Here is an 83,699-nt window from a genome sequence, read left to right as displayed (position 1 = left end):
ACGACGCGTCCGCGTGGCCCGCGCTGGCCGCGTCGGGTGTGACCTGCGGCGCATCACCCGCAACACCGGCGGCTGCTCCGCCAGCGGAGCCCCCTTTTCCTCGGTCAACGCCTGCTCCAGCGCATCCAAGGTCTCCCCGGCCACCGCCAGCCCGGCCGACTCCTGATGCGCCCGCACGATCGTGGAGTCGACGCTGACCACCTCCAGCCCGACCTGCCCGCGCAAGGCGGCCTCGGCAATCAGCTCGTCCATCAGATCTTGAAACACCCCGGCCTTGGCCCAGCTGTTGAACCGGGAGTAGAGCGTGGACCACGGCCCATAGCGTTCCGGCACGTCACGCCAACCGGATCCAGTGCGAAACCGCCACAAGATCCCGTTGAACTGATCACGCACCCGCCGAGGAAGCGGCCCGGTAGCCGCCACCGGCAGATACGGCTCGATCAACGCCCACTCGGCATCTGTCACATCAAAGCGCGCCACGTCCGAGTTCTACCAGCCACGACCAGCCCACTACCGGACCTCACGTAGATCCGAACCTCGAACAGCTCCTAGTCGCGCTCGGAGTCTGTGGCGGTGAAGGCGCGGGCCGCGAGGTCCGCCTCCTCCTCCGCGTGGTCCTCGTCGGGTGCGGGGGACCGGTAGTGCCGTGAGATGAGCCGGGCCGCACCCACCGGGTCGTCCGCCGGGTGGGACGACTCGTGGCCGTCCTCGTTCCAGACGAACATCCCGTTCTTGCACCAGACGGTCAGATCGGTCAGCACCGAGAGCACGGACATCCCGTTGGCGTTGCTCTGGTAGGTGTGCGTGAATCCCTGGCGGTGCAACGCGTAACGCAGGAGACGTGTCGCCTCGCGGGGATCACGCCAGGGCAGGAACGGTGTACCCGTGTGGACCGACAGCACCGGCCTCCACCCCCTCGCTGACCTTTCGATGGATTTGTACCAACGATTGGATGATGCGGGTAATGGGAGGTTGGGTCAAGGGGCTTGTTCCCCGCTAGAACCAGATCGTCTAGTTTTGTTGGCACAAAGGGGACTTAATGGCGCGGTCAACGCTGTATCAACTGGTGGCCTCCGACCTCCGGAGGACCATCTACTCCGGTGCGCTCGGGCCAGGGGATCAGCTGCCGACCGAGGCGGAACTCATGACCGTCCACCGGGTGAGCCGCAACACCGTACGGCTGGCCCTCGGCGAGCTGGTGAACGAGGGCCTGGTCACCCGCACCCCGCGCCGGGGCACCGTGGTGCGGGAGCGCCGCCCGCTGCTCATGCACCCTCAGCGCGAGCTCCAGCCCCGGCCCGAACGGGCCCGGCCGCCAGGGGAGTACCGCGAGGCCTTCGCGTGGGCGGTCTCCCAGGAGGGGCGTCTGCCGAGCCAGGAGATCGAGGTCTCGATCGTGGAGCCGGTCGAGGAGGTCGCCAGCAGGCTGGAGCTCGCCGACGAGGAGCTCGCCGTGGTCCGCCGCCGGCTGCGTTTCGTGGACGGCCAGCCGTACAACACCAACGACTCCTACTTCCCGCTCACGCTGGTCGCGGACTCGGAGATCGCCCGGCCCGGCGACATCATGCGGGGGGCGAACAAGGTCCTCGAGGAGCTCGGCCACCGGCAGGTGCGGGTGGTGGACGACATCTGGGCGCGGATGCCCAACAGCGCCGAGACCGAACGGCTGCAGCTCCAGCTCGGCACGCCGGTCGTCGTCTACGTCCGGGTCGGCTACGACGAGGAGGACACCCCCGTACGGGTGGCGGTGTCCGTCCTGCCGGCGGACAAGCACCTGATCAGGTACGAGCTGGAAAGCCGTTGACGTCTCCGTGACCGCCCTGACGGGCCGTCCCCGGTCTCGCCCGCGAGGTGGGCGTCCACCGGGGCGTGTCCGCCGGGCGGCGGGAGGTCACCCACCCCTCCCCGCGACCGTCTCCCCCCGCGCGTCTCGCACGCTCCGCGTGGTCCCCCCGCGCTCCTCGGGCCTTCCTCTCCCGGCGACGTCCCGGCCTCCCGGGACCTGCCCGCCTCCCGGGACCTGTCCGCTTCCCGGAACCCGGCCGCTTTTCGAGGCATGCCCGCCTCCCGGGACCTGCCCGCCTCCCGGGACCTGCCCGCCTCCCGGGACCTGCCCGCCTCCCGGGACCTGCCCGCCTCCCGGGACCCGGTCGCGTCACGGGGCCGGACCGTGTCACGGGACCCGGTCGCACCGTGGGACCCGGCCGCGCCACGGGGTCCCGCCGCTCACCCCAAGCCTCTAGGCATTCGCCTGGACCGGCACGGATGCCGTGCGCCGTCATCCGGACACGCTCCGTGTCGAATCGTGCACCGATCGCAACGAAGGGATGAATCATGCACTCGAACACCGCCGGTCTCATCACCGCGCGTCCGCTCACGCTGCGCCGGGCCGCCGACGGCGACCTCGACGGGGTGCTCGCGCTCCTCGCCGAGACCGCCGCCTGGCTGAACCGCCGCGGCGTGCGGCAGTGGCCCGCGGGGGGCTTCCCCGCCGGGCGCATCACCCCCCTGATCGACGAGGGGACCCTGTACCTGCTGGAGGGGCAGGACGGACCGGCCGCCACCCTCGCGCTGGACGGTCACGCCGACCCGGAGTTCTGGACGTCCGCCGACGACCCCGGGGCGGCGCTCTACGTCCACAAGCTGGCGGTGGCGCGCGGCCACTCCGGCAGGGGACTCGGGGAGTCGCTCCTGGACTGGGCGGGTCTGCGGGTCCTGTCCATGGGAAAAAGATGGCTCCGTCTTGACTGCTCCAAGGACAACGCGGGGCTGCAGGACTACTATCGGGGGCAGCGTTTCACGCACCTCCGCACGGTCGACCTGCCGCACCGCGCGTCCGGCGCCCTGTTCCAGCGGCTGGGGGGTCTGCGTGGCAACGCTTCCGGTCTCGGGCTGCCCTTCTCGGACCGTCGCGGGGTGTCCACCCCCGAGCACGTCTGAACCAGGGCGATCCAGGACAAAACCATCGGATAGCCTCCATTCATGACCGGATCCTTGCTTGAGGTGATCACGCTCAACGTGCGTGACGCCGTCGCGGCCGAAGCCGGCGGCGCCGACCGTCTGGAGGTCGTCGCGGACATGGCCTCGGACGGGCTCACCCCGGCGGCGGAGACGGTCGCGGCGATCGCCAAGGAGTCCGCGCTTCCGCAGATGGTGATGTTGCGCGGGGAGGCCTCGTTCCTGGCCACGCCCGAGTCGCTGAAGGCCCTGAGCCGTGAGGCCAGGGCCCTCGCCGACGCGGGCGCGGCCGGGTTCGTGTTCGGCTTCCTCGACCAGGCGGGGGCGGTCGACCTGGCCGCCACCGAGGCGCTCATCCACGCGGTGGCACCGCTGCCCTGGACCTTCCACCGGGCGGTGGACCACGCCGCCGACACCCAGGCGAGCTGGCGGGCCGTCCGCCTGCTGCCCAACCTCGCCACCGTCCTCACCGCGGGCGCCCCCGGCGGCATCGGGTACGGGCTCTCGGCGATCAAGACCCGGTGCGAGGCCGGTGACGGCCCGCTGATCATCGCGGGCGGCGGGCTGCGCCCGCGCTACGTCAGGACGCTGCTGGAGTACGGCGTGCGCGCCTTCCATGTCGGCAGCGCCGTGCGGGCCTCCTGGCTGGACCCGGTCGAGGTCCGCCGGGTCCGCGAGTGGCGCGCCATGATCGACTGATCCTCGGCGGTCAGGCAGGGCCCGGGGACGGGGTGTCGCCCAGCGCCAGGTCGGCGCGGCGGAGGGCGGCGGCCATCGTCCTGACCGTGGCGGGTTCGTCCATCACCCCTCCACCGGCGTCGCGCCGCTCCTCCCAGGCCCGTACCCGGCCGGTGTACTCGTCGTAGCGGGACAGGTGGAAGGCGTAGACCGCGGCGTACCGGCTGACCAGGTGGGAGGGGTGCATGTCCCACCCCTGGAAGAAACCGTGCGCCAGGGAGTGCCCGACCAGCGCCGCGTGGCGCCGCCACAGGTCGCGTACCGCGTGCCCGTCGTCCGAGGCGGGGGCGGCGGCCAGCGAGCCGTCGGAGAGCTCCACCCCGGTCCCGGCGAAGACGGTCTGCATGACGTGGCGGGCGTGGTCGCAGGCCGGGTGGTCAAGCCGCTGCTCGTGCGGGGGCAGGCCGCAGCTCGCGGTGTAGTCGAAGACGCCGAAGTGCGCCGCGGACAGCCTGCCCTCCAGGGAGGTGACGAGTTCGGCGTCGAGGAACCGTACCGTCTGCGGCGCCTCCACCTGGATCTCGAACCGCAACCTTCCCCGCCCGAGGCCGAGCCCGTCCTCCAGCGCCTCCAGGCAGTCGGCGAACTGGTGCAGGTAGTCCCTCATCAGGACCTTGGGGAAGGTGACGACGAACCCCTCGGGCAGGAACCCGGCCCGCTCCACGACGCCGGTGAGGAGGCCGTCCAGCGTCCTGACGGCGCGGAGCGGGTCACCGTCGGCGAACGACTTCACCCGCAGCCCCCAGCGGCCGGGGAGCGTCCCGTCCGCGTACATGGCCGCGACCGCCTCGGCGGCGGCCGAGGCATGGCCGTCCTCCTCGCCGGGACGCACGCCGTAGCCGTCCTCGAAGTCGATCCGCAGGTCCTCGACGGGCTCCCGCTCCAGCTTGGCGGCCACCCGCGCGTGCACGGCCCCGGCGAGGTCCGCGGCCGCACCCGGAACCGCGCCGGAGACGGCGGCGCTCCCGAAGGCGGTCCCGGGACCCGTGCCGGGGGCGGGGGCGAGGACCGGGGCGAGGATCGCCGCCAGCTCGCCCTCCGGCAGGTGCCGTCCGAACAGCTCCAGCGCGGCGTCGCCCCAGGCGCGCACCGTCCCGGCGTCGAACCGGTCCGCCGGGACGTAGACGGTGTGCACCGGCTGCCGGCCCGCCGGACGGTACGGGTACAGCGCGGACTGCTCGCGATGGGTCCGCTCGAAGCCGGGGATCAGGGCGGACGGGTCGGCGAGCGTGACGCGCATGCTGGTGCTCCTCCTGCTCGTACCGGCCGGGGCCGGTCCGTTCGTACCGGCCGAGGTCGATCCCGCCGGTCCGGACGCACCCTAGCGGCCCGCGGCGGGCTCTCCCGAAGGGGGATCGCCGCCGTCCCGCGACGGGCTCTCCGGGGGAGGGACGCCGCCGTCCCGCGACGGGCTCTCCGGGTGAGGATCGCCGCCGTCCCGCGGTGGGCGAGACTGCCGGAGCGGTGCCCGCCCCGTCAGTGGTCGTAGGCGGTGCGCATGGCCGCGAGCCCGAGGAGCTTGACCCGCTCGCCCCGGTCGAGGGACCGGGCCAGGGCCACCTCGGCCGCCTCGATGGAGAGCCAGTGCTCGTAGGTGACCGGCGTGACCCCGCGGGCGGCCAGCAGGTCGTCCAGCTTCGCCCGGCGCGCCGGTTCGCGGCCGGAGGGGCCGGCCGGGGCGGAGGGGGCGGACGGGTCGGACCCGCCGTACCGGTCGGAGAGGTCGGACAGCAGGGTGCGGACCGTCTCGGCGGCGTCGGACTTGTTGGTGCCGATCACCCCGGTCGGGCCGCGTTTGAGCCAGCCCGCCACGTACTCGCGGTCGCGGACCCGGCCGGCCTCGTTCGGCACGGTCATGGTGGTCTCGGAGAAGGGGACGCCGGGCAGCGGGACGCTCCGGTAGCCGACCGAGCGCAGCACCATGCCCACCGGGAGGGTCTCGAACTCACCGGTGCCGGTCACCCGGCCGTCCACCAGCCGGGTCCGCTCCAGCCGGAGCGCCTCCACCCGCTCCTCGCCGAGGATCTCCACCGGGCGCATCCAGAACCGCACCTCCAGCCGCCGGGGGCGGCCCGTCAGGCCGCGGGCCGCCCAGCTCTGCAGCACCTCGACGTTCCCGCGGATCTGCCGGGACGCGGCCGAGACGTCCGCGACCGACTCCTCGCGCCGCACCCGCACGTCCGCGTTGGCGAGCTCGCCCAGCTCCCTGAGCTCCTTCAGGGTGAACTTGGCGTGCTCGGGGCCGCGACGGCCGATCATGTGGACGACCTTCACCTCGCTGGCGGCCAGCCGGGTCAGCACGTCCTCGGGGACGTCGGTGGCACGCAGCTCGTCGGCGGTCTTGGCCAGGATGCGCACCACGTCGACGGCCACGTTGCCCACGCCGATCACCGCGACCTCGGGGCTGTCCAGGACGAACCGGTCGGCGGGCATGTCGGGGTGGCCGCAGTACCAGTTGACGAAGTCGGTGGCGGCCACGCTGCCGGGCAGGTCCTCGCCGGGGATGTCCATCCGCCGGTCCAGCATCGCGCCGGTGCAGTAGACCACCGCGTCGTAGCAGTCGAGCAGGTCGGCGACGTCGACGTCCTTGCCGAGCTCGACACCGCCCAGGAAGCGCACCTGCGGCGACTCCAGCACGCCGCGCAGGTAGCCGGCGATCGACTTGATCGAGGTGTGGTCGGGCGCGACGCCGTACCGGACCAGCCCGTACGGGGTCGGCAGCCGTTCCAGCACGTCCACCTCGAGGGGCACGACCGCCTGTTTCGTCAGCGCCTCGGCCGTGTAGATCCCGGCGGGCCCCGACCCGATAATCGCGACTCGCAGTGACATGTCGTCTCCCAGGGCCCGGCCGTCGTGAACACGATCTCCGTCCGATTCTGTATCAGCGGGCGGGGTACCCGCCAGGCTCGCGCGCCGACCCGATCCGTTCGCACGCGACACCACCCGTCGTTACCGGCCGCCGTCACACCGACGGATGCCGTACCGTCCGCGCGCGTTCGCACCGCCCCGAGGCGGGGACCCTCACCAGCGGAACCACGATGTACCGTCCGCGCGCGTCCGCACCGCCCGCGTGCCGCGCCGGTGTCAGCGGGGGCGGGTCCCGGCGCGGGCGCGCAGGACCTGCTTGTCGATCTTCCCGTTGGTGTTGACGGGCAGGGACTCGACCACGACCACCCGCCTGGGCGCCTTGTAGCCGGACATGTTGTCCCTGGCCCAGGCGATGATCCTCTCCGGTTCGACCGCCGCCCCCTGCCTCGGCACGACGAAGGCGCAGCCGACCTCGCCCATCCGCTCGTCGGGCACCCCGACGACCGCCGCCTGCGACAGCGAGCCCTCCCGCAGCAGGAGTCCCTCCACCTCGGCGGGGGAGACGTTGAAGCCCCCGGTGATGAAGAGCTCCTTCTTGCGGTCCACGATCGCGAGGTCGCCGCGGGCGTCGAGGACGCCGACGTCGCCGGTGTGCAGCCATCCGTCCCTGACCACCTCGGCCGTCCTGCCGGGATCGTCCCAGTAGCCGCGCATCACCCCGTACCCGCGGACGAGCACCTCCCCGCGCTCGCCGCACGGCACCGCCCGGCCCTCGTCGTCGACGATCACGACCTCCACGCCCGGTACGGGACGGCCGGTGCTGGAGGCGACGACCTCCGGCGGATCCTCCGCCCTGGTCATGGAGACGACCGTGCCCTCCATCAGCCCGTACGCGTTGATCATGCGTTCCAGGCCGAGCCGTTCCAGCAGCCTGCGCACCAGCTCGGGCGGGACCGAGGCGGCCCCGCAGATGGCCACCCGCAGCGAGTGCCCGCCGATCCCGGTCTCCTGGAGGAGCCGGTGGAACAGTGTCGGGGGCCCGGCCAGGATCGTGATCCCGCCGTCGCGGATCAGGTCCTCCAGCAGTTCGGGGCCGAACGCCCTGATCGGCATCATCGTGGCCCTGCGCATGACCGAGGCCAGCAACCCGGCGTTGAGCCCGAAGCCGTGCGCGAACGGGGCGATCACCGGATAGCGGTCCCCGGGACCGAGTGTGACGATCTCCGCCCAGTCCCAGTACCCGCGCAGCATCGGGCCGTGTTCGAGCATCACGCCCTTGGGCGTCCCGGTGGTGCCCGAGGTCGAGATGATCTCGCACAGGTCGTCCGGCCGCACGGCCAGCGCGCGCTCCTCGGCCTCCGCGGGAGTGACCAGGGAGCCGGCCGCGAGCACCTGGGAGGGCAGCGCCGCGCCGGGCCGGGCCGAGTCCTCGGGCACGATCGCGTGCCGCAGGTCCGGCAGGCCGGCGAAGGGCAGCCCGGCGGCCGTCCCTCCGGCGGCCTCGGCCAGCAGGCCGGCGAGGACCGTGCCCTCGTGGCCGTGACCGATGATCAGCACGCTCGTCCCGGTGGAGCGGAGCGTCCCGGCGGCCTCGATGCCCTTGGAGCGCGACGACAGCGGCACCAGCACGGCCCCGGCGTCCCAGACGCCGAACGCGGCGACGACCCAGGAGGCGTCGTTCGGGCCCCACACGGCGACGCGGTCGCCGGGCAGCACGCCCAGCGCGATCAGGCCCCGGGCGACCCGGCCCGCCCGGTCGCGCAGCTCGGCGAGGGTCAGCCGGACCTCGCCGTCGGCCACGACGACGTCCGAGGGGTGGTCGCGGGACAGGTCGCGGAGCATACGGGGGATCGTCCGCCAGTCGGGTACTTCCATGCCGATCGCGCCTTTCGGAGGTCAGCGGGTCAGCGGGTCGGTGGTCGGTGGGCCGGCGGTTCAGCGCGGGACCGACGTGCGGTCCCTGCCCAGGTGGTGGCCCCGGGTGTCGTTCACGACGCCGGGGGTGACCGCCTCCGAGACGTGGCCGGAGATCTCGACGGCGATCGTGACCGGGGTGAGCGCCTTGAGCGCCTGCTGGACGCGGGCCTTCCACATGGGGTTGGCGACCAGGCTCTCCCGGCCGAACGTCACCGTCAGGACGGCGGCGTCGAGCGTGCCCTGCCGTGACACGCCCAGCTCCCAGCCGGAGACGCCGTCGATCCTGCCGAGCGCCCGCTGGATCCGGTTCAGCGACACCCACACGCCGCGTACCAGCACGTGGTCGCCGACGGTGTGCGCGGGGGCGGGGATCGCGTCCCCGCCGGTCGTCCGGGCCACCTGGCCGGTGCGCACCACCTCCCCGGGCCGCACGCCGGCGACGACCAGCTCGGCCGGCCCCTCGCCGTAGGGCGGGGCGGCGATCTCGTCCTTGTCCAGCGGGGCCAGGGCCACGGAGCCGGGCACGAGCAGGGTCAGCGGCTCCGCCTCCGAGGAGCGCAGGCCCAGCGGCGCCGCGGTGAACGGCGAGCAGTGGACCTCCGTCACCGTCGCGCCGAACTCCGTCGCCAGGTGGGCCATCGTGCCGCGTGAGGCGATCTCCCCGGTCAGGACGACATGCCGCAGGCCCAGGTCCAGCGGGTCGAGCAGGAACTCCAGGTGCAGCCTGGCCAGCAGGTCCATGGCACCGGTCGGTGTGATCACCAGCGTCGTGGCGGCCAGCGACTCCAGCGCGTGGTGCAGCCTGAGCCTGCCCCGCGGGCCCACCGAGGCGCCCGCAGCGGCGACCTCGGCGGCGGCGCGCGCCCACTGCGCGCCGGCCAGCTCGCCGTCGCCCGACAGCGCCGCCACGACCCGGTCCCGGCCGCCCACGCCCGCCGCCTCCAGTGCGGCGCCGTAGGCCGCCGTCAGGGCGTCCGGGGCGGCGGGGACCACGCTGCCGGCGTCGGCGGAGACCAGCAGGAGCCCGGTCGCGGTACGACCGGCGGCGGCGAGGTCGTCCCTCGTCCGCCAGGCGGCGGGCTCGGCCGGGACGGCGGTCAACGGATCACCTCGGTCATGAAGAGGTTCATCGAGGCGCAGACGTGCTCGTGGGCCAGGCCGCCCACCTGCGCCTGCAGGATCAGGTCGGTGGCCCCGGCCTCGGCGACGCGCGCGGCCGCCTTGCGGGAGCCCTCCACGTCGTCCACCACGACCATGTGGTGCTCGCGGAGCGTGGCCATCGCCTCCTCGGGGGGCATCCCGGCCGCGAGCTGCCCCAGGACCTTGTGGGTGGCGTGCCGGGCGTCGTAGTAGTCGGGCGGGGTGACCAGGTTGACCTGGCGCCGGATGTACCACAGGACCGGGTCGGCGGCGAGCTCGAAGGCCCGCTGCCTGGTCTCGGCGACGAACCACGGGATCATCAGCGCGACCCGGCGGGTGGCCGGGTCGAAGCCGTTCTCCTCCAGGCAGCGCCGGTAGCTCGCGATGTCCTCGGCGACGTCGTCGATGCCCTTGAGCATCGTCATGCCCAGCAGGTTGTAGCCGTGCCTGGCGGCGGCCAGGTACCCCTCCAGGGAGGTGGAGGCCACCCAGACCGGCGGGTGCGGGACCTGGACGGGGCGGGGGTAGACCGCGACGCCGGGGATCTCGAAGAACTCGTTCGACCGGCTGATCGGCTCGCCGTCGGCGTTCCAGATGGCCAGGGTGGCCTCCAGCGAGTCCTCCCAGATCCGCCGGGACTGCTCGAAGGGCTTCCGGAACGCCTGGTACTCCAGGGGGGAGGCGCCCCGGCCGGTGCCGAACTCCACCCGGCCGCCGGAGATGACGTCCAGGGTCGCGACGCGTTCGGCCGTGCGGATGGGCGACTGGAAGGGCAGCAGCACCACGCCCAGGCCGAGGTGGATCCGCTCGGTGCGCTGGGAGGCGGCGGCCAGCACCAGGTCGGGGGCGGAGGAGTGGGAGAAGCCGCGGGTGAAGTGGTGCTCGACGAACCACGCGGTGTCGAACCCCAGCCGGTCGCCGAGGACCACCTGGTCGATCACGTTCCGGAACGCCCGCTGTTCGACCTCGCGGGAGCGCCCGCGGACCTCCAGCTCGTATCCCAGGCTGATCCGTAGGGACGTCATCCGCGCCTCCGTCGTGTCCATCCGACCCCTGCCCGCGACCTCTCACTTAACCAAGCGCTCGCTTGGCGAGATTACCAGCATGGCAGGACGGCAACAAGACGACCCCGGGCGGGACGGGCGGGGACGGGATTCACAGGCCCGCCGCGCTCGCCAGCCGGGCGCGGTGCGCCTGGGGCGGGCCGAAGAGCCAGGCGTCGCAGGTGGCCCGCTTGAAGTAGCGGTGCGCCGGGTGCTCCCAGGTGATGCCGGTGCCGCCGTGGAGCTGGATGTTCTCGGCCGCGGCACCCAGGTAGGCCTCGGTGCAGTACGAACCGGCCACCGCGGCCAGGACGGGCAGCTCCGGGGCCGGGGCCCGCGCGGCGGCCAGCGCGGCGGAGCGGGCCGACTCGACCAGCAGGAGCATGTCGGCCAGCTTGTGCTTGACGGCCTGGAAGGAGCCGATCGCGCGGCCGAACTGGTGGCGCTGCCGGGCGTGGGAGACCGCCGCCTCCAGGCAGGCGGCGGCCCCGCCCACCTGCTCGGCGGCCAGGGCGGCGACCCCCGCGTCGCGGACCCGCTCGGGCGCGCCTCCCCCCAGCCGTACGACGGGAACGGCGTCGAAGGCGAGGGCGACGAGCGGCCGGGTCTGGTCCAGGGTGGGCAGCGGGACGCGCGAGGAGGGGACGGCCTCGACCAGCGTGCCGCCGACGAGGGCGAGCACCAGCTCTCCCGGCAGGACCGCCCGGGCGGTCCCGGTCAGCAGGTCACCCTCCAGGGTCAGCCCGGCGTCGTCGGGGAGCAGCACGGTCGCGGTGAGGGAGCCGCCGGCCAGGTCCGGGAGCAGCCGGGCCATGACCGCCGGGTCGCCGGTCGCCGTGATCGCCTCCACGGCCAGCACGGCGGTCTGCAGGTAGGGGTGGGCCGACAGCGCGCGGCCCAGCTCCTCGCACACCACGGCCGTCTCCGCCGGGCCGCACCCGGCCCCGCCGTACTCCTCGGGGACGGCCAGGCCCGCCACGCCCAGCTCGCCGGCGAACCGGCTCCAGGGGGCGTCGGGGAGCCGGGCGAGAAAGGCGCGGACGGTGTCGCGAAGCTCTGACTGCTCTGCGGACAGGCAGAGCGACGAGTGTGAGGGAAGGGTCACGACACCAGCATAACCAAGCGCTCGTTTGCTTTGTGAAACTTGCCCGGCCCTATGTGTTGTCGCAGGTCAGATATACTTCCCATGGCCACGAGCACATGCGATCGGGGGATCAGCGGCTTTGGTTGAACATAACTACACCCTTGACTTCGTCGCAGGGGACCGCCGGGATCGCGCCATTCTGCGGCACATCGTGCTGTCGCTCTTCGCGGGCATGCTGCTCGGTGGCATCGGAGCGGTGCTCGCCACCGAGTCCGTGCTCGCGGCCGTCCTCTACGAGCCCCACGCCTACGTCCTGCTCGTCGTCGTCCTGGGGCGGACCGCGGCCGGTCTCGGGTGGGCGGTGCTCTGCAGCGTGCTGGCCACGTTCGGGACCGTCCTGTCGATGCTGGTGGCCGGAAGCTTCACGTCGATGGACTGGCCGACGAGCCTCGGCTCCGGCGGTGCCGCGATCAATTTCACGATCGTGAAACTCGTGGCGATCGGCGTCCTGTCCTACCTCGCCGGGCGCCACGACCGCTGGGGGGACCTGTCGGCGGGCGGCGCGGCCGGGGTGGCCCTGCTCGGCGGCATCGACAGGGCACTGCCCGCCTCGGCGGGGCACGTCCCGGGCTTCTGGCCGTGGGGCGCCCTGGTCGCGGTGCTCCTGGCGGCGGGGATGATCGTCTCCCTGGGCCGCGGCTGCGACCGGCTCTGCTCCGCCGCGGTCGCGCTGACCCTCGGGGCCTCGTACTTCGTCTTCCTCGCCGGGCTCTGAGGCGACCTTCCTCCCGCGCCCGGTGACGGACCCGCGACGGGGCCGGGATGGGCCCGAGGCGGGCTCGCGGAGGGGACGCGGCGCGGGCGTGACGGGCTCGCGGCGGCCGGGCACGGTCCCGGAAGCCGCCGACGGCCGACAATGGGCTTGCGGTTCTCGATAGCCTTGGAGGACACCGATTCCCGTTGACTAGGAGTAGTCGTGCTGCTGCGCATGTCGTCGCTGTTTCTCCGGACGCTGAGGGACGACCCGGCAGACGCGGAAGTCCCGAGCCACAAGCTGCTCGTCCGCGCCGGGTACGTCCGCCGCGTCGCGCCGGGCGTCTACTCCTGGCTGCCGCTCGGCAAGACGGTGCTGGAGAACGTCGGCCGCGTCGTGCGCGAGGAGATGAACCGGATGGGCGGGCAGGAGGTCCTCTTCCCCGCCCTGCTGCCCCGTGAGTACTACGAGGCCACCGGCCGCTGGACCGAGTACGGTGACACGCTCTTCCGCCTCAAGGACCGCAAGGGCGCCGACTACCTGCTCGGCCCCACCCACGAGGAGATGTTCACCGACATGGTCAAGGGGGAGTACTCCTCCTACAAGGACTACCCGGTGACCCTCTACCAGATCCAGACGAAGTACCGCGACGAGGCCCGTCCCCGCGCCGGCATCCTGCGCGGCCGGGAGTTCGTCATGAAGGACTCCTACTCCTTCGACCTCGACGACGAGGGGCTCAAGCGCTCCTACGAGCGCCACCGCGAGGCCTACATCGCGACCTTCGACCGGCTCGGCATCACGTACAAGATCTGCTTCGCCACCTCCGGCGCGATGGGCGGATCGGCCTCCGAGGAGTTCCTCGCCCCCGCCGAGACCGGCGAGGACACCTTCGTGGCCTGCCACACGTGCGGGTACGCGGCCAACGCCGAGGCCGTCGTCACCCCCGCCCCGGCGGCCGGGGACACCGGTGAGCGGCCCGCCGCGCGGGTGCTCGACACCCCCGGCACCCCGACGATCGAGTCGCTGGTCGAGTACGTCAACACCCACCACGGCCTGGGGATCACCGCCGCGCAGACGCTCAAGAACATCGTGGTCAAGGTGACCGTCCCCGGCTCCGGCAAGACCGAGACGCTGATCGTCGGCGTGCCCGGGGACCGCGAGATCGACTTCAAGCGGCTGGAGGCCTCCCTGGCCCCCGGCGAGCCCACCATCTTCGAGGCCGAGGACTTCGCCAGGCACCCCGGCCTGGTCCGCGGCTACATCGGCCCGCAGGTCCTGAAGGATCTCGGCATCCGCTACCTCGTCGACCCCCGCGTGGTCGACGGCACCGCCTGGGTCACCGGCGCCAACGAGCCCGGCAGGCACGCCGCGGACGTCGTCGCCGGCCGTGACTTCACGGCCGACGGCACCATTGAGGCCGCCGAGGTCCGCGAGGGCGACGCCTGCCCGGTCTGCGGCTCGGGCCTGTCCATCGACCGCGGCATCGAGATCGGTCACATCTTCCAGCTCGGCCGCAAGTACGCCGACGCCGCCAGGCTCGACGCCCTCGGCCCCGACGGCAAGCCGATCCGCATCACCATGGGCTCCTACGGGATCGGCGTCTCCCGGGCCGTGGCGGTGCTGGTCGAGCAGCGCCACGACGAGCTCGGCCTGCTGTGGCCCCGCGAGATCGCCCCCGCCGACGTCCACATCGTCGGCACCGGCAAGGACGGCCAGGTCGAGGCGGCCGTCCGGATCGCCGAGGAGCTCCAGGCCCGCGGCCTGCGCGTCCTGGTGGACGACCGGGCCGGGGTCTCGCCGGGCGTGAAGTTCAAGGACGCCGAGCTGCTGGGCATGCCGACGATCCTGATCGTCGGCCGCGGCCTGTCCCAGGGGGTGCTGGAGCTGCGCGACCGGGTCACCGGCGCCAAGGAGGAGATCCCGGCCGACGAGGCCGTCGATCGCGTACTGGCGGCCTGCGGCCGATAGGCCCGGCGGGACGTCCACCGCAGGGCCGGGCACCTCGTACGGCCCCCGGTGGGGCGGGCACGGTCCACGCCTGCCGGGGGCCCGACAAGGCCCCCGGTGGAGCGGGCACGGCGGTGAGCCTGGCACCCGACACGACCGCCGGCAGGGCGCGGAACACGGGAGAGCGGCCCCCCGCCGCACGGGGGGCCGCTCTCCCGGTGTTCGCGCACCGGGCCGCGAGTGGTGCTCGCGGGCCCGTCAGTAATGCTGGTGATAACGCGAGCGGCGGCCTATCGCCTTACCCACGTGGAACCCGCCCGGCAGGTTGACGGTCACGTACTTACGACCGTCGGGGGTTCTCGTGACGTGGAATCTCCGGTTGCCGAAACTCTGCCCCACCCCTCGCGGGGACAGGTCGATCCGGAAGGGACCGACTTTGATCGACTTCCTGTATCCCCAGCCCATTGTTCCCCCTCGATCTCGTGACCTGTAAGGAGAACGACCGGCGTTCCCCCCGGGTTCCCGAGCGGGCGGATCAGCGCTTGGAGCTGCTGCTCAGCGTCTTACGCCAGTGGAAGCCACCGGGCAGGTTGACACTCAGCGTGCGTCGTCCGTCGGCCGTCTTGGTGACCCTGAAACCACGGCCTCCGACGCTGTGCCCCACCCCACTGCGCGAAAGGTTGAGACGGAACGGACCGAACTTCATGGATTTACGATATCCCCAGCCCATTGCTTCCTCCTTGGCGTGTTCGCGTAAATTGAGCTACCCGATATTCGCGGGCCAAACGTGGCCGGGGGCGATTTCGATCTGCTTTTCGCGCGCGCGTCGGCCCGGTGCCGCTTCATCTCCGCGCTGACCAGCGCGTTCTCTCTTTCATGGGATATCCAGGACATCCGGAAAGATCGCTGATCAGGGGGAGGTGGCCGGTGCGGCGGAGGGCGTGGCGTCCGGGGGCGCACCGCCCGTGGCGCCGGGTGAGGCACCGGAGGGGACGCCTGACGGGGTGCCGGTCGTGGCGCCCGTCGCCGGGGACGCGGGACCCGGCCCGTGCGGCATGCCGGGGAACGCCTCGATCTCCGGGCGCAGGCCGTAGGAGCGGGTGACGCACTCCTGCATGGCCAGTGCCGCCATGGTGCGCAGTGAGGTGTCGGAGGAGGCCGCCAGCTCCAGGTAGGCGCCGGTCACCCCCCGCTCGACCAGTACGGCCAGCTCCACCGCCTGGGCCGCCGTGGAGGGCGTGACCGGGAGCCGGTAGGACGCCTCCGGCTCGACGGGCCTGCCCCCGGCGGCGACGATCATGGCGCGGAGCCGGTCCCGCCGGGCGCGGTGGGCGTTGTAGGCCGCGGTCGTCGTGGCGCGCAGGCCGCCCGTGGTCCTGGCCGCGATGACCCCGTAGGCGTACACGGCGGCGTGCTCGGCCGCCAGCGCGACGTCCAGCCCCCGCTCGGCCCGTCGTACGTCGGCGCCTCCGCGTGCCCTCACCGTTCTCGCGGTGCCTTCGGCGCCTTCGGCGTCCTCGGCGGCCCTCACAGCCCTCACAGCCCTCAACGGTGCCTCACAGGGATCTCGACAGGGCCAGGGCGTGCGCCGCCTCGCAGGCGCCGATGGAGGCGATGAGCTGCGCCAGCGGGGGCGAGGCCCCCTCGACCTGGCGGACGCGCAGGGCCGCTGCCCTGCGTTCCAGGTCGCGCAGGGACCGCAGCGAGGGCGGCCGGGCGGCGTCGCCGGTGGGCGAGGGGGTGCCGGACGGGGACGCGGGGGACGGTGCGCCGGAGGACGAGCCGGGGCCGGGGGAGGGAATCGCGGAAGCGGGCGGCAGGCGGCGGCGGAGCTCGGCCAGGTGGGCCTCGTGCCGCTCCCTGAAGGGCGCCAGCCGCTCCGAGGTCGCCGAGGCGTACAGCGCCACGGTCCGCTCCTTGCCCGCGATCAGCTCCCGCAGCAGCACGGTCTCGGGGTCGGGCGGCACCGGCTTCCCGGCCGCGGGTCCCGCGTCCCTCCCGGCCTGCCCGGTCGCGCATCCCGCCGTCACCGCGACGGCCGCCCCGAGGGCGCCGCCCCGCAGCAGGACGCGCCGGGAGACGGAACGCACGGACGACCTCCCGTTCTCTGTCGGCAGCTGACGCATCTAGCATCGTACGGGCAGCCGAGAGATTGGAATAATGGCACTCACCTCGCTTCTCGGGCGGCTCCGCCACACCGAGTGGCGCCGTTTCTGCGGCCTGGTGTGGATAGGCTGGCTAATCGCATGGGCGAGGTCCGCCCGGCTGAGATCGTGACAATGGGAGGTCGGCATGGGCAACGCCACATCCCGCGACCGCCTGATGAAGCTTCTGCAACCCGTGGCCGAGGCCGAGGGGCTCGACCTGGAGGACGTCACGGTCACCCCGGCGGGCAAGCGGCGGCTGCTGCGGGTCGTCGTCGACCGTGACGGAGGCGTCAGCCTCGACGACGTGGCGGAGGTCAGCCTCGCCGTCTCCGCGGCGCTGGACGCCGACGACGCGATGGGGGCGACCCCGTACGTGCTGGAGGTCTCCTCCCCGGGAGTCGACCGCCCGCTCACCGAGCCGCGCCACTGGCGCCGCGCGGTGAAGCGGCTGGTCAAGGCCGACCTTCGGGACGGCACCGTGGTGGAGGGCCGGATCGTCGCCACCGACGAGACCGGCGTGGAGCTGGACGTCGACGGCGCGCCGCGCCGCATCGACTATGAGGACCTGACCCGAGGACGGGTTCAGGTGGAATTCCGCCGGCTCGACGACGCCGAAGACGACGGCGAAGACGGCGACGAAGGCTAAGGGGGGAGCCTCGTGGACATCGACATGAGCGTCCTGCGCAGCCTGGAGCGGGAGAAGGACATCTCCTTCGACCTGGTCGTCAAGGCGATCGAGGACGCGCTGCTGATCGCATATTTCCGGAGTGAGGGCGCGGCCGCCAAGGCGCGGGCCGAGCTCGACCGCAAGTCCGGGCACGTGACCATCTTCGCCGCCGAGCTCGACGACGAGAGCGGGGAGGTGCTCAGGGAGTTCGACGACACCCCGGGCAACTTCAGCCGCATCGCCGCGACCACCGCCAAGCAGGTCATCCTGCAGCAGCTGCGCGACGCCGAGGACGAGATCAACTTCGGTGAGTTCGCCAGCCGCGAGGGCGAGCTGGTGGCCGGAGTCATCCAGCAGGGCAAGGACCCCAGGGTGGTCCTGGTCGACCTGGGCAAGATCGAGGCCGTGCTGCCGCACAGCGAGCAGGTCCCGGGCGAGGAGTACGTGCACGGCGACCGGCTGCGCTGCTACGTGGTGCAGGTCAAGAAGGGCCACAAGGGCCCCTCGGTCACCCTGTCGCGCACCCATCCCGGCCTGGTGAAGAAACTCTTCGCGCTGGAGGTGCCCGAGATCGCCGACGGCACCGTGGAGATCGCCGCCGTGGCGCGCGAGGCGGGGCACCGCACCAAGCTCGCGGTCCGCTCCCGCCGGCCCGGGGTGAACGCCAAGGGCGCCTGCATCGGCCCGATGGGCTCGCGCGTGCGGAACGTGATGACGGAACTGCACGGCGAGAAGATCGACATCATCGACTGGTCGGACGATCCTGCTGAATTCGTAGGAAATGCGCTTTCTCCGGCGCGCGTCTCCCATGTAGAGGTGATCGACTTCGACGGTCGCGCCGCGCGTGTGACCGTGCCGGACTACCAGCTCTCCCTGGCCATCGGCAAGGAAGGGCAGAACGCCCGGCTGGCCGCCCGCCTCACCGGCTGGCGCATCGACATCCGTCCCGACACCCAGCCGGGGGACGCGGCCGGTTCCGCAGATGCGTCCACACGGTAAGCTGGAATATGGTGGCCAGGCTGCCCCACTGAGAACGTGTGTGGGGTGCCGGGTTCGCACGGTTTCCTCCGAGCTGCTCCGCCTGGTGGTGGTCGAGGGCGTTATCGTCCCTGACCTGCGACGACGGCTCCAGGGGCGTGGTGCTTCACTGCATCCAACCCTGAGCTGTCTCGAACTCGCAGAGCGTCGCCGAGCGTTTCCGCGTGCGTTTCGCGCCGCGGTCCCGCTCGACCTGTCGCGGCTGCGCGGCCACCTGGAAGGGCAAGCAGGCTGAAAGGATCGGGTGAAATGGTTACCGACTGTCATGTAGAACGCCGATTTGATGGGCTGGTCAGATAGCTATGAGCGCCTGATGAGCATGCGGCGATGAGTACGTCAACGTAACGACGGTCCGGCGGCACCGCCTCCCGGGCCGAGACAAGGGAGTGCAGTGGCGAAGGTCCGGGTATACGAGCTCGCCAAGGAGTTCGGTGTGGAGAGCAAGGTCGTCATGGCCAAGCTCCAGGAGATGGGCGAGTTCGTGCGTTCGGCGTCCTCGACCATCGAAGCACCGGTGGTCCGCAGGCTCACGGAAGCTCTGGGCGGTCCCAGCAAGGGATCGTCCGACAGGGGCAGAGGCCCCAGGCCGCCTCAGGCGGCCGCCCCTCGGCCGGGTGACGGCCAGTCCAACGGCGCCCCCGCGGCGTCGACATCCGCCCCCAAGCCGGGACCGGCCCCCAGGCCCGGTCCCCGTCCTGGTCCGGCACCGGCCCGCCCCGCGGCGCCCGCGCCGCAGCAGGCCCCGCCGGTGGTTCCCGAGGCCCAGCAGCCTCCGGCCCCGCCCGCGCCGCCGCGCCAGCAGCCGCCCCAGGTGCAGGCCCCTCGTTTCGAGGCGCCCCGCGCCGAGCCCGGCCGTCCGGCGGCCTCCGGCCCCGGTCCCAAGCCGGGCCCGCGGCCCGCTCCGCGACCGGCTCCGGCCGCGCGTCCTGACGCGCGCCCGGAGGGCGGCCGTCCCGCGGGTGGTCCCGGGGGAGCACCCTCCGGTGCCAGGCCCGGTGCCGGCGCACCCGGTGCGGGTCCCGGTCCCAAGCCGGGTCCGCGTCCGGGCCCGCGTGGCCCGCGTCCCGGCAACAACCCGTTCTCGTCCAACGCCAGCGGCATGGGCCAGGCCCGTCCGCCGCGTCCGGGCGGCCCCGGTGGCCCGGGTGGCCCCGGCGGTCCCGGTCGTGAGGGCGGCCCCGGCGACAGGGGTCCGCGTCCCGGTCCCCGCGAGGACCGCGGTCCCCGTCAGGACCGCGACAACGCCGGTCCCCGTCCGCCCGGCGCCCGTTCCGGCCCGCCCGGAACCGGTGGCCCGCGTCCGGGTCCCGGTGCCGGCGGCCCGCGTCCGGGTGGCGGCGCCGGTGGTCCCGGTGGCCCGCGTCCCGGTGGGCCGCGTCCCAGCCCGATGATGATGCCCCAGGGCCGGCCCGCCGGTCCCGGCGGCGGTGGCGGCGCGGGCCGTCCCGGCGGCGGTGCGGGCGCGGGCCGTCCCGGTGGCGGCGCGGGCCGTCCCGGCGGCGGCGGCGGTCGTCCCGGTGGCGGTGGCGGCGGTTTCGCCGGCCGTCCGGGCGGCGGTGGCGGCGCGGGCCGTCCCGGCACCGGAACCGGTGGTCCCGGTGGCGGTGGCGGCGGTTTCGCCGGTCGTCCCGGTGGCGGTGGCCGTGGCCGCGGTGGAGGCACCGCGGGAGCGTTCGGCCGTCCGGGAGGACGTCCGACCCGCGGTCGCAAGTCCAAGCGTCAGAGGCGCCAGGAGTTCGACAACATGCAGGCCCCGGCGATCGGCGGCGTGCAGGCTCCTCGCGGCAACGGGCAGACGATCCGCCTGTCGCGCGGTGCCTCGCTGTCGGACTTCGCCGACAAGATCGGCGCGATCCCGGCCTCCCTCGTGCAGATCATGCTGCACCTGGGCGAGATGGTGACCGCCACCCAGTCGGTGAACGAGGAGACCCTTCAGCTCCTCGCCGCCGAGCTCGACTACAACCTCCTCGTGGTCAGCCCCGAGGAGGAGGACCGCGAGCTGCTGGAGACCTTCGACATCGAGTTCGGCGAGGACGAGGGCGACGAGTCCGACCTGGTCGCGCGCCCGCCGGTGGTCACCGTCATGGGTCACGTCGACCACGGCAAGACCAAGCTGCTCGACGCCATCCGCAACACCAACGAGGTGGCGCGCGAGGCCGGAGGCATCACCCAGCACATCGGCGCCTACCAGATCGGCACCGTGCACGAGGGTGAGGACCGCAAGATCACCTTCATCGACACCCCGGGTCACGAGGCGTTCACCGCCATGCGTGCCCGTGGTGCCAAGGTGACCGACATCGCCGTCCTGGTCGTCGCGGCCGACGACGGCGTGAAGCCGCAGACCGTCGAGGCGCTCAACCACGCCCAGGCGGCCGACGTGCCGATCGTCGTCGCGGTCAACAAGGTGGACAAGGAGGGCGCCGACCCGGGCAAGGTCCGCGCCCAGCTCACCGAGTACGGCCTCGTCGCCGAGGAGTACGGCGGCACCACGATGTTCGTCGACATCTCCGCCAAGAACGGGACCGGCATCGAGAACCTGCTCGAGGCCATCCTGCTCACCGCGGACGCCGAGCTCGACCTGCGGGCCAACGCCACGATGGACGCCCAGGGCGTCGCCATCGAGGCGCACCTGGACAAGGGCCGCGGCCCGGTCGCGACCGTCCTGGTCCAGCGCGGCACGCTCCGCGTCGGCGACTCGATCGTCTGTGGCGAGGCCTTCGGCCGCGTCCGGGCGATGCTCGACGACAAGGGCGAGGCGATCCTGGAGGCCGACCCGTCCCGTCCGGTGATGGTGCTGGGCCTGACCGCGGTGCCGGGAGCCGGTGACAACTTCATCGTCGTCACCGACGACCGCATGGCGCGCCAGATCGCCCAGCAGCGCGCCGCGCGCAAGCGCATCGCGGACATGGCCAAGTCCGGCCGTCGCCGCACCCTCGAAGAGCTCTTCAGCGAGATGGAGAAGGGCCAGATCGATGAGCTCAAGCTCATCATCAAGGGTGACGTCTCCGGTTCCGTCGAGGCCCTGGAGGACGCGCTGCTCAAGATCGACGTCGGCGAGGAGGTGCGCCTGCGGGTGCTCCACCGCGCCGTCGGTGCGATCACCGAGTACGACGTCAACCTGGCGGTCGCCGACGACAACGCCGTCATCATCGGCTTCAACGTGCGCCCCGAGGTCAGGGCGCGCGACCTGGCCGAGCGCGAGGGCGTCGACATCCGGTACTACTCGGTCATCTACCAGGCGATCGAGGAGATCGAGGCGGCCCTGAAGGGCATGCTCAAGCCGGAGTTCGAAGAGGTCCAGATGGGCACCGCCGAGGTCCGCGAGGTCTTCAAGGTGCCGAAGATCGGCAACATCGCCGGTGCGCTGGTCCGCTCGGGCACGATCGTCCGCAACAGCAAGGCCCGGATCATCCGCGGCGGGGTCGTCATCTCCGACAACCTCACCGTCTCCTCGCTGCGCCGTTTCAAGGACGACGCGACCGAGGTCCGCGAAGGGTTCGAGTGCGGTATCGGTGTCGGCTACAGCGACATCAAGATCGATGACGTCATCGAGACCTTCGAGATGCGGGAGAAGCCGCGCACCTGATGCCATCGGCAGGCGGGGGAGCCGCCCGGCCGGTCGCGTACCCGAGACGGGTGCGCGACCGGCGGGCGGCCCCCGCCCCCGGCGGCACGACGGTGATCGTGGCGGTGAACAACCATGTACGTAGGTGCCCTGACATTGGACATCCTGCTCGGCGACGTCCACTCGCTGAAGCAGAAGCGCTCGGTGGTACGTCCCATCGTCGCCGAGGTGCAGCGGCGGTTCCCGGGTGTGGCCGTCGCCGAGACCGGACATCTCGACCTGCACCGCCGCACCGAGATCGGGATCGCGGTCGTCTCGGCGACCGCCGCCAACGCCGGTGCCGTCCTGGACGACTGCGAGCGGCTGATCGCCTTCCACCCGGAGATCGAGCTGCTGTCGGCCAGGCACCGGCTCTACAACGAGGACGAGGACTAGATACGGGGACGGCCGGTCCGAAGGAGGGCGACCCCTTTTTCGCCCCGGCCTTCCCCGTGAGAAGGGGGGAGCTATGGACGCCGCACGCGCGCGTAAGATCGCCGACCGGATCCAGCAGGTCGTGGCGGAGATGCTGGAGCGGCGGATCAAGGACCCCAGGCTGGGGTTCGTGACCGTGACGGACACGCGGATCACCAACGACCTGAGCGACGCCACGGTGTTCTACACCGTCTTCGGCTCCGAGGCCGAGCGGGCGGACTCCGCCGTGGCGCTGGAGAGCGCCAAGGGGCTGATCCGCTCGGAGGTGGGCCGTCAGACGGGGCTGCGTCACACGCCGACGCTGACGTTCACCCACGACCCGCTCCCCGACAACGCCCGCCACCTGGAGGATCTCCTCGCCGAGGCCAAGGCCAGGGACGTGGAGATCGCCAAGCGGGCCGAGGGCGCCCGGCACGCCGGGGACGCCGACCCCTACCGCAAGCCCGAGGACAGGGACGGCGACGACGACGACATCGACGGCGCCGACGATGCCGACGGCATCGAGGGTGCCGACGGTGCCGGTGGTTCCGGCGGGGAGAGCGTCGTCGGCGAACCCTCCGAGCGCGCGGGACGCTCCGCGACGTGACGTCCGACCCGCGTGACGACGGCCCGGTGTCCGGCCGCGACTGGGACCGGGCCGTCGAGATCGTCTCGTCGGCCGACGAGGTCGCGCTGGCCTGCCACATCTCGCCCGACGGCGACGCGCTCGGCTCCACGCTGGCCGTCGGGCTCGCGCTGCGCGCCGCCGGCAAGCGGGTCGTCGCCTCCTTCGGCGACCGGCGCTTCGGCGTGCCGCGGCTGCTGCGCTTCCTGCCCGGCCAGGACCTGCTGGTCGACCCCGCCCGCTACCCGGCGGCTCCCGAGGTGATGATCACCTTCGACGTCCCCAGCGTGGGGCGCCTGGGCATGCTGGCCGCCGTCACGGCCGGGGCACGCGAGCTGATCGTGCTGGACCACCACCCGTCCAACACCGGGTTCGGCACGCTCAACCTGGTCGACCCCGGCGCCGCGGCCACCGCCGTGCTCGCCGAGGAACTGATCCACCGGCTCGGGCTGCCGGTCGGCCAGGAGATCGCGACCTGCCTGTACGTCGGGCTCGTCACCGACACCGGCTCGTTCAAGCACTCCTCCACCAACCCCGAGGCGCACGCCATGGCCGCCCGGCTGCTGGCCACCGGCGTCGACCCCGAACGGATCGCCCGCGAGGTGTGGGACCGTTCCCCGTTCGGCTACCTCGGGGTGCTCGGCGCGGCCCTGGGCCGGGCCCGCCTGGAACCCGAGGTGGGAGGCGGCCTGGTCTGGACGTCCGTCACCCGGGCCGACCGCGCGGAGCGCGACCTGTCGTACGACGAACTCGAGGGGATCATCGACGTGGTCCGGCGTACCGACGCCGCCGACGTCGCCGCGGTCCTCAAGGAGGACGACGACGGCGCCTGGCAGGTCTCCATGCGTTCCAAGGGCGGGGTGGACGTCTCGCGCGTCTGTGCCGCGCTCGGCGGCGGCGGGCACGCCAAGGCCGCGGGTTTCACCTCCCACCGGCCCGTCGAGGAGACGATCGCGCGTCTCCGGGCCCTGCTGTAGACGTCTTCCGGCACGCCTGGTAAGGATTCCATTCCCATGAGCACGGCTCGCGTCAAGCGCACCCCGCCGCCGAGCGGTCTGATCATCGTCGACAAGCCCGCGGGCTGGACCTCCCACGACGTCGTGGCCAAGCTCCGCGGCATCGCCGGCACCCGCAAGGTCGGCCACGCCGGCACCCTGGACCCGATGGCCACCGGGGTGCTGGTGATCGGCGTGGAGAAGGCCACCCGGCTGCTCGGCCACCTCGCCCTGACCGAGAAGGGCTACGACGCCACGATCCGGCTGGGCGAGTCCACCAACACCGACGACGCCGAGGGCGAGACCGTCGCCACGGCCTCGGCGGCCCACGTCACCGAGGCCGGTGTCCGCGAGGGCGTCGCCGCCCTGACCGGCCCGATCATGCAGGTCCCGCCGCAGGTCAGCGCGATCAAGGTGAACGGCGAGCGGGCGTACAAGAGGGCCAGGGCCGGGGAGGAGGTCGCCCTCGTCGCCCGGCCGGTGACGGTCTCGGAGTTCGAGATCACCGCGATCCGCCGCGAGGGGGATCTCGTCGACATCGACGCCTCGGTCAGCTGCTCCAGCGGCACCTACATCCGCGCGCTCGCCCGCGACCTGGGGGCGGGTCTGGGGGTCGGCGGTCACCTGACCGCGTTGCGCCGCACCCGGGTGGGCCCCTACGCGCTGCCGGAGGCGCTGACCCTGGAGCGGCTGGCCGCCGAGTGCGTGATCCTGCCCATGGCCGACGCGGTCGCGGTGGCGTTCCCGCGCCGGGACGTGACCGCCGAGGAGGCCGGTTCGGTCGCGCACGGCGGACGCCTGCCCGCACTGGGCCTGGGGGAGGGGCCCATCGGGGTCTTCGGCCCTGACGGGACGCTGGTGGCGCTGGCGGAGGAACGGGGCGGGGTCTCCAGGTCCCTGGCGGTCTTCGTGCCCTGACCGGGCTCGTGCCGTGACGGGTCCATGTCGTGGCCGAGGCTCGTGTCGTGACGGGTCCATGTGGTGACGGGTTCATGCCGTGACCGGCTTCGTGCCGTGACCGGGTCCGTACCGTGAACGGCGTCGTGGTGTGAGCGGGCACGGTCGGTGGGCTCCCGGGGCGCCAAGGTCCTCCCCGATTGGGGGGAAGGCCCCCGAGCATGGCAGGCTTTAGGGGTCGATCCGCTACAAGGGGAAGAGGCTGCGGTGCGAGGCTGGCACGGATTGGACGACGTGCCCGAAGACTGGGGCAGGTCCGTCATCACGATCGGCGTCTTCGACGGCGTACACCGAGGACACCAGCAGATGGTCGCCCGTGCCGTCGCGATGGCCGCGGATCGCGGGCTCCCCTCGGTGGTGGTGACCTTCGACCCGCACCCCGAGGAGGTCGTGCGGCCGGGCACGCACCCCCCGAGGCTCACCACGGCCAGGCACCGCACCGAGCTGCTCTCCGCGCTGGGCGTGGACGCGGTCTGCGTCCTGCCGTTCACACTGGAGTTCTCCCAGATGACCCCGGACGAGTTCGTCCAGACCGTGCTGGTGGACCGGCTGCACGCGGCCGGGGTCGTGGTGGGGGAGAACTTCCGCTTCGGCCACAACGCCTCCGGCGACGTCGAGACGCTGCGCACCCTGGGGGAGAAGTACGACTTCGTGGCCGAGGGGGTCCCGCTGGTCAGCGACGGGGAGACGATCTCCTCCACGCTGATCCGCGAGCAGATCGCCTCCGGCGACATGGAGGCGGTCACCCTGACGCTCGGCAGGCCGCACCGGGTCGAGGGCGTGGTCGTCCGCGGCTACCAGCGCGGCCGGCAACTGGGCTTCCCGACGGCCAACCTGGAGTCGCCGGAGTTCACCGCGATCCCGGCCGACGGCGTCTACGCGGGCTGGCTGCAGGGCGTCCCGACCGGCAACCTGCCGGCCGTCTACGGCGGCGAGCGCTGGCCCGCGGCGATCTCGGTGGGCACCAACCCGACCTTCGAGGGGGTGCCGCGGACCGTGGAGGCGTACGCGCTCGACCGCGACGACCTGGATCTCTACGGCGCGCACGTGGCCGTGGACTTCGGCCCCAGGCTGCGCGGCAACACCCGGTTCGACTCGATCGACGCGCTCATCGAGCAGATCCACGCCGACGTGGACAGGGTCCGGCGCCTGACGGGCTGATCAGTCCGGACCCCCTTCTCGCCGCCCCCGCCACAGCCCGTGCGGGATGTGCGAGGGCATGGGAACCGGTGGTAACCTGGCATGTCAGCTCTGTGACCGGTGGTACGGCCACCCCGGCGCTGATCTCGCCACGGCGACTGTAGGCACGCACGGTCGTTCGGGGAGCCGGAAATCGCGCGTGCCCGCAAAGGTTCAAGGAGAAAAGTGTCGCTCGACACCGCCGCAAAGAAGCAGATCATCGGTGACTACGCCAAGGGTGAGACCGACACCGGTTCCCCCGAGGTGCAGATCGCTCTGCTGAGCAAGCGCATCAGCGAGCTCACCGAGCACCTGAAGGTGCACAAGCACGACCACCACAGCCGCCGTGGCCTGCTGCTGCTCGTCGGCCGCCGCCGCCGGCTGCTGAAGTACCTGCAGAGCAAGGACATCCAGCGCTACCGTTCGCTCATCGAGCGTCTCGGCCTGCGCCGATAGCCTGACGGGGGAGCGGCGTCCACGCCGCTCCCCCCTCTCATCGGGTCCGTTCGTCGGCGCGTCGCGCAGGGAAGACACCGGCCCGGTGAGCACAAACTGAACAGCCGAGAAAGTGCCCCGCGTCCGCAAGCAAGCGCGCCCCACGGCGTCGGAGGGCCGGTCCTCGGTAGTGGCCCCCGGTCATCATGGCGCGAAGCCATACGGAACCGGGCGCTTCGATCGAAGACCGGCGCTGCACCTACGGGGAGCCGGCAACACGACGAACCAGGCGCGACACGTGCGTCTGGCCGGACGCGGGCGACCGATCCCAAGGAGGTCCCCCGTGGAGGGTGTCCACAGCAGCGAAGCCGTCATCGACAACGGCTCATTCGGCACGCGTACCATCCGGTTCGAGACCGGGCGGCTCGCGCGCCAGGCGGCCGGTGCCGCCGTCGTCTATCTCGACGACGACACGATGGTCCTGTCCGCGACCAGCGCGTCCAAGAACCCGCGCGAGAACCTCGACTTCTTCCCCCTCACGGTGGACGTCGAGGAGCGCATGTACGCCGCGGGCCGCATCCCCGGCTCGTTCTTCCGGCGTGAGGGCCGTCCCTCCGAGGACGCCGTCCTGACCTGCCGCCTGATCGACCGGCCGCTGCGCCCCTCGTTCGTCAAGGGTCTGCGCAACGAGATCCAGGTGGTCGCCACCGTCATGGCGCTCCACCCCGAGCACCTGTACGACGTCGTGGCGATCAACGCCGCGTCGCTCTCCACCCAGCTCGCCGGGCTGCCGTTCTCCGGCCCGATCGGCGGCGTCCGCGTCGCCCTGATCGAGGGCCAGTGGGTCGCCTTCCCGACCAACACCGAGCTGGCGAGCGCCACCTTCGACATGGTGGTCGCGGGCCGCGCCCTCGAGGACGGCGACGTCGCGATCATGATGGTCGAGGCCGAGTCCACCCGCGACACGCTCAAGCTCGTCGCCGAGGGCGCGGTGGCTCCCACCGAGGAGACCGTGGCCCAGGGTCTCGAGGCCGCCAAGCCGTTCATCAAGGTGCTCTGCGAGGCGCAGGCCAAGATCGCCAAGGTCGCCGCCAAGGAGACCGCCGAGTACCCGCTCTTCCTCGACTACCAGGACGACGCCCTGGAGGCCGTGAACGGCGCGGTGCGCAGCGAGCTCGCCGCCGCGCTGACCATCGCCGGCAAGCAGGAGCGCGAGACCGAGATCGACCGCGTCCGCGCGCTGGTGCTGGAGAAGGCCGGCCCCGACTTCGAGGGCCGCGAGAAGGAACTCGCCGCGGCGTTCCGGTCGCTGACCAAGAAGCTCATGCGCGAGCGCGTCATCTCCGAGGGCGTCCGCATCGACGGCCGTGGCGTCAAGGACATCCGGCAGCTCAGCGCCGAGGTCCACGTCGTTCCCCGGGTGCACGGCTCGGCCCTGTTCGAGCGCGGCGAGACCCAGATCCTGGGCATCACCACGCTGAACATGCTCCGCATGGAGCAGATGATCGACACGCTCAACCCCGAGCGCACCAAGCGCTACATGCACAACTACAACTTCCCGCCGTACTCCACCGGTGAGACCGGCCGGGTGGGCTCGCCCAAGCGCCGCGAGATCGGCCACGGCGCGCTCGCCGAGCGGGCGCTGCTGCCGGTGCTGCCGCTGCGCGAGGAGTTCCCGTACGCGATCCGCCAGGTCTCCGAGGCGCTGAGCTCCAACGGCTCGACCTCCATGGGCTCGGTCTGCGCCTCGACGATGTCGCTGCTGGACGCGGGTGTGCCGCTCAAGGGCATCGTCGCGGGCATCGCGATGGGCCTGATCAACGAGGGCGACCAGTACGTCACGCTGACCGACATCCTCGGGGCCGAGGACGCCATGGGCGACATGGACTTCAAGGTCGCCGGCACCAAGGACGTCATCACCGCGCTCCAGCTCGACACCAAGCTGGACGGCATCCCCGCCTCCGTGCTCGCGGCCGCGCTGAAGCAGGCCAAGGGCGCCCGGCTGGCCATCATCGACGTGATGCAGGAGGCCATCGACTCCCCGGCGGAGATGAACGCGACGGCCCCGCGCATCATCACGATCAAGATCCCGGTGGACAAGATCGGAGAGGTCATCGGCCCGAAGGGCAAGATGATCAACCAGATCCAGGACGACACCGGCGCCGAGATCACCCTGGAGGACGACGGCACCATCTACATCGGTGCCACCGACGGCCCGTCCGCCGAGGCGGCCAGGTCGGCGATCAACGCCATCGCCAACCCGCACATGCCGGAGGTCGGCGAGCGCTACCTGGGCACGGTCGTCAAGATCGCGGCCTTCGGCGCGTTCATCTCCCTCATGCCGGGCAAGGACGGCCTCCTGCACGTCTCCCAGATCCGCAAGCTGCACGGCGGCAAGCGCATCGAGAACGTCGAGGACGTCATGAACGTCGGCGAGAAGGTCCAGGTGGAGATCGCCGAGATCGACTCGCGCGGCAAGCTCTCCCTGGTGCCCGTCGAGGTCATCGAGAAGGAGGCGCCGACCGACTCCGGCGACGACTCCGGTGACGACTCCGGTGACGACGACGCCCCGGTGGCGGCCCCCGCGGCCGAGGCGTCCGGCGAGGACCGCCCGGCCCGCGAGGAGCGCCCGCGCCGCACCCGTACCCGCAGCAGCAACAGCGGTGGCGGCGGCGGCAACCGTGGCGGTGGCGGCGGAGGGGAAGACCGCAACTCGTGATCACCACCACTCTGCACCCCGGCAGGGACGGCGCCGGGGTCGTGAAGCGCACCGTCCTCCCCGGTGGGCTCCGGGTGGTGACCGAGTCCATGCCGACCGTGCGTTCCGTCGCGGTCGGCATGTGGGTCGGCATCGGATCGAGAGACGAGTCCCCCCAGCACATGGGGTCCTCCCACTTCCTCGAACATCTGCTGTTCAAGGGCACCCCCACCAGGGACGCCCTGGAGATCTCGGCGGCCATCGAGGGCATCGGCGGTGAGATCAACGCCTTCACCGCCAAGGAGTACACCTGCTACTACGCGCGGGTCCTCGACGAGGACCTGCGGGTGGCGATCGACGTGCTCGCCGACGTGGTGACCTCCTCGATCATCACCTCCGAGGACGTCGAGGCCGAGCGTGGCGTAATCCTGGAGGAGATCGCCATGCACGACGACGACCCCTCCGACGTGGTGCACGAGCAGTTCTCCGCCGAGCTGTACGGCGACACGCCCGTCGGGCGGCCCATCCTCGGCACCGTGGAGTCGATCACCGCGGTGACCCGGGACCGGATCGCCGAGTACTACCGGCGCTACTACCTGCCCACGCACACCGTGGTGTCGGTGGCCGGGAACGTCGACCACGAACAGGTCGTCGCCCTGGTCGCGGCCGCCTACGAGCGGGCCGGGGCACTGGGCGGGGACGCCTCGCCGGTGCCGCCCCGGGTGGGCGGGCCGGGCGTCGAGACCGGCTCGGGCACGCGGGTGGTGCACCGGCCGACCGAGCAGGCCAACCTGGTCCTCGGCACGACCGCGCTGAACCGCACCGACGAGCGCCGTTTCGCGCTCGGCGTGTTCAACGCGGCCCTGGGCGGCGGCATGTCCTCGCGGCTGTTCCAGGAGATCAGGGAGAAGAGGGGCCTGGCCTACTCGGCCTACTCCTACACCTCCGCCCTGGCCGACACCGGCCAGTTCGGCATCTACGTCGGCTGCCTGCCGTCCAAGATCGACGATGTGCTGAAGATCTGCCGCGAGGAGGTGCAGCGGGTGCTCGCCGACGGCATCACCGAGGAGGAGATCGTCCGCGGCAAGGGCCAGATGCGCGGCGGCCTCGTGCTCGGCCTGGAGGACACCGGTTCCCGGATGTCCAGGATCGGCAAGGGCGAGCTGGTCTTCGACGAGCTCCTGCCGGTCGACGACCTGCTCGCCAGGATCGACGCGGTGACCGCGGAGCAGATCGCCGAGGTCGCCGGGGACGTGCTCACCCGCCCGATGACCCTCGCGGTCATCGGCCCGTACGACGAGGACAAGGACTTCGGCGCGGTCCTGAACGGCTGAGCCGTTCGGGACGGACGACGTCCCTGCCGCGAGACGGCCCCGGCGCTCCCCGCGCCGGGGCCGTCTCGTGTCCGGGGCCCCTTTTTTCGTCGCCCACGAGGCCGTGCGACGTTCGGGGACCTTCGCGCATTCCGGTCTCCTCCCGGCGGACGGGACCGGCCGGACCTGCCGGGAGCGTTCCCGCGCCGGGGTCGTCCGCCGTCCTTGGGTATATTGGCCCGGTGATCAGGGTCGGAGTTCTCGGCGCCCGCGGGCGTGTCGGTGTCGAAGTGTGCAAGGCCGTCGAGGCGGCGGACGATCTGGAGCTGGTCGCGGCCGTCGACCAGGACGACCCGATCGAGCGCCTGGAGAACGCCGAGGTGGTGGTCGACTTCACCCACCCCGGCGTCGTCATGGACAACCTCGAATGGTGCATCGCGCACGGCGTCCACCCGGTGGTCGGCACCACCGGCTTCGACGCCGGCCGGCTGGCGACCGTGCGGGGCTGGCTGGAGGCCAACCCCGGGGTCAACGCGCTGATCGCCCCCAACTTCGGCATCGCGGCCGTGCTCATGATGCACTTCGCCCAGCAGGCCGCCCGCTACTTCGAGTCCGCCGAGATCATCGAGCTGCACCACCCGAACAAGGCCGACGCGCCCTCCGGCACCGCCCGCCGTACGGCCGAGCTGGTCGCCGCGGCCCGGCGCGAGGCGAGCTCGGCGCCGATGCCCGACGCGACCAGCACCGAGCTGGACGGCGCCCGCGGCGCCGACGTCGACGGGGTCCGCGTGCACGCGGTGCGGCTGGCCGGCCTCATCGCCCACCAGGAGGTGATCCTGGGCGGCGACGGCGAGATCCTCACCATCCGCCACGACACCATGAACCGCTCGTCGTTCACCCCGGGCGTGCTCCTGGGCGTGCGCCGCGTCCGCGAGCTGCCCGGCCTGACCGTCGGCCTGGAGAACCTCCTCGACCTGTAGCGGGACCGTTCGTTCAGGGCGCGTCGGGGACGGTGTAGGTCTTGGCGACGGCGACCCGGGAACCGGCGAGGAACATCCACTCCGGCGGCGGGACGTAGCCCGGGAGCGCGGACATGTCCCCCGGAGCCGTGCTGACGTCCGTGACCCGGAGCCGGAGCGGCCCGTCGTGCGCAGCGAGGGTCAGGGAGACCTCCACCCCCTCCGGCTCGGGAGCGTGGAACGTGAACGCCACACCGCGTTGCTCCCCGGGCGCCCCCGCGGGATCCTTCGGCACGGAACGACCCGCCACGGTCAGCGAGCGCACCGCCGCCGTGGCGGACCCGTCCACGCGCAGCCCGACCTGGGTGGCGCCGCGTTCGGAGCGGATCCGGACACGCAGGGTCCGTACGCCCCGCGCGACGGTGTCCCCGGTCTCCCCGGTGTCCCCGGTGTCCCCGGTCACCTCCAGCGAGGGCGCCGCCAGCGTGGCCGCCTTCGCCGGGCCGACGCGGCCGGGACCCGTCCACACCTCGGGGAACGGGTGCGCGGCCGAGGCCACACCGCCGTATCGGCGGGCCCAGGCGCCGGGCGACGTCGAGGTGACCCAGAAGGCCCGGCCGGTGTCGGCGTCCAGCCCGTACCCCAGGCTCGTCCTCCTGGGGTGGTCCGCGTCGATCCTTTCGAGCCCCAGCCCGGCGCCCGCCAGGATGATCGCGACGGCCAGCGCCGCCGACGGGACCAGGAGGGAACGCCGGCGCGGCCAGAGGACCTCGACCAGCGGCAGGGCGAGCCCGGCGGCGAGGACCGCCTGCGGCATGACGGCGTACCCGGCGTAGGCCAGTCCCATCGGCAGGGCGACCCAGGCGCCCGGCGCCAGCATCAGCGCGGCCGGCACCAGACCGGCGGTCAGCGCCGGGACGCGCCACCGCGCGGGAACGTGCAGGGCCGCCAGCCCGCCCAGCGCGGCCCCCAGCGCGGGCCAGGCCAGGGAGTGCGAGGACCCTGGCGAGGCGACGGCCAGCCCCAGCCCCAGGAACGCCGTCCAGGCCAGCATGCCCAGCGCGAGCGCGCGGGCGCCGAGCCGCCGGCGCAGCAGCGCGTACCAGGCCAGCGGGATCGCGGCCGCGAGCACGAGCAGCGCGAGCCAGAACGGTTCGGGCCGGTACGGCGTCGTGGTCGCGGTCCCGCCGAGCTCGGGCCGGATCGCGACGAGCGCGTCCCAGAACACGATGCCCGCGCCGACGGCGAGCCCGATCGGGACCAGGGCCGACACGGCCGCCAGCAGGGTCCGCCGCAGCGTGACCACGCCCCGGCGGCGGGCCAGGAGGACCAGCGCCACCGTCGCCAGGAAGGCCAGGCCCGCCGGAACGGACGCGGCCCAGGCCGGGTAGCGCACCAGGATGCCGGGAGGGACGTTGAAGTAGACCAGGTCCTGCCCGCCCGCCGTCCGCGCCAGGTCGGCGTCGCCGAACGCCCGTACGAGCGCCAGCGTGTTGTCCCCCATCTGCTGCAGCGTCGGCAGGTCGACGTGGGAGGGGTCGTCGAGGACGCTGTGGTAGTAGGTGCCGGCATTGGCGAAGGCGGAGTCCAGCACCGACATGCCGGCCGGGGCGAAGGCGGTGAAGTCGGTGTCGTTGGGGAGGAGCTCCAGGAGGTCGGCGAAGGCGGAGTCGGCCACCGGGTGGGGGGCCGCCGACCCGAACACCGAGACCAGGCCGCCGTTGGGCCTCGTGGACCGGAACATCAGCACCGGGCCCTTCGCCCCGCGCGCCTCGTTGTTGAGCACCACGCTTTTTCCCCCGGCGAGGGGGTGCCCGGCGGCGAACGCCTCCGCGCCCAGGAGCCCGACCTCCTCGCCGTCGGTGACGAGGAGCACGACGTCGTTGCGCGGCCTTCTCCCGTCGGCGAGCAGCGCCCGCGCCGTCTCGATCGCGCTCGCCGTACCGGCCCCGTCGTCGTTGGCGCCCGGCCCCTCGGGGACCGAGTCGTAGTGCGCCGTCACGAACACCCGCCCGGTGGGGGCGGTGCCGGGTATCACCGCCACGATGTTGAGGACACGGCCCGCGACGACGGGCCAGGCCTCCAGGGACTGCGGTGCGAGGCCCGTCGCCTCGTGAACCTCGGGGCGCAGACCCATGCGCCGTAGCTCGCCGACGAGGTACTCGCGTACCCGGGTGTGCTCGGCCGTGCCGGCCGGGTGCGGCGCGGTCGCGAAGCGCTCGATGTGGGAGAAGGCCCGCCGGGCGCTGAAATCCCGCGCCGGGGCGTCGGCCGGGCTCACCGAGAAGGGGGTGACGTCCACGACCGCCCCGACGGCGATCAGCAGCAGCACGCCCAGGGCGACGAACCCGGAGGCGAGGGACCGCCGGGTCCGCGCGGCGGAGGCGTCCTGGTGCGCGGGTGAGGTTCGGTTCTCGCTCGTCGTCATCGCGGTCGCTCCCGTGTCCCGGCGTCCCCACGCCCTCGTCCTCGACATCGTCCACGCCGCCGGAGACGATCACAAGGGGAGCGTTCGAGGGCCCCGCCGAACACGCGACCGGCGACGCGCGGGAATCGGTCCGGTGGCGCGCCGGTGACCTGGGAAATAACCCTTGTGATCCGCGCGGGACGCGGAGCTATCCTTCGATTCCATGACAGGAACCCGATTCTCGACGTCCGAGGTGCGCTGGGCGCGGCGGGAGGAGCTGGCCGGGCTGGTCGCGGTGGAGCTCGCGGCCGACGGCCTCTTCGCCCAGGTCGGGATCACCTTCCCGCCGGGTACGACGATGATCGAGGAGGTCGACGACCCCTCCCGGGTGCTCGTCGCGGGGGAGCCCCCGATCGGGTTCGCCCTGTTCGGGACGGTCGACGGGCAGGTCCACCTGGACCAGCTGGCCGTCCACCCCGACCACGGGCGCAGGGGCGCCGGTGGGCACCTGGTGGAGGCCCTCTGCGCGCACGCCGTCGCGACCGGCCACGCCGCGGTGACGCTGACGACCTACCGCGACGTGTCCTGGAACGCGCCCTGGTACGCCCGGCGCGGCTTCTCGGTGCTGGAGGCCGGGCAGTGGGGGCCGGAACTGGCCGGGCTGGTACGCCACGAGCGGGAGCTGGGCATCGAGGTCGCCCCGCGCGTGGTGATGCGCCGCCTGCTGTGATGCGTCGCCTTCCGTGACGTGCCGTCTCCTGTGACGTGCGGCCTTCCGTGACGGCGCTCGAAGGCCGAGAGGTCAGAGTGCCAGGCCGACGGTCAGCAGCAGGCCGTACACGAGCTGGAAGCGTCCCGTCTGCTGGAGCGTCGCGATGAGCGCCGGGCCGGTCGCGCCCGCCGCGACGGCCCGCACCGGGGCGACGACGAGGGGGACGGCGAGCAGGGCCAGCGCGGTGAACGGCCACCACGGCGCCAGGGCGGCCGCGACCAGCAGGGGCAGCGTCAGGCAGAGGGTGTACAGGACGCGGGTGCGCCGGTCGCCGAGGACCACGGCCATGGTGCGCTTGCCCGCGGGGCCGTCGGTCGTGATGTCGCGCAGGTTGTTGACCACCAGCATCGCGCAGGCCAGCAGGCCCGCCGGGACGGCCGCCGCCACCGCGAGCCAGGGCAGGCGTTCGAGCTGGACGTAGGTGGTGCCGGCCACGGCCACCAGGCCGAAGAACACGAACACCGAGATCTCACCCAGCGCGCGGTACCCGTACGGGCGCGAGCCCCCGGTGTAGAACCAGGCGGCGGCGATCGCGGCCGCGCCGACCAGCAGCAGCCACCACGCGCCGGTGACCACGACCAGCACCAGCCCCGCCACCGCGGCGGCCAGGAAGCAGGCCAGGGCCGCGACCAGGACCTCCCGCGGCGAGGCCGCCCCCGAGCCGACCAGCCGCATCGGGCCGACCCGCTCGGCGTCGGTGCCGCGCACCCCGTCGCTGTGGTCGTTGGCGTAGTTGACGCCCACCTGCAGGGCCAGCGCCACGAACAGGGCGACCAGCGCCCGCCACCACACCCCGCCGTCGTATCCGATCGCGACCCCGGTGCCGACGGCGACCGGGACGACGGCGGCGGGAAGGGTGCGCGGACGTGCTCCGGCGATCCACTGGCTCGGGGTGGCCATGGGGGTGCGGCGTTCCTCTCCGGATCAGGTTGACGCGGATCTAGCTGATGTCGGTCGCCAGGCGGACCATCCGCACCGTACGGCCCATGTCGATGACCCGCTCGGCCCCGTCGGCGCCCCAACCCGCGGACTCCAGGAAGCCGAGCACCGCGTGGTTGTCGGAGAAGACCCAGGTCACGATGGTGTGGTAGCCGTCGTCGCGCAGGTAGTCGACCGTGGCGTTGAGCAGGCGGCTGCCGTGACCGCGCCGGACGTGGTCGGGGTCGATCAGGAAGGTGAGCATCTCACCGGCGGTGGTCGGGTCGAGGTCGGGGTCCTCGGCGGGGGCGTGCGAGGCCAGGCCCGCGACCTTCTCGGCACCGCGCATCGCCGCCATGGCCTCGATGCCGCCGGGGCCCAGGGCGGGAAAGGCGTCGGTGTCCAGCACGACCTGCTCCACGGCCACCAGCACGCGGTGCCGCCGGCTGGGCGGGGAGGTGATCGCGTCCTCCCACTGCTGCCGCCACATGTTCTCGGCCGCCGGGCCGGTCATCTGCTCCAGCGGTCCCTCGGGAAGGAACTCCCGGTAGCCGTACTTCCACGCGCGGATCTGGGTGCCCGTCACCGCGGCGACATCCTCGTGCCGAGCCGCCCGCACGCCTACGTCTGCCATCTCGGCCCGCTCCTTATCTGCCGTCTGCCGTCGCCTCGGAACGCGCTGTCTCGTGGGATCTCGTGCCACGCGAGCGGGCGTCAGGCGGGTGGATCCGTGAGGCAGGCTCTTACACCGTATCGGGGAATCGGACTCAGAGATGACGTGAACCCGGCTACGTCTGCCGACGAGCCCGATATGCCCGTGTCTTCGTACGGTTACCGCAGACCCTCATGGAACACCAGGACCGGGAACGGTTCTTGGAGGAGTCGACGAACGCCCACTGGCAGGTGCTCTCGGTGCAGACCTTCAGGCGCGGCCACATGCCGGAGGAGTGGGCCTCCATCACGGCGGCGGCGATCCTGGCCAGCCCGCCGGGCACGCCGGTCGCGACCGGTTCGAGCACCGGCCCCGCGGGGCCGAACGCGACCCGGAGCGGAAGGCCGGCGAAGGCCGGGGAGGGGTGCGCCGGGTGGCCGTCCCCGGCGTGGCGCCCTTCGGCGTCGCCGTCGGCGCTCTCGATGCCGGTGCTCGCGTCGATACCGGTGCCTGTGCCGGCGCCCGCGCCTGTGCCGGCGCCCGCGCCTGTGCCGGCGCCCGTGCCGGCGTCCGTGCGCGTGTCGGTGCCTGCGCCGGTGCCGCCGTCGGTGTCTGCGTCGGTGTCTGCGTCGGTGCCGAGGGGACGGTCCCGTGCGGGCGGGCGGTCGTGGTTGCGCCGGAGCGCCTCGCGCAGGATCTCGCGGAGGTCGAGAGCCCGTGCCAGGTCCTTGTCGTCGGCCGCGTCCCCGTCCCCGACCAGGCCGTGCCGGCCGAGCCAGGCGGTGAGGGCGGCGGCGGAGGGGATGGACTCGACGTCGGTCTCGACGTCGTAGGTGTTCACGAAGTCGATCACCAGGCCGGAGGGGTTGTCCATGTCGTCGCTCACCTCTTCGCAACCACTGTACGTCATTTGGGGGTTGCCTTCGAGGCGACACCATCATAACCTTATTGCTGGTTAGCAACGGGGGGTGTCATGTGGTACTGGGCCTATCTCGCGTTCAGGGAGACCGGCAGGCGCGCGTCGTACCGGAGGAGCAAGGATGATCATGAGGATGTGGAGAGGCTGGACGCGCGCCGAGGACGCCGCCGCCTATGAGGAGTACCTGCTGGCCACCGGCTACGCCGGGTACACCTCCACCGCGGGCAACCACGGGGTCTGCTTCACCCGCCGCGACGTGGGAGACAGGAGCGAGTTCCTGCTGACCTCGCTCTGGGAGTCCTGGGAGGCGATCCACGCCTTCGCCGGACAGGACCCGTCACGCGCCGTCTTCTACGACGAGGACGACCGCTTCCTGGTCGAGCGCGAGCTCACCGTCACCCACCACCAGGTCTTCGCCTCCACCTGAGCCGTCTCGGAGAGGCGGGTCCCCGGGGGTCCGGGGCCCGCGGGGGCGGCGACCCGGAGCCCCGGCCGTTTCACGCCTTCCGTTTCCCGGCCCCTTCACGGCGGCTACGCGCCGTTCAGGGCCGTCGCGAGCCTTCGTACGCCCTCGACCAGCTCGGCCGTGTGGATCGGCGCGGAGTGGGTGATCCTGATGCGCGGCCCCGGGGGTTCGGCCGGGTAGTAGAGGCGTCCGGGGCTGACCAGGACGCCCGCCCTCCTGGCCGTCTCCACCAGCGCGTCCTCGTCCCGGTCGGCGGGCAGGCGCAACCACAGGTGCAGGCCGCCCCGGGGGACCAGGTGGATCTCGGCATCGGGCATCCGGGCGGCCAGGGCCGCCGTGACGGTGTCCCTGCGCAGGGCCAGCTCCGTCCCCAGCGCGGTCAGGTGGCGCCGCCAGGCCGGGGAGCTGACGAACTCCAGGGCTGTCTCCTGGAGGGGCCTGGCCACGAAGAACGACTCCACCAGCTGGTTCGCCCTCAGCCGACGGGCCACCGGCCCGCGAGCCACGATCCCGGCGACCCGCATGCTGGGCGAGAGCGGCTTGGTCAGGGAGAGGATGTGCACGACCGTGCCGTGGGCGTCCAGCGTGACCATCGGGGGTGGCACCGGCGGCGACGGCGAGGCGAAGTAGCGGGCGTAGTCGTCCTCGACGACGAACGCGCCCGCGGCGCGGGCGATCGCCAGGACCTGCTCGCGCCGCTCCAGGGTCAGTGTCGCGCCGGTGGGGTTGTGCAGGGTCGGCTGGCAGAAGAAGACCCGCGCGCCGGTCACCGCGAACGCCTCGGCGAGCAGCTCGGGCCGGACCCCGTCGCGGTCCATGGGCACCGCCGTCGCGCGCAGCCCGGCGGCCAGTGCCGCGGCCCGCGCCCCCGGGTAGGTCGGGGTCTCCACCAGGATCGGGGTGCCCGGCGCGGCGAGGGCCCGGAAGGCGTGGGTGAGCGCCGCCTGCCCGCCGCCGACGACGAGGACGTCCGAAGGGGTGACGTCGCCGCCCAGCTCCTGGGCGAACCATCTGCGCAGCTCGGGCAGCCCGGCGTGCGGGGGCATCGCCCAGGCGTCGGGGCGGCGCAGCGCCCGGGACGCGGCGGCAGACAGGGCCGCGGACGGGCGCAGGGCCGGGTTGAGATAGCCGCCGGTGAGCGGGATCACCCCTTCGGGCGGGGAGGCGAGCAGGGACGCGATCGCGCTGTCGTCCACCACCCGGTCACCCAGGGCCACCGTCTGCCACGACATGTCGGCGCCGTCGCCGCCGCGTACGACGACGGGCGCGACGTAGGCCCCGCTGCCGGGCCTGGTGATCACCCGTCCCTCCGCGGCGAGCCTGCCGATCGCCCGCGACACGGTCACCGGGCTCACGCCGTGCAGCCGGACGAGCTCACGGCTCGACGGCAGCCGGTCGCCGGGGCGGCGCCGGCCGATCTCCTCACGGAGCACGGCGGCCAGCCGGACGATACTGCTATCGTCGTTCATGAGAAGTGAGAGTAGCGCTATCGTCCCGGATCCAGTAGCGGCTCGCGGAAACCCCGACCTCACCGCCGCGTCGTCACCTTCCGGTGCGTCCCCCTCCGGTGCGCCTCTGCCCGGTGCGCCTCTGCCCGACCCGCCTTCGCCAGGCTCGTCTCCGTCCGGTGAGGTGGGAGGAGGTGGGGTGCGGCGGGGAACGGCGCGGCGGGGGACCGTGCTGGCAGGCCTCGGGGTCCTCGCGTTCTCCGGGTCGCTCCCGGCCACGGTCTTCGCGATGGAGGGCTTCGACCCCTACCTGGTGGCGATCGGCCGGGCCGTCATGGCCCTCGTCGCGGCCGTCGCCTTCCTGCTCGTGGCCCGGGTGCCGCTGCTGCCGCCCCGGTCGCAGCTCCGCTCCTACGCGGTCATCGCGGGCGGCGTGGTGTTCGGATTCCCGATCTTCAGCGGGCTGGCGCTCGACGCCGGAGCCTCCACCTCGCACGCCGCCGTGGTGATCGGGCTGCTGCCCGCCGCCACCGCCGCGTGCGCCGTGCTGCGCGCCGGGGAACGGCCCAAGGCACTGTTCTGGCTCTCCTGCGGCCTGGGCGCCGCCGCGATCACGGTCTTCACCCTCAGCATGGGCGGCGGGCACGTGAGCTGGGCCGACATCCTGCTCGTCGGCGCGCTGCTCTCGGCCGCCGTCGGCTACACCGAGGGCGGGCGCCTGGCCCGGGAGACCCCCGGCTCGCAGGTGATCTCCCGGGCCCTCGTCGTCGCCGCCCCGCTGACCGTGCCGATCACCGTGGTGCTGGCGCTGACCACCGAGACGCGCCCCGGCGCCGCCTCGCTGGCCGGGCTGGCGTACGTGGGCCTGGTCTCGATGTTCCTGGGTTTCATCCCCTGGTACGCCGGACTGGCCATGGGAGGGATCGCCCGCGCCGGGCAGACCCAGCTCGCCCAGCCGCTGCTGAACCTGGTGTGGGCCTGGCTGCTCCTCGACGAGCGCTTCGGCCCCGCCACGGTGGTGGCGGCACTGGCCGTGCTGGCGTGCGTCGCGCTGACCCAGCGGACCCGCACCTGAGGTCGTACGAAAACGGCGTGGACGTGGGCTCTCCGGAGCCGGGGAACGTCACCCCGCTGTTCTGGACGCGTGAGCGGCGGGCGCCGCGTCCCCCGGGGCCGGCGCGTTCCCGGAGTCCTGGGCGTGGTGGCCGGTGAGGCCCGCGTCCCCGTCACAGCAACCCGGCGATCCGGGCCTGGTCCCGGTCGCCGGCGCTGAAGGTGACGAGCTTGTGGTCGGGCTCGTCGGCGACCTGGAGCACGAGGTGGTGCAGCTCGACCTCCCCGAGAACCGGATGACGCAGTCGCTTGGTGCCGGAGCCCAGCGGCGCGACCCTGTGCCGCGGCCACCACCGCCTCACCTCCGGGCTCGCCGCGTGCAGGCGATCCAGCAGCTCGCCGAGGCCGGCGTCGCCCGGGTGCCGTGCCACGGCGGCACGGAACCGGCCGAGCAGCGCGGCCGCCTCGTCCGCCCAGTCGACCATGACCTCACGGGCGGCGGGGTCGGTGAACATCCACCAGAGCATGTTGCGGGCCTCCGGCGGGCGGGACGGCCAGTCGGTCCACAGCAACCGGGCGGCACGGTTGGAGGCCAGCACGTCCCAGCGGCGGCCCGTGACGTAGGCCGGGGCCGGTTCGAGCCGGTCGACGAGCGAGACGAGCGCCGGTGACGCCGACTCGGCGACGGCGGGTGTCCCGGTGGGCGGGGCGCCGTGAACGAGCTCGTGGACGTGGCTCCGCTCGGCGGCGTCGAGGCGCAGTGCCGACGCGAGCGCGTCGAGCACCTGGCGCGACGGGCGTACCTGCCGTCCCTGCTCCAGATAGGTGTAGTACGTCGGGGAGATGGCGGCGAGCTGGGCCACCTCCTCCCGGCGCAGGCCGCGGGTCCGGCGGCGGGCTCCGGCGGGCAGGCCGACGTCGGCGGGCTGAAGACGCTCGCGGCGGGACCGGAGCAGATCCCCCAGCTCTCGTGCCCGGATCGCGGGCTGAGACATCCTGGCACATCCGTTACTAGGAAGAACATGCTGTGGATACCACTCTAGGCCGTGGCTACGGTGGCGCCATGAACCTCCTGAACACCCGCGTCCTCGGACGGGACGGCCTCACGGTCCCGGCGGTGGGCCTGGGCTGCATGGGCATGTCCCAGGGGTACGGGGCGACCGACGACACCGAGTCGATCGCCACCCTGCACCGTGCCCTCGACCTGGGCGTCACCTTCTGGGACACCGCCATGAGCTACGGCCGCGGCCACAACGAGCGGCTGCTCGGACGGGCGCTCGCCGGACGCCGCGACGCGGTGATCGTGGCCACCAAGTTCGGAATCGTCCGCGACGACGACGGCGCACGGGTCGACGGCCGGCCCGAGAACGTCCGCGCCCACTGCGAGGCGTCCCTGTCCCGCCTCGGCGTCGACCACATCGACCTGTACTACCAGCACCGCGTCGACCCCGGCGTGCCGATCGAGGAGACCGTCGGCGCGATGGCCGAGCTGGTCGCCGAGGGCAAGGTCCGCCACCTCGGGCTGTCCGAGGCGAGTCCCGGCGACCTCGAACGGGCGGCCGCGACCCACACGATCAGCGCGGCGCAGTACGAGTGGTCGCTGTGGTGGCGCGACATCGAGGACGACGTGCTGCCCACGGCCCGGCGGCTGGGCATCGGGCTGGTCCCCTACAGCCCGCTCGGCCGGGGCTTCCTGGCCGGTCCCGTCGTCGTCCCGGAGACCTCCGGGGCCGACGGCTACCGGTACGGTGACCCGCGGTTCCAGGGCGAGAACCTGGAGCGCAACGGGAAGCTCGCCGCGGAGGTGCGCCGGCTGGCCGCCGAGCGCGACATGACCCCGGCCCAGTTCGCCCTGGCCTGGCTGCTGGCGCAGGGCGACGACGTCGTCCCGATCCCCGGCACCCGGCACGCCGCGCGTCTGGCCGAGAACGCCGCGAGCGCCGGGATCGCGCTGTCGCCCGCCGACCTCGACCGGCTGGAGGCGGCCGTGCCCCGGGCGGCCTGGTCGGGGGACCGCCGGGCGTTCGCCGCCCACCGAACCGTCCGCACCGCCGTCTGAGCGCCGTCGACCACCGATCGTCCGTACCCGCCCCGAGCGCCGGGGACCACCGGTCCGTCCCGTCCGCACCCGCCCTGAGCGGTGGGAGGAGCACCGGTCGTTCGCCGCCCGCCTGGCCGCCCGCGGTCTTCCTCACCGCGTCGTACGCGATCCCCGCCCGACGCGTCGGCATGGCCGGGACCGGCCTCGCGGGCCGGACTGCCTGCCGTTTTTTGAACATCGCCAGGTTTCCCGGTACGAAGGAGGGATATTTCCGGTGATGTGGTCCCGGGGGGCCTGTTGCTCGATGGCCGGCCCCTGGACAATGGACCGGGACACTGACTCCCGTCCTCGCCTGCCGGTACGGACTCGGCGGCGGGACGGGAGCCCTCCGATGACGTAGGGAGACAGGTCGTGGGCGTGAGCCTCGCGGTGGGAGACATGGTCGAGGACTTCGAGCTCCTCGACGAGACGGGCACCCCGAGGAGGCTCGGCGAGTTCCTCGCCAAGGGCCCGGTGGTGCTCTTCTTCTATCCGGCGGCGATGACGTCCGGATGCACGGCCGAGAGCTGCCACTTCCGTGACCTGGCGGCCGACTTCGCCGAGGTGGGCGCCACCAGGATCGGTATCAGCCGCGACACGGTCGAGCGCCAGGCGAGGTTCGCCCGGACCAACGGGCTGGGTTTTCCCCTGTTCTCCGACCCCGACGGCACCGTCGCCCGGCAGCTCGGCGCCCGCCGCACCATCGCCGTTGGGCCCTTCCTCACCCGCCGGATGACCTTCGTCATCGACGTGGACCGCCGTCTCCTGGAAGTGATCCACAGCGAGACCTCCATGCAGTCCCACGCCGACCGCGCCCTCGAAGCACTCCGCTCCCGCCCTCGTCCCTGACGTCAGGAGCCGTCTTCCTCCTGCCTCCGGGGCCGTTTCTCGGGCGGTGACACACAGGTACCGCGCTGGGGAACGGTGTGGATCCATGTCGGCCGCTATGAGTGCTAGACCTATAGAGATGAGTTTGTGCGCGTAGCTGCTACTTTGTCGTCTTGGGCCAGTTTTCGGCGGGCGACACGTATGTGCCGCGATACGACACGGTGAAGACCCAGCCCTGATCGCGGAGGAAAGCCATCGCCTGGCGCACGGTCGCCTTGGCGACACCGTGCTTCTGCATGAGTTCCTTCTCGCTGGGCACCCGCCGGTTCGGGTGTAGTTCGCCTGCCTGAATCCGACGTTGTATATCGGCTGCGATCTTCTGATAAACGGGGATCTGGTCCTCTGGCCGTGGGGTTCCGGGCTCCCCGACGAAGGTCCCCTCGCCCTGAACCGTGTACGCCAAACCCTGCTCGCGCAGTTCCCTCGCGACTCGACGTGCCGTCGTCCTGGCGATGCCGTATTCGACTTCGAGTTCCGTCTCGCTGGGCACGGCCTCGCCAAGGCCGAGATCGCCCGCTTCGATGCGCACACGGATCATTTCGGCGACCTGTTTGTAGACCGGGACGGGCCCTTCACGGTCAAGCATGTCCGCATCATAGACCGTAAGGTACGTATAGCCGCAAACTAGACATTCGCAAAACCATTGGATAGGTGTAGTGCACCAGTAAGGATCGGATGGACTATGATGGCCTGGTGAACACGTGGAGGGTGGAAGCCCCCGGGGTGGCCGGGGTGCCGGGTGGGCGGCGTCACGGGTGTCATGTGGCGCCGTTGCGGGTGGGACATGAGCCGATCGACTGGAGGCCCGAGCGGCCGAGGGCCGACCGGTTGCGGATCAAGGAACACACCTGCGACTGCCTCCCCACCTTCTACGAGCTCTGTCAGGCGGGCGGGCTGATGTTCGTACGGCGAACGGAACGGGCGAGAAAGGGAGTGTTCGTGCACGAGTCGCCCTGGGTGGTCGCCAGGCGGACGCAGGAGCTGTGGCTTCGGCTGCTGATGGGCGCCGCCCACTGACGATCGGGCGCCGGGAAGGAGGACGACTCCGGACCGGCGCCCCCGAAAGCCCCCGACCTCCCTGATGGGGCCATGCCGTCCGGGGAGGTCGGGCGGCGGTCCCGCATCGGTCGGAGGGTCCGGTGCGGGACCGCCGGACAACGGCCCGGCAGGCAGGCCCTTCCCACACTCGCCTGCCGGGCTCCTTCACCGAAGAATGCCGAGTCCTCTCACGGGGAATGCCGAGCCCCCTAACGGGGAATGCCGAGTCCTCTCACGGGGAACGCCGGCTCCCCGTCACGGGGGAACGCGACGCCAGGCGGTGTCGGTGACGACGAGGTGGTCGAGGAAACGCAGGCCCACGGTCTCGGCGGCGTCGCGCAGGCGGGCGGTGACCGCCAGGTCGGCGGAGCTGGGGTCGAGGGAACCGCTGGGGTGGTTGTGGGCCAGCCCGAAGGAGGAGCCGCCCGAGGTGAGGACGACACTCATGATCTCGCGGACCGGGGCGGGGGCGTGGTCGCTGCCGCCCTCGCTGACGATCGCCGTACGGGTCACCGCGCCGCCCGGGTCGCAGACCACGACGACCACGCGCTCGTGACTGAGACCGCGCAGGAGCGGGGCCGCCACGGCGGCCAGGTCTCCGGAGCAGGTGACGCGGCGGCGTTCCGGCTCCGACTGCGCCTGCCGCACCAGGTGGAAGGCGGCGATGACCCGGGCGGCCTTCGCGGGGCCGATGCCCGGGACCCTCATCAGCCGGTGGGCGTCGGAGCGGGCCAGGCCGTGCAGGTCGCCGCAGTGGGCGATGAGGTCGGAGGCCAGCTCCATGGCGTTGGTGCCCCGGCTGCCGGAGCCGATCAGCAGGGCGAGCAGCTCGCGATCGGCCAGGGCGGTCGCCCCTCCGGCCAGGAGGCGCTCCCGGGGCTGGTCGCCCGCGGGCATGTCCTTGACGCGCATCGGCACCTCCGGTTCGGGAAACCAGGTCGGTTCTACCAGGGGGCGCCGACATTCCGGCGGGGTGCGGAGCGGGTCTTCCGGGAGCTGAGAGGGGTTCCGAAGAGGGTCAGGGGTGCAGGGGGTGGGTGTAGACCAGGCGGAAGCGGTCGCCCGGGATGACGATGTCGCTGGTCTCCACCGGCCGGTCCCCGGCCCAGTGGGTGCGTTCGACATGCAGGACGTGGACGCCAGCGGGCAGGGCGAGGGCGTCGCTCTCGGCGGGCTGCGGGACGCGGGTGTAGACCTGCTCGACGATGTCGGTGATCTTCACGCCCAGGGCGGACAGGCGGGCGATCAGGCCGCGCGGGACCTCGTCCGCGGGCTCGCCGAACTCGGCGGGCTCGTAGGAGGTGGCGAGCTGGATCGGCCTGCCGTCACCCCGGAAGACGTAGCGGGTCCGGGTCACCGGCGCGGACTCGTCCAGCCGCAGGCGGTGCGCGATGTCGGGGGTGGCGTCGGCCGGCTCGGTCCGCCAGTCCCAGGTGGTGCGGGTGGCGGGTGAGGGGATGTCGGCGCCGAAGGGGGTGTGGTGGTCGTGGAAACGCCAGCGGTGCAGCGGGAGCAGCACCGGCCGTTCCCGTACGTAGTGGCCCGAGCCGACGCGGCCGACGATCAGGCCCTCGGCGGCGAGCACCCGCAGCGCGTGCCGGGCGGCGGTCTCTCCCACGCCGTACTTCCTGGTCAGCTGGGCACGGGAGGGGATCGAGGCACCCGGGGGGAGGGAGCCGTCGACGATCTGGCGCCGGATGTCGGCGACGACGCGCAGGTAGACAGGATCGGAGCTTGCCACGTGTCCATCCCTGGGTTCTGGGGTTGTCCCATCCTGTCGTATTCAAGGAGCAACGCAGGGTAATGGTAACGATTTGGAACTCCAACTTTGAGGGCCGGTCCCCAGAAGTGCAAAAAAATATCTCAGAGACCGTGTAACACCCGCGTAAGGAGCACCGATTCAACGGTAGAGGTCGTCGATGTGTGTACCCCCGAGCACATATCGGCGGCCTCTTCTCGTGTCCGGCCCCGGCGCGGCCCCCGGACAAGACCGCGGACAAGACCGCGAGGGAGTCCGCCCCGCCGGTCCGTGTCCGCCCGGAGGACGTCCGTACGGACACGGGCGGGGTGGTCATCGTGGCGCCGTGTGCCCGCGTGTACCGTATGCAGGGGACCGACGGGTGAGATGTTCGCTCTTGTGCCCATCGGTGGACGGAGGCTAGGCGGGGTGGCGGAGTCCACCGATTCAGCGTATCCAGGTAGCGTTCGGTCTATGGCAGCGCCAACTGGAACCTCCGACGCCCCCTTCGGCCACATGCTGACCGCGATGGTGACGCCGTTCACCCCCGACGGATCGGTCGACTACGACGCAGCACGGCGGCTGGCCGCCTACCTGGTGGACGAGCAGCGCAACGACGGTATCGTCGTGAGCGGTACGACGGGGGAGTCCCCGACGACCGGAGACGACGAGAAGGAGCGCCTCCTGCGCGCCGTCGTCGAGGCGGTCGGCGACCGCGCCACGGTCGTCGCCGGAGCCGGCACCAACGACACCCGGCACAGTGTCGAGCTGGCCCGCGCCGCCGAGCGCGCCGGGGCCCACGGCCTGCTGCTGGTGACGCCGTACTACAGCAAGCCCACCCAGGAAGGGATCTACCGCCACTTCGTGACCGTGGCGGACGCGACATCCCTTCCCGCCATGCTGTACGACATCCCCGGGCGAAGCGGCGTGCCGATCCAGAGCGAGACGCTCGCCCGGCTCGCCGGGCACGAGCGGATCGTCGCGGTGAAGGACGCCAAGGGCGACCTGTACGAAGGATCGCGGGTCATGGCCACCACGGGCCTGGCCTACTACTCCGGGGACGACGCGTTCAACCTGCCGTGGCTGTCGGTGGGGGCCGTGGGATGCGTCAGCGTGATCGGCCACGTCGTGGGGGCGCAGATCGCCGCGATGATCGAGGCGTACCGCGCGGGGGACGTCGCGGGCGCGCTCGCCATCCACCGGCGGCTGCTCCCGGTGATCTCGGGGATCATGATGCAGGCCGGTGGGGCGATCATGGCGAAGGCGGCGCTGACGACGGTGGGACGGCCCGCGGGGCCGGTGAGGCTTCCCCTGGTGGAGGCGACCGGCGAGCAGCTGGCCAGGCTGCGCGAAGACTTGATCGCGGGCGGTGTGAAGCCGTCCGACGAAGTTGTGACCTGAAATGAAGCAGAGCGGCCTTCATCGGCCGCATCCGGGAGGAACAAGAGTTTGCGAGAGAGAAGACACGTCGGTCCGCTGGGGGACGGGGTGCTCGGCGAGGGAGTAGTCCTGCTGCCCGCGGGGACCGTCGCCACCTGTGAGACGTCTGAGAGAGGTGTGGCCCGATGAGTCACCCCCATCCCGAGCTCGGGTCGCCGCCCGCGCTGCCCGAGGGCGCCCTGCGCATCGTCGCGCTGGGCGGTCTCGGTGAGATCGGCCGCAACATGGCCGTGTTCGAGTACGAGGGCCGGTTGCTGATCGTCGACTGCGGGGTGCTGTTCCCCGAGCCCGACCAGCCCGGCATCGACCTGATCCTGCCCGACTTCGACTACATCCGGGGCCGCCTGGACGACATCGAGGCCGTGGTCCTGACCCACGCGCACGAGGACCACATCGGTGCCGTGCCGTACCTGCTGCGCGAGCGCCGCGACATTCCCGTCGTGGGCTCCAGGCTGACGCTGGCGCTGATCGAGGCCAAGCTCACCGAGCACCGGATCCAGCCGACCAAGCGGGAGGTGGTGGAGGGTGAGCGGCACCGGTTCGGTCCGTTCGAGTGCGAGTTCCTCGCCGTCAACCACTCCATCCCGGACGCGCTGGCCGTCGCGATCAGGACACCCGCGGGCATCGTCCTGCACACCGGTGACTTCCGGATGGACCAGCTGCCCAGCGACGGGCGCCTGACCGACCTGGGCGGGTTCGCCAGGCTCGGCGCCGAGGGCGTCGACCTGCTGATGTCGGACTCGACCAACGCCGAGGTGCCGGGCTTCGTCACCAGCGAGCGGGAGATCGCGCCGGTCATCGACGAGGTCGTCCGCACCGCGGGCAAGCGGGTGATCGTGGCGAGCTTCGCCTCGCACATCCACCGCGTCCAGCAGGTCATCGACGCCGCCGAGAAGCACGGCCGCAAGGTCGCGCTGGTGGGACGCTCGATGGTGCGCAACATGGGCGTCGCCCGTGACCTGGGCTACCTGAGGGTCTCGCCGGGCCTGATCGTCGACGCCAAGGAGATCGAGGGCTGGCCGCCGGAGGACGTGGTGCTGATCTGCACCGGGTCCCAGGGCGAGCCGATGGCGGCGCTGTCGAGGATGGCCAACCGCGACCACCCGATCCGGATCGCCGAGGGCGACACGGTCCTGCTGGCCTCCTCGCTGGTGCCGGGCAACGAGACCGCGGTCAACAACGTGATCAACGGGTTGTCGCGCTGGGGCGCCAGGGTGGTGCACAAGGGCAACGCCAAGGTGCACGTCTCCGGGCACGCCGCCGCGGGCGAGCTGCTGTACGTGCTCAACCTGACGCGGCCGTCCAACTTCATGCCGGTGCACGGCGAGTGGCGTCACCTGCGGGCGCACGCCAAGCTCGCCGCGCTGACCGGGGTGCCCGACGACCACATCGTGATCGCCGAGGACGGCGTCGTGGTGGACCTGGTCGACGGCCGCGCCAAGATCGTGGGCGCGGTCCCGGCCGGTTACGTCTACGTGGACGGCACCTCCGTGGGCGACGTCACCGACTTCGCGCTGAAGGACCGCCGCATCCTGGGCGAGGAGGGCTTCATCTCCGTCGTCATCGTGGTCGACACCGCCACCGGCAAGCTCGCCGGTGGGCCGGAGATCCACGCCAGGGGGTCGGGCATCGACCCGGCCATGTTCGACGACATCCTGCCGCAGGTCGAGAAGGCCCTGCAGGACAACGCGGCCGACGGGGTCGTGGACATCCAGCAGGTCCGCCGGGTGGTCCGCAGGACCGTGGGGCGCTGGGTGAGCGACACCTACCGCCGCCGCCCGATGATCATCCCGGTCGTCATCGAGGTGTGACCCGCTCTGCGTAGGCGGCCGGTCCGGTCGCCCCGCGGAGAGGACATGAGGAGCCGGTCGCGGTACGCGGCCGGCTCCTTCGCGTGTGCCGTCCGGTGAGAGGGGCCCGGCGGCCGTTCCCGTGACCCACCCCGACCGGCGGGTGAGTCCGGAGCCGTGTCCTCCCGCCGTGGCGGTCCCCGGCGGGTGAAGATCGACGAGCCCTTCCCGAGGGGAGGCGACCGATGCGCGGGGAAGGGCATCGTTGTATGCTCACAGTGTTCTATGTAGCAGCCTCTAATTTCATGTAATAGAACAATGGAGGGTCGATGGAGGTACGTCACGCCACGGCGCCCGACCAGATCGCCGGGGCGAGCACCGACTGGCTACGCCGCCGTTTCCTGGTGGAGCAGCTCTTCGTGCCCGGCGAGGTCCGCCTGCTCTACTCCCACGAGGACCGCATGGTGATCGGCGGCGCGTGGCCGGAGGACGGGCCGCTGAGACTGCACACCCCCGACCCGCTCCGGTCGGAGTACTTCCTGGAGCGCCGCGAGCTCGGCGTGGTCAACGTGGGCGGGCCGGGCACGGTGACCGTGGACGGCACCGCCTACCCGCTGGCCCCCAGGGAGTGCCTCTACGCCGGCCGGGGCGCCCGCGAGGTGGAGTTCGAGGGGGGCGCGTTCTACCTGGTCTCCACGCCCGCGCACGCGACGTTCCCGACCGTGGCCGCGACCCTGGACGACGCCGAGCCGGTGCGCCTGGGCGGCCGGGACGGCTCCAACGAGCGCACGATCTACAAGTACGTCCACGCCAAGGGCATCCGGAGCTGCCAGCTCGTGCTCGGCGTGACCGTGCTGGAGCCCGGCAGCATGTGGAACACCATGCCCTGCCACACCCACGAGCGCAGGACCGAGGTCTACCTCTACTTCGACCTGCCGCCGGGCGAGCGGGTGATCCACCTGATGGGACGGCCCGACGAGACGCGCAACCTGGTGGTCGCCGACCGGCAGGCGGTCGTCTCGCCGTCCTGGTCGGTCCACTGCGGCTTCGGGACGAAGAGCTACTCGTTCGTCTGGGCCATGGGCGGGGAGAACCAGGCCTTCGAGGACATGGAGCAGGTCGAGATCGGCGAGATGCGCTGATGTTCTCACTGGAGGGCAGGACCGCGCTCGTCACCGGCGCGCGGACCGGGATCGGGCGGGCCGTCGCGCTGGGCCTGGCGGCGGCCGGGGCCGACCTCGTGCTGCACGGCCGCGACGACGACCTCGGCGAGGTCGAGTCCGAGGTGCGCAGGACCGGCAGGCGGGTCTCCCGGTGGGTCCTCGACCTGTCGGACCCCGCGGCCGTCCCCGAGGCCGCCGCCCGGCTGGGCCCGATCGACGTGCTGGTGAACAACGCCGGGATCATCCGCAGGGCCCCGGCCGCCGAGCATCCCTACGCCTCCTTCCGGGAGGTGCTGGACGTCAACCTGGACGCGGTCTTCCTGCTCAGCCAGGCCCTGGGGGCGCGGATGCTCGCCCGGGGCTCCGGCAAGATCATCATGATCGCCTCCATGCTCTCCTACCAGGGAGGCGTCAACGTGGCCGGCTACACCTCCGCCAAGCACGGCGTCGCCGGGCTCACCAAGGCACTGGCCTGCGAGTGGGCGGGCTCGGGGGTGCAGGTCAACGCGATCGCCCCCGGCTACATCAGGACCGGCAACACCGAGCGGCTCTGGGACGACCCGGCGCGCGAGGCCGAGATCAGGTCGCGCATCCCGGCCGGGCGCTGGGGCAGGCCCGAGGACCTGGTGGGCGCCGCCGTCTTCCTGGCCTCCGCCGCCTCCGACTACGTCAACGGGCACCTGCTGGCGGTCGACGGAGGCTGGTTGGCGCGCTGACCAGTAGGCTCACGATCGTGGTCAGGGAAGGCAGTTCCATCGACAAGGCGCTGGCGGTGCTGGAGGCGATCGCCGAGCACCATCGCGTAACCGACATAGCCGCCGCGACGGGAGTCTCCAAGTCGACCGTCCATCGCATCCTCCAGTCGCTGGTCGAGTGGGGGTTCGCGCGGCCGGACGGTCACGGGGGGTACGAGCCGGGTCCCCGCATCCTCACCCTGGCCGGCCGGGTCATGAACCGCTTCGACCCGGCCCGCCAGGCCTCCGGCGCGCTCAACGCGCTGCACGAGCGGATCGGCTACACCACGCACTTCGCGATCCGCAGCGGCGACGAGGCGGTGTACGTCGACAAGCTGGAGGGGCGGCGGCCGTACCAGATGCCCTCGCGCGTCGGGATGAGCCTGCGCCTGCACTGCACCGCGATCGGCAAGGCGGTGCTGGCACAGCTCGGGGCCGACGAGGTCCGCGCGATCTGCGCCCGCACGGGCATGCCGGCCGCGACCGCCAAGACGCTGGCGACGCCGGAGGCCCTGCTGGCCGACCTGGAGCTGGTACGTTCCCGCGGCTACTCCGTCGACGACGAGGAGAACCTGCCGGGCATCCTGTGTGTGGGTGCCCCGGTCTTCGACCACACCGGCCAGGTGCTCGGAGGCATCTCCATCTCGGCCCTGGCGATGGACGCGAGCATGGGCGACGTCGAGCGGTTCGCGCCCGAGGTCGTCTCGGCCGCCCGCGAGGTCTCCACGGCCCTGGGCGCCCCGGCCTCACCGGCCTCCCCGGCCTCACCGGCCTCCCCGGCCTTCAACGGCTGAACCGTCCCGCCCCGCCCGTTCCCGGGCCCCTCGGCGCCCGGCGCCCAGGGGCCCTTCCCATGCCCGGGGTGACTCTTTCCGAGTCCCCGGCCCCGCTCGCGAGGGGCTTTTCCCACGTCCGGGGTGATTCTTCCCGCGTGCCCGGCCCTGCTCGCGAGGGGCTCTTCCCGCGTCCCGGGTCCCGCTCGCGAAGGGCTCTTTCCACGCCTCCGGCCCCGCTTCGCGAGGGCCCTCACGTGTCTCCGTCCTCGCCCACGGGGAAGCCGCGACATGCGCCCGGCTTGTTTCATGTAATGGAATGTGGTGTCATGTAATGCAACATTCTATTGACCGTGGGAGGTCGGCATGCCGAACATCAGCGTGGAACTCCTGTCCGGCCGGACCCTCGACCAGCGCCGCGAGTTCGCGGCCGCGCTGACCGAGGCGGCCGTGGACATCCTCAAGGCCCGGCGGGAGTCGGTCCGCATCCTCTTCACCGAGATCGAGAAGTCCGACGTGGCCAACGCCGGCGTCCTGGAGTCCGACAAGTAGCCGGACGGCCCGATCCCCGGGCGGGCGGTCCCGGAGTCCGCCACGCCCGGGGAGGGCCCCGGAGCCGCCGGCCTCAGCCGGCCGCGCGGGCCCGCTCCTGCTCCGGCTCGGGGTCGGTGGACAGGGAGTCGACGAGCGCGTCGCGGTCCTCGCGGTTCTCCGGCTTGAGCAGCCCGATCGCCACGTACAGCACCAGCGAGGTCACCAGGGGCACGCCCACGACCATCGCGGTGTCCTTGGACTCGATGATCCACTTGACGTACGCCCAGACGCTCAGGCCCGCGGCCCAGGAGACGATGGCGGCGGTCGGCCCGCTCCTGCGGAACCAGGGCAGCATGCCCAGCATCAGCGGGATGGAGATCGGTCCCATCGTCGCCGCGACCAGGTCGACGACGATCTTCAGCACCACCCCCTGGCCCTCGGTGAGGATCGCGATCGCCATGCTGATCAGCACGAAGGCGAACGTGGTCACCCGGGCGAAGGTCAGCTCGGCGTGCGCCGACAGCTCGCGCACCCTGCGGACCAGCACCGGGGCGATGTCCCTGGTGATGACCGAGGAGATCACGTTGGCGTCGGAGGCCACCATGGCCATGGTGTGCGAGAAGAAGCCGGCGAGCACCAGGCCGATCACGCCCTGCGGAAGCAGCGTCTGCGCCAGCCGTACGTAGGCCTCCTCGGCGTTGGCCAGGCCCGGCACGATGAGCGGGGCGGCGAACATCGGGATGAACAGGATCAGCGGCCAGACGAGCCACAGCGCGCTGGACAGCAGGGCCGAGCGCTTGGCGGCCGAGCCCGAGGGGGAGGCCATGTAGCGCTGGGCCAGGTTCCACATGCCGCCGTTGTACTCGAAGGTCTTGATGAAGAGCAGGGCGAGGAAGAACGTCGTGGTGTACGGCCCGGCGAACGGGTCGCCGTGGCCCGGCGGCAGCTTGTCCCACATGGTCCACAGGGTGGCGACGCCGTCCAGGTGGCTCATGATCGCGACGAACATGGCGATGCCCGCCACGCCCTGGATGATGAACTGCCCGAAGTCGGTCAATACGTCCGCCCACAGGCCACCGGCGGTGATGTAGACCAGCGTGACGGCCCCGGTGACCAGGATGCCCCACTGGATCGGGATGCCCGCGAACCCCTTGAGCAGGATGGCGATCGCCACCCACTTGGCCGCGATGTCCACCACCTTCAGCAGCGCGCCGCTGTAGGCCAGCACCTGCTGGGTGGGCAGGTTGTAGCGCCGGGCGAGGTACTCCAGGGGGGAGACCACGCCGTGCTTGGAGCGGAGCCGGTTCCACCGGGCTGCCCAGACGAAGGCGCCGATGCCGACGCCGATGCCGATCGTCAGCGCCCACCAGACGTACATGGCGAGCCCGTAGTTGTAGGCCACGGCCGCGAACGCCACGAACATGATCGCGCTGTAGCCCGACATGTGATGCGAGATGCCTGACAGCCACCAGGGGATGCGTCCCCCGGCGGTGAAGAAGTCGACCACGTTCTTGATGCGCTTCTTCGACCACACGCCGATGGCGATCATGACAAGGAAGTACGCGCCCAGAACGGACCAGTCGAGTGCGGACATATGTCTCCTCCCAACGCCCTGTTGGTGAGGAGGTTCTACTACATGAAACGTAATGTCAATACATAGAATGGAAGGCGCTTTCCGCGGGGTGAATGTGATCTGTGTGGCTGTTTGTCTTGTTCACGAGGTATCGCCTTTTCTGTGAGGTCGCGACGGTCGGCGCGACCGGGTCGCCTCCCGGGTGCGGAGGGCCCGGCGGAAAAGCGGAAAGCCCGACAGGTCATGGGAGATCGGTCGTTTCATCGCCCGTCCGGGTATGTCCGTGTCCGATCACGGCGAGTCTTCGCACGATCCGCCGCCCGGATCGTTAGCCTCGCTACCATGGCCACCCGTACGCCCAAAGGTTCCTCAGGTAAGACCCCCGTCAAGAGGGCCTCGGGCCGGTCCGGACATTCCTCGCCCCGCACGGCCTCCACCCGCCGGGTCGCCACCGCCCGGCCGAGGAGTGCGGCACCGCCCCGCAGCCCCTCGCCCCAGCACGACCCGATCAGCTGGGTCCTCACCCTGATCGGCAAGCTGTTCGTGGGCATCTGGATGGTGCTGGCGGGCGGCGTCGGCAGCGCGGCCCGGGCCCTGGGGCAGAACGCCCGCGAGCTCGACCCCGTGCACCGCCGCGACGGGCTCGGCCTGGCCGTGTTCTCGGGCGCGATCGTGCTGGCCTCCATGACCTGGCGCCTGAGCACCGGCACGGTCTCCGGAGTGGTCGACGGGGTCATGCGCGGGGTCTTCGGGTCCCTCGCCTGGTCGATCCCGATCATGCTGATGCTGCTCGCCTGGCGGCTGCTGCGCCACCCCGACAAGAACGCCGACACCGGCCGGATGATCATCGGCTGGTCCGCGCTCACCGCCGGCGTGCTCGGCATCGTGCACATCGTCCACGACACGCCGTACCCCTCGGGGGGCGGCTCGGACGGCATGGACAAGGTCTCGGCGGCGGGGGGCATGGTCGGCTTCATCGTCGCGGCGCCCCCGGCGAGCATCCTGCCCGCCTTCGTCACGGTCCCGCTGCTGCTGATCCTCTCCGGCTTCGGCATCCTGGTGATCACCGCCACGCCGGTGCACCGGGTCCCCGAGCGGCTGGGCGAGATCCGGCACATGCTCTTCAACCAGGACCTGCCCGCGGCGCCCCGGGTGGTCAGGAAGCGGCCCGCCACGCGCGGGCGGGGCGGCGCGGCGGGAGCCCCTCAGGGCCCCGGCGGCCCAGGGGATCCCGGGGAGCACGTCAAGCCCTACGACACGCCCGTGATCGCCGAGACGCCGGGCAGGCCCGGCCACTCCCCGGAGATCGTGCCGGGCCTGGCCGAGGACGCCGACCCGGCGGACGAGACCCCCGTGGTCAGGGCCGAGCCGCCCGAGCCGACCCCGGCGCCGCGCAAGGTCGAGCAGCTCGTGCTCTCCCCGCAGGCCGGCCCCTACACGCTGCCCGAGCCGCAGCTGCTGCGCCCCGGCACCGCGCCCAAGCCGCAGACCAAGGCCAACACCATCGTGGTCAACGCGCTGACCAGCGTGATGGAGCAGTTCGCGATCGACGCCCAGGTGATCGGCTTCACCCGGGGGCCGACGGTGACGCGCTACGAGATCGAGCTCGGCCCGGCGGTCAAAGTCGAGAAGGTCACCGCGCTCACCAAGAACATCGCCTACGCCGTCAAGTCGGCCGACGTGCGGATCCTCTCCCCGATCCCCGGCAAGTCGGCGATCGGGGTGGAGATCCCCAACACCGACAAGGACCTCGTCTCGCTCGGCGACATCCTGCGCTCCCCGGTGGCCCAGGCCGACCACCACCCGATGATCGTCGGGCTCGGCAAGGACGTCGAGGGGCGCACGATAGTGGCCAACCTCGCCAAGATGCCGCACCTGCTCATCGCGGGCGCCACCGGCGCCGGGAAGTCGGTCTGCGTCAACGGCCTGATCACCTCGATCCTGATGCGCGCCACGCCCGACGAGGTGCGCATGGTCCTGGTCGACCCCAAACGGGTCGAGCTCAGCGTGTACGAGGGCATCCCCCACCTGATCACGCCGATCATCACCAACCCCAAGAAGGCCGCCGAGGCCCTGGAGTGGGTCGTCGGCGAGATGGACCGCCGCTACGACGACCTGGCGGCCAGCGGCTTCCGGCACGTCGACGACTTCAACAAGGCGGTGCGCACCGGCAAGCTGGTGCCGCCGCCGGGCAGCGAGCGCGTCTACCAGCCCTACCCGTACCTGCTGGTCATCGTCGACGAGCTCGCCGACCTGATGATGGTCGCCCCGCGCGACGTCGAGGACTCCATCGTCCGCATCACCCAGCTCGCCCGCGCCGCCGGCATCCACCTGGTCATCGCCACCCAGCGGCCCAGCGTGGACGTCGTGACCGGCCTGATCAAGGCCAACGTGCCCTCCCGGCTCGCCTTCGCCACCTCCTCGCTCGCCGACTCCCGGGTCATCCTGGACCAGCCGGGCGCCGAGAAGCTCGTCGGCCAGGGTGACTCGCTCTTCCTGCCGATGGGCGCCAGCAAGCCCATGCGGTTGCAGAACGCCTTCGTCTCCGAGAAGGAGATCGGCGAGATCGTCGGGCACTGCAAGGCCCAGATGGCGGCCGAGTACCGCGATGACGTGGCCGCCGTGGCGACGTCCAAGAAGGAGATCGACGAGGACATCGGCGACGACCTCGACCTGCTGATCGCCGCGGCCGAGCTGATCGTGACCACCCAGTTCGGCTCGACCTCGATGCTCCAGCGCAAGCTCCGGGTGGGCTTCGCCAAGGCGGGCCGGCTGATGGACCTGCTGGAGAGCAGGAACGTCGTCGGCCCCAGCGAGGGCTCCAAGGCGCGGGAGGTCATGGTCAAGCCCGACGAGCTTCCCGGTCTCCTGGCCGACCTGCGCGGACAATGACCCCCCTGCCTGTGGCGTCCTCCCCGGTTACTGGTTGAATGGAGTCCATTACGCAGCGTCGGGGGGCGGGGGGCGTGCGCCATGGGCATTGGCAGCGATCTGGCGGATGCACGGCGGTCCATGGGGATGACCGTCGGGCAGTTGAGCGCGCGGACACGGATCCGCGAGGTGCTGATCCAGGCGATCGAGCGGAACGACTTCTCCCAATGCGGGGGTGACTTCTACGCCCGGGGCCACATCAGGAACATCGCCAAGGTCGTCGGGCTCGATCCCGAGGCGGTGGTGCACCGCTACGACGAGGAGCACGGGGGCGTGGCGCCGCCCGTACGGGCCGCCACCGTCTTCCAGGCCGACATGCCGTTGAAGATCCGTGAGCGCCGCTCGCCCAACTGGACGACGGCCATGGCGCTGGCCCTGGGCATCGTGGTGGTCTTCGGCGTGGTGCGGACCATGGAGGGGGGCGACACCCCGATCGCGGACATCCGGTCCGCCCCGGTGCCCGCCGCCTCGGCCCCGCCGGCGCCCGGCGCCGCTCCCCGCTCGACGCGGCGCGCGGCGTCGCTGTCGGAGGAGAAGCGCGCCGACACGGTCGTCCTGCAGGTGAAGGCCAAGCGCACCTCCTGGCTCGAGGTGCAGGACGCGACGGGCCGGAAGGTCTTCTCCGGGACGCTCAAGTCGGGCAAGACCTCGACCTGGAAGGCCAAGGAGAGGCTGAGCGTCGTCTTCGACGACGCCGGCGCCGTCTCGCTGAAGGTCAACGGCAAGAACGTGGGCACCCCGGGCAAGCGCGGGCAGACCGTCGAGCGGTCCTTCGCCGCGCCCTCCACCAAGGGGCGCTAGCGTCGCGGTCCCGGCGGCGGGGTGGTGCCGGGCGGGTCCGTCCGGCCGGTTCTCACGGCCGGGCCGGCGCTGCCCGGCCGGTTCTCGCGGTGGAACCGGCGGTGCCGGGCCGGTTCTCGCGACCGGGACGGCCTGGTTCTCACGGCCGGGCCGGTGGCGCGGACCGGCCGGAACGACCTGGACGGGGGTGCCGGAACGGGGGGAGGTGCATCGGGTGGTGGCCAACTCCCGATACCGTAGTGTCCACCATGTCATCCCGCCGAACCGCATCGCTGATCACACTCGGCTGCGCACGCAACGAGGTCGACTCCGAGGAGCTCGCCGCTCGTCTTGAGGCTGCCGGTTGGCAGCTCGGCGACGACGATCCCGATGTCGTCGTCGTCAACACGTGCGGCTTCATCGACTCAGCGAAAAAGGACTCCATCGACACGCTGCTCGCCGCGGCCGACTCAGGCGCCAAGGTGGTCGCCGCGGGCTGCATGGCGGAACGCTACGGCGAACAGCTCGCCGACGCGCTGCCCGAGGCCTCGGCCGTGGTCTCCTTCGACGACTACACCGACATCGGCGCGCGCCTCGACGACGTGCTGGCGGGCAGGCCGCTCGTCCCGCACACGCCGCGCGACCGCAGGACCCTGCTGCCCATCTCGCCCGTGGACCGTGCCGCGGCCCCCAGGACCGCCATTCCCGGCCACGGCGAGCTGCCCGAGGGTCTGGCCCCCGCCAGCGGTCCCCGGCCGCTCCGCAAGCGCCTGGGCGACGGGCCGGTGGCCTCGCTGAAGCTGGCCTCCGGCTGCGACCGGCGCTGCACGTTCTGCGCCATCCCGGCCTTCCGCGGCGCGTACGTCTCGCGCGGCGCCGAGGAGCTGCTGGGCGAGGCCGCCTGGCTGGCCGGGGAGGGGGTCAGGGAACTGGTCCTGGTGAGCGAGAACTCCACCTCCTACGGCAAGGACCTGGGCGACCTGCGGGCGCTGGAGAAGCTGCTGCCCGCCCTGGCCGCGACCGAGGGGATCGAGCGGGTTCGGGTCAGCTACCTGCAGCCCGCCGAGCTCCGCCCCGGACTGCTGGAGATCATCTCCTCCACCGAGGGCATCGCCCCCTACTTCGACCTGTCCTTCCAGCACGCCTCCGGCACGGTGCTGCGCCGGATGCGCCGCTTCGGCGACCCCGCGCGCTTCCTGGACCTGCTGGAGTCGGTCCGCGCCCACGCCCCCGAGGCGGGCGTGCGGTCCAACTTCATCGTGGGCTTCCCCGGCGAGACCGAGGAGGAGTTCGCCGAGCTGACCGGCTTCCTGCAGGAGGCCAGGCTCGACGTGATCGGCGTCTTCGGCTACTCCGACGAGGACGGCACCGAGGCCGCCACGCTCCCGGGCAAGCTCGACCAGGAGGTCGTCGACGCCCGCCTGGCCGCCCTCACCGAGCTGGCCGAGGAGCTCATGGCCCAGCGGGCCGAGGAGCGGATCGGCACCGAGGTCGACGTCCTGATCGAAGAAGACCTCGGCGACGGCGGCTACGAGGGCCGCGCGGCGCACCAGGGGCCCGAGGTGGACGGCTCGGTGACCGTCCAGGGCATCGGGCTGGTGCCCGGGCAGATCGTCCGGGCGGTCGTGGTCGACTCGGAGGGGGTCGACCTGATCGCCCGCATCAAGGCGGCCCCGTGAACGCGCCGCCGGGCCGGGAGGGCGTATGACCAACACGCCAGAGACCGGCACCGATTCGACCGCGGCCTCCGCGCGCCCCCCGGTGAGCGCGTGGAACATCGCCAACGTCGTGACGGTGATACGGCTGGCGTTGGTCCCGTTCTTCGTGGCCTGCCTCTTCCTGCCCGGCTCCGGCTGGCGGGCCGCCGCGCTCGTGGTCTTCGTGGTGGCCTCGTTCACCGACCTGCTCGACGGCGAGCTGGCCCGCCGCTACGGCCTGGTCACCGACTTCGGGAAGATCGCCGACCCGATCGCCGACAAGGCGCTCATCGGCGCCGCGCTGATCGGCCTGTCGGTGCTGGGGGAGCTGCCCTGGTGGATCACCGTGGTGATCCTGGGCAGGGAGCTGGGGGTCACCGCCCTGAGGTTCGCCGTCATCAGGCACGGCGTCATCCCGGCCAGCTACGGCGGGAAGGTCAAGACCGTCCTGCAGATCGGCGCGATCGTCTCCTACATCTGGCCCGGCGTGCCCGGTCCGGTCCGCTGGGTCGTCATGGGCGCGGCGGCCCTGGTCACCGTGGTCACCGGCGTCGACTACGTGATCCGGGCGATCAAGCTGCGCCAGGTCGCGAAACGGGCCAGGGCCGGATGAGCGTGCGCCCGCCCGCGCCCGCCGAGGTCGTCTCCCTCCTGGTCCGCGGGGGCGAGACGGTGGCGGTGGCCGAGTCGCTGACCGCCGGCCTGATCGGCGCGGCCCTCACCACCCCTCCCGGGGCGTCGGCGGCCTTCGTGGGCGGGGTGATCTCGTACGCCACCGAGCTCAAGCACCGCCTGCTGGGCGTTCCCGCCGATCTCCTGGAGCGCGAGGGGGCCGTGCACCCGGACGTCGCCGCCGCCATGGCCGAGGGGGTACGGCTGCTGACCGGCTCCACGTACGGCCTGGCCGCCACCGGCGTGGCCGGTCCCGACCCGCAGGACGGCAAAGCTCCCGGTACCGTCCACCTGGCCGTTAGCGGGCCGGATGGACGGGTATGGCACCGGGATCCACGGCTGGCCGGGACGCGTGAGCAGATCCGGGAGTCGACGGTCAATGAGGCAGTGGACCTTCTCAGAGGTGTGCTGGAGGCGAACGTGGGGGAACATTCCGGGTGATTACCGCGTTACGTCCCCAGCGAACATGCTCCGCTTGGTCTGCCGCGGCATCGGTTGATACAGGTACGGTGGAACCGTGAGTGAGGTAAAGGTCAAGCGATGATGACGGCGAGGAGTATGTACCAAGGGGCGCGTTCGAAGAACGGGCGGCACGAACCGATTGCGCGGAGCGTCGTGAAGACCTCCGCGCCGGGGAGGGAGCGACAGATGGTCCTGCTGCGTCAGCTGCTCGGTGACGTGCTGCGGCGGCTGAGGGTGCGGCAGAGTCGCACCCTGCGTGAGGTGTCCACACTGGCCCGTGTTTCCCTCGGATACCTGTCCGAGGTGGAACGTGGCCAGAAGGAGGCCTCCTCAGAGCTGCTCGCGTCGATCTGCGGCGCCCTTGGCGTGCCGCTTTCACAGGTTCTCCGTGAGGTTTCCGACCAGTTCGCATTGGCCGAGCTTCAGCACGCCCCGGTGCTGGCGGGCGATGTTCCCGAGCGGGAGCGTCTGCCGATCCCCGAGACCGTGCCCGAGTCCGTCTTCCCCGAGGTCAACGACATGGTCGCCGCCTAGTCCGCCGGACGCTCCGGCTGGCAGTGACGGCACCAGACGATCAGCCGCTCCTGCGGCTCCGCCCCCATCTCCCCACGACTGATCCGATGCCCGCAGCGTAGGCACGGCCGTCCGGCCCTGCCGTAGACCCAGGTGCCCCGTCCCGGACGGGCGTCGCCGGTGGTCGTCCTGTCCGGGCGGTCCCTGTTGGCGTCCATCAATCTCCGTGCGAGCGACACGATCGCTCCCAGATCCCCGATCGCTCCCACCGGCCGCCAGGGCGACACCCCGGCCAGGAAGAGCGTCTCGGCGCGGTAGATGGTGCCCATCCCCGCGAGATTGCGCTGGTCGAGCAGCGCGACCCCGATGCTCGTCTCCGGCCGCCGTGCCAGCCGCCGCAACGCCTCGGCCTCGTCCCAGTCCGCCCCGAGCAGGTCCGGCCCCAGATGGCCGACGAGCCGCTCCTCCTGCGCGGTCGCGACCAGGTCCACCATGCCCAGCCGTACCCCCGCCGCCTGCCAGGTGTCGTTGGCCAGGACCAGGCGGACCACGTCGCCGCGCGGCAGGGCGCGCCCGGCGGGCGAGATCTGCCAGCTCCCCTCCATCCGCAGGTGGGTGTGGACGGTCACCTCCCCCTCGACCCTGGTGAGCAGGTGCTTTCCGCGCGGGACGGTCTCCAGCACGGTACGGCCGGTCAGGTCGGTCGTGGCGTACCGGGGCACGCGGAAGTCCGAGCGGACCAGCACGCGCCCGTCGAGCGCCCGCCCGAGCCGCGCGGCGGCACGATGGACGACGTCACCCTCGGGCATCGCCACCACCGGCGGGGAATCGACGGGCACGGTCCGCGACGCCGGTCCCGGTGCAGGCTTCGGTCTCGGTCGAGGTCTCGGTCTCGGGATGACGGGAGCGGTCCGCGGTGCCGGGCGGGCGGTGGCGGGTGGGGGCCCCGCCGTCGGCCGCGGGGCGGACGGGCGGCCGGGGCACGCTCAGCCCCAGGCCGCGGGGTCGGCGGTCAGGCTGCGGACCCGTTCGGGCAGTGCTCCGGTGGCGACGTTCTCGAGCGTGACCTCCTCCAGGATGGCCCGCTCGCTGGCGCGCAGCGCGATCCAGACCTGCTGGAGCGATTCGGCGGGACCCCGGTAGCCGACGTGCTCGGGGCGCTCCCCGCGGACGTTGGCCAGCGGGCCGTCGACGGCCCGGATCACGTCGGCGAGGCTGATCTCGGCGGGCGGGCGGGCCAGCACGTAGCCCCCCTCGGGGCCGCGCTGACCGCGTACCAGCCCGGCACGGCGCATCTGGAGCAGGATGTTCTCCAGATACTTCGGGGGCATGTCCTGCTCCTTGGCGAGCTCGCCCACCGTGGTTGGGCCGTCACCCGCGGCGGCGAGTTCGGCGGCGGCACGGAGGGCATAGTCGACACGAGCGGATAGACGCATGTAACCGATTATCCCGCCTGCTATTGGTTCCTTATGCGCGCGGGGCCACATGAGACGTCGTGGCGCCCGCCGTACCGGCTCTCCGGCGTCGGCCGCAGGCCGGAAGAGCCCTGTCTCGCATCCCGGAACGCTCAGCCTCCGGCCGGTTCCCGCTCCCGGCGCGGGCCGGGGCACCGGCTCTCCGCGCACCTTTCGGCCGGTGGGCGCGGCGGGAGGAAACGGCGCGAGGTGGCGGGGAGCGTCGGGAACGGCGGGTCGGGGAGCGGGCCTGTGAGACCGGCGGGAGCGGTGGGCGGGGAGCAGGCCCGCGAGGCATCGGGAGCGGCGTGTGAGGCGAGGGGGGCGAGGGGGCGGGGGCCGGGGAGCAGGCCCGCGAGGTGGCCGGAGTGGTGGGCGGGGAGCAGGCCCGCGAGGCATCGGGAGCGGCGTGTGAGGCGAGGGGAGCGCGGGGTGGCGGGGGCGCAGGCGTGGCGCGGTCACGGCCGGGCCCGGCGCGGCTAAACTACTGGAAGCCTTATTTATGAATAGAACAGTTATTCTCGGCTGAATGCAATCGCGACGGGGAAACGGCGAGCAAGAGAGCATGCACATGGAGCGACGTCCTGGCGTGCCCAGGTTGCTGAGGGAGATCAACGACAGGGCCGCCCTGGAGTTGCTGCTCGCCTCCGGGCCGCTGACGCGGGGGCAGATCGGCGAGCTCACCGGGCTTTCCAAGGTGACGGCGTCGCAGACGCTCGCCCGGCTGGAGGGGCGCGGCCTGGTCGAGGTGGCCGGGGAGCAGGCGGGCGGACGCGGGCCGAACGCGGCGCTTTATGGGATTATTTCCTCCTCCGCCTATGTCGCTGGTCTGGACGTCGGCCCGGAATTCGTCACGACCGCCATCGCCGATATCCACGGGGAGATCGTGGCCGAGGTCCGGGTGGCGCCGGACGGGCACGACGACCCGGTGGCCCTCGTGCACAACTCGGTGGTCAAGGCCTGCCGGTCGGCGAAGGTGGCGCTCTCCAAGCTGCGCTCGGTCGTCATCGGCACCCCCGGCGTGGTCGATCCCCGCACCGGTGACGTGCAGTTCTCCTTCGACCTGCCCGGCTGGCACGAGGGGATCCACGAGGCGCTCGCCCACGACCTGCGGCGCGACATCAGGATAGAGAACGACGTGAACCTCGTCGCCATCGCCGAGCGCACCCTGGGCGCGGCCCGCGAGGCCGACGACTTCGTCCTGCTGTGGGTGGGCCGGGGCATCGGCCTCGGTGTCGTGCTCGGCGGACGGCTGCACCGCGGCCGGTCCGGCAGCGCGGGTGAGATCGGCTACCTGCCGGTGCCCGGTGTGCCGCTGGCCGAGGACGTGCGCGCCGTTCCGGGCCGGCTGCCGTCGCTCGCCGGGGGCCTGCAGTCCCTGGTCAGCGCCGAGGCCGTGACCGAACTCGCCGGGACCTACGGGTTCGAGGGGGAGGGTGCCGCCGAGTGCGTGGCGGCGGCGGTCGCGGCGGGGGAACGGGGAGAATCCCTGATCAACGAGATCGCCGGGCGGCTGGCCCTGGGGGTGGCGTCGGTGTGCGTCGTGCTCGACCCCGGCCTCGTGGTGCTCGCCGGCGAGGTCAGCACGGCCGGCGGGGACGCGCTCACCTCCAGGATCGAGGAGGCGGTGGCGCGGATCTGCCCGGTCAGGCCGCAGGTGGTCTCCAGCGAGGTCACGGGGAACCCGGTGCTGCGCGGTGCCGTCATCGCGGCCCTGGAACAGGCCAGGGAAGAGATCTTCGCCTCCTGAGGGCCGTCCTCCCGGTCCGCCCGTCCTCGGCCTGGTCGCGCTTGTCTCGCGCGTTCGGCGTGTGTAGCATTCGAGATGCACTAATAGACAAGAAAGTTTCCTAATAATTCTGCCGGGGTGGTGCGAGCCCCGGTGCCTGCCCGGGGAAGCCGCCTGCGAGGGAGACGGACAGGATGTCGTACGGGCCCTTCGACCTGCGGGGGATCCCGCTGGCGCTCCACCTGAACGGCCGGGTCGACGTCCCGGCGCTGCTGGACGCGTGCGCGGTCGTGGGCAGGCGGCACCCGGTGCTCGGCCGCGTCAGGGTCACCCGCACGGAGACGGCCCCCGAGCGGTATCGCGGGCTCGCCGAGGCCGAGGCCGCCCGGCCGTTCGACCTGGACCGCGGTCCGCTCGCCCGGTTCACCCTCGTCACGACGGGTCCCGGACGCGTCCGGCTGCTCTTCGTGGCGCATCCGCGGGTCTTCGACGCCGGCTCCAAGGACGTCCTGCTCCGGGATCTGGCCGACGTCTACTTCTCCCGGGCCGTCGTTCCCCGGCCGGCCGCCGGGCCCCCCGCCGCGGTGCCACCCGACGCGGCCGTGTCACCGGAGGCCGAGGCGTTCTGGGCCGAACGCGGCCGTGTGCCCGCCGGGTCCGCCGAGCCCGTCCTGCCCGGTCTGCGGGCCGTTCCCGGCGGCACCGGTCCCGGTGAGCTCGTGGAGATGGTGCTCGGCGCCTCGGAGTCGGGAGCGCTCACCGAGGCCGCCGGGACGCTCGGCGCGACCAGGTTCGAGCTGCTCCTGGCGATCCTGGGCGTGTTGCTGCGCGCCTACGGCACCGAGAGGTCGCCGCTCGCCCTCGACCTCGGCACCCGTACGCGGGAGACGCGCGGGTGCGTCGGGCCGTTCACGGCGCGGGTGCCGTTCGTCCCGCATCCCGGGGCGGACGAGGAGTTCCCCGCGCACGTGCGCGCGGTCCGGGCGGAACTGCGGGCCATGTACCGCTTCCGGCACGCGCCGCCCGAGCCGTCCCGCGCGCCGGTGCTGCTCAGCTACCGCAGGCGGGCGGAGGTCCCGGAGTTCGCCGGGGTGGCGGCCGGCGTGGAGTGGACGGTCTTCAACGGGACCGCCCGGGGCGCGTTGCACGTCCAGGCGGTGGACGCAGGACGCAGCCTCACCCTGGGACTGCGCTTCAACCCGGCGGCGATCGACCAGGCGGACGTCGCGCGGATCGCGGGCGACCTGCGCGCGCTGCTGCGCGCCGTCCCGGAGACGCCTCACGCCGGGATCGCGGAGCTCGCGGAGGTGGCCGCTCCCGTCACGTGAGCCGCTCCGGGTCGAAGCCGCTGAGCGGGGTGACGAGGCGTTCCGGGGGACAGGCCCGGCAGGGGACAGAACCGTTCCCGGTGACCGGCCTGAGCGGGTTGAGCGGGGTGACGCGAGATCGGCCCGAGGGACCCGGTACGACCGAGGCGCTCGTCCCGGCTCCCGGGGTCGTGGACGAGAACGGGAGCGGGACGGCCGCCGGGGAACGGCGGGGTCAGACGCCGAGGAGTTCGGCGGCGGCCTGCGCGTTGGCGCGGGCGGCGCCGTAGGTGGCCAGGTAGGTGACACCCTCCGGGCGCCAGATCGGCAGGCCCATCTCCACCACCGTGGCGTCGGGGCGGGCGGCCAGCAGCGCGGAGACCACCGACTTGCTGGCCTCGTAGCGGTGGGCGTCCTTGACGACGACGACCAGGGAGCGGCCCGACGCGCGCTCCAGGATGGCCGGCACGTCGGCGGCCTCGGGCTTGACGCGCAGCACCTCCGCCTGCGGCAGCAGCGGGGTGAAGCCCCACGGCACGTCACCGACCGCGATGGTCGGTGGGGTGTCGACCTCGACCACCAGCGGGTCGACCAGCGGTGACGCCGAGCCGGTGAGGCTGACCGCGCGGCGGGCGGCGGTCAGGCCGATCACGTCCCGCTCGGCCTCGCCGGTGCGCGGCGTGCCGAACCAGGCGCGCAGCGCGGCCACCCGTTCGGCCGCCGCCTCCAGCCGGGCCGCGGGCAGCCGGCCGTCCAGGACGGCGGCGACGATCTCGTCCAGGATCCGGCGGACGTCGTTCTCGTCGGGGATCGGGCCGAGGCAGAGCAGGTCGGCCCCGGCGGCCAGCGAGAGCACCGCGCCTCCGGCCAGGCCGTAGGTGTCGGTGACGGCCCTCATGTCCAGGGCGTCGGTGACGATCACGCCGTCGTAGGCCAGCTCGCCGCGGAGCAGGCCGGTCAGCGCGGCGGGGGAGAGCGTCGCGGGCAGGGTGCCGGTCAGGGCGGGGACGCGGACGTGCGCGGTCATCACGGACCTGGTCCCGGCGCCGATCGCGGCGCGGAAGGGGACGAGCTCGCGTTCGCGCAGCAGTTCCACCGAGGCGTCGACGAGCGGCACCTCCAGGTGGGAGTCCTGGCGGGTCGCGCCGTGGCCGGGGAAGTGCTTGACGCAGGCGGCCACCCCGGCCGACTGCAGGCCCTCGATCGCGGCCACGGTGTGCCGGGCCACCAGCGCGGTGTCGGCCCCGAACGAGCGGGTGCCGATCACCGGGTTGTCCTCGGCGGTGTTGACGTCCGCGGACGGGGCCATGTCCAGGTTGACGCCGCAGCGCGCCAGGTCGTCGCCGATGGACCGGTAGACGCGGCGGGTGAGCTCGGCGTCGTCCACCGCGCCGAGGGCGGCGTTGCCCGGGTAGGGGCTGCCCACGTGGTAGGCGAGCCTGGTGACGTCGCCGCCCTCCTCGTCCAGCGAGACGACCGGATCGGCGGCCTCCCGCAGGCGGGCGGTGAGGGTGGACAGCTGCGCGGCGTCGGCGACGTTGAAGCCGAAGAGCGTGACGCCGCCGAGACCGTTCTCCAGCTCCCGCAGGACCCACTCGGGTGCCTCGGTGCCCTGGAACGCGGCGAGCAGGGTGCCGGCCGCCAGACGGCGCAGCTCCCGGTCTCCGCGGCCCGCGATGAGCTCAGACATGCGGTAGGTGTTCCTTACCTGAGATGGGGAGGAATGTCGGACAGTGCGTGGCGGTGCGTGGCGGTGCGTGGCGGTGCGTGGTGACGGGGGCAGGGATGGGGACGGCACGGCCCGCTCCTCGTGGGTGCGGGCCGCGCCGGCGCCCGGGGGGTCAGCCCTTGACGGCGCCCGCGACGAGGCCGGAGACCATCCGCCGCTGCACCAGGAGGAAGAAGACGATGACCGGGATGGTCATCAGGGTGGAGGCGGCCATGATGCCGCCCCAGTCCACAGAGCGCTGGCTGACGAAGAAGCGCAGCGCCACCGGCATGGTGTAGCTGCCCTGGTCGCCGATCAGCGTCAGCGCGAACACGAACTCGTTCCACGCGGTGATGAACGAGAAGATGCTCGTCGCCACCAGTCCGGGGGCCACCAGCGGGAACAGCACCCGCCAGAAGGTGGAGAACCGGCTCGCGCCGTCGATCCAGGCCGCCTCCTCCAGCTCCCTGGGCACCGCGGCGACGAAGGTGCGCAGCATCCAGATGGCGAACGGCAGCGTCATCGCCACGTTCACCACGACGAGGCCGAGGAGCTGGTCGTACAGGCCGGCCCGCCGGACCATCAGGAACAGCGGGATGAGCAGCGCCTCGCCGGGGACCATCTGCACGATGAGCAGCAGGATCAGGAACGAGGTCCGCCCGCGGAAGCGGAAGCGGGCCACCGCGGTCGCCGCGAGCAGGGCGAAGACCGCGCCGACGAGCACGGTGCCGACGGCCACGATGGAGCTGTTGAGCAGGTAGCGCCAGATGGAGTGGCCCGCGATGCCCTCGGTGAAGACCCGCTGCACGTGCTCCAGCGTGGGGTCGGTGGGGAACGGGATGAAGTCCGTCGTGAAGATCTGCTCGCGGCTCTTGAAGGCCGTGGACACCATCCAGTAGACGGGGAACACCGCGAACATGAACACCGCGACGGCCGCGGCGTTGAGCGCGAACCGCCCGCGCCGCCTGCGCGTGGCGGGGGGTTTCCTCGTCGTCGCGGGCCGTGCGCGCGGGGCCTCGTGGACAGCGGTCATCGGACGTCCTCCGTCTTCACGATCTGGCGGACGTAGAAGAAGGTGATGACGAGCAGGATCAGCGTCAGCACCACCGCGACGGCCGCGCCCATGCCCATCTTGGGCGGCGCGCTGAAGGCCTGGGTGAAGGCGAACAGCGACAGGTTGAACGCCTCCCGGTTGGACGTGCCCCCGGCCAGGACGAACAGCTGGGTGAAGACCTTGAAGTCCCAGATCACCGAGAGCACCGTCAGCACCGCGAAGACCGGTTTGAGCAGCGGGAAGGTGATCTTCCAGAAGATCCGCCACGGGCGGGCGCCGTCCACCCTGGCCGCCTCGTACAGCTCCTGGGAGATGCTCTTGAGCCCGGCGAGCACCGAGACGGCGATGAACGGGAACGACGCCCAGACCACCGCGATGATGAGCACCATGTAGATGGTGAACGCGTCGTTCAGCCACGGCTCGCCGGTCCAGTCCGAGCGGCCGAACAGCAGCGAGGACAGCCAGTCGGGCAGCGCGTTGAGCGCCCAGTTGATGACGCCCGACTCGGCGTCGAACAGCCAGCGCCAGATGATCGCGGTGGCGATCTGCGGGGTGGCCCAGGCGGCCATGATGCCGACGACCAGGAAGGTCGACATCTTCTTGCCGAGGTTGTGCAGGAGCAGGCCGACCAGCGTGCCGAGGAGCAGGGTGAGCGCCACGGTGACGACGGCGAAGACGACCGTGTTGCGGAGCGAGGTCCAGAACAGCTCGGACTCGACCAGCTTCCGGTAGTTCTCCAGGCCGACCGACTCGGCCGGTACGCCCCGGATCTGCCGCAGTCCCACGTTCTGGAAGGACATGACGACCATCTGGAACAGCGGGTAGAGCAGCAGTCCGGCGATGACCAGCAGGCCGGGTACGAGCAGCGCGTAGGGGAGGACCCAGGTGGGCAGTCCCTGGGAACGGCGCGGGGGCTTGGTGCCTCGGTGCCCCCGCGCCGGGGCGGGGGGTGAGCCCCCGTCCCGGGCGATGGTGGAGGTGGTGGCCATGGTTACTGGTTCAGGATCTCTTCGAGTTCCTTGTTGGCGTCGGCCAGCGCGGTGTCGACGTCCTTCTTGCCCTCGATGACCGAGCGGGCCGCGCTCTGCAGGACGGCCTTGGTGTCGTTGGCCTCGGCCCAGTTGGTGTCGTTCGGGAAGCCCTTGGCGACCTTGAAGGTCTCGGCGAACGGCGCCTGCACCGGGTCGGCGGCGTACTCGCTCAGCGCCTCGGGGTAGAGCGGCAGCAGGCCGCCCTCCTTGGCGTAGCGGGTGCCGAACTCCTTGCCGGCGGCGAGCTTGACGTACTCGGCCGACAGTTCGACGTTCTTGGTGTCCTTCCAGATGGCGATGTCGTTGCCGCCCTGGAACGCCGGGGCCGGGCCGCTGCCGTCCTTGGCCGGGAGCGAGAAGAAGGCCATCTTCTTCTCGTCGACCTTGCCGCCGCTCTGCTCGGTGATGGTGGTGATGTCCCAGCCGCCGGTCACGTACATGCCGACCTTGCCGTTGGCGAAGCGGGTCGCGATGTCCACCGAGTTCTGGGTGAGCGCGGACTTGCGCGAGACGCCGTGCTTGGTCACCAGGTCGGTGTAGTACTGGAAGCCCTCCTTGAAGCCGGGCTCGGTCAGCTTGCCGGTCCACTTGCCGCCCTCGAACGCGGCGAAGTCGCCACCGGCCGACCAGACGAACGGGGAGAGCGACATGTTGGCGTCGGAGCCGCCGTTGAAGGCGAAGCCGTCGACGTCCTTGCCCTTCTCGGCGACGATCTTCTTGCCCGCCGCGACGAGGTCGTCCCAGGTCTTGGGGATCTCGATCTTGAGGGACTCGAACCAGTCCTTGCGGTAGAGGACGGCGCGGGTGCCGCCGCCCCACGGGGCGGCGTAGATCTTGCCGTCCACGGTCTCGTAGCCCCACAGGTTCTGCGGGATCTGCTGGAAGTCGGGGGTGGCCTTGACGACCTCGGTCATGTCGACGAGCGCGTCCTGCGCGACCCAGGCGGCCACCTGGTCGTTGCCGAACTCGGTGACGTCGGGGCCCTCGCCGCCGGCCAGCGCCGCGGTCCACTTGGCCTGCGCGTCGGGCCAGGGCACCCACTGGAGCTTGACCTCGGCGCCGGTGGTCTCCTTGAACTTCGCGTTCAGGTCCGTCATCAGCTTGTTCTGCTTCTCGTCCGGCGCGCCGAGGCGCCAGACGGTCAGGGTCTGGCCCGCGAACTTGGGGCCGGAGGCGGCCGGCGCCGACGCCGCGCCGGTGCCGGCGGCCGGGGCGGGCTCGCTGCTTCCACACGCGGCGAGACCCAGGGCGAGGGCGGCGGTGGTTGCCGTCGTGGTGGCGATTCTCGCGAACTTCACTGGAGTTCTCCCTTTCAGGCTTTCGCCGGGGTTTGCGCTCATTTTTTATGGCCGGGGGTCCCCCGAGACCCTCCGCACTGTGCATTCGACTGGGAGCGGCCGGAACTGTCGTGACCCGCGGTTCCGATCACTTGCCTGCGGGCCGGCTGGGGCTAAACTAACAAGAAACTTTCTTAAAAGAAACGATCGTTAGCGGATCGTGACGGGGAGGGGAACGTTGTCCACACGCCCGGGGACACCCCGGTTGCTGCGCCAGCTCAACGACCGCGCGGCACTGGAACTCCTGTTGTCCGGCGGCCCGCTGACCCGGGCCGAGCTGGGAGAACGCACCGGGCTCTCCAAGGTGACCGCGGGGCAGTTGCTCGCGCGTCTCGAGGAACGCGCCCTCGTCGCCGTGGTCGGCGAGCAGGCCGGCGGACGCGGCCCCAACGCCGCGCTCTACGGGGTGGTCCCCTCGTGCGCGTACGTGGTGGGGCTGGACGTGCTCCCCGGCCGGGTCGCCGCCGGGATCGCCGACATCACCGGCACGATCGTCGCCGAGGTGTCGGCCGATTTCGGCGAGCACGACGACCCGGTACGGCTGGTGCGCGGCGCGGTCGGCCGCGCCTGCGCGTCCGCGGGCATCGCCGCCGAGCGGCTGCGCGCCTTCGTGATCGGCACCCGGGGCGTCGTCGATCCCGCCACGGGCGACGTGCGCTTCTCCCTGGACCTGCCCTCCTGGCACAACGGGGTGCTCGCCGAGCTCCGCCGCGGCCTCGGCGTCCCGGTGACGATCGAGAACGACGTGAACCTGGCCGCGCTGGCCGAGCGCGCGTACGGCGCGGCACGCGACGTCGACGACTTCGTGCTGGTGTGGGCCGGGGTGGGCCAGGGACTCGGCGTCATGCTGGGCGGACGGCTGCACCGGGGCTTCACCGGCGGCGCGGGCGAGATCGGCTGGCTCCCGGTGCCGGGCGAGCCGCTTCCCACCGACGTGAGCGAGCCGCAGTCGGGGTCGTTCCAGCGCCTGGTGGGCGGCGACGCGGTGACCGGCCTGGCGAGCGCCCACGGCATCGGCTCCACCCGCGACGCCGGTTCCGCCCATGACATCGGCTCCGCCCATGGCGCCGGCCCCGCTCAGGGGGGCGGATCCGCGCTCGTCGAGGATCCGGTCGCCTCGCCGGGCGAGTACGTCCGCGCGGCCGTCGAGGAGGGTGCCGAGGCGTTCCTGGACGAGCTGGCCGGGCGCCTGGCGGTCGGCGTGGCGGCGGTCACCGTGATCCTGGACCCCGGCCTGATCGTGCTCAGCGGCGACGTCGGCCGGGCCGGGGGAGAGACGCTCGCCTCCCGGGTGCAGGAGTGCGTGGCCCGGGTCTGCCCGAGCCGGCCCAGGGTGGTGGTCTCGGGCGTCGGGGGCAACCCCGTGCTGCGTGGCGCCCTGGTCCTGGCCCTGCAGCAGGCTCGGGAGCAGGTCTTCTCCGACACGGTGTGAGAATTGCCGTCATGCGTGACATCGTTCTGATCTCCGATGCCCGAGTCGTCGCGATCCCGGTCGAGGAGTCCGGCGAGCGGCTGGCCGACGTGCGCGGGCGGCTGCGGACCGACGGCAGGCTCGCCGACCCCGCCGGGGCCTTCGCCCACCTGCGGCTCGGGCTGCTGACCCGGCTGGAGGCGGCGCAGGCGCAGCTGCCCGCCGGGTACCGGCTGCTGGTCGTGGAGGGCTACCGGCCGCCGGAGACACAGAAGGAGATCTTCGACGGGTACTCGGCCGAGCTGAGGGCCCTGTACCCGGGGATGTCCCCCGAGGAGCTGCGGGCGGCGGCGAGCCGCTACGTCTCGCCCGTCGAGATCGCCCCGCACACGGCCGGGGCCGCGGTGGACCTGACCCTGTGCGACGAGGACGGGACCGAGCTCGACATGGGCACCCCGCTCAACGCCACCCCCGAGCAGAGCGGCGGCGCCTGCTACACCGACGCCCCGGGCCTGTCGCCCGAGGCCCGCCACCACCGCAAGCTCCTCGGCACCGCCCTGGAGGGGGCCGGGCTGGTCAACTATCCCACCGAGTGGTGGCACTGGTCCTACGGCGACCGCTACTGGGCCATGACCACCGGCGCCCCGTCCGCCCTCTACGGTCCCCGCGCCCTCTGATCCCTCCGCGCCGGTCCACGCCGGAGGTGGGGGAGAATCGGGGCCATGCGGTTCGGCGTCCTGGGCTCCCTGGAGGTGCGGTCCCCCACCGGTGAGGAGATCTCGGTGGGCGGGCCCCGGCCCCGTGCCCTGCTGGTGATGCTGCTGCTCGACGCGGGCCGGGTGGTCGGCCTCCAGCGCCTGATCGACGGCCTGTACGGCGACGATCCCCCCGCCGGTGCCGCCAACGCGGTGCAGGCCCAGGTCTCCCGGCTCCGCCGGAGCCTGCCCGCCGAGGTGATCGAGTTCCACGGGACCGGCTACCGGCTCGCGGCCGACCTCGACGACGTCGACGCCCACCGGTTCGAACGGCTGGCCCTCGAGGGCCGCCGGCTGCTGGCGGAGGGGCGTCACGCGGTCGCCGCCGGTCCGCTGCGGGAGGCGCTCGGCCTGTGGCGGGGGCCCGCGCTGGCCGACCTGCCCCACGGGCGGGCGCGGGCGGTCCGGCTGGAGGAGCTCCGGCTGGCGGCGACGGAGGACCTCGCCGAGGCGGAGTCGGCCCTTCCCGGAGGTGCCTCGGTGGCCGAGCTGCAGCGGCTGACGGCCGCGTACCCGCTGCGGGAGCGGCTCCGAGGGCAGCTGATGCTCGCCCTGCGGGCGGCGGGACGGCAGGGCGAGGCGCTGGCCGTGTTCGAGGAGGGCAGGCGGCTGCTCGCCGAGGAGTTCGGCGCCGACCCCTCACCCGAGCTCGCCGCGATTCATCTGGCCGTCCTGCGCGCGGAGCGGCCCGCGCCGCCCAGGCGAGGGCTCGCGGCCCAGCTCACCAGCTTCGTGGGACGCGAACGGGAGCTGGAACGGATCGACGCGCTGCGCGGCTCCCGGCTGATCACGATCACCGGGCCCGGCGGCACGGGCAAGACCCGGCTGGCGATCGAGGCGGCCGGACGGGGGCGGCGCGAGGTGTGCTTCGTCGACCTCTCCCCCCTGGAGGGCTCCGCTTCGCCCGGTGACCACGTCTCGTACGGCGATCCTGTTCCGCCCGGTGGTTCCGCCCCGTCCGGGGGGCGGGTCCCCGGCGGCGGCCAGGTGGCCAGGGCGGTGCTCGGCGCGCTCGGGCTGCGCGAGCCCGGATTCCACCCGCCGCGCCCGGCCGACCTCACCGAGCACCTGGCGGCGGCGCTCGCCGGGCAGGAGCTGCTGCTGGTCCTCGACAACTGCGAGCACGTGAACGACGACGCCGCCACGCTGACCCGCAGGCTGCTGGGAGAGTGCCCCGGCCTGGCCGTCCTGGCCACCGGGCGCGAGCCCCTGGGCATCACCGGCGAGACGCTGGTGCCGCTGGCGCCTCTGGAGACCCCGCGGCCGGACTCCTCGCCGTCGGCGGCCCTGGCCTGCCCGGCCGTGCGGCTGTTCGCCGACCGGGCGGCGGCCGTACGGCCGGGATTCGAGGTGTGGGAGGCCAACGTGGAGGCGGTCGTCCGGATCTGCGCGACGCTGGACGGGCTGCCGCTGGCCATCGAACTGGCGGCCGCGCGGCTGCGTTCCTTCACCGTCGAGGAGATCGCCACGCGGCTGACGGAGCATGGCCGGTTCCGGCTGCTGTCGCGCGGCGACCCCACGGCAGCGGCCCGCCACCGGACCCTGCGCGCGGTGGTGGAGTGGAGCTGGGACCTCCTGGCACCGGACGAGCAGGTGCTGGCCAGGCGGTTCTCCGTGTTCGCGGGAGGCGCGTCCCTGGAGGCGGCCGAGGCGGTCTGCGAGGTGGAGGACGCCGCCGGGCTGCTGGCCGACCTGGTGGACAGGTCGCTGGTCGAGACGGACGGCGACCGCTACCGCATGCTCGACACGATCAGGCTGTTCTGCGCCGAACGGCTGGCCGAGGCCGGGGAGGAGGAACGCCTGCGCGGTGGCCACGCCCGCCACTTCCTCGACCTGGCCGGGCGCGCCGATCCCCACCTGCGCCGGGCCGGGCAGCTCCGGTGGCTGGCCAGGCTCTCGGCCGAGCACGCCGAGCTGACGGCCGCGCTGCGCTGGGCCGTGCGCTCCGACAGGGAGACCGGGCTGCGGCTGGTCGCCGCGCTGGCGGCGTACTGGTGGCTGAGCGGCCGGCGCGCCGACGCGGGAGAGGCGGCGGCGGGGCTGCTGGAGGCGACCGGCGGTCCCCTCGCGGGGCTGGAGGAGGAGTACGTCATGTGCGTGGCGCACGCCGTGCCGCGGGCGCTGCCCGAGCACTGGGAACGGGCCGGGGCGATCATGCGGTCATGGGACCGGCCGCTGCGCCACCCCTTCGTCCAGGCACTGTGGGGCATGTCCGCCGGGCCGCCGGAGTCGGTGGCGCCCCCCGGGCCAGAGATCGACCGGCTGTTCGGCTCCGATCCCTGGGGCCTGGCCCTGGCCGGGCTGGGCCGCGCGCTGCTCAAGGTGCTCGGCGGCGATCCGGCCGGCGGCGAGCGGGAGATGGCGAAGGTACTGGCCCGCTTCAGGGCCCTGGGCGAGCGCTGGGGAACGGCCCAGGGGCTCGACTGGCTGGCCCTGGTCGCGGGGTGGCGCGGGGAGTGGGAGCGTGCCCGGGACCTGTGGCGGGAGGCGCTGGAGCTGCTGGAGGAGCTCGGTGCCCTTGAGGAGATCGTGGACGTGCTGGGGCGCCGGGCCGGGGCGCTGGCGCGCGAGGGCGACCTCGCCGCCGCCGCCGACGACCACCGGCGGGCCGGGGAGCTCGCCCGGAAGGCGGGCGCGCCGGACGTGCCCGCCGTGACGCACCTGGGGCTGGGGGAGATCGCGCGGCTCGAAGGCGATCCCGGTGAGGCCCGCCGCCGGATCGGCCTGGCGCTCCGGGAGACGGAGACCGGGGACTTCGGCGCGGAGTCGGTGCGGACGCGCGCGCTCACCGCGCTGGGACGGCTGGCCGAGGCCGAGGGCGATCTCGCCGGGGCCCTGCTCCACCATGGCCGGGCGCGGGCCCGCGCGTACGGATCGCCCCTGGCGATGGACCTCGCCGACACGGTCGAGGGCCTGGCGGGAGCCGTCCTGCTCGAAGGGACGGCGACAGGGACGGCGACAGGGACGGCGACAGGGACGGCGACAGGGGCCGAGACGGCGGCGCCGGCACAGGCGGGGACGCGGGCGGCGCTGCTGCTCGGTATGGCGGTGGCGGTACGCGGGACGGCCGTGGCCGGTGACCGCGATGTCGCCCGGGTGGCCGCGGGCGCCCGCGACCTCGCCGGAGCGGAGGCGTTCGCGTCGGCGTACGCCCGGGGTGCCGCGATGCGCCGCGACGAGGCGCTCGCGGCGCTCGATCCGGGGAACGGCTGACGGGGTCCGGGGCCGGAGGCGCCCGGGGACGGGGCTGGGGCGTCGGTGGCGCCGGGGGAGTGCCGTGCCAGGGCCGGAGCCGTCCGGAACAGGGGGCAGGGGCGGGGGCGGGGGCACGGCGTCGGTGGTGCCCGTGTCCGGGGTGGTGACGCTGACGGACTGGCGCGTCGGAGGCGCCGGGCTGTCAGCCGACGGTAGGCGGTCCGTCAGCGCCCCCCTCGAAGCTTGTGACCATGAAGAACACCACGGTCCTCATCTCCGGCGCGAGCATCGCCGGACCCGCGCTCGCCTACTGGCTGAACCGTTCCGGCCACGCCGTCACCGTCGTCGAGAAGGCGCCCGCGCTCCGCCCCGGCGGCCAGGCCGTCGACTTCAAGGGGGAGACCCACCGCGTCGTGCTGGAGCGGATGGGGATCCTCGAAGAGGTGCGGCGGCGCCAGACCGGCGGGACCGACCAGACCATCGTCGACGCGAACGGCAGGCCGCTGGCGATCGTGCCCGGCGCGCTCACCGGCGGCGACGTCGAGATCCTCCGCGGCGACCTCGCCGCCCTGCTGCACGAGAGGACCGAGGCGGACTGCGAGTACGTCTTCGGCGACTCCGTCACCTCGCTGACCGAGACGGCGGACGGCGTGCACGTCACCTTCGAACGCGGCGCGTCGCGCACCTTCGACCTCGTGGTGGGCGCGGACGGCATCCACTCCAACGTACGGCGGCTGGCCTTCGGCCCCGAGTCCGACTACGTGCGCTTCCTCGGGTACCACTACGCGCTGGCCGACCTCGGCGTCGATCTCGGTGCCGGGATGTACAACGAGCCCGGCCGGATGGCGGCGCTCGGCGGGTCCAAGGCGCCCGCGTTGCTCGTCTTCGCCTCCGAGAGGCTCGACCACGACCGCGACGACACCGAGCGGCACAGGCGCGTCCTGGCCGACGCCTACCGCGGCATGGGCTGGCGGGTTCCCGAGATCGTGGCCGCGCTGCCGGAGGCGCGCGACGTCTACCTCGACTCGATCAGCCGGGTCGAGATCGACCGTTACGTCAAGGGCCGGACGGTGCTGCTCGGCGACGCCGCCTACGGCAACACCCTGGGCGGCTTCGGCACCGGCCTGGCCGTCGTGGGCGCGTACGTGCTGGCCGGAGAGCTGGCGGAGGCCGGTGGCGACCACCGGACGGCGTTCCGCGCGTACGAGAAGACCATGCGCGGCTACGCCAAGGTGGCCGGGCGGGGTGGCGCCGGCCCCTTGCTCGCCCCGGCGACGCGGCGGGGGATCTGGATGCGGAACCGGCTGTTCAAGAGCCGGCTCCTGCTGTGGTCGATATTCAGGATGACGGACATGTTCGCCACGGACATCACGCTCAAGGAGTACCCGGCGCTCACCGGGGTCCCCGCCGCGCCGTGAGGCACGTCGGCCAGGGACCCGCCGCGCCGCGGAGAGCGACGGCCCTGGACCCGGCGCGCGGGTGGGACCCGCCGGTCGCCGCGTTCAGGGTTCCTCGGGGCCCGCCGGGACGTGCAGGAGGGCCAGGAGGCGGCGGCGGAGGTCGGCGAAACCGGGGACGTCGACGGCGCGGGGACGACCGAGGTCGACCTCGATCTCCTCGGCGATGCGACCCCTGTCCAGCACCAGCAGCCGGTCGGCGAGAAGAAGCGCCTCCTCCACGTCGTGGGTCACCAGGAGGGCGGCGAAGCCGTGCTTGGCGCGGAGCCTGCCGAACAGGGCCTGCATCTTCAGCCTGGTCAGCGCGTCGAGGGCGCCGAACGGCTCGTCGAGCAGCAGCAGGTCCGGTTCGCGGACCAGGGCGCGGGCGAACGCCACGCGCTGGGCCTGCCCGCCCGACAGCTCCGACGGCCAGGCGCGGCCCCGGTCGGCCAGCCCGACCTCCCCGAGTGCCGTCGCCGCGCGCTCCCCGGCGTCCCGGCCGCGCACGCCCAGCGCCACGTTGCCGGCCACCCGCTTCCACGGCAGCAGCCGGTGCTCCTGGAACACGACGGCCCTGGACCCGGAGGTGGTGAACTCCCCGGACGCCTCCTCGTCAAGTCCCGCCAGGATCCGCAGGAGCGTGCTCTTGCCCGACCCGCTCTCCCCGAGCAGGGCGACGACCTCGCCCTGCCCGATCCGCAGGTCGACCCCGTCCAGGACCGTCGTGCCGGCGAACACCCGGCGGACCCCGGTGGCGGTCACGACGCTCGCAGGCCACGACGCCATGACAGCGTCCTCCTTTCTGCGACGCGCAGTCCCAGGTCGGACAGCAGGCCGAGGGCCGCGTACACGACCAGGCCCAGCACGACGATCTCCGTCTGGCTGAAGTCGCGGGCCTCCATCATCATGAAGCCCAGACCGCTCTGCCCGTTGACCTGCTCGCCGACGACGAGGCTGAGCCAGCCCGCGGCGAACGCCAGCCGCAGGCCGATGAACAGGGACGGCATCGCACCCGGGAGCACGACGTGCCGGATCCGCTCCAGCGCGGTGAGGCCGCAGGTGCGGGCGGCCTCGACCAGCCTCTCGTCGATGTCGCGGATGCCGGCGTAGGTGTTGAGGTAGATCGGGAAGAACGCGCCCAGCGCCACCAGCGTGACCTTCAGCGACTCCCCGATGCCCACCCAGATGATGAGCAGAGGGACGAGTCCGAGGTGCGGCAGCATGCGGGCGGCCTGGATGGGCGGGTCCACCAGGTCGTCCCCGTTCCTGAGCAGCCCGGCGACCGCGCCCAGGACGAGGGCGAGCGAGGCCCCGATGAGCAGCCCGAGGGCGGCCCGCTGCACGGACTCCAGCAGGTGCGCGCCGAGCGACCCGTCCAGGGACAGCCGCCAGGCCGCCGCCAGGACCGCGCTCGGCGCGGGAAGTTTGTCGTGCGGCAGGACGCCGGCCCGCGCGGCGCCCTCCCACGCGGCGACGAGCACGATCGGGGTGATCAGCCGCCGTGGCCGGAACGTCATTTCAGGACGTCCGCGAAGGTCGGGTCGACGAGGCTCTTGACGTCGACCTTGCCGGGGATGAGCGTGAGGTCGGAGAACCCGTCCGCGATCTGCTGCAGCTCGTCGCCGATCGCGGCGTCCACCGGCGCGAGCGGCTGGGCGCTGCGCTCCAGGGCGCGGCGGGCGACGTCCTCGGAGATCTTCAGCTCGGGGGCGAGGATCGTGACGCGCTCCTCGGGGTTGGCGATGCCCCAGTCGGTGACCTCGCGGTAGACCTTCAGGTACGCGCGGATCAGGTCGGGCTTGTTCTTCAGCGCCTCGGGCGAGGCGAGCAGGTACTCGCGGTTGTTGGCCAGGCCGGTGGCGTCGGCGAGGACCTTCACGCCCGGCCGCTCGGCGAGGGAGAAGTACGGGTCCCAGATGATCCAGGCGTCGACCTGGTCGTTGTCGAACGCGGGACGGGCCTCGGCCGGCTTGAGGTACTGCACCTGGATGTCGGTGATCTTCATGTCGTTGGCCTCGAGCAGCTTCACCAGCAGCCAGTTGACGTTCGAGCCCTTGTTGAGCGCGACCTTCTTGCCCTTGAGGTCCTTGAAGGAGGTGAAGCCCCTGTCCTCCTTGACCAGGACGGCCTCGCCCCTGGGCACGGGCTCGGAGGTCGCGATGATCTTGAACTTGATGCCGCCGGCCGCGGCGAAGATCGGCGGGGCCTCGCCGGTCTGGCCGATGTCGATGGCGTCGGCCTTGAACGCCTCGGTCAGCGCGGGGCCGCTCTCGAACAGCGACCAGGTGGCGTCCGGGGCGAGCCCCCTGGCCTTGAGCAGGCTCTGCCCGCCGAAGCGCTGGTAGCCGACGCGCAGCTGCTCCTCGTCGGCCTTCGCCTCACCTCCCCCGCACGAGGTGAGGCTGCCGACAAGGGCGATGATGCCGAAAAAGGCGATGACGCGGCGCACGGGGGGACTCCTTGAGTGGAACATGACGAGCGCCCGCCAGTATCCCCAAATCCCTACCTCTTGTATAGGTTTAATGGGAAATTGGAGTCGTACGTCACTCACGCCCGGGCCGCCGGCACGGGTCGGCGCGCGGGCGAGGGCCGTCTCAGCCCCCCTCGGCCGCCTGCCGCAGGTCGTACGGGTCACCGCGCGGGCGGGGACTCCTCCAGGAAGGACACGCGCCGCAGCAGCGGGAGGCCGGGGCCGGTGCCGATGAGGGTGCCCGCGTGCCCGGTCAGCACGGTGCAGCCGCCCGCGTCGCACAGGTCGGTCCACCCGGCCGGGGTCGCCACCGGCAGCCGCGTGCGGATCCGCCCGCCGGAGTCGGCCAGGTACAGCCGTCCGTTCATCGCGGTCAGCGCCACGGCCCCCGCGCCGGGCTCGACCAGGCTCCAGGCGCGGGACGCCGCGTCGAGCAGCCACAGGCCGTCCGCGGCGGCGGCGAACAGCTCGCCGTTCACCATGCCCAGGCCGACCCCGCCGCGCGGCGCGGCGGCCAGGGGGGTCCAGCCGCGCCCGGGGTCGTGGCAGACGAGCCGGTCGTCGGCGGTGAGACCGTACAGGCCGATCGGGTGGGTCACGGTGGCCTCCCTGGGGGTGGCCATGGCGACCAGCAGGGGCCCGGTTCCTTCAGCGGTGTCCCCGGTGTCCCCGGTGTCCCCGGTGCCCCCGGCGGTGCTCGCGGGAGGACTCGCGCGCCAGCGCAGGTTCTGGCCCGAGACCGCGCGGGTGAGCAGCGAGCCGTCCCCGGCGGCGCCGTACAGCAGGGAGTCGAACACGGTCAGCGCGCTCACCTCGTCCGCGTCGCCGATCGTCTCCCAGCCGCCCGTACGCGCCGAGAGACGGTCCAGCACGTTGCGGGTGATCCGGTCCACCGCCGGGTCGTGCAGGGTGTTTCCCCAGTTGACGGTGGAGGCGGTGAAGACCGTCCCCGCGCCGAGGCCCAGGACGCCCATGGTGGCCATGCCGCCCTGGCCGTAGCGGTGCCAGTGCCGCAGGTCGGCGGTGGCCAGGATGACGAAGGACGGCGGGGTGCCGTCGCGGCCGGTGGCCACCGGGACGCCGTCCTCCTCGACGAAGTCGCAGGCGTCGGTCTCGTACCCGAGCGCACCTTTGCCGAACGCGTCCCCCTCGGCCAGCCCGGTGCCCTCGAACGCCCAGTGCCCGGGAAAACGGGTGAGGTAGGACTCCTCGTGCATGAGGTGCATGTACGGCCCCCAGGTCCCGGCGCCGCGCCGGAAGCTGACCCCGATCAGGCCGTTCTCCGGACGGTTCACCGGCGCGCTGGACCACTCCACCGTGGTGAGGGCCGGGTCGGAGAGGGCCATCGGGTCGGTGACCGCGTCGCGGTGGCAGACCATGGTGCGCCCGTCGTCCTCCAGGCGGAACTGCCACCAGCAGGTGTTGCCGGAGAAGACCGCCAGGTTGCCGCCGCGGCGGACGAACTCCTCGACGCTGTCGCGCATCCCGGCCGACCAGTACTCGTCGTGGCCGCTGACCACCAGCAGCCGGTAGCCCGACAGCAGCTCGCGCCCGTCGTGCAGGTCCAGGGCCGAGCAGTGGTCGACGTCGTACCCGGCCGGGCCCAGCCAGCGGATCATGCCCTCCTCCCAGCGTTCGGGAGGCGGGCCGCCGCCGGGCCGGTCGAAGGAGACGCGCGAGGCCCGGGTCGGCTCCTCGGTCCAGTAGACGGACTCGCCGGGGATGCCCGCCCGGTTGTACGCCTGCCAGGTCGGGAACGGGATCGACAGCAGGATCGGCGAACGGGGCCGGGCGGCCCGTACGGCGAAGTGGACCTCGCCGCTCTCCTCGCCGGAGGTGAAGATCGCGCGGTAGAGGGAGCTGGACCAGGACGCGGGCACGTCGAGCGTCCACAGCGGGCCGGTGAACGCCGCGTCGAGCACGGGCAGGCCGGTGGCCACGTCCTCCACCGTCACCGAGCCGCGCAGCGGGGCACGGGAATCATGGGCCAGGTGGAAGCGGAGCGTGCCGCCCTGGACGCAGGAGGTCGACTCGGCGTAGGCGTGGACGGTCACCGGCACGGGCCCGGAGGGGGCGCTCAACCGACCGGCTCCAGCGCCTCGCGGAACGCCGCCTCGACCAGCAGGGACTCCAGGTCGAGCAGGTAGCGCTCCATGGCCGGGCGCGGCAGGTGGCGGGTGTCGGCGGTGAGCGAGACGCCCAGCCCGCCGGGCTCGCCGGTCACGTGCAGGCAGAAGCGGCAGTTGAGCCGCTCCTGGCTGAGCGGCCAGGTGAGGGTGGTCTCCTCCAGCGCCCGCCGCACCGTCCGCTCGTCCGGGGAGGCGTCCACCCGGTCGGCGAAGCGCATGTCGTTGAAGCAGCAGTAGGGGTGGATCGTCGCGCCCCGCTCCCGTCCGGCCCGCGCGGCGATCCGGTCGCGGTCGCGGGGGTCGTGGTACGCGGAGCGGTAGGCGCGCAGCGCGGCGGGCCTGGCGGCGCGCAGCGACTCGCCGAAGCCGCTCTCGCGCAGGTCCAGCACGAACAAGCCCTCCTGGGAGAGCGTGGTGACCGCGGCGGCGGTGTCGCCGCGGAACCGGTTGCCCACGATCGGCAGCATCGCGCACACGTCGTGGCCGCCGACCTGCCCGGCCAGCGTGGAGGCGGCGGTCAGCAGCACGGTCGAGGTGCTCGTGCCGTGCACGGCGGCGATCCGCCGCACGGCCAGGTCCATCGCCCGGGAGACGAGCAGGGCCCGCCAGATCGGGGGACCCGGGGGCGCGGCGACCCGCCGGTCGAACATCGTCGGCGGGATGCGCCGGTACCCGCTCTCCCAGTGCTCGGCGGCGCTCTCGGCGACCTTCCTGCCCGGCTCGGAGCACTGCCAGCGGGCCAGGTCCAGCGGGGAGGGCGGCGGCGGCCCGGCCAGGGAGCCGCGCAGCAGGAGCAGCCGCAGGTCCCTGATCGCCGCCTCGGCGCCCAGGCCGTCGGCGGCCAGGTGGCAGAAGACGAGCACGATGTGGGTGACCTCGCCGCGCTCGACGACGAGCCCGACCCGCAGCGGCCACTCGCGCTCGTAGTCGAAGGCGGTCTCCGCGAGCGCGTCGCGCAGCCGCTCGGGGTCGCCGTCGGAGACCGTGACGGCGACGGCGCCCGCGGTCGCGAGCACCTGCCACGGCTCCCCGTCGCCGCTCCACCCGCCGCCGGTTCGCCCGCTCCCGGTCCGCCCGTCGCCGGTCCGTCCGTCGTCCGTTCGGATGCCGTCCGGCCAGGTGCCGTCGGGTCCGGGCGTCCCGTACGGTGCCCGGCCCAGCCTGGTCCGCAGCGACCCGTGCCGCTCCACCAGCGCGCCCAGCACCTCGGCGGCCCGCGCCACGGTGAGCGGCCGTGCCCTGCGGGGCACGGCGAGCACGCGGCCGAAGTTGAAGTAGCGGTCGTCCGGTGCCGTCTTCAGGATCGTGTCCCAGATGGCCCGCTGCCCCCAGGTCAGCGGTGCCGTGTCCGGACGGCCCCCCGAGAACCGGATGTCCATGTCTTCTCCCCGTCCAGAAATGAGATCAGAGGTGCGCGCCCCGCGCGCCCCGCGCCTCGTCGATGTGGCGTTCCAGCGCGTCCAGGTCGTCGAGCAGGTCGAGCCCGTCGCCCGACAGGTCGATCTCCACGTCGAACTCGGTCTCCACCGCGTCGATCAGCCGCATCTGCGCCAGGGACGTGACCCCCAGCGCGGACAGCGGGACCGAGGCGTTCAGCACCTCGTCGGCCGTGACCGCTCCGTCGGACGCCGAGGCCACCATCGCCGCGAGCCGTTCCCTGACCATCGCCAACCCCTCTCGTTCCGTCCCGTACGCCGTTCGCCGGGATCGCGTTCCGGCCGCCGGTCGGCCGGAAGGTTCGGGCACCGCCTCGTCGCCGGAGCGCGAGGGCGGTGGCCCCTCGCTCAGCTCCCTGTCTCCACCAGGAGTTCGGCCTCCT

The 83,699-nt window shown here is 72.5% G+C and carries 77 protein-coding genes (1 of these 77 only partly in view); 42 read left to right on the top strand and 35 right to left on the bottom strand.

All coding sequences use genetic code 11. From position 1 onward, the window contains the following. Together ACLQ2R_RS12740 and ACLQ2R_RS12735 are read right to left on the bottom strand one after the other, a co-directional pair. The coding region (locus tag ACLQ2R_RS12740; RefSeq protein WP_425959665.1) for an IS5 family transposase at positions 1 to 480 on the bottom strand (480 nt) is incomplete at its 3' end. 68 nt (positions 481 to 548) lie between these two features. Further along, positions 549 to 902, bottom strand: a complete 354-nt coding sequence (locus ACLQ2R_RS12735) for a hypothetical protein (RefSeq protein WP_425959664.1) — start codon at positions 900 to 902, stop codon at positions 549 to 551. Between the two features lie 137 nt (positions 903 to 1,039). Here ACLQ2R_RS12735 and ACLQ2R_RS12730 point away from each other — a divergent pair, with 137 nt between their 5' ends. From ACLQ2R_RS12730 to ACLQ2R_RS12720, 3 genes are all read left to right on the top strand, one after another. After that, positions 1,040 to 1,804, top strand: coding sequence for a GntR family transcriptional regulator (locus ACLQ2R_RS12730; protein WP_425959663.1), 765 nt, complete (start codon positions 1,040 to 1,042; stop codon positions 1,802 to 1,804). A 530-nt stretch (positions 1,805 to 2,334) separates the two neighbouring features. Further along, on the top strand, positions 2,335 to 2,940 hold the full coding sequence (locus tag ACLQ2R_RS12725; RefSeq protein ID WP_425959662.1) for a GNAT family N-acetyltransferase: 606 nt from the start codon (positions 2,335 to 2,337) through the stop codon (positions 2,938 to 2,940). Between the two features lie 42 nt (positions 2,941 to 2,982). Beyond that, complete coding sequence (locus tag ACLQ2R_RS12720; RefSeq protein WP_425959661.1) at positions 2,983 to 3,657, top strand: copper homeostasis protein CutC; 675 nt, start codon at positions 2,983 to 2,985, stop codon at positions 3,655 to 3,657. A 10-nt stretch (positions 3,658 to 3,667) separates the two neighbouring features. Here the strand turns inward: ACLQ2R_RS12720 and ACLQ2R_RS12715 are convergent, their stop codons facing one another. The 6 genes from ACLQ2R_RS12715 to ACLQ2R_RS12690 form a co-directional block, all read right to left on the bottom strand. After that, positions 3,668 to 4,936 (bottom strand): DUF6986 family protein, encoded by a 1,269-nt coding sequence (locus ACLQ2R_RS12715; RefSeq protein WP_425959660.1) that lies wholly within the window; start codon positions 4,934 to 4,936, stop codon positions 3,668 to 3,670. A gap of 236 nt (positions 4,937 to 5,172) precedes the next feature. Continuing rightward, positions 5,173 to 6,525: an FAD-dependent oxidoreductase gene (locus tag ACLQ2R_RS12710; RefSeq protein WP_425959659.1), complete on the bottom strand. Its 1,353-nt coding sequence runs from the start codon at positions 6,523 to 6,525 to the stop codon at positions 5,173 to 5,175. A gap of 255 nt (positions 6,526 to 6,780) precedes the next feature. Beyond that, positions 6,781 to 8,379, bottom strand: coding sequence for an AMP-binding protein (locus ACLQ2R_RS12705; RefSeq protein WP_425959658.1), 1,599 nt, complete (start codon positions 8,377 to 8,379; stop codon positions 6,781 to 6,783). A gap of 60 nt (positions 8,380 to 8,439) precedes the next feature. Then, positions 8,440 to 9,522 (bottom strand): hypothetical protein, encoded by a 1,083-nt coding sequence (locus tag ACLQ2R_RS12700; protein ID WP_425959657.1) that lies wholly within the window; start codon positions 9,520 to 9,522, stop codon positions 8,440 to 8,442. Beyond that, positions 9,519 to 10,586 (bottom strand): LLM class flavin-dependent oxidoreductase, encoded by a 1,068-nt coding sequence (locus ACLQ2R_RS12695; protein WP_425959656.1) that lies wholly within the window; start codon positions 10,584 to 10,586, stop codon positions 9,519 to 9,521. The genes ACLQ2R_RS12700 and ACLQ2R_RS12695 overlap by 4 nt, the downstream gene beginning before the upstream one ends. 130 nt (positions 10,587 to 10,716) lie before the next feature. Then, positions 10,717 to 11,709, bottom strand: coding sequence for an acyl-CoA dehydrogenase family protein (locus ACLQ2R_RS12690; RefSeq protein ID WP_425959655.1), 993 nt, complete (start codon positions 11,707 to 11,709; stop codon positions 10,717 to 10,719). A gap of 118 nt (positions 11,710 to 11,827) precedes the next feature. On the opposite strand from ACLQ2R_RS12690, the gene ACLQ2R_RS12685 reads away from it, so the two are divergent. After that, positions 11,828 to 12,463, top strand: a complete 636-nt coding sequence (locus ACLQ2R_RS12685) for a hypothetical protein (RefSeq protein WP_425959654.1) — start codon at positions 11,828 to 11,830, stop codon at positions 12,461 to 12,463. 201 nt (positions 12,464 to 12,664) lie between these two features. Continuing rightward, positions 12,665 to 14,410 carry a proline--tRNA ligase gene (locus ACLQ2R_RS12680; protein WP_425959653.1) on the top strand — a complete coding sequence of 582 codons (1,746 nt, stop codon included), beginning with the start codon at positions 12,665 to 12,667 and terminating at the stop codon, positions 14,408 to 14,410. A gap of 237 nt (positions 14,411 to 14,647) precedes the next feature. Here ACLQ2R_RS12680 and ACLQ2R_RS12675 read toward each other — a convergent pair whose 3' ends face one another. The 4 genes from ACLQ2R_RS12675 to ACLQ2R_RS12660 form a co-directional block, all read right to left on the bottom strand. Then, positions 14,648 to 14,854, bottom strand: coding sequence for a DUF4236 domain-containing protein (locus ACLQ2R_RS12675; RefSeq protein ID WP_425959652.1), 207 nt, complete (start codon positions 14,852 to 14,854; stop codon positions 14,648 to 14,650). A gap of 70 nt (positions 14,855 to 14,924) precedes the next feature. Beyond that, positions 14,925 to 15,119 carry a DUF4236 domain-containing protein gene (locus ACLQ2R_RS12670; protein ID WP_425959651.1) on the bottom strand — a complete coding sequence of 65 codons (195 nt, stop codon included), beginning with the start codon at positions 15,117 to 15,119 and terminating at the stop codon, positions 14,925 to 14,927. Positions 15,120 to 15,299: 180 nt separating this feature from the next. Then, entirely contained in the window at positions 15,300 to 15,929 is a 630-nt protein-coding gene (locus ACLQ2R_RS12665) for a ferritin-like domain-containing protein (protein ID WP_425959650.1), read from the bottom strand. A 16-nt stretch (positions 15,930 to 15,945) separates the two neighbouring features. Further along, positions 15,946 to 16,479 (bottom strand): hypothetical protein, encoded by a 534-nt coding sequence (locus tag ACLQ2R_RS12660; protein WP_425959649.1) that lies wholly within the window; start codon positions 16,477 to 16,479, stop codon positions 15,946 to 15,948. A gap of 202 nt (positions 16,480 to 16,681) precedes the next feature. Here ACLQ2R_RS12660 and rimP point away from each other — a divergent pair, with 202 nt between their 5' ends. From rimP to dapB, 13 genes are all read left to right on the top strand, one after another. Next, complete coding sequence (gene rimP / locus ACLQ2R_RS12655) at positions 16,682 to 17,182, top strand: ribosome maturation factor RimP (protein ID WP_425959648.1); 501 nt, start codon at positions 16,682 to 16,684, stop codon at positions 17,180 to 17,182. Positions 17,183 to 17,194: 12 nt separating this feature from the next. After that, positions 17,195 to 18,202: a transcription termination factor NusA gene (gene nusA, locus ACLQ2R_RS12650; protein ID WP_362804162.1), complete on the top strand. Its 1,008-nt coding sequence runs from the start codon at positions 17,195 to 17,197 to the stop codon at positions 18,200 to 18,202. Next, entirely contained in the window at positions 18,186 to 18,476 is a 291-nt protein-coding gene (locus tag ACLQ2R_RS12645) for a YlxR family protein (RefSeq protein WP_425959647.1), read from the top strand. The genes nusA and ACLQ2R_RS12645 overlap by 17 nt, the downstream gene beginning before the upstream one ends. Before the next feature lie 156 nt (positions 18,477 to 18,632). Next, positions 18,633 to 21,827, top strand: a complete 3,195-nt coding sequence (gene infB / locus ACLQ2R_RS12640) for a translation initiation factor IF-2 (protein WP_425959646.1) — start codon at positions 18,633 to 18,635, stop codon at positions 21,825 to 21,827. A gap of 114 nt (positions 21,828 to 21,941) precedes the next feature. Then, positions 21,942 to 22,241 carry a DUF503 domain-containing protein gene (locus ACLQ2R_RS12635; protein ID WP_362804167.1) on the top strand — a complete coding sequence of 100 codons (300 nt, stop codon included), beginning with the start codon at positions 21,942 to 21,944 and terminating at the stop codon, positions 22,239 to 22,241. 73 nt (positions 22,242 to 22,314) lie between these two features. Then, entirely contained in the window at positions 22,315 to 22,866 is a 552-nt protein-coding gene (gene rbfA / locus ACLQ2R_RS12630; protein WP_425959645.1) for a 30S ribosome-binding factor RbfA, read from the top strand. Next, positions 22,863 to 23,861, top strand: a complete 999-nt coding sequence (locus ACLQ2R_RS12625; RefSeq protein WP_425959644.1) for a DHH family phosphoesterase — start codon at positions 22,863 to 22,865, stop codon at positions 23,859 to 23,861. The genes rbfA and ACLQ2R_RS12625 overlap by 4 nt, the downstream gene beginning before the upstream one ends. A 36-nt stretch (positions 23,862 to 23,897) precedes the next feature. After that, positions 23,898 to 24,797 carry a tRNA pseudouridine(55) synthase TruB gene (gene truB, locus ACLQ2R_RS12620; RefSeq protein ID WP_425959643.1) on the top strand — a complete coding sequence of 300 codons (900 nt, stop codon included), beginning with the start codon at positions 23,898 to 23,900 and terminating at the stop codon, positions 24,795 to 24,797. A 246-nt stretch (positions 24,798 to 25,043) separates the two neighbouring features. Then, positions 25,044 to 25,997: a bifunctional riboflavin kinase/FAD synthetase gene (locus ACLQ2R_RS12615; protein WP_425959642.1), complete on the top strand. Its 954-nt coding sequence runs from the start codon at positions 25,044 to 25,046 to the stop codon at positions 25,995 to 25,997. Between the two features lie 204 nt (positions 25,998 to 26,201). Continuing rightward, positions 26,202 to 26,471 carry a 30S ribosomal protein S15 gene (gene rpsO / locus ACLQ2R_RS12610; RefSeq protein WP_344905268.1) on the top strand — a complete coding sequence of 90 codons (270 nt, stop codon included), beginning with the start codon at positions 26,202 to 26,204 and terminating at the stop codon, positions 26,469 to 26,471. A 322-nt stretch (positions 26,472 to 26,793) separates the two neighbouring features. Next, complete coding sequence (locus ACLQ2R_RS12605; RefSeq protein WP_425959641.1) at positions 26,794 to 29,169, top strand: polyribonucleotide nucleotidyltransferase; 2,376 nt, start codon at positions 26,794 to 26,796, stop codon at positions 29,167 to 29,169. Beyond that, positions 29,169 to 30,482 (top strand): M16 family metallopeptidase, encoded by a 1,314-nt coding sequence (locus tag ACLQ2R_RS12600; protein WP_425959683.1) that lies wholly within the window; start codon positions 29,169 to 29,171, stop codon positions 30,480 to 30,482. Before ACLQ2R_RS12605 ends, ACLQ2R_RS12600 begins: the two co-directional genes overlap by 1 nt. Before the next feature lie 221 nt (positions 30,483 to 30,703). Then, positions 30,704 to 31,441 (top strand): 4-hydroxy-tetrahydrodipicolinate reductase, encoded by a 738-nt coding sequence (gene dapB / locus ACLQ2R_RS12595; RefSeq protein ID WP_425959640.1) that lies wholly within the window; start codon positions 30,704 to 30,706, stop codon positions 31,439 to 31,441. 13 nt (positions 31,442 to 31,454) lie between these two features. Here dapB and ACLQ2R_RS12590 read toward each other — a convergent pair whose 3' ends face one another. Further along, complete coding sequence (locus ACLQ2R_RS12590; RefSeq protein WP_425959639.1) at positions 31,455 to 33,848, bottom strand: M20/M25/M40 family metallo-hydrolase; 2,394 nt, start codon at positions 33,846 to 33,848, stop codon at positions 31,455 to 31,457. Positions 33,849 to 34,050: 202 nt separating this feature from the next. Between ACLQ2R_RS12590 and ACLQ2R_RS12585 the strand changes: the two genes are divergently transcribed. Next, the gene (locus tag ACLQ2R_RS12585) at positions 34,051 to 34,557 is read left to right on the top strand and encodes a GNAT family N-acetyltransferase (RefSeq protein ID WP_425959638.1); all 507 of its coding nucleotides are present in this window, start codon (positions 34,051 to 34,053) and stop codon (positions 34,555 to 34,557) included. Between the two features lie 72 nt (positions 34,558 to 34,629). Here ACLQ2R_RS12585 and ACLQ2R_RS12580 read toward each other — a convergent pair whose 3' ends face one another. The 3 genes from ACLQ2R_RS12580 to ACLQ2R_RS12570 all read right to left on the bottom strand — a co-directional run bounded on the left by ACLQ2R_RS12580 (position 34,630) and on the right by ACLQ2R_RS12570 (position 37,055). After that, a complete protein-coding gene (locus ACLQ2R_RS12580) occupies positions 34,630 to 35,499 on the bottom strand; it encodes a 1,4-dihydroxy-2-naphthoate polyprenyltransferase (protein WP_425959637.1) in 870 nt (289 codons plus the stop codon). Positions 35,500 to 35,539: 40 nt separating this feature from the next. Next, positions 35,540 to 36,151, bottom strand: a complete 612-nt coding sequence (locus ACLQ2R_RS12575; RefSeq protein WP_425959636.1) for a GNAT family N-acetyltransferase — start codon at positions 36,149 to 36,151, stop codon at positions 35,540 to 35,542. Positions 36,152 to 36,305: 154 nt separating this feature from the next. Continuing rightward, positions 36,306 to 37,055, bottom strand: coding sequence for a CGNR zinc finger domain-containing protein (locus ACLQ2R_RS12570; RefSeq protein ID WP_425959635.1), 750 nt, complete (start codon positions 37,053 to 37,055; stop codon positions 36,306 to 36,308). A 160-nt stretch (positions 37,056 to 37,215) separates the two neighbouring features. Between ACLQ2R_RS12570 and ACLQ2R_RS12565 the strand changes: the two genes are divergently transcribed. Beyond that, the gene (locus tag ACLQ2R_RS12565; RefSeq protein ID WP_425959634.1) at positions 37,216 to 37,515 is read left to right on the top strand and encodes a hypothetical protein; all 300 of its coding nucleotides are present in this window, start codon (positions 37,216 to 37,218) and stop codon (positions 37,513 to 37,515) included. A gap of 104 nt (positions 37,516 to 37,619) precedes the next feature. On the opposite strand, the gene ACLQ2R_RS12560 is transcribed toward ACLQ2R_RS12565, so the two are convergent. Continuing rightward, complete coding sequence (locus ACLQ2R_RS12560; RefSeq protein WP_425959633.1) at positions 37,620 to 39,023, bottom strand: PLP-dependent aminotransferase family protein; 1,404 nt, start codon at positions 39,021 to 39,023, stop codon at positions 37,620 to 37,622. A gap of 178 nt (positions 39,024 to 39,201) precedes the next feature. Between ACLQ2R_RS12560 and ACLQ2R_RS12555 the strand changes: the two genes are divergently transcribed. Beyond that, positions 39,202 to 40,077, top strand: a complete 876-nt coding sequence (locus ACLQ2R_RS12555) for a DMT family transporter (protein WP_425959632.1) — start codon at positions 39,202 to 39,204, stop codon at positions 40,075 to 40,077. A 151-nt stretch (positions 40,078 to 40,228) separates the two neighbouring features. On the opposite strand, the gene ACLQ2R_RS12550 is transcribed toward ACLQ2R_RS12555, so the two are convergent. Continuing rightward, positions 40,229 to 41,050 (bottom strand): helix-turn-helix transcriptional regulator, encoded by an 822-nt coding sequence (locus ACLQ2R_RS12550; RefSeq protein WP_425959631.1) that lies wholly within the window; start codon positions 41,048 to 41,050, stop codon positions 40,229 to 40,231. A gap of 68 nt (positions 41,051 to 41,118) precedes the next feature. On the opposite strand from ACLQ2R_RS12550, the gene ACLQ2R_RS12545 reads away from it, so the two are divergent. Together ACLQ2R_RS12545 and ACLQ2R_RS12540 are read left to right on the top strand one after the other, a co-directional pair. Further along, positions 41,119 to 42,114 carry an aldo/keto reductase gene (locus ACLQ2R_RS12545; protein ID WP_425959630.1) on the top strand — a complete coding sequence of 332 codons (996 nt, stop codon included), beginning with the start codon at positions 41,119 to 41,121 and terminating at the stop codon, positions 42,112 to 42,114. Between the two features lie 393 nt (positions 42,115 to 42,507). After that, the gene (locus ACLQ2R_RS12540; RefSeq protein ID WP_425959629.1) at positions 42,508 to 42,984 is read left to right on the top strand and encodes a peroxiredoxin; all 477 of its coding nucleotides are present in this window, start codon (positions 42,508 to 42,510) and stop codon (positions 42,982 to 42,984) included. A 139-nt stretch (positions 42,985 to 43,123) separates the two neighbouring features. Here ACLQ2R_RS12540 and ACLQ2R_RS12535 read toward each other — a convergent pair whose 3' ends face one another. Continuing rightward, complete coding sequence (locus tag ACLQ2R_RS12535; protein WP_425959628.1) at positions 43,124 to 43,609, bottom strand: GntR family transcriptional regulator; 486 nt, start codon at positions 43,607 to 43,609, stop codon at positions 43,124 to 43,126. Between the two features lie 107 nt (positions 43,610 to 43,716). Here ACLQ2R_RS12535 and ACLQ2R_RS12530 point away from each other — a divergent pair, with 107 nt between their 5' ends. Beyond that, positions 43,717 to 44,040, top strand: coding sequence for a hypothetical protein (locus tag ACLQ2R_RS12530; RefSeq protein WP_425959627.1), 324 nt, complete (start codon positions 43,717 to 43,719; stop codon positions 44,038 to 44,040). Between the two features lie 276 nt (positions 44,041 to 44,316). On the opposite strand, the gene ACLQ2R_RS12525 is transcribed toward ACLQ2R_RS12530, so the two are convergent. Next, positions 44,317 to 44,973 (bottom strand): JAB domain-containing protein, encoded by a 657-nt coding sequence (locus ACLQ2R_RS12525; protein WP_425959626.1) that lies wholly within the window; start codon positions 44,971 to 44,973, stop codon positions 44,317 to 44,319. Between the two features lie 106 nt (positions 44,974 to 45,079). Then, a complete protein-coding gene (locus ACLQ2R_RS12520; RefSeq protein WP_386231383.1) occupies positions 45,080 to 45,802 on the bottom strand; it encodes a GntR family transcriptional regulator in 723 nt (240 codons plus the stop codon). 471 nt (positions 45,803 to 46,273) lie between these two features. Between ACLQ2R_RS12520 and dapA the strand changes: the two genes are divergently transcribed. The 6 genes from dapA (at position 46,274) to ACLQ2R_RS12490 (ending at position 52,251) form a co-directional block, all read left to right on the top strand. After that, positions 46,274 to 47,200, top strand: a complete 927-nt coding sequence (dapA, locus tag ACLQ2R_RS12515; protein WP_425959625.1) for a 4-hydroxy-tetrahydrodipicolinate synthase — start codon at positions 46,274 to 46,276, stop codon at positions 47,198 to 47,200. Between the two features lie 164 nt (positions 47,201 to 47,364). Then, positions 47,365 to 49,050 carry a ribonuclease J gene (locus tag ACLQ2R_RS12510; RefSeq protein ID WP_425959624.1) on the top strand — a complete coding sequence of 562 codons (1,686 nt, stop codon included), beginning with the start codon at positions 47,365 to 47,367 and terminating at the stop codon, positions 49,048 to 49,050. Between the two features lie 308 nt (positions 49,051 to 49,358). Continuing rightward, on the top strand, positions 49,359 to 50,171 hold the full coding sequence (gene kduI / locus ACLQ2R_RS12505) for a 5-dehydro-4-deoxy-D-glucuronate isomerase (RefSeq protein WP_425959623.1): 813 nt from the start codon (positions 49,359 to 49,361) through the stop codon (positions 50,169 to 50,171). Beyond that, positions 50,171 to 50,908, top strand: coding sequence for an SDR family oxidoreductase (locus ACLQ2R_RS12500; protein WP_425959622.1), 738 nt, complete (start codon positions 50,171 to 50,173; stop codon positions 50,906 to 50,908). The genes kduI and ACLQ2R_RS12500 overlap by 1 nt, the downstream gene beginning before the upstream one ends. A gap of 17 nt (positions 50,909 to 50,925) precedes the next feature. Further along, on the top strand, positions 50,926 to 51,720 hold the full coding sequence (locus ACLQ2R_RS12495; RefSeq protein WP_425959621.1) for an IclR family transcriptional regulator: 795 nt from the start codon (positions 50,926 to 50,928) through the stop codon (positions 51,718 to 51,720). A 345-nt stretch (positions 51,721 to 52,065) separates the two neighbouring features. Then, complete coding sequence (locus ACLQ2R_RS12490) at positions 52,066 to 52,251, top strand: tautomerase family protein (protein ID WP_386231404.1); 186 nt, start codon at positions 52,066 to 52,068, stop codon at positions 52,249 to 52,251. Positions 52,252 to 52,324: 73 nt separating this feature from the next. On the opposite strand, the gene ACLQ2R_RS12485 is transcribed toward ACLQ2R_RS12490, so the two are convergent. Continuing rightward, positions 52,325 to 53,827: a sodium:solute symporter family protein gene (locus ACLQ2R_RS12485; RefSeq protein WP_425959620.1), complete on the bottom strand. Its 1,503-nt coding sequence runs from the start codon at positions 53,825 to 53,827 to the stop codon at positions 52,325 to 52,327. A gap of 321 nt (positions 53,828 to 54,148) precedes the next feature. Between ACLQ2R_RS12485 and ACLQ2R_RS12480 the strand changes: the two genes are divergently transcribed. The 6 genes from ACLQ2R_RS12480 (at position 54,149) to ACLQ2R_RS12455 (ending at position 60,882) form a co-directional block, all read left to right on the top strand. Continuing rightward, positions 54,149 to 56,698 (top strand): DNA translocase FtsK 4TM domain-containing protein, encoded by a 2,550-nt coding sequence (locus ACLQ2R_RS12480; RefSeq protein WP_425959619.1) that lies wholly within the window; start codon positions 54,149 to 54,151, stop codon positions 56,696 to 56,698. 81 nt (positions 56,699 to 56,779) lie between these two features. Beyond that, positions 56,780 to 57,538, top strand: coding sequence for a helix-turn-helix domain-containing protein (locus ACLQ2R_RS12475; RefSeq protein WP_425959618.1), 759 nt, complete (start codon positions 56,780 to 56,782; stop codon positions 57,536 to 57,538). A gap of 248 nt (positions 57,539 to 57,786) precedes the next feature. Then, complete coding sequence (rimO, locus tag ACLQ2R_RS12470; protein WP_425959617.1) at positions 57,787 to 59,196, top strand: 30S ribosomal protein S12 methylthiotransferase RimO; 1,410 nt, start codon at positions 57,787 to 57,789, stop codon at positions 59,194 to 59,196. A gap of 25 nt (positions 59,197 to 59,221) precedes the next feature. Beyond that, a complete protein-coding gene (gene pgsA / locus ACLQ2R_RS12465) occupies positions 59,222 to 59,827 on the top strand; it encodes a CDP-diacylglycerol--glycerol-3-phosphate 3-phosphatidyltransferase (RefSeq protein ID WP_425959616.1) in 606 nt (201 codons plus the stop codon). Then, positions 59,824 to 60,327 carry a CinA family protein gene (locus ACLQ2R_RS12460; protein ID WP_425959615.1) on the top strand — a complete coding sequence of 168 codons (504 nt, stop codon included), beginning with the start codon at positions 59,824 to 59,826 and terminating at the stop codon, positions 60,325 to 60,327. The genes pgsA and ACLQ2R_RS12460 overlap by 4 nt, the downstream gene beginning before the upstream one ends. Positions 60,328 to 60,534: 207 nt before the next feature. Continuing rightward, positions 60,535 to 60,882 (top strand): helix-turn-helix domain-containing protein, encoded by a 348-nt coding sequence (locus ACLQ2R_RS12455; protein ID WP_344905173.1) that lies wholly within the window; start codon positions 60,535 to 60,537, stop codon positions 60,880 to 60,882. Here the strand turns inward: ACLQ2R_RS12455 and ACLQ2R_RS12450 are convergent. Both ACLQ2R_RS12450 and ACLQ2R_RS12445 read right to left on the bottom strand, forming a co-directional pair. Beyond that, positions 60,879 to 61,700: an Fpg/Nei family DNA glycosylase gene (locus ACLQ2R_RS12450; RefSeq protein ID WP_425959614.1), complete on the bottom strand. Its 822-nt coding sequence runs from the start codon at positions 61,698 to 61,700 to the stop codon at positions 60,879 to 60,881. The two genes, ACLQ2R_RS12455 and ACLQ2R_RS12450, sit on opposite strands and share 4 nt — an antisense overlap. Positions 61,701 to 61,847: 147 nt before the next feature. Continuing rightward, positions 61,848 to 62,297, bottom strand: a complete 450-nt coding sequence (locus ACLQ2R_RS12445) for an RrF2 family transcriptional regulator (RefSeq protein ID WP_362802226.1) — start codon at positions 62,295 to 62,297, stop codon at positions 61,848 to 61,850. Between the two features lie 589 nt (positions 62,298 to 62,886). Here ACLQ2R_RS12445 and ACLQ2R_RS12440 point away from each other — a divergent pair. Both ACLQ2R_RS12440 and ACLQ2R_RS12435 read left to right on the top strand, forming a co-directional pair. After that, positions 62,887 to 64,065 carry an ROK family protein gene (locus ACLQ2R_RS12440; RefSeq protein WP_425959613.1) on the top strand — a complete coding sequence of 393 codons (1,179 nt, stop codon included), beginning with the start codon at positions 62,887 to 62,889 and terminating at the stop codon, positions 64,063 to 64,065. A gap of 173 nt (positions 64,066 to 64,238) precedes the next feature. Further along, positions 64,239 to 65,372, top strand: coding sequence for a condensation domain-containing protein (locus ACLQ2R_RS12435; RefSeq protein WP_425959612.1), 1,134 nt, complete (start codon positions 64,239 to 64,241; stop codon positions 65,370 to 65,372). A gap of 214 nt (positions 65,373 to 65,586) precedes the next feature. On the opposite strand, the gene ACLQ2R_RS12430 is transcribed toward ACLQ2R_RS12435, so the two are convergent. From ACLQ2R_RS12430 to ACLQ2R_RS12415, 4 genes are all read right to left on the bottom strand, one after another. Further along, positions 65,587 to 67,041 carry a glycoside hydrolase family 3 protein gene (locus ACLQ2R_RS12430; RefSeq protein WP_425959611.1) on the bottom strand — a complete coding sequence of 485 codons (1,455 nt, stop codon included), beginning with the start codon at positions 67,039 to 67,041 and terminating at the stop codon, positions 65,587 to 65,589. A gap of 151 nt (positions 67,042 to 67,192) precedes the next feature. Further along, positions 67,193 to 68,092: a carbohydrate ABC transporter permease gene (locus ACLQ2R_RS12425; RefSeq protein WP_425959610.1), complete on the bottom strand. Its 900-nt coding sequence runs from the start codon at positions 68,090 to 68,092 to the stop codon at positions 67,193 to 67,195. Then, positions 68,089 to 69,102 (bottom strand): carbohydrate ABC transporter permease, encoded by a 1,014-nt coding sequence (locus ACLQ2R_RS12420; protein ID WP_425959609.1) that lies wholly within the window; start codon positions 69,100 to 69,102, stop codon positions 68,089 to 68,091. The genes ACLQ2R_RS12425 and ACLQ2R_RS12420 overlap by 4 nt, the downstream gene beginning before the upstream one ends. Positions 69,103 to 69,104: 2 nt before the next feature. After that, entirely contained in the window at positions 69,105 to 70,442 is a 1,338-nt protein-coding gene (locus ACLQ2R_RS12415) for a sugar ABC transporter substrate-binding protein (protein WP_425959608.1), read from the bottom strand. A gap of 217 nt (positions 70,443 to 70,659) precedes the next feature. Between ACLQ2R_RS12415 and ACLQ2R_RS12410 the strand changes: the two genes are divergently transcribed. The 4 genes from ACLQ2R_RS12410 to ACLQ2R_RS12395 all read left to right on the top strand — a co-directional run bounded on the left by ACLQ2R_RS12410 (position 70,660) and on the right by ACLQ2R_RS12395 (position 77,260). Next, the gene (locus ACLQ2R_RS12410; protein WP_425959606.1) at positions 70,660 to 71,913 is read left to right on the top strand and encodes an ROK family transcriptional regulator; all 1,254 of its coding nucleotides are present in this window, start codon (positions 70,660 to 70,662) and stop codon (positions 71,911 to 71,913) included. An 11-nt stretch (positions 71,914 to 71,924) separates the two neighbouring features. After that, the gene (locus tag ACLQ2R_RS12405) at positions 71,925 to 72,569 is read left to right on the top strand and encodes a M15 family metallopeptidase (RefSeq protein WP_425959604.1); all 645 of its coding nucleotides are present in this window, start codon (positions 71,925 to 71,927) and stop codon (positions 72,567 to 72,569) included. Between the two features lie 45 nt (positions 72,570 to 72,614). Then, positions 72,615 to 75,860 (top strand): BTAD domain-containing putative transcriptional regulator, encoded by a 3,246-nt coding sequence (locus tag ACLQ2R_RS12400; RefSeq protein ID WP_425959602.1) that lies wholly within the window; start codon positions 72,615 to 72,617, stop codon positions 75,858 to 75,860. Between the two features lie 233 nt (positions 75,861 to 76,093). Further along, positions 76,094 to 77,260: an FAD-dependent monooxygenase gene (locus tag ACLQ2R_RS12395; RefSeq protein ID WP_425959600.1), complete on the top strand. Its 1,167-nt coding sequence runs from the start codon at positions 76,094 to 76,096 to the stop codon at positions 77,258 to 77,260. Positions 77,261 to 77,344: 84 nt separating this feature from the next. On the opposite strand, the gene ACLQ2R_RS12390 is transcribed toward ACLQ2R_RS12395, so the two are convergent. The 7 genes from ACLQ2R_RS12390 to ACLQ2R_RS12360 all read right to left on the bottom strand — a co-directional run. Then, positions 77,345 to 78,067 (bottom strand): ABC transporter ATP-binding protein, encoded by a 723-nt coding sequence (locus ACLQ2R_RS12390; RefSeq protein ID WP_425959598.1) that lies wholly within the window; start codon positions 78,065 to 78,067, stop codon positions 77,345 to 77,347. Continuing rightward, positions 78,040 to 78,798 (bottom strand): ABC transporter permease, encoded by a 759-nt coding sequence (locus ACLQ2R_RS12385; RefSeq protein ID WP_425959596.1) that lies wholly within the window; start codon positions 78,796 to 78,798, stop codon positions 78,040 to 78,042. The genes ACLQ2R_RS12390 and ACLQ2R_RS12385 overlap by 28 nt, the downstream gene beginning before the upstream one ends. Beyond that, positions 78,795 to 79,730, bottom strand: a complete 936-nt coding sequence (locus ACLQ2R_RS12380) for an aliphatic sulfonate ABC transporter substrate-binding protein (RefSeq protein WP_425959594.1) — start codon at positions 79,728 to 79,730, stop codon at positions 78,795 to 78,797. The genes ACLQ2R_RS12385 and ACLQ2R_RS12380 overlap by 4 nt, the downstream gene beginning before the upstream one ends. A 182-nt stretch (positions 79,731 to 79,912) precedes the next feature. Beyond that, a complete protein-coding gene (locus tag ACLQ2R_RS12375) occupies positions 79,913 to 81,832 on the bottom strand; it encodes a N,N-dimethylformamidase beta subunit family domain-containing protein (protein WP_425959593.1) in 1,920 nt (639 codons plus the stop codon). Beyond that, the gene (locus ACLQ2R_RS12370) at positions 81,829 to 83,259 is read right to left on the bottom strand and encodes a hypothetical protein (protein ID WP_425959591.1); all 1,431 of its coding nucleotides are present in this window, start codon (positions 83,257 to 83,259) and stop codon (positions 81,829 to 81,831) included. Before ACLQ2R_RS12370 ends, ACLQ2R_RS12375 begins: the two co-directional genes overlap by 4 nt. Before the next feature lie 25 nt (positions 83,260 to 83,284). Then, positions 83,285 to 83,545: an acyl carrier protein gene (locus ACLQ2R_RS12365; RefSeq protein ID WP_425959682.1), complete on the bottom strand. Its 261-nt coding sequence runs from the start codon at positions 83,543 to 83,545 to the stop codon at positions 83,285 to 83,287. 119 nt (positions 83,546 to 83,664) lie between these two features. Next, positions 83,665 to 83,699: the 3' end of an amino acid adenylation domain-containing protein gene (locus ACLQ2R_RS12360; RefSeq protein ID WP_425959590.1), read on the bottom strand. It continues 6,265 nt past the right edge of the window; only the last 35 of its 6,300 coding nucleotides appear in the window; its start codon lies off the right edge, out of view — the gene reads right to left on this strand; its stop codon occupies positions 83,665 to 83,667.

Origin of the sequence: Streptosporangium sp. DT93 (genome assembly GCF_049844535.1) — a bacterium.
GTDB lineage: Bacteria > Actinomycetota > Actinomycetes > Streptosporangiales > Streptosporangiaceae > Streptosporangium.
This window is presented reverse-complemented; position numbering and strand designations above follow the sequence as displayed.

Coding starts and splice junctions, on each gene's coding strand:
- ACLQ2R_RS12730 (WP_425959663.1), top strand. CDS start 1,040: ATGGCGCGGTCAACGCTGTATCAACTGGTGGCCTCCGACCTCCGGAGG.
- ACLQ2R_RS12725 (WP_425959662.1), top strand. CDS start 2,335: ATGCACTCGAACACCGCCGGTCTCATCACCGCGCGTCCGCTCACGCTG.
- ACLQ2R_RS12720 (WP_425959661.1), top strand. CDS start 2,983: ATGACCGGATCCTTGCTTGAGGTGATCACGCTCAACGTGCGTGACGCC.
- ACLQ2R_RS12715 (WP_425959660.1), bottom strand. CDS start 4,936: ATGCGCGTCACGCTCGCCGACCCGTCCGCCCTGATCCCCGGCTTCGAG.
- ACLQ2R_RS12710 (WP_425959659.1), bottom strand. CDS start 6,525: ATGTCACTGCGAGTCGCGATTATCGGGTCGGGGCCCGCCGGGATCTAC.
- ACLQ2R_RS12705 (WP_425959658.1), bottom strand. CDS start 8,379: ATGGAAGTACCCGACTGGCGGACGATCCCCCGTATGCTCCGCGACCTG.
- ACLQ2R_RS12695 (WP_425959656.1), bottom strand. CDS start 10,586: ATGACGTCCCTACGGATCAGCCTGGGATACGAGCTGGAGGTCCGCGGG.
- ACLQ2R_RS12675 (WP_425959652.1), bottom strand. CDS start 14,854: ATGGGCTGGGGATACAGGAAGTCGATCAAAGTCGGTCCCTTCCGGATC.
- ACLQ2R_RS12670 (WP_425959651.1), bottom strand. CDS start 15,119: ATGGGCTGGGGATATCGTAAATCCATGAAGTTCGGTCCGTTCCGTCTC.
- rimP (WP_425959648.1), top strand. CDS start 16,682: ATGGGCAACGCCACATCCCGCGACCGCCTGATGAAGCTTCTGCAACCC.
- ACLQ2R_RS12645 (WP_425959647.1), top strand. CDS start 18,186: ATGCGTCCACACGGTAAGCTGGAATATGGTGGCCAGGCTGCCCCACTG.
- ACLQ2R_RS12635 (WP_362804167.1), top strand. CDS start 21,942: ATGTACGTAGGTGCCCTGACATTGGACATCCTGCTCGGCGACGTCCAC.
- rbfA (WP_425959645.1), top strand. CDS start 22,315: ATGGACGCCGCACGCGCGCGTAAGATCGCCGACCGGATCCAGCAGGTC.
- truB (WP_425959643.1), top strand. CDS start 23,898: ATGAGCACGGCTCGCGTCAAGCGCACCCCGCCGCCGAGCGGTCTGATC.
- ACLQ2R_RS12590 (WP_425959639.1), bottom strand. CDS start 33,848: ATGACGACGAGCGAGAACCGAACCTCACCCGCGCACCAGGACGCCTCC.
- ACLQ2R_RS12585 (WP_425959638.1), top strand. CDS start 34,051: ATGACAGGAACCCGATTCTCGACGTCCGAGGTGCGCTGGGCGCGGCGG.
- ACLQ2R_RS12580 (WP_425959637.1), bottom strand. CDS start 35,499: ATGGCCACCCCGAGCCAGTGGATCGCCGGAGCACGTCCGCGCACCCTT.
- ACLQ2R_RS12575 (WP_425959636.1), bottom strand. CDS start 36,151: ATGGCAGACGTAGGCGTGCGGGCGGCTCGGCACGAGGATGTCGCCGCG.
- ACLQ2R_RS12565 (WP_425959634.1), top strand. CDS start 37,216: ATGAGGATGTGGAGAGGCTGGACGCGCGCCGAGGACGCCGCCGCCTAT.
- ACLQ2R_RS12560 (WP_425959633.1), bottom strand. CDS start 39,023: ATGAACGACGATAGCAGTATCGTCCGGCTGGCCGCCGTGCTCCGTGAG.
- ACLQ2R_RS12550 (WP_425959631.1), bottom strand. CDS start 41,050: ATGTCTCAGCCCGCGATCCGGGCACGAGAGCTGGGGGATCTGCTCCGG.
- ACLQ2R_RS12545 (WP_425959630.1), top strand. CDS start 41,119: ATGAACCTCCTGAACACCCGCGTCCTCGGACGGGACGGCCTCACGGTC.
- ACLQ2R_RS12535 (WP_425959628.1), bottom strand. CDS start 43,609: ATGCTTGACCGTGAAGGGCCCGTCCCGGTCTACAAACAGGTCGCCGAA.
- ACLQ2R_RS12525 (WP_425959626.1), bottom strand. CDS start 44,973: ATGCGCGTCAAGGACATGCCCGCGGGCGACCAGCCCCGGGAGCGCCTC.
- dapA (WP_425959625.1), top strand. CDS start 46,274: ATGGCAGCGCCAACTGGAACCTCCGACGCCCCCTTCGGCCACATGCTG.
- ACLQ2R_RS12510 (WP_425959624.1), top strand. CDS start 47,365: ATGAGTCACCCCCATCCCGAGCTCGGGTCGCCGCCCGCGCTGCCCGAG.
- kduI (WP_425959623.1), top strand. CDS start 49,359: ATGGAGGTACGTCACGCCACGGCGCCCGACCAGATCGCCGGGGCGAGC.
- ACLQ2R_RS12500 (WP_425959622.1), top strand. CDS start 50,171: ATGTTCTCACTGGAGGGCAGGACCGCGCTCGTCACCGGCGCGCGGACC.
- ACLQ2R_RS12490 (WP_386231404.1), top strand. CDS start 52,066: ATGCCGAACATCAGCGTGGAACTCCTGTCCGGCCGGACCCTCGACCAG.
- ACLQ2R_RS12485 (WP_425959620.1), bottom strand. CDS start 53,827: ATGTCCGCACTCGACTGGTCCGTTCTGGGCGCGTACTTCCTTGTCATG.
- ACLQ2R_RS12480 (WP_425959619.1), top strand. CDS start 54,149: ATGGCCACCCGTACGCCCAAAGGTTCCTCAGGTAAGACCCCCGTCAAG.
- ACLQ2R_RS12475 (WP_425959618.1), top strand. CDS start 56,780: ATGGGCATTGGCAGCGATCTGGCGGATGCACGGCGGTCCATGGGGATG.
- rimO (WP_425959617.1), top strand. CDS start 57,787: ATGTCATCCCGCCGAACCGCATCGCTGATCACACTCGGCTGCGCACGC.
- pgsA (WP_425959616.1), top strand. CDS start 59,222: ATGACCAACACGCCAGAGACCGGCACCGATTCGACCGCGGCCTCCGCG.
- ACLQ2R_RS12460 (WP_425959615.1), top strand. CDS start 59,824: ATGAGCGTGCGCCCGCCCGCGCCCGCCGAGGTCGTCTCCCTCCTGGTC.
- ACLQ2R_RS12455 (WP_344905173.1), top strand. CDS start 60,535: ATGGTCCTGCTGCGTCAGCTGCTCGGTGACGTGCTGCGGCGGCTGAGG.
- ACLQ2R_RS12445 (WP_362802226.1), bottom strand. CDS start 62,297: ATGCGTCTATCCGCTCGTGTCGACTATGCCCTCCGTGCCGCCGCCGAA.
- ACLQ2R_RS12440 (WP_425959613.1), top strand. CDS start 62,887: ATGGAGCGACGTCCTGGCGTGCCCAGGTTGCTGAGGGAGATCAACGAC.
- ACLQ2R_RS12435 (WP_425959612.1), top strand. CDS start 64,239: ATGTCGTACGGGCCCTTCGACCTGCGGGGGATCCCGCTGGCGCTCCAC.
- ACLQ2R_RS12430 (WP_425959611.1), bottom strand. CDS start 67,041: ATGTCTGAGCTCATCGCGGGCCGCGGAGACCGGGAGCTGCGCCGTCTG.
- ACLQ2R_RS12425 (WP_425959610.1), bottom strand. CDS start 68,092: ATGACCGCTGTCCACGAGGCCCCGCGCGCACGGCCCGCGACGACGAGG.
- ACLQ2R_RS12420 (WP_425959609.1), bottom strand. CDS start 69,102: ATGGCCACCACCTCCACCATCGCCCGGGACGGGGGCTCACCCCCCGCC.
- ACLQ2R_RS12405 (WP_425959604.1), top strand. CDS start 71,925: ATGCGTGACATCGTTCTGATCTCCGATGCCCGAGTCGTCGCGATCCCG.
- ACLQ2R_RS12400 (WP_425959602.1), top strand. CDS start 72,615: ATGCGGTTCGGCGTCCTGGGCTCCCTGGAGGTGCGGTCCCCCACCGGT.
- ACLQ2R_RS12395 (WP_425959600.1), top strand. CDS start 76,094: ATGAAGAACACCACGGTCCTCATCTCCGGCGCGAGCATCGCCGGACCC.
- ACLQ2R_RS12390 (WP_425959598.1), bottom strand. CDS start 78,067: ATGGCGTCGTGGCCTGCGAGCGTCGTGACCGCCACCGGGGTCCGCCGG.
- ACLQ2R_RS12385 (WP_425959596.1), bottom strand. CDS start 78,798: ATGACGTTCCGGCCACGGCGGCTGATCACCCCGATCGTGCTCGTCGCC.
- ACLQ2R_RS12370 (WP_425959591.1), bottom strand. CDS start 83,259: ATGGACATCCGGTTCTCGGGGGGCCGTCCGGACACGGCACCGCTGACC.
- ACLQ2R_RS12365 (WP_425959682.1), bottom strand. CDS start 83,545: ATGGTCAGGGAACGGCTCGCGGCGATGGTGGCCTCGGCGTCCGACGGA.